Raw genomic sequence first — 112,524 nt, forward strand, 5'->3', positions numbered from 1 at the left:
CCGCCGCCCGCCGTCACCGTCCGCCGTCATCGCCCGCCGCGCGCCGGCGCCGTCCGCCGCCCGCCGTCACCGCCCGCCGCTCGCCGTCACCGCCCGCCGTCCGCAGTCCGCCGTCTGGAGCAATAGCCGCACTGGAAGCCGTCGTGATCCCGGATGAGCCCGCCGCACCGAATGCGGGCTCATCCTCCGAACGCGGCCGGTACGACGCCAACGAGTAGCTCCGCCACCCTCGAAAGCCGGGCCGCCAACACCTTCGCCTTCTTCGGTGAGCCCAATGTTCTTTACCGCGGGCCCTACCCTGCCAGTCGTGACCGAGCCCATCTGGCCCCAGAACAGCGACATCTCCCTCCTCATCCGCACCGACTACTCCCATCCGCAGGAGTGGACCCGGATGAAGGCAGCAATAGCCGAACCCCAGACCGACGACGGCTTTCTCCCCAACGTGGAACTCCTCGACGACAGGGCGTTCGAGGGCTTCCCCCTGTCCCGCCTGCTCGACACGGCGCCCGAAACCCCATGGCACCCCGTCGCGTTCCTCGTCGACACCCTGTCCCTGACCCACCCCGAGCTGCCGATCCTGGCCATCAACCTCAACAACGACGACGAGGAAGAGGACGAGCCCGGCGAAGGATCCCCGTTCGGCGCCACGTTCCGAGTAGTGCCGTCCGAACTCTGGTCCGTCCAGAACAACCTCAGCATCGCCAACATGAACTGGGAAGAATTCGCGGAAACCGTCGACCAAGACGGCATCTTCCGCGGCTTCCCGTAGCCCGCACCGCTCCGACTCCCCCAACACCGGCGCCAAGGCATGCTGCCAAGTCACCGCCAGGCCGGGTCACCGCAGGCAGCCAAACGCCGTCCCTCCAACGCCGAACCCCCACATCCGCCAAGCTCCCCGCCGTCACAGCACCGACCCACCGAGACGAACCCGCACACCCGCCACGTTCCCCGGCCGTCACAACGCCGACCCACCGAGACGAACCCGCACACCCGCCACGTTCCCCGGCCGTCACAACGCCGACCCACCGAGACGAACTCCCAAATCCGCCAAGTTCCCCGGCAGTCTCAGCGCTGACCTACAGAGGTGCATCCCCACATCCGTCACGTTCCCCCAGCCGCAGCAACGCCGCCCCATCGAGACGAAGCCCCATACCCGCCAGGCTCCTTGGCCGCCTCAGCGCCGTCCCGCCGGGATGGATGCCGCTGCCGGCGCCGAGGACCGATCGTCGGCGGGCGGCCAGACGGCGGGAATGCGTTCGAGGACCCCGCCCGCATACACGTCGTACAGATCGAGCTTCTTCAAATGCACGTACCCGATGTGGCAGTCGCAGATCTCCTTGGTGCACGGCCGCGGCGCCAGCCCGGCCCGCCAACTGCCGTCGTAGAGGTTGCCGAGCACGGCCGGAATGAAGTGACACCGGCGCACCGTCCCGTCCCCGAGCACAGAGATGGCGGTCTCGCCGGCGTAGCAAGGCTTTCCCCGCGAGGCATGCGGCCGGACACTGTCGCCGAAGTGCGGATCGATCGACGTCCAGCGGCGTTCCTCCTCGGGGCTGTAAGCGAACCCCTCGGCCGCGTTCACCCACAGATAGACGGACGGTCGCAACGCGGCGCGCAGGGCGACCGCGGCGGCGTGGTGCTCCGGCAGGCCGACGACACCGACCGAGTAGCGCTGGCCCAGTTCGTCGAGTCGCCGGCACCGCGCCACGAAGCGTTCCAGCGAGACCTGGCCGGGGTGATAGGTCGCCCACAACGCGGCCACCCCCGGCGCGGCGTCGCGGAGCCACTCGACCCGGGCGGCAAGGTTCGTCTGGATGGCCACCCTCCGTACGTGGGGCAGATGCGACAGCCGCAAGATCGCATCCCTGTACCAGGACCGGGTCAGCCCTTCGCCCCACGGCGTGAACAGCACCGACAACTCGCGATCGGTCGTCGCCGCCGCCCACCCGACGAACCGCTCGAGCGCCGCTCGGTCCTGCCGGAGCAGCTCCGGCGGATCGACCCGCTTGGCGAACGGACAGTACGGGCAGTCGTAGTTGCAACTCGCCAACGGCCCTCGATAGAGCACCGTCAGCGCCTGACCACCCGGCCCGCCGCCGACCCCGCCCATGGCGCCGGACGACGGCAGCCCCAGAAACACCCGTCCACTCATCGCAGCACATGCCCCGCCATCGCCGCCCGCACCGGCCCGGACACCAGCCACGGCCCGATCGCATCCGACCGCGCCAGCCCCTCCGCCGTCAGCCGGCTGCGATCCTCCTCCATCCACCCCCGCCGAACCAGCTCCACGAGCTGCGGAAAGTCCTCGTGATGCCGGCTGCCGAAGCGCGCCGTGTAAGCCGCGGCGTCCATCCCTTCGGCCCGCAACACCGACTTGAGCAGCCACCGCCGCCGCTGCTCACGCTCGTCGAGCCGGAAACCGAATTCGGCGTAGCGGAAGTCCTCCGCCGGCCGCGACAAGTAGTCGTCGATGACCGCGCGCACCTCGGTCACGCTGACCGCATAGTCGAACGAGTAGTGCAGATCCCGCGTGTACGACCGGGCGCCGCAGCCCAGCCCGATCATCCCGTCGTCCTGACAGCTGTAGTCGGGGCCGTCGTCGGCCGGGACGTCGGCCCGCCGGAACTGGCGCATGGACTGCTGCACATATCCGGCGTCGGTCAGCACCTGGACCGCGTGCCGATAGAGCTCGAGTCGCTGCCCGTCCCAGTCGTCGAGCCCGTCGGTGCCGGTCCGCCGGCCGAGCCCGGTGAGCGGCCGCACGTACAGCGGATAGAGGAACAGCTCCTCGGGCCGCCACCGCAATGCCTGGTCGATCGAGTACTGCCAGGTCTCGCGCGTCTGCCCCGGGATCCCGTAGATGAGGTCTATGTTGAGCACCGGCACGTCCGCCGCCCGGATCGTGTCCAGCGCCGCCACGACCTCGCGCCCCTTCTGCGGGCGCACGGCCGCACGCGCCTCGGCGTCGACGAAGCTCTGCACGCCGATGCTGACGCGCGTCACACCGTGGGCGGTCAGCACGGCGAGCCGGTCGGCGGTTGCGGTCGCCGGCGACGTTTCCACCCCCAGCGGTACGCCCACCGCGCCGAGCGTGTCCTCCACCACCCCGAACATCTCGGCCAGCTCCGGGGCGGTCAGATAGGTCGGAGTCCCGCCTCCGATCGCCAGCCGGGCGAACGACGCATCGGGAGCCAGCGCCTCGCGCACCGCCCCGGCCTGCCGTCCCAGCTGCGCCAGATAGGCGGTGACCTGGTCGGCCGGCGGCCGCGCCCGCGTGAACAGGTTGCAGAAGCCGCACCGCATCTCGCAGAACGGCACGTGCACGTACGCGAAGAGCGCGTCCTGCCGCTCCCCCGCCCACACGTCCCGCAGCAACGGCCGGGGCGTCAGCTTCCGGTACGCGGTCTTGTGCGGATACGCGTACAAGTACCCCTGGTACGGCGACCCGTCGAGGCTCATGCGGTCACCGCCGGCAGTACGAACTCCGCGTACGGCACCGTCCACACCGTCTCGTGCGCCACGCGATGACCGGTGTGACCCTCCTCGCCGTAAAGCGTCCCGTGGTCGGAGCACAGAATCACCTGACATGGCCGCCCGCGCCCGGTCACGACGTCGAACAGCCGCGGCAGCACCGAATCGACATATTCCAGCGCGGCGGCATGGCTGTGCCGGTCGTCACCCGTCGCGCCCGGAAGATAGTGACGATTGGGCTGGTGCAGGGCGGCGACGTTGACGAAGGAGAACAGTGGCCGCTCCGGGGGCAGGTCCGTGACGATCTTCTCCAGCCGATCGACCTGGGCATCGAAGCAGCCGGGAGCCGTCACGCCGAACTCCCGCTCCCAGTGCGCCTCGGCGAAGAGCCCGGGCAGCACCCGCCCGAGCGGCGCCTCCGGATTGAAGAACCCCACCCCGCCCAGGCAGACGGTGTGATAGCCCGCTGCGGCCAGCCCGGCCGGCAGATCCGCGGCGTCGAACACATAGGTACGCGGCCCGCTCGACTCGCTCCCGCCGAAGCGCGCCGCGAACAGGCGCTCGTGCGGCCCCGGCGTCACCGGCGTGGGCAGGAAGCCGGCGAAGAACGCGTGGTGGGCGGCGTACGTGAAGCTCGCCGGCGTGTGGCGCCGCTCCCACCTGCCACCGGGCAGCACCCGCGCCAGCGCCGGCGTCCGCCCGGCGGCCAGGCAGTCGACCGCCACGTCGTAGCGCAGCGTGTCCAGCGTCACGAAGAGCAGGTCGTGGCTGCCGATCAGATCGCGCACAGCTGGCCCTCCGTCTCTGCCTGGCCAGCCGCTTCCGCCGCCCATCGGCGGTAACGGCCATCGACGATCGCGGCCATCTCCTCCGCGTACGTGTCCCGCCCGTCGACCAGCACCCGGGGCAGCAGGTCGCCGAACGCGTTGACCTCGGCCACCGCGTGCCGCCGCCACCCGGCCCCCAGCATCAGGTCCACGCCCACGTGCAGGCTGTGCGGGAAACAGGCCGCGACCCGCTCACACGTACGCATGGCAGCCCGCCACGCCTCGGGACCGGCGGCCGCCCGCACCGCCGCCACCTCGCCCCGCGCGTTGCCGAGGTGCAGATTGGTCAGCGGGCTGCGGGACGTGCGCACCACCACATGTCGCGGCTGCCCCGCGATGACGACGACCCGCAGGTCCAGGACGCGGTCGCCGAGGCCCGCCTTGGGGAACCAGCGCTCGACGTGCAGCCCGTCCGGGGCGAGCCGGTCCACCACGGCAGCGACCTCCGCCTCGCTGTCATAACGGCGCACCCGCAAGCTGTTGAACAGTCTCCCGTCGGCCGCGAGCTCGACCGACGTGATTGCCGACACCCTCGTCCGGGAGACGGCCAGCGCCAGCACCCCCGAAGCCGACGACCCGAACGCGGGCTTGACGAAGACCCGTCCCCAGCCGGCATCCCGCAGCCCCGCCCGCAACGACTCCCAGCCGTCCACAGCGGGCAGCGCCTCGGGCACCGGCACGCCACTCTCCCGCAACAGCGCGTGACAACGCCGCTTGTCGCCCATCGTCAGCACGTCGCCGACCGGGTTGAGCATCGTGCCGCCGCCCGACGCGATCCGGGCCAGCCCCGCCGCGAGCCCGCGATGAGCCGCGGCGAGCCCGACGATCTCCCCGTGGTCGGCGGCCCGCACGCCACCGTCCTCCGTGGAGAAGCCGTCTCCGAGGCGTCGCAGAAGCACGTCCACCTCCGCGTCCTCGCCCGGCGAGTCGACGCGGACCAGCCGGCCCGGCCCGGGCACCGGCCCGCCGTGAAGCACGTCTCGCCAGGCGTGCACCTCGAGCTCGACGCCGGCGTCACGCGCCGCTTCCGCGACCATGCGGACGCGCCTGTTCTCCGGGTTGCCGACGACGGCCAGGGAGGTCATTCCGCCACCGCGGTGTATCGGCCCCATTCCTCCTCCTTCTGCACCTCGGAGACGTCCACCCGGACTCCGGTCAGCTCCTGCGTCAGCCGCTCGGCGATCTCCGGGCTCATGAAGTGGTGGCGCAGCGTGAGGGCGGCGAGGTGGTCGAGCGGCTGCCCCGTCAGGAGCGCCTCGCCACCGGCGTCGCCGAGCATGCCGAGGGAGAGGTCCAGCTCACGCAGGCGGCCCACCACCGGCGCCGCGGCGAGCGATCCCGCGATCTCGTCGGCATTCTCCGCGTTGCGCAGGCCCAGGTAGGTCAGGGCGGGGAACACCCGGCCCGCCAGGATCGGCGCGAGGTCCTCCAGAGTGGCGCCACCCTCATAATTTTCGACGCCGAGCCAGAGCTCCAGCCGCTCGAGCTGCGGGAAGTCACACTCGCCGACCGCACGCACGATCGCCGGGGGCAGGCCGCCGGACTGCAGCACCAGCTCTTTCAGCCGCTCGTGGCGCTGTGGCTCGAGGACCAGACCTTGCGAGCCGCGGATCCACAGGCGCTCCAGCTCGGGAAACGCCGCCAGCAACGGCCCGTAGTCGCCCTGGTTGATCCAGGAGATCTCGCACTCCTCGAAGGTCATCTCGCCGATGAACAGTGATCGCAGCCGGCCCAGCCGTGACGCGTGCCGGATGAACAGGTCGAGCGGCGGAGCCATCTCGAAGGCCTCACTCCACTCGCCGAGGACCAGCGCGACGGGACCGCCAGGGCCGGCGCGCTCCAGCACTTGCTCGAATGCGACCTCCAACTCCGAGGCCGGCGCGTCGGACCCCGCCTCGAGACGCCACGCCACCGCGGCGGGATCCGCAGGTGACGAATCGGCGTCCCAGGCCACGATGGGCAGGCCGGCGAACGTTTCCAGGTGCGACGAGATGGTCAACGGACTCTCCTTCGAGGCGTCGGATGGCAGGCACCGTAGCAGCGGGAGCCGACAATTTTCTCCTTGCCGGATCGGCCTGTGGACAATACGCTGGGTTACAATACATCTGTATTGAAAAGGCGTTGGACATGGTGCGGAGACTGGTGGCGTACGAGGTCGCAATGTGGCGCAACCTGTACCGATGGGCGCTGCGTCGCCATCGGGACCCCGGTCCGGGCGAGCACGAGTTCGGCTATCTCGGTGTGGTGCGGCCGATCCTCGGCTTCTTCATCGGGCTGTCCGCCGTCGAGATCCCCGTCTTCGACCTGATCGTCGTGCACGTCGTGCCGTGGCGGCCGGCCCGCTGGATCGTCCTGGGACTGGGAGTCTGGGGACTGTTGTGGATGATCGGGCTCTACGCGGGCCTCAAGCTTCACCCGCATGTTGTGACGCGCGACGCTCTACGCGTACGCGTGGGCCATGGGGTTGATCTTTCGGTGCCGTGGGCGGACGTCGCGGCCGTGACCAAGCGCTATCGCACGCTGCCGTCCAGCAAGTCGGTGCAGTTCGAGGACGGTGCTCTGCATCTCGTCGTGGCGAGCCAGACGAGCGTCGACGTCCGGCTGCACGAGGCCGCGACACTCATCACAGGGCAAGAGCCGGCGAACGAGCTACGACTGTACGCGGACGATGCGGACGGCCTGGTGAAAGCGGCTCGCGACCGGTTGTCCGACACGGCGCGCTCGTCCGCCGCCCAGCGCGCCGAGCCGTGACATCATCGGCGCCATGCCCCGCAGGACGGACCATCAGGAGAGGCGGGCGCTCATCGCCGACGCCTTGATGCGCGTCGCGGCCGAGCGCGGCCTGGAGGAGGTCAGCCTCCGGCACATCGCCGCGGAGGCGGGCGTGTCGCTCGGAATGGTGCAGCATTACTTCCGCACGAAGGCGGAGATGATGCTCTTCGCGATGACTGCCGTGCGCGAGCGGGGCGAGGCGCGCGTCGGTGCGGCGGTCGCCGCGCTCGGCGACAACCCCGCGCCGCGAGACCTGCTGCGCACGATCATCACGGCGGTGCTGCCGCTGAGCGACCAGGCCCGCGCCGACGGCAAGGTCGCGCTGGCCTTCCTGGCCTATTCGGCGGTACGCCCGGAGGCCGCCGCCGCGCTGCACCTCGACACCGCGCAACTCCTCTCCCACGTTGCGTCCATGATCCCCACAGAACGCCCCGACCAGGACGCCGCCGCGCTTTTAGCGATCATGGAAGGCCTGGGTGTATACCTTCTCGGCGGCCACTACTCGCCGGATCAGGCGCTGGCGGCCCTCGATGCGTATCTTGACAAGATCTACAGTGGAACGATCCCGAAGGTGGCCCCATGACCGTGGGTTTTCTGGGGCTGGGCCTCATGGGGCAGCCGATGGCCGCCAACCTGGCCCGCGCCGGCACTTCGCTGACGGTCTGGAACCGCACACCGGACCGCTGCGAGCCGTTGCGAGCCCTGGGCGCGACCGTCGCGGCTACCCCCGCCGAGGTTGTCGCCGCCGCCGACATCACCCTCATGATGCTCGCCCATCCCGAGGCGATCGACGCCGTCCTCGCCACCGTGCCGGACCTCGCCGGCCGGACGCTCGTGCACATGGGGACCAGCTCGCCCAGCTACTCCCAGCGGCTGGGCGAGCGCGTCCGGGCGGCCGGCGGCCGCTATGTCGAGGCACCCGTGTCGGGCTCCCGCCGCCCGGCCGAGGAGGGGCAGCTGGTGGCGATGCTGGCCGGTGACCCGGCGGACGTGGCGCGCGTCCGCCCGGTGCTCGCGCCGATGTGCCGCGAGACGGTGAAGTGCGGCCCGGTCCCGCAGGGCCTGCTGATGAAGCTCGCCGTGAACATCTTCCTGATCACCACGGTCACCGGGCTGGCCGAGTCCTGGCACTTCGCCGAGCAGCACGGCCTCGACACCGGCACGTTCGCCGCCGTGCTCGACGCCGGGCAGATGGCCAGCGCCATCTCCCGGGTCAAGGTCGCCAAGCTGCTGGCGGGCGACCTCACGCCGCAGGCCGCGCTCACCGACGTCCTGGAGAACAACCGCCTCATCGCCGAGGAGGCGCACGCGCACGGCACGTCGATCCCGCTGCTCGACGTTTGCCACGCGCTCTACCGGGAAGCAGTCGATCTCGGCCACGGCCGCGAGGACATGGCCGCCGTCGTCCGTGCCCTCGAGGCGCGGACGAAGTAGGGGCTCTCCGGCTTTTCGCTGCTGGCCGGGGTCTCCGCGGTTAGGCTGACTGCTGGGTTGTTTGTCCTTGGGTGAGGTGCGCGTGGAGCAACCGGTTGAGGTGGACGTCGTCATCGTCGGCGGCGGTCTCGCCGGGCTCGCGGCCGCCCGCAGGCTGGACCGCGCCGGCATCGAGTGGCTGCTCGTCGAGGCCTCCGACCGGCTCGGCGGCCGGGTCGCCACCGACGTCGTGGACGGCTGGCACCTCGATCGCGGCTTCCAGGTCCTCAACACGGCCTATCCCCGGGTTCCCGCGCTCGTCGACATCGATGCCCTGGACATGCGCTGGTTCACCTCGGGCGTCCTGGTCCGCCGCGGCGGCAAGCTGCACCGGCTGGAGCACCCGCTGCGCCAGCCCCTGACCGCCCCGCAGACCCTGACCAGCCACGTCGGCTCGCTCGCCGACCGGCTGAAGTTCGCCGCCCTGGCGACGCGGTGCGCCACCTACCCGCCGGCGCGCCTGCTCGACGCTCCCGAGCTGACCACCCAGGAAGCCCTGCGCAAGGCCGGCCTCTCCCACCGCATGATCGAGGAAGTCCTGCGCCCCTTCCTCTCGGGCGTCTTCGCCGACCGCTCCCTCGACACGTCCAGCCACGTCCTGGCGATGGTCCTGCGCTCCTTCGCCCGGGGCAGGATCGGCGTGCCGGCCAACGGCATGGGCACCCTGCCCGCCGCGATCGCCGGCCCGCTCCCCTTCCCGCAGGTGCTGGTGAACGCCCCGGTCCTCTCCCTCGGCCCCGGCATGGTCGTCACCGACGGTGGCGAGATCCGCTGCCGCGCCGTCATCGTCGCCACGGACCCGGTCACCGCCTCCCGCCTGCTGCCCGCGATCCCCCAGCCCGACATGCGCGGCCTCACCACCTACTACTTCGGCGCGGACCACGCCCCCCTCGCCGAGCCGACCCTCGTCCTCGACGGCGACCGCCGCGAGATCGTCGCCAACACGGTCGTCCTCTCGAACGCCGCCCCCGAGTACGCCCCGGCGGGCAAGAGCCTGATCTCCGCATCGACGGTCGGCGTCGCCGCGCCCTCCGGAGCCTCGGAAACGGTGATGCGAGTCGAGCTCGCCCGCCTCTACGGCGTCCCCACCGACGACTGGGAGCTCCTCGACGTCGTCCCGATCCCGCACGCCCTCCCCGCCGCCACGGTCCCCCAGTTCCGCCTCCGCAAGCCGGTCGCCCTGGGCAACGGCCTCTTCGTCGCCGGCGACCACCGCGACAGCCCGTCCATCCAGGGCGCCCTGGCCAGCGGCTGGCGCACGGCCGGCGAAGTCCTGTCCTCCCTGGGCGCCCTGGTCGGCCGGCGCCCCGGCTGACCAGTCCTCCGCCTGCGCCCCATGGTCCCCCAGCGCCCGTCCGGCAGACGGGCAGACGGCACGCCGCGGGTCCGCGACCGGGGAACGCGCACCAGCGAGATATCGAAGCTTGACCGCCACGATCACGGGTAAACGGCCCTCATGACCCAAGCCGACCAAGACCCCGAAGCCGCCCCCGGCAACCCCGACGAACCCCACCCCGCCCAGGAAGCCCACGGCGGCAGCATGGCCCCCGGCCTGGTCGACGACACCGGCCACCCCACCCCCGAAACCCCACCCGAGGACGACGAAGAGTAGATCGCTGGCCCGCACCCGACGACACGGGATAGTATCGCCGCCGGTATACGGGGCGGTAGCTCAGTGGGTTAGAGCAGGGGACTCATAATCCCTCGGTCGCGGGTTCGAGTCCCGCCCGCCCCACGCTTGATCAGCGTCATGAATCGCTGCTCCACGTCCCGGCGGGCTCATTGAGCACGCCGCCCGGCGCTTTGGCGGCCCTTCGGAGCCCGTCGTCCGGGCGACATCAGCGCGGAGCATCTGGCGAATCGACCTACATCGTTGTTACCTTCGCCGCGTGGCCGGGCGACCGCGCAATCCGCACTCCGGGGACAACGGTGAGGGTGAACCGCCTTCTGACCACAGCCGAGATGAGCGGGCAGTGGGGTTGAACTCCGGCCAACCTGTCTGGACCGGCGAGGTCACCGAGCGCCTTCGCTGCTGCGTCTGCGGTGACGCCACCGACGACGCCGACGACTATGTGTTGTTGCAGCTCACTGCCGGGCCGAGCGGGGCAGTGCAGTGGCTCGGGGCACATGCGGCACATCTCAATGGTGTCCTGGCGCGCGGGTTCGAGGTGGAAGTTCATCTCATGTGAGACGGACTCGCCGAGAGAACGCGCGTCCACAACCATGGCAAAGCCCAAGGGGTTGCGGTCGGCGCCGGGCCGCACGCAAGCTGTGGGGCGGAGGCGACTCATGGCGGAACCCATCGATGGCTCGGCGATTCTGGACCCTGATCAAGCGTCGGCATATCTGCAGCGTTGGAAGGGCCGCGTCGATCGGCTGGCCGCCAACACGCAGGAGATGAGCGCGCGGCTGGGCCGGTTGCGGGCCACGGCGGGCGACGGCGAGGGTTTCGTCGAGGTGACTGTCGATTCCACCGGCGTGCTGGTCGACGCGACTTTCACCGAGCGGATTCAGCGGTACGGTCCCGAGGTCACCGCCCGGGCTTTGATGCGTGCGATCCGGGCCGCGAGGCGCAAGGCCGGCGAGGAGGCTCGCGCCGTCGTGGTGGAGACGATGGGCGCCGACTCCCCGGCTGGGCAAGCCATTACGGCGCGACTGCTGGCGGAGGGTGATGCGCATGACGGATGAGTTCAGCGTCGACCCGGGGCAACTGCTCCGGCATGCCGACGCTGTGGACGCCATACGAGCCCGGTTCCTGGCGGTCCGAGGCGCGAGCGCGGCGATTTCTGCGGACGGTTCTGCGTACGGAATGCTGTGCGGTTGGATCGCCGGCATCCTCGAGGCGCGCCATGCGGAGCAGGATGAGCTGGTCGCGTACGTGGAAGAGAATCTGTCTCTGGCGGCAGCCGCCCTGCGCTCGGCGAGCAGCGGTTACGAGGGCACCGACGACGACATCAGCCGGCAGATCCGGGCGGCCGGGGGCCTGGCGTGAGCAGTCCGCTGGTGGCCGACGCCACCGGGGCTTCGCTGGCCGACAGCTTTCTGGGCCTGCACCAGGCGGTCAGCAGCGGCGGCTGGGTCGACCAGGCTCTGGCCGGCGGCGCGTTCGCGGTCGAAGCCGCGGCCACGGTGCTCGACCCGTTCAGCGCGCTGATCGCCAACGGTCTGGGCTGGGCTATGGAGCACTTCGAGCCGCTGCGCGAGATGCTCGACCAGCTCGCCGGCATTCCGGACCGGGTGATCGCCCACGCCGAAACCTGGAACAACATGTCCCGCGAACTGCTCGCCATGGCGAACGACCTCGACACGAGCCTCTCCCGCGACCTGCCCGACTGGACAGGCGACGCGGCGCGCTCGTATCAGGGCCTGATGGTCAACAACGTCGATGCGCTCGGCGGCCTCGGCGTCCTGGCCGCCACCATGTCGTCGGCCACCCAGGCCGCCGGCAACCTGGTCACCTTCACCCGCGACCTGGTCCGCGACCTGATCGCCGACCTGGTCGCCCGCGTCATCGTCTGGGCCGCCGAGGCCCTGGCCATCGTGACCATCCCCGTCGTGGCAGCCCAGCTCGCCTCGGCGGTGGTCAAATGGGCCGGCCGCATCCTGGGCTACACGACGGCGCTGGTCGAAAGCCTCAAGAACCTGCGCCAACTGCTCGAAGGCTGAGGCGGTGACGAGGGAATCGCATGGCAGCTCAGCCGCCCACGAGCGGGATCAGGCGGATGAAGGAGATCTCGTTGTCGTGGCGGAGGTCGATCCATTCGTCGAGGTCTTCGATCTGGCGGTCGCTGGTGAGCAGCACGAAGCCGTTGCCCGCGAACGCCGCGCACGCGATGTCGGCCTGCTGCTCCCAGTCGATGCGGTGGGCGCCCGGCAGGCGGAAGCCTTGAGCCGTCTCGGTGGCCGCCGACGGGCGCACCAGGCCTTGGAAGACATCTCCCCCGGCCGCGTTGTGGCGCGCCACTTCGTCGCGGACGCGGAGGCGGAGCAGCTCGCGGGCGGTGATGCGGTCCGGGAGGTCCGGCAGCGTACGGGTGGCGATCTCGCGACCGGTCATCGTCTCGTCGCGCAAACGGGCTTCGGCCATGGTGGCTCCCTGGTCAGCGCGGCAACTGCCGCAGGATGGTGGCGTCCGTGATCTTGTCGTCGGCGGCGAGCAGGAAGGCCTTGGACAGGATCAGGGACAGGCGTTCGTCGTCGTCGAAGGGCAGGGTCACGCGGGCGCCACGGCGGCCCGGGACGATGCAGAGGTACGCGTCGTCGGGCTCCATCAGGATGTTGCCCGAGCCGAGGTGGATCTTGTAGACCGCGCGCGTGCCCCGCACCCGGAGGAAACGGTCGGTGAGCTCGCAGCGCGCGCCGATCGCGAGGCGCGGCAGCAGCCGGGCCAGGACGTCCCGGCGCACCTCGGCGCCGCCCGTCAGGGCCCCGAAGCCGGCACTGGCCCAGTACGCCCCGAAGCGGTGCTCGCCCCGGTCGGCCCAGCTGTCGTCGGCGGCGATCGACGTCACGCCGACGAACAGGTCGACGTCGCGCATCGCCTCGCTGAGCACGCGCGGCGGCACCTCGGTCACGGGCACCCGCTCCCAGACCCGGCCGTCGCGGCGGGCGAAACGTACCTGATCGGTGGTGCAGTATTCGACGGTGGTGTCGCGCCGGGCGACCTCGTCCTCGTGCACGATGCCGTGGAAGAACGACGCCTGCCAGGTCGCGGCGGCGAGCTCCTTGGTGGCCGTGCTCTCGTAGCCGCCGTCCCAGGGCCCCAGATAGGACGCCGACCAGCCACGCACCCGCAGCAACGCGCTCGCCTGCCGGTAGCGCAGGATGTGGCCGGCGAACCGATTCGAATAGGCGCGCGTCTGTTCCTCCGCCGGCGTGAGCCGATAGACCTCGCGGAACGCCTGCTTGAACGGCTGGCGGAAACCGGCCGCGCCGATCCGGTCACGCCAGGCGGCAACCTCCGCGGCGCCGGCCGTCACGGGATGCCACAGCCGCACGACAGTGCCCGGGCCGCCGGCCGACTCGGGCAGGGACGCGCTCTACGTGCGCCCGTCGGACGAGAACTCCCAGATCAGCCGCCGGGCGATCGAGCCCGTGACCGGGTGCAGAAGATAGCGCTCGCGCCACACCTCCCACTGCCACGTGCGGTCCTGCGACAACAGGTCCTCCAAGCGGGCCCGCTCGGCGGCGAGTGTCTTGGTGACCTCCTTGGCCAGCACCCGCGCCTCGTCCACGTGTTCTTTCGCCGCGGCGCGCGGCGCCCGCACCGAAGCCTTCTCCCCCGCGACCTCCACGACGATCGTGCTGTCGTCGGACGCCGGCCAGCTCCGGCGCCCGTCCGCGTCGAGCCCATGGTCGTCGACGGCCAGCTCCAGCGCCTCGCCCGGAGCCCAGCCGCGCGCGGCGCCGAGCCGGTCCAGCGCCGTGCGTACGCGGGCTCGCAAGGGTTTGCTCCGCGTGACGACCGCCAGCCGGGCCAGGCCGCGCACCGCCCCCGCGTCCTCCCGGCCGGCCAGGATCTCCACGGCGGCCGTGGCCGTCAGGGCGGCCTTGACCCGCGCGCCCTGCCGGACCGGCTCCCCCGCCACGCCGGCCACCCGGGCGAGCACCAGCGTGGTCTCCTCCGACGGGTCCGACACCGCAACCGTCCAGCAGAGACCGCGCACCAGCCAGTCGTGCTCGTCGTGCACCGCCACGGCAACGTTCGCGAAGGCACTCAGGATGCCGCGAACAGCCCCGGGCAGCTGTGGACCGGCCCCCACCAACGCCTCCGCGCGACGCAGCCAGCTCTTCGGCGGCACCGGCTTGGTGAGCGTTCCGGCGAACTCCAGCAAGGCAATGAGCGCCGGATCAGCAACCAGCCCGCCGAGTGCGGCGCGGGCCGCCGGACCGAAGGCATCAAGCTTTGCCAACAGGTACGGCGGGAGCACGCCCGTGAGCCGGCCCAGCGCCCGCCCGTACTGCGCGGCGAGCCGCCGCCGGATCTCCCCGGGCATCTCCCACTCGCCGTAGATCCGCTCCATGGTCGCGGTCAGCGCGGCCTCGTGCTCGCGAACCTCCTCGAGCGGCACCTGCTGCGCGATGATCGCGGGCAGGTGATAGGCCTGCCCGTCGTAGGAGACCGGGTCGTCCCCGAGAGCCGCCAGCGCCCGCCCGAGATCGCCCGCCTCCCACGGCACCGGCTCCCGCGTGATCGCGTAGATCTCGGGCGCCGGATCGAAATCGGGCCAGTCCCGGGCCACGGCGGACATGTGCCACCGCAGCGCGGCCAGCCGGGAACGCTCACCGGGCACAGAGGACAACAGCTCGGCATCCATGCCCGGCATCATGCCGAGGGGGTACGACAAGATTCCGCCCGGCGCCGAGGCGTGGAGAGACCCGCGGGAGGCCCGGCCGACGCTTATCACGCGCTTGGCCGGAACGGAACGGCCGTACGAATAATCCTTTCCGGGACCCGAACGGAAATGATCGGCCCCGGGTGAACCATCGGCGCCGTCACGCCCGGCCGATTATCCGATCAGCGCCCGGAAAGCCCGTTTCACACCCCCTCGAATAGCAACAAAGTACACCACCCGACACTTCTGGTGATCATGAATATTCGTGCGGTAGTGTCCGCTGCATTGCGGCCGGCATTCCATTTCGGGCACGTCACGCCCATTCAATTCCGGCAATTTCCTGACGCGGAGCAGGTGATGGCGAGGTGAACGTCAGTGGAGACCGGCGCCGATGACCTGGCCCGTGTCCGCACCCACGACCATCTCGCCGAGGCCCTGCAGGCGCTCTCCCAGCGCTGCGGCCTCACCCTGACGACAATCGTCGACAGCGCCCGGGGGCTGAGCGGTCGCGTCGGTTTCGAGGCGCTCGACCGCCGCACGGTCGACGACGTCTTCCGCGGCGCCGTCCCGATCACCAAACCACTGCTCGTCAGCATCTTGATGGTGTGCGACCAGCCGCCGGAGGTCCGGCAGAGGTGGCTCGCCGTCTGGGAGCGTCTTGAGCGTGAGGAGAAGCGCAGCCGGTCACGGGTGGACGAGACGGCACCGCGCGGCTTCGGCATCCACAGTGCCATCACCGCGCCGGACGCCGTCGACTTTTTGCCGCGTTACGTGTCCCGCGACTTCGACTTCCGGCTGCGCGCCGAGCTTGCCGCCGACCCGGACCGGGGCGCGTTCGTCGTGCTGGTGGGCGGCTCGTCCACCGGGAAGACGCGGTCGCTCTACGAGGCCGTGCAGGACGGCTTTCCGGATTGGTCGCTCGTGCAACCGGTCGAGGCGGCGGAGTTGCTGGAGCTGCGGAGCGCACCGCCGCGGCGGACCGTCTTCTGGCTCGACGAGCTGCAGCGCTATCTCGGTGGGCGCCCGGCTCTGACCTTCGAGTGCGTGCGCGCCCTCATGCGGCGGGGCAACATTGTCGTCGGCACCTTGTGGCCCGGCCAGTACGCCTCGTGGCGATCCGCCTCCGAGGACATGCGCCGGCTCTTCAGCAACGCCGCGGTGATCAGCGTGCCCGACGAGCTGTCCATGGCCGAGCTGCACGAGGCGAACGAGATCGCGGAGGAGGACAGCCGGATCCGCCAGGCGCTCGACACCCAGGACGCCGGGCTGACCCAGGCGCTCGCCGGCGGGCCCGAGCTGGTCATGTGCTGGGAGCAGCCCGTCACCCCGTACGCGAAGGCTGTCATCGCCGCGGCCGCGGACGCGCACCGCCTCGGCGTGCAGGCGCCGCTGACGGCCGAGTTCCTGCGCGAGGCGATGGCCGGCTATCTCCCGCCGCCGCATCAGGTCCGCCCGAAGGAGGAATGGCTCGGCCAGGCGCTGCCGCATGCCACCCGCCAGCTGTACGGCGACGTGTCCGCCCTCGTGCCGAACGGCGCGAACGGCACGGTCGCCGGCTACACCATGGCCGATTACCTGGCGCAGCATCTCCGCCGTGTGCGCCGGACCACCGTGGTGCCGGAACCCGCCTGGGATGCTCTCGTGACCGGCCTGCGCGACGCGGCCGACCTGCGCCGGCTGGCCGACGCCGCGCTGGCCCGCCTGCGCCTCCGCTATGCCGAGCCGGCGTTGCAACGGCTCGTGGACGAGTCCGCCGACAGCCGCGCGGCGATCGAGCTGGCCGAGCTGCTGATCCGCCAGGACCGGTTCGACCGGGCCGTCGACGTGCTGCGCCGCAGCCTGGAGGCGGATCCCCGGGACCGGGAGCTCGGCCTCCGGCTCGCCCGCGCCCAGGAGCTGTGGCAACGGGTCGAGAAGCTCCGCCCCGCGGCCGACGCGGGCGATCCGGCGGCCGCCCACCGCTTGACGGAGATCCTGGCCGACTGCGGCATCACCGACGACTTGCGCCTCCGGGAGGAGCAGGGCGACCGCAACGCGGCGGAACAGCTCGTCGACCTGCTCGCCGACCACGGCTTCCTGCCGGAGCTGCACCAGCGAGCCGATCGCGGCCAGGTCTTCGCGGCCCACGCGCTCGCTGAGCTCTACGCCGCGTGGGGCGAGACGGCCTGGCTTCAGCACCGCGCGCGCCGTGGTGATCGGACGGCCCGCCTGCGGCTGGCCCGGATGGAGTCGGGCCGGCCCGCGGAGACGGACCTGGCCGAGCTGCGGGTGGCGGTCGCCGAGGGCAAGCCCGGAGCAGCCCTCCAGCTGAGCGCCCGTTTGTTCGAGCTCCGCGACGAGCGGGGCCTGCTCGACGAGCTGGACGCCGGCACCGAGGGCGCGGCGGACCGGCTCCTGGCCCTCTACACGGCGACCGGGCGCCTCTCGCCCGAGCAACGACGGCGCCTGCGGGTCTTCGGCCTCAACGCCGACGGATCCGAGCTCCTCGGCCCATGACGCGACCTTCCGGAAGGAATCCTTTGATGGCAGACGATCTGAGCCCTACCGACTACGCCTTCCTGCTCCTGCTCAGGGTCGAGGACCGCGAGCTGTCCAACAACGAGCTGCACGACCTGCACGGCGTACGCCTCATCGGCGCCCAGTACGCGAAGCTCAACGCCGGCGGTTACGTCGTCTCGAAGACCGACCGCCGCCCGTACCGGCATGCCCTGTCCCCCAAGGGGGCCCGGCTGCTCGACAGTCCGCTGGAGGTCGAGGAGGAGCAGCAGGACAGCCGCAAGACCAAGGAGACGCAGCTGTGGGCGGCCCTCACGGCGTGGCACCGGCACACCCTCGGCCGCGGTCCCGCTCCGGCGCCCGGAGAAAAGGCCGCGCCGGTGGTGAGCTCGCTCGACGAGCGCATCCGCGCCGCGTACGCCACCCTGGCCGACGATCCCGGCGACTGGGTCAGCCTCAGCCGGCTCCGGCCACTGTTCCCGGACGTCGCCAAGGCCGACCTCGACCAGGCGCTCAAGCATCTCCTCGACGCTTCGGACGTCCGCCTGGATCCGGAGGTCCACGGGCATCGCATCGACGCCGAGGAGCGGGCCGCCTCCGTCCGGATCGGCGGCGAGGACAGGCATAAGTTGGCGATCGGATCGCGATGAACGAGGAGCAGCGCGCCGCGCTCGCCGCGCTGAGGTTCAGCTGGGCGCTGGTGCCGGACGACGTGTGGCGGGACTCGCCCTTCCACGTCGACGGCCTGCACGAGTCGGTGGCCCGGGACGTCCTCGACGGCATTGCCGAGGCGGAGGGGTCCGCCGACGCCAGCCCGGTCGGTCTCGCGCTCGAGGGGCGGCAGGGCTCGGGCAAGACGCATCTGCTGGGGTGGGTCCGCGAGCAGGTGCAGCAGCGCGGTGGCTACTTCTTCCTCGTCAGCCTGCTCGACGGCCGGCAGTTCTGGGAGGCCGTGCTGCAGTTCGTGCTGGACGGCCTGGCGCGTGGGGTATCCGGCGAGGACACGCAGCTCAAGCTGATGTTCCGGCGGCTGTCCGCCCAGATCGGCGCGCCTCGGCACGCACGGCGCGCGGTGATGGGCGACACGGAGCTGACCCCCGCCGCGCTGGACGCCTTCATCGAGGGGCTGAAGGCGTTCGACCCGTACGTCCACCGGCACTGCCGGGACACGGCACGGGCCCTGGCCCTGCTCGCCTCCGACGACGAGGAGCATCAGGACGTCGCCGACAACTACTTCGCCGGCGACCAGGAGGCGGTCCCGGGGGAACGCCATGCCTGGAACATGCGCCCGAAGGCCCGGACCGCTCAGGAGATCGTCCGCGACATCTCCTGGCTGCTCGCGCTCACCGGCCCGGCCGTCATCGCCTTCGACCAGCTGGACACCCTGGTGGCGCAGTCCGCCGTGCAGGAGGACCTGGCCAAAATCTCCGCCGAGGCGGCGGATCTGCACCAGACCATGATGGTGGCCGGCATCGCGAACGGTCTCACGGATCTGCGGGACACGACGCGCCGGACCCTGACCGTGGTGGCGACGTTGTCCGCCACCTGGAAGCTGATCGGCAGCAGGGCGACCGCCTCCTTCCCCGACCGGTTCCGGCGCACCCGGGCGCTGAGCGACATCCGCAGCGGCGACCTGGCCCGAAGCATCATCGAGAAGCGCTTCGCCGGGCGCTTCGCCGCGCTCGGCTTCGACCCGCCCTACGCGACCTGGCCGGTGCGGGCGGAGGTCTTCGCGGAGGCCGTCGAGTACACGCCGCGCCGGCTGCTCATGGCCATCGACCGCCACATCCGCGCCTGCCTGGTGGACAACGAGTTGCGGGAGCTGACGACGCTGGAGGAGGTGCCGGCGACGACCACGGTCGCCCAGCCGCCGGCCAGAACGGCCCCGGCCGCTTCCCCGCAGGCGTTGCACGACGTCCAGGCCCGGTTCGAGGAGTTGCAGCGGCAGGCCGATGTGACGTCACCGCTGGAGCACGACACTGAGGACCGGCGGTTCCCGGCGCTGCTGGCGGCCGGCCTGCAGGCCTGGATCGTGGAGCGCGGCGACGACGGCAGCGGGTTCAGCATCGACCCGCCGCCGAGTGCCAAGCCGGATCTGCACGCCCGCCTCCGCCTGGCCCTCCACGACCGCGGCGACGACAGGGGGGACTCGGAGGACGTCCGCGCCGAGGATCAGGTGCACTGGTCCTTCCGGGCGGTCAGCGACACTCACCACGGGCTCGCCGCACTGCACCGCGTCCGGCGGGCCCGCACCGCGGCCGGGCTCAGCGCCGACGTGGCGAAGCGCAAGCTCTTTCTCATCCGCAACGGGCCCTGGTCACCGTCCGCCAAGACCCAGGAAGTCATCCGGGAGCTGGGGCAGGAAGGCGGCACGACGCTCAGCATCGACGACGCCGATCTGCGCATCCTCGCCGCGCTGCACGAGTTGCGCCAGGAGAACCCGGCCGACCTGCAGGCCTGGCTGGTCCGCTACCGGCCCACCGATCAGGTCGGGCTCTTCCAGAAGGCGCTGGCCGATGCCGACTCCTGGACGCGGGAGGAAACACCCGCACCGGCCGTCGAGGCCCCGGCGCCCGACAGCTTCACCGCCGGCTACGGATACGACAACGACGCATCGGTGCCGCTGACGCTCGAGGCTTTGCGGAAGCACGCGGCCATCTTCGCGGCTTCCGGCTCCGGGAAGACCGTGCTGATCCGGCATCTGATCGAGGAATGTGCGTTGCAAGGCGTCTCCGCGATCGTGCTCGACCCGAACAATGATCTGGCTCGCCTCGGGGACGAATGGCCCACCGCCCCGGACAAGTGGCGGGCCGGGGACGCCGAGCGGGCGGCCGACTACCTCGCGCACACCGAGGTGGTGGTCTGGACGCCGCGGCGCGAATCGGGGCGGCCGCTCAGCTTTCAGCCGCTTCCCGACTTCGCGAGTGTGCGTGACGATCCGGACGAGTTCGAGGCGGCGGTCGAGTCCGCCACATCTGCCGTCGCGCCTCGCGCCAACATCGCGGGGCGGTCGGAGAAGGCGCATCTCCGCCTTGCTGTCCTGCGGAAGGCGATCGAGTATTACGGCCGTCAGGGTGGAAGCAGCGTGGCCGGTCTGATCGAGCTTCTGTCGGATCTGCCGGAGGGGGTCAGCAACCTCAACAAGGCAGAGGACATCGCCGGGGATCTGGGGCAGGCGCTGACCGCGTCGATGGACAATGATCCGATGTTCGGGGGCGGCGGGACGCCGATGGATCCCGGGGTGCTGCTGACGCCGGGCGCGGGCAAGCGGGCGCGGGTCTCGGTCATCAGCATGGTGGGGCTCGGCGACGAGGCGGCCCGGCAGAGCTTTGTGAACCAGCTGCAGATGGGGCTGTTCGCGTGGATCAAGCGGAATCCCGCGCAGGACAAGCCGTTGCTCGGGTTGCTGGTGATGGACGAGGCCCAGACCTTCGCGCCCTCGGGGGCGATGACCGCCTGTACGCAGAGCACCCTCGCCCTGGCGTCGCAGGCCCGCAAGTACGGGCTCGGCCTCCTCTTCGCCACGCAGGCCCCGAAGAACCTGCACAACCGGATCCCGGGCAACGCGGCGACGCATTTCTTCGGCCGGCTGACGGTGCCCGTGCAGATCGCGGCCGCGCAGGAGATGGCGCGCGTGAAGGGAGGTGAGGTCCCCGACATCGGGAACCTCACCTCCGGCGAGTTCTATGTGGCGCTGGAGGGCGAAGTGCCGCAGAAGATCCGGACTCCGCTCTGCCTGAGCCACCACCCGAGCAGTCCACTCACCGACGAGGAGGTCATGGACCGCGCCAGGAGCTAGAGACTCTTACTGATGGCGATCCGCTCACGCTGCGCGCAGGAGATCACCGGGTCGAGGTCGAAGTCGGAGGTGAGGACGAAGCCCGCGCTCACCTTGATGCTCTGCACCTCGGGGATCCAGCCGTCCTTGGCCACGATCACCTGGTACGTGCCCTTCGGCAGCCACCACTGGAAGTGCCCGGACGCGTCCGCCACCAGCGTGTAGCTCGTCGTGCCGTTGAGCCGGACCGTCGCCTTGAGCGGCGTTTCCGTGCCGCTGCAGGAGACGCCGGTGACCGTGCCCTGCACCTTGCCCCAGCTGGCCGGCGGGGAGACGTTCATCTCCACGTCGACGGCCGGGACGGCGTACGGCGAGTTGGTTCGCAGCCCGAGCTGAGCGGTAAAGACACCAGGCTGGGCGACGGTGGCGTTCAGCGTCACCTTGACGGTCTTCGACTTGCCGGGGGCCAGCTCGAAGGACGCCGGATCCTCGGACAGCCACGGCACGTCGCCGTCCGCGGCGCAGTCGCCCAGCCCGTCGAGCAGGGCACTGTCGTTGGTGCCGACGAACGGCGTCGCCGAGCCGCCGATGCGGTAGAAGCCACAGGCCGCGGCGCCTCGGTAGCGCGGGGCGGCCATGGCGGGCAGCGTGCTCCACGTGCCGGCCGCCGGGTCGAAGCCGATCACCTGACTGGTCACGCCGCTGGAGTCGTTGGCCACCCCGCCGGCCAGCACCAGGAGGCCGCCGGCTGCGGTGGCCTGACCGCCCCAGAGGTCGAGCGGGGCGTCGGCCGCCGCGGTCCACGTGCCCGCGGCCGGGTCGAGGACCTTGGTCGCCTTGGTCGAGCTGATCCCGTCGTACCCGCCGGCGCAGTAGACCTTGCCGCCCACGGCGCCGCAGCCGAGGAACGACGTCTCGTTCGGGTAGGCCGTCGAGGTGCTGAACGAGCCCGCGGCCGGGTCGAAGACGACCGTGTCGGCCGAGGGCGTGCAGTCGCCGTCGAGGCAGCCGCCGACCAGGTAGATCTTGCCGTCCACGACCGCGGAGCCCGCGGCCGAGGTGGCCTTGGGGTTGGTCGCCGCGAGCGTCGACCACGAGCCCGCGGCCGGGTCGAAGACGTCCACCGTGGCCACGGGCGTGCCGCCGGTGCCCCAGCCGCCGAGCACGTAGAGCTTGCCGTCGACCGCCGCCGCGACCGGCTTGGATCGGACGGAGGGCAGGTCGGGCAGGGCCGTCCAGGCGCCGTCCGCGTACACGAAGGCCTTCTTCTCGTTGCCGGTGCCGCTGCCGCCACCGACCGAGTACAGCTTGCCGTCGATCACCGCGGCGGCGTTGTCGAAGATGGCCAGCGGATAGTTCGGCAGGGCGGTCCACGAATCCGCGGCCTTGGTGCCCACCTTGGGGTTGGTCGCCGCGAAGGTCGGTCCGGTCATGGCCGGGCTCAGACCCTTCATGGGTACGGTGACCCCGGCCGTCCCCCGCGCCCGCAGCGCCTCGAAGCCCCGGGGCCGTTCGAGGACGTCCACGGTCGCGGTGGCGTTGCCGGTGTTCTTGACCGTCACGTTCGTGGTGCGCGTGGTCCCGTACGTCTGGAAGCTCTGGATCTCGGTCGGGGTGACCGTGAGCCGGCTCGCCGACAGGGCGAAGTCGGCCCGCGTGACCTTGTTCGCCACGACCGTCACCGTCTTGGTGAGCGGCTGGTAGGGCGCCTTCGCCGCGGTCAGCGGGTGGGCACCGAGCTCCGGCGAGAACAGCCAGTAGAAGCCGCCCTCCCCGGAAAGAGCGTCACCCACCTTGACGCCGGTGAGCGCCGCGCCGGTCAGGGCGTCGGTCGTGGTGCCGACGACCAGGCCGCCCGGGATCGGGGTGCAGGCGCGGTTGACGACCTGCACGTCGTCGACCTGCCACCACCAGGCGTACGAGCCGGCGTACCGGAAGCGCACCTTGGCGCTCGCGGCACCGGCGGCCGGGGCGAGCGACACCTCCTCGGTGACCGGGCCGCGGCGGTTGGCGGTCTGGTGCCACACGTTCGTCCAGTTGGCGCCGTCGTCGACGGTGACGTCGATGTCGATCGGGCTCTGCAGGGCCTGGAAGTCGCTCTTGAAGCGGATGAACGGCGCGCTCTGCCCGCTCAGGTCCAGCGCCGGCGTGACCAGGTCACTGTCCTGGCTCTTGCCCGAGCCCAGCTTGTCGCTGTCGATGATGGCGAAGCCGCCCGAGCCGCCGGTCTTGTTGCCCCGGCTGCCGATGTCGGTGAAGCCCCAGCCGCCACCGTCGGTGCGGTTGACTACCGACCAGCCGGCGGGCGTGGCGGTGCTGTCGAAGGACTCGGTCAACACCGATTCCCCGTACGAAACGGAGTAGCCCGCAGCCGTGCAGGCCGGCGCGACCGGAGCCGCGATGTTCGCCGTCTTGGCGCTGGTGCCCACGATGACGTCCACGGTCGTCGGCTGGTAGCCGGGGTACACCGGCGTCGCCGTGATCTCGTAGGAGGCGTTGGCCGGCAGGGCCACCGAGTAGCGCCCGGTCACCGGGTCGGTGAGGAGCGGCGCACCGGGACGCCCGGCCACCTCGACCTTGGCGTAGAGCGGCCAGCCGTGGCCGGAGCCGTCGGTGACCGTGCCGCTGACCGTGACGGTCGGCGCCGGGGCCAGCGCGAAGTTCACCGTCTTGACCTCACCCTCGCCCACGGTGACAGGCGTGGTCTTGGTGACATAGCCGTACTTCGTGGCGGTCACGTCGTACGTGCCGGCCTCAAAGGTCAGCTGGTACTTGCCGTCCGCGCCGGTGGTGACCGTACGCCCGGCCGCCGTGACCGTCACGTCGGCGAGCGCCTGACCCGTACCCGCGTCGGTGACCGTGCCCGACGCCCGCGCGACCGGACCGCGGGGCGCGGCCACGACGGCGCTGTAGACGTCGAGGCGGCCCTCGCCGTAGATGTTGTTGTCGTCGGCCGTGCCGCCGCAGGAGGTGTCGTTGGTGTCGATCGCCGTGTCGTCCAGCAGCGCGCGGGTCGCCGCGATGTCACCGCGCAGCGACGGCGCCGCGGCCCAGATCAGCGCGACCGCGCCGGCCACGTGCGGGGTGGCCATCGACGTGCCGTCCCAGGAGTCGTAGCCGCCGGGGATGGACGAGCGGACCGCCACGCCGGGCGCGGAGATGTCGGGCTTCACCGAGTTGTCGATCGACGACGAGCCCTTGTTGGAGAAGGCGCCGATCACGTGGTTCGAGCCGTAGGCCCCGACCGCGTACGACACCGGGTAGTCACCGGGGTCCGACGCCGAGTTGCAGGGCGCCGTGCCGGGCGTGTTGCCGTTGGCGAAGGCCGGGAAGATGCCCGCCGCGGCCCACGCCTCGACGGTCTCCTGGTACCACAGGTCGCCGCGGCCGCCGCCCCACGAGTTGTTGACCACGTCGGGCCGCAGGTCGGGGCGCGGGTTCTGGCCGTTGCTGTCGGTCGGCGCCAGGATCCACTGGCCCGAGGCGAGCAGCGAGGAGTCGGAGCAGCTGCCGCTCTCACAGCCCTTGGCCGCGATGAACTTCGCACCGGGGGCGACGCCGATCTTGTTGTCACCGCCGTCGTCGCCGACCATCGTGCCGATGGTGTGCGTACCGTGGCCGTGGTTGTCGCACGGGCCGGTGCCGCCGCAGACGTTCGCCGGGTCGAAGAAGTTGTAGTTGTTGTTCACCGAGCCGTCCGCCTGCAAGCCGCGATAGTGCGACTTGACGGCGGGGTGGGTGATGTCCACGCCGGTGTCGACGTTCGCGACGACGATGCCCTCGCCCTTGTCGGCGAACTCGTCCCAGACCCGGGTGGCGCCGATGTCGGTGATGTTCCACTCGACGGCCGCCGTGCCCGCCTTGGCCGCGCCGTGCTTGGCGACCGGCTCCGGCACCTTCCACGTGCGGACCGGGTCGATGCGCTCCACATCGGAGCGGGCGGCGATCGCGTCGAGCAGCGCCCGGTCGCCGGTCACCCGGACCGCGTTGGCGATCCAGTAGGTGGAGTACTTGGCCTTGCGCGAGTCGAGCAGCGACCGCAGGCCCTTCTGACTGTCGGCGGCGGTGTCGGTCAGTTGCTCGTACACGCGGGTGGTGCGGTCGCCGTCGTCGGCGATCTTCGCCGCGGCCGACAGGTCGGCGCGCTCCCGCAGATAGACCCAGAAGCTGGTGGTGCCGTCGTCGGCGAGCTTCGCCAGCACCTCGGAGCTGACGGCGGGCGTCTTGTCCGCCGCCTGTGCGGCCTGCACGGGCAGGCCGGTCAGGGTGATCGCGAGGGCCAGCGCGGCCCCCGTGAGCACCCCAGGTCGTACTCGCATGCGGTTCCTCCCCCAGAGAGAGACGGCACATCGATGCATCCATGGCCGTCGCTGTCATGCTCCGGTCCGGCAGTGGTGTCGATCAATGGCGCCATTCGGCCAAAAGCCGGGCAGACGGGAGGCGAAACCGTTTCAAGGCTGTGAATTACCTATGGATGTCGGTTGACCAAACTCGATGCGTCGGCGTTTGCTGGGGGCACCCGCGTAGATCCGGAGGAAGCTCGTGATGGGTCGGTCCGGCATGCCCTTGGTCGTCTGCGTCACCCCGGACCGCGAGGTCCGCGAATCCCTCGTCCGCCGCCTCGACGACCTCGGGGCCGTGCTGGTCTGCTCGGACCTCGGCGAGTTGCGCGCCATGCTCACCCAGGTGGACGCCGCCGACCAGGAGACGCCGCCGGTCGTGGAGTTCGGCGGGCTGGTCGTCGACAACGTGCAGCACACCGTCGCCTGGCACGGGCAGCCACTCGAGCTGACCCGGCTCGAGCACCGGCTGCTGACCCGGCTGGCGTCGCCCCCGTTGACCGTCTGGCCCTACGAGCGCCTCTTCGCCGCGGTCTGGGACAGCGCCTACCTCGGCGACACGTCCATCCTCCACTCCGCGGTGAAGCGGCTGCGCTCCAAGCTGCGCGCCCTCGACGGCGGCCCGGTCGTGGAGACCGTCCGCGGCATCGGCTACCGGCTCGCCCCGGCCTCGTAGACAACGATGTCAGGCCTGCCCCCGCCGGGGATCAGCCGAGCACGGACAGCGGGATGGCGGCGCCCAGCAGAGCATCGCCGGCCGCGTTGGGGTGATAGCAGTCGGCCCGCAGGTCGGGAACCATCTGCGTCGGGTCGGCGGGGTCCCGCAGGACGGCGTCGAAGTCGACCACCGCGTCGAAGGTGCCGCTGGTCCGGATCCAGGCGTTGACGGCCCGGCGGGCGGCCTCGCGCGGGTCGTCGGCGGCGAGGCACATGGGCAGGATGGTGGCGGCGACCATGCGGAGGTGACGCGCCTTCACCCGGGCGATGATGCCTTGCATGGCGGCGATGACCTCGGCGGCCGGGACCGGGGGCGCATAGGCACCGCCGCCCAGGTCGTTGGTGCCTTCCAGCAGGAAGACGGTACGCACCCCCGGCACCGACAGCACGTCCCGGTCGAGCCGCCGCGGGGCGGGCGGGCCGCAGCACTGGCCCGTCGGGTCGTACGGGTTGGGGTTGTCGCTGACCGTGTTGCCGGAGATGCCGGCGTTCGCCACCGCCAGGCGCCGGGCGGGCGGCAGCTGGGCGAGCCGGTCGGCGAGCACGTCCGTCCAGCGCTGCCCGGGCGGCCCGATCGCCTGGTAGCCGTCGGTGATCGAGTCGCCGAGCGTCACCACCGTGCCCCGGGCGGCCGGGCGGTCGCTGGTGACCAGGTCGAGCCACCAGATCTGACCCGGGTGGTAGCCGGTTCCGGTCCCGGGCGTGCCGCCGGGGATCACCGGGTACGCCGGGAAGCTCGCCGCCGACGTCGCCGCGGCACTGTTGCCCGGGGTGCTGATGTAGGACGCGGGCGGGTCGGCCGGGAACGGCGGGAAGGTGTGGTCGTTGACCGGGCTGCCCGGCGCGTAGACGCTGACCGCCACGTCCTGCCCGGCGCCGGCCGAGATCGGCGCGGCGTCACTGGTGACCGCGCCGCCGGGCGGGATCGAGACCGTGCGCCGCCCGCGGAAGGTCAGCGGCACGTTGCTGCGCAGGGCGGCCGATCCCGTGGCGACGGGCAACCCGAGCCACGCGTCGCGCACCTCGACGGGGGTGGCGCCGAAGGGGTTGCCGAGCCGGACCCGCAGCGCCGACCCGCCGGCCGAGACCCGGGCGATCTGCCGGACCGTGACATCGGGCGCGACGCCGTGCACCCCCTGCAGGCTCGACTCCCACAGAGCGGCGGCGGCCGGACGGGACGCCGAGGCGGCGTGACCGGGGGCGACGGCGGTGACGACGGCGAGCAGGACGGCGGCGACGAGCATCCGGAAGCGAGCCACGACAGCCCCTTGAGATTGATGTTCATAAATACCTACGGGCACTGTACAAGACCGGACGGCATCATGGAGAGATGTCACCCCGCCGCCGGATGCTGTTTCTCGTGGTCGCCGTGCTGCTGGTTGCGGCGGGCGCGCTCGCCGGCGTACGGCTGCTGCGGGGCGGCGACGACGGACCGCGACCGGACCAGGCGACGCCGGGCGCGGTGCTGCTCGTGCCCGGCTACGGCGGCAACACCGCGGCGCTGGCCCAGCTCAAAGATCAACTGCGGGCCCAGGGGCGTACGGCGGAGATCGTCGCGTTGCCCGACGGCGGCACCGGTGATCTCGAGGCCCAGGCGGCGACGCTCGACGCAGCGGTGCGGGCGGCCCTGACCAGCCGGCCGTCGGTGGACATCGTCGGCTACTCGGCCGGCGGCGTCGTCGCGCGCCTGTGGGTCGACAAGTATCAAGGAGCCGAGGTCGCCCGGCGCATCGTCACGCTCGGCTCACCCCTGCACGGCACGCGGCTCGCGGCGGCCGGGGCGGCCCTGGCCCCTGACGCGTGCCCGCCCGCCTGCCGCCAACTGGCGCCGGGCAGCGCGCTGCTCGACCGGCTCGACGGCGAGGACCTGCCCGAGGGGCTGCCGTGGCTGTCGATCTGGACGGAGAACGACGAGACGGTCCAGCCGCCGGACTCCGCGCGTCTGGCCGGCGCGGTGAACGTACCGCTGCAAGGGGTCTGCCCGCAGCGACAGGTCTCACACAGTCAGCTGCCGACCGACGAGGCGGTGTCGGAGCTGGTCCGGCAGAGCCTCGCCGCCGGAAGCGTCACGGCGCCGGCGTCGTGTCCCGTCTGAAGACGCCCGCCATCATCGGCATGCCGACCGGATCCGCCGGGCCGGGATCGCCCGCGGGCCGCCAGTGCGTGACCCAGGTGAGGCCCGGCTCGACCGGCCGGTAGTCGCCGGCCAGCGCCGCGAGCTGCCCGGCCGTGCGCGGCGCGGTCGCCCGGGCGTTGGTCTGCCGATAGACGGCCTCGATCGGCGCGGCCCGCGCGTCGTCCGGCGGCACGACCGGGTGCGTCAGCGCGAGATAGCTGCCCACCGGCAGCGCTTCCCGCAGCGTACGCACGGCGGGCACCGCGACCTCGTCCGGCACGAACTGCAGCACGGACAGGAACAGCAGCGCCGTCGGCTCGTCCGGGTCCAGCAACCGTGCGTAATCGGGATGCCCGAGGATGTCCGACGGCGCGGCCAGATCCGCCTGGACGGCGAGCGCGTTGTCGTTGCCGCGCAACAGCTCGTTGCTGTAGGCGACGGCCTCGGCGTCGACGTCCACGTAGAGCACGCGCGCGCCGGGCGCCACCTCGTGCACGTTGCCCGAGGCCGGGATGCCCGAGCCGATGTCGAGGAACTGCCGGATGCCGGCGGCGGTCAGGTGCCGCACGGCCCGGCCGAGGAACGCGCGGTTGGCCCGGGCGATCTCCCGGATGTTCGGCACCGCGCGCAGGATCTGCTCGCCCGCCGCCCGGTCGGCCGCGGTGTGATGCTCGCCGCCGAGATAGAAGTCGTACATCCGCGCCACGCTGGGCTGGCTCATCACCGGAGCCTACGAATCGAGTCCACTGTGGTCAATTGGCGACGTCGCGGGTGACGAAGGCGGCCCAGGCGGCCAGCAGCAGGGCGCCGAGATAGACCAGCTGGATGCCGGCGCCGCGCTCGATGTCGCGCCACAGCACCGGGTCGCGGAAGAAGTCGATCCAGGCGAGCCAGTAACGCGTCGGCAGGTACGGCCGGACCGCCGCCGCCGCGTCCAGCGTCGCCAGCACCTGGCTGGTCACGAGCACCGCGAGCGCGCCCATGGCCGCCCCGAGCCCGGAGTCGGTCACCGTGGAGAGGAAGAGCGCGATGGCCGCGACGCTCAGCATGCTGATCACGATGTACGCGACCGTGCCCGCCATGCGCAGCGCCAGCCCGGCCGGTGTGATCGTGACCCCGGACAGCGACGTGACGTCGGCGGGCAGGGCGACCCCGGCGGACGGCTCGGAGCCGAAGAGCGCGAGCCCGGTCACATAGGCGGTCACCAGCACCGCCACGATCGCGAACAGCACGAAGACGACGAGCGACACCAGCTTGGCCACCAGCAGCCGGGTGCGGCCCACCGGGCGTACGAGCAGATAGCGCAACGTGCCCGCGGTCGCCTCCCCGGCCACAGCGTCACCCGCGAGCACCGCCACCGACACCGGCAGGAACACGGGCATGACCAGCGCCATCGCCGCCGCCGGATAGAGGGCGCCATTGCTGAGCACCGCCGACAGGAACGCGCCACCCTGCCCCGGCGGCGGGGGCACCCGGGTCGTCGCCAGGAACACCGCGACGATGAAGGGCAGGGCACAGAGCAACCCCGTGATCACGTACGTGCGGGGGCGCCGGAACAGCTTCGCCAGCTCGACGGTGATCACGCGTCCACCCGGTCCGAGCTCGTCGACGTCACGTCCAGCACCACCTGCTCCAGCGACCGCCGCTCGACGGTGATCTCGGTGACCGGGATCCCGGCCGCCACAAGCTCGCTGTTCAGGGCGGCCGCATCGGCGTGGCGTACCCCTATCGTTGTGCCGTCGCGGGTCTCCACCCGCCCGTCCAGCAACGCCACGGCGCGCTCCGGGGCGGGCGTGCTGACCAGGACCCGCCCGGTGGGCCGGCGTAGCCCCGCGAGATCGTCCTGCAGCACCAGCCGCCCCCGGTCCATCACGCCGACCCGCGTGCAGAACGCGTTGATCTCGCCCAGCAGATGACTCGACAGCAGCACGGTCGTCCCCTCGGCGTTGAGCTCGGTGAGCAGATCACGCACCTCCCGGATGCCCCGCGGATCCAGCCCGTTGGTCGGCTCGTCCAGCACGAGCAGGCGCGGCTTGCGCAGCAACGCCCCGGCCAGCCCGAGCCGCTGCCGCATCCCCAGCGAGTACGCCCGCACGGGCCGCCGATCCACGCCGGCCAGCCCCACCCGCTCGAGCGCCGCGTCGACCCGCCGCATCCGGTCCCGGCGGCCGCCACCCGGCCCCGCCGCGTCGAAGAGCTTCAAGTTGGTCCGGCCGGACAGATGCCCGTACGCGCCGGGGCCCTCGACCATCGCCCCGATCTGCGGCAACACCTCCCGAACCCGGCTCGGCACGGGCCGCCCCAGCACCTCGATCTCGCCGCGCGTGGCGAAGACCAGGCCCAGCAGCATCCGGACGAGCGTCGTCTTGCCGGAGCCGTTGGGGCCCAGCAGGCCGTAGCGGTCGCCCTCGCGCACCTCGAGCCCGACCCCGTCGACGGCGGTGATCCGCCCGTACCTCTTGGTGAGACCGCGCGTGACGATCAAGCTGTGCTCCCTCGGCTCGCTCTTCCCCTTCTCCCCGCTCGGTCCTTTTCGTCCGGCCCGGTCCGTCGCGCTGTGCTCCTTTGCTCCTGCTCCTTTGCTGCTTTGCTCCTTTGCTGCTTTGCTCCTTTGCTGCTTTGGCGCTTTGATGCGCGCCTCGGCTTGCTCTTCCGGCCCGATCCGCTCTTCGGTCCGCTTTGTGGTCACGACAGCTCCCGCGCGACCCGCTCGATCACCGCGGGCTCGACCAGCCCCGCGATCAGATAGACGCCACGCCCGGCCCGCACGGCCCCCACGGTGAGCAACCCGGTCGGCAACACCGCCGCGTCATCGCCCGCCGGTGTCCCGAAGGTGCGCACCTGCTCGTACGCCCGGTTCCCCGCCCCACCCGGCAACCGCGCCACGACAAACCGCGCCAGCCCCGTCCCGTAGACCCCCGCCGCCGCAACCGGAGTGTCCTGCCGCTCGAAGCCGCCGAGCCGCTCCGGCAGCCACCCCCGCCCGAGCCGATTCGCCGCAGCGAGCAGATCCGACGTGTCCGTCACCACCGACCCGACCCCCGGCCCTGGCACCGGTGGCGTCAGCACACTGTCCTCGGGCGCACTCAGATCCACCTCGAGAAAGCGCGTAACGAAGACCGGCCGGCTCCCACCCCGCGCGGTGATCTCCACCTGCAGCGGCAGGCCGGTGCCGGGTTCGGCCCACACATCGACGTACGCGACAGTGGTCCCCACCGTCGCAGGCACAATCCGCAGGCCCACGGCATCTATGCCGGCCACGCGCTTACCTCGCAGCACCTCGAACCTGTCGCCGGCGCCGGGCGCTTCCTCGGTCGCCAGTGCAAGGAGCCGGGCACCCAGCACGGGCGGCGTCAGGTCAGCACCCCTCGGAAGCCGCACGGGCTGAGCCCCCACGATCCGCGTCAACTGGCCGGCCGCCGACTCCCACACGACTTGAGCATCGCCAACCTGGTAGAGATCCGTCTCCCCGGCGCCCCGCACCACGTCGACCCGCCACCGCTCGGCCGACGCGTACCAGGTCCGCATCTCCGTCACACCACTGACCAGCGACGTCACATCGGACAGCCCGGGCAGCGCGGGCACGGGCAGCAGCCCATTGCTCTGCGCGTACCCGTGAAAAGCCTGCCCCCCGGACCCGGCCATCCGCGCCCGCAGCGTGCCGGGATCCATGGTCCCGGCCCCGGCCGGCCGCAACGCGAGCAGAACAGGAACACTGCCGAGGAGCACAACAGCAACCAGCACGACAAGCCACCGCCGACGTGCCTGCGAGCTGACAACGGTGCCGCGCGCGCCCATAGTCCCGCCAATCTACCCGCGCCCCCGAAAGCCCCGAGAAAGATCGCGCGCCGCCCCCAATATTGATCACCCGGCGAAATCGTCCGTCGGCGCCCCAGCAGGACCGTCCGCCCTTCCCGCCCGGGACGTCCGCACCTGGTCCGGGGCCACCGCGGGCGACGCGAGTACAGCTGACCGTGGAAAGACCATCCGTCAGTTGGCCGCGGCGGGGTCGCCTGTCAGCTGTCGGACGTCCTGGGCGCGATCGGCTTCACCTGGCCGACGGCCTCGTCCCCGGCGGAGCAGGCAGTCTGCGGCTTGCTCACAAAAACGGCCGCAGTCTCATCCGGCGGATAGATCCGATACCCCCGCACCTCAACCGGCTTGCAGTCGCCCGCGTCCACATTCCGCGGATCGGCGATCTGAATCGTCGCATGCACCCGATCACCCGGCGTCAGCATGATCAGCGGCGTATCGCCCCCGGCCCGCGCGAAGGCCTTCCCCACCTGCTTACCCGAGTCGCCGGTGACAAAGGAAACCCCGGGATAGCCCTCGAGCGAACAAGCCTTGCCGGTGACATTCTCGAAAATCAGATACTCACTGTGATGCCCCGCCGAGCCCCCACCCGCGGCCGCCTCATCAGTGATCTTCAAGTCCGACGCCGTACACCCCGCCGTTTCCCCGCCACTCCCACTTTCGCCCTGCTCACCGCTCTGCTCACTCCCAGCCCCGCCCTGCTCCCCGTCATCCCCATCATCGGCCGGCGCCGCCGAACTGGCCGCAGTCACCGGCGACGACCCCGCAGAAGCACTCGGCGTCGCCCCGGCACTCTTCGTCGCAGCGTCACCACCCGAGCACCCCGCCGCGGCCAAAGCAACCCCCAGCACCCCAGCCGCCACCATCGTCAGCCGCCTGATGTCACGCATCGTGATACCTCCTGCAGTCGCCGATCCCCTACCCGATGAATGGGATCTTGCACACCACGAAAGCTACGACCGCCCCACCTTGGTTGACTCCCCCATCCGTGCCGACCCGCCGATCGGCCCCGCCTAGCACTCATAGAAACGCCCGCCCCTCATGGCTGCCCTGTTGGATGCCGGACACTGGCGACTTCGAGCAGCATCAATGCCCGCGGCGGCAGGCACACTGTCGACAAGGGGCGGGAGCGCTTCTTGATCCCCTCGACGTCGGCGGCCTCAGCGCGACGACTCCACGCCATGCGAAAGCCACTCGAATCACGGGAGGCACGGTGAACGTATCGGAGCGACTTGCCACCATGGCGCTGGCCACATCGCTGCTCTCGCTGGGCGTCTCCGTTTACGTCGCGTACGACCAGCGAGCCCGCGACGTGAGCAGCCGCGCCCGGAACGTTGTCGCCTACGAGCCCCACGGCAGCGACGACATCCAGGGCAAGCTGGTGGAGGACTACTGGATCGACAACTACGACAGCCACCCCATCGTGGCAGTGACTCTGGTCTGGCCCGGCACTGGAGCTCGTCAGCTGTTGATGAGCACCCCGATCCTCGCCCCGTGCATGCGCCTTCGTGCCCTGAGCTCAGTCGCCGACAAACCGGGCCTCCTGCAGAACGTGACCGCAGAGAACATCAACTTCTACGACAGCGTCGTATACTTCTGGGACAGCGACGGCGAAGCATGGACCATCACCGGCCAAACGGGCAAGCACCATCGACTCGATCCAGCCGACGCCTCCTCGATCGAGCAGATGATCGAGGACAGCAACCCGACCCCTCTGGCCGCGCCCGAACCCATCAAGGGCTGCGGCTCCTGAACTCACCACCGTTCCCCGGCGAGTCCGCGGGCGGCAAAGACACGAGGTTGGCCCGGCGGTCCTCACCGAGGCCGGAACTGCCGTGCCATCACCCTCGCGCCGGCCCCGCCGGCCCCCGGCCCGACCGTCTCGGCCGGGCGCCTCGATCGCCGGCGTTGCGGCGTGGGCGAGCCCGCGCGGTCCTGTGCGGCCACGGGCACGCCCCGGCCGACCGGCCGGACGAGCGATACGGTCGCCGAAACCCGGCCCGGCAACCATCGACGAGCGCCATGCGTGGCGGTGCCGGGACACGGGCCGTGGGCTCCGGGGCAATCTTCAGGCTCTCTCCTGCGGCGCGGCCGGTAGGTCTTCCAGGCGGGGACGGGCGCTCTAATCGGCGGCGGCCAGGGTCAGGGCTCCGCGCAGGAGGGCGACGGCTTGGGGGGCGAGGGTGGCTTCGTCGAGGGGGTGTTTCGGGTCGGAGAGCTCGAGGGTGGCCGTGACGAGGGTGCCGTCCGCGGCCTGGGCCAGGTAGGACAACGACAGGACGCCGGGCTCGCTGCCGCCCTTGAACCAGACGGTGGGGTAAGCGCTCGCCGGGAGGGCGAGGCCGCCGTCGTTGGCGGTCAGGGCGGCGTTGACGGCGGGGTCGTGGCGCTGCCAGAGGGTGGAGTAGATGCGGCAGATGTCCACCGGCGACGCGAACCACTCCAGCGTGTCGATGTCGCGGGGCTGCTCCCAGGCCGTGATGGCGGTGCGGGGCACGCGGTCGAGCAGCGGCAGGGTGGCTCGGCGCACCGGGGCCGGCGCCGCCAGGTAGGACTTGGCGGTTGCCGGATAGTGCCAGCCCTTGAGCGTGAAGAGGTTGCGCGTGGTCATCAGGGGGCGGTTGGCCGTGCCCGGGAACTCGCGCTCGACCGCGGGGCGGCCGAGCGTGTGGATGAGGTGGTCGGTGGCGGTGTTGTCGCTGATGGAGATCATGTAGCGGGCGTATTCGGCGAGGGTGAAGGGTGTCCCGTCGGGTTGGTCCTGCAGCACGCCCGAGGGCAGCGACTTCCACTCGGGCTTCAACGGGACCTCGGTGTCCCAGGAGAGGCGGCCGGTCGCGGTGGCGCGGGCGAGAGCGCTCAGCACGTAGAGCTTGAACATGGAGCCCAAGGGCCGGGCGGTGCGCTCGTCGCGACCGTGCACGACGGTGCAGCCGCGGGCGGGGTCGATGCGGGTGGCGGCGAACGAGACGCGTGGAGCAAGGGTGCGCAGAGTTGTGTCGATCTCCGTCCACGACCCGGGCGCCGGGAGATAGGGCGCGAGCTGCAAGCCCGCCAGCCGGCCGGTCGCGTCGACGACCAGCGTGGTCACGAAGTCGCCGGTCGGGCCGGACAGGATCTGGCGCAGCCGGCCGGGTGACTCGGACAGCACCGTGCCCGGTGTCAACGGCGCCACGGAGCTCAGGAAGGCGTTGAAGCCGTCGGGCCCGCCGACCGCGGCCGCCAGCTCCGGGGTGAGGTGTTGCTCGATGTCGTCCGCGCTCATAGGCGGCCGGGCATTGACCAGCCAGTCACGCTGCTGCTCGACCGGGGTGCCGGCCGCGGTGGCCGGCACGGCGGTCAGACCGAGGACCATCAGCAGCACGGCACAGACGGACATGATGCGTCGGATCACGGCACTCCTTCCACCGGGCGGATGTAGAAGCCCGCCACTGTCCCCTGACGACGAAAGCTCACCCGCGCTGTCGCCTCGCCCGCCTCGAAGTGCAGGAGGACGTCCACGACGGTGAACACCCCGGTCGCGTGCACGACCGGCTCGCCGAACCGCTCGAACGACCCGACCATGGCAACGACCATGGCCCAGACCTCGGCGAGCTGGTCGGCGGCCACCTCGCGCAGCATGACCTCGTCGAAGTCGCGCCGGGCCGCCTCGAACCGGCCCGCCACCACCTCGCGCAGGAGCGCGAGTGACCGCTCAGCCGCATCGGCCGGCTCAGCAGCCGGTGCGCCGGGCGGACGCGCGAACCGCTGGAAAGCGGCCTGCCTCGAGGTGCCCATCACCTCTCCGATCTCTTGCCACGTGAGCCCCCGCTCGCGTGCGGCGTCGACCGCTGCGCGCAGAGCGGCTTGCGCTTCGACCATCCGGCGATGCGCGTCTCGTACGGCTTCCAGGGTGCCCAGCACCGGCGTCGTTGTCAATTCGGCCTTGACAGCATCGCGCCGCCGCCGGGCCGCGCTCCGGCAGGTCGCATCACAATAGACCTGCTTACGCCCCGGACCATGCCGCTCCGCCAGGGGCCGATCGCAATACTCGCACCGCATGGCACGAAATACTAATACGTGCCGCGCACGATATGCGACACCCAGGCCGGGGTCGAATGACGTTACGGTGGTTCTGTGGGGCGGCGGTCGGTGGTTGTTCTTGGCGTGTTGTCCGGGGTCTTCTCGGTGGTGACCGCGGTGGCCGTCAACGTGGCTACCGGCGGCACGCTGCCGGAGCCGGTCGCCTGGCCCGTTGTCGGCGGGCTGGCGGCGGCCGCCGTGGCGCTTGCCGTCTGGCAGCAACGCGTGCCGGGCGAGGCGAGGACCACCGTCAGTGAGCTTCCCGCCGGCACCGGCCTCACCGGACGTGAGGGCGATCTCGAGCGGTTGAGCAAGCTGATCAAAGGCGGTCACCGCGTCATCGCCGTCGTGGGGCCGCCCGGGGTGGGCAAGAGTGCGCTGGCCGTCCGGGTCGCGCACGAGCATCGGTCACGGTATCCCGACGGGCAGCTTTTCGCCGTCCTGCGGGGCGCCGACGCCGATCCCGTACGCCCGGAAAGCGTCCTGGAACGCTTCGACCGCACGCTGAACACAGGCACGCCGAACGCAACCGGCACCGACCACAGCGCCACCCTCGACGAGCTCGCCGCCCGCTGGCGGGCACGACTCGCCGGCCGCCGAATGATCATTGTCCTCGACGACGCGCGCGACGCCGCTCAGGTGCGGCCCCTGCTGCCCGGTGACACCGCGACCGTCGTCCTGATCACCAGCCGCCGCATGCTGCACGACCTGCCGGGCGTCGCCCAGCACACCCTCGGCGCGCTCACCGACGACGACGCCCGCCGCCTGCTAAGGGAAGCCGCGGCACGCGACTCCGAAAACACCACAACCCCCGCCGACGACGGTACGAACACCTTGGTCACCCTCTGCGGCGGACTCCCCCTGGCCCTGAGCATCGTCGCCGCCCGCCTCCGCGCCCGCCCGGCCTGGACCCCGGCCGATCTCGCCGCACGCCTGGCCGACGAACGGCACCGGCTCACCGAGCTCCGCCTCGGCGACCTCGCCGTACGCGCGAGCTTCGCCACCTCCTACGCCGACCAGCCCGCCCCCGACCGCGAAGTCTTCCGCCGCGCGGGCTCCCACCCCGGCCGCACCTTCACCACCGCCGCCGCGGCCGCCCTGGCGGACCAGAGCGAGGCCACCGTCGCCGCCGCCCTCGAACGGCTCGTCGACGCCCACCTCGTCGAGTCGCCGGCGCCGGGCTTGTTCCGGCTGCACGACCTGTTGCGGCTCTTCGCCACCGAGAAGCTGACCGCCCCGGAGCACCGGGAGTGCCTGGGCCGGCTGCTGACCTGGATGACCGCCCACCCCGGCCCGGACGAGCGGGAGAACGTGATCGCGGCGGTTCACCAGGGCGTCGCCCTCGGCCTGCACGAGCCGGTGTGGGATCTCGTCATGGCGACGCTGCCCCTGCTCCGCCGCGCGAGCGACCACGCCGACCAGCTGACCCTGTGGACGGCCGCGGCCGAGGCGGCGAAGGCGCTCGGCGATGACGAGCGCCGGGTGCGGGCGCTGCAGCGGGTGTCGTGGGGCTACGACAGGGCCGGCCGGGCCGAGCCCGCGCTGGCCGCCGCCGACGAGGCTGTGGCTCTGGCCGGCCACATCGACGACCCGCACGGCCTCGCCGCGGCCGTTTCGGTCAGGGGCGCGCGCTCCGGGTCCTGCGCCGGTTCACCGAGGCGGAAGCTGCCCTGCGGCGGGCCCTCGATATCTACGTCGGCCTGGGAGCGGACGACGACGCCGACGAGGTTCGCATCATGCTCGGGCTCGTCTGCAACATCACCGGCCGCCCCGGGGAGGCGATCGGCTGGGTACGCGAGGTGAGCCGCCGCCCCTGGGCCCTCGAGACGCTCTCCGTCGCGTACAAGCTGAGCGGCCGCCCGGCCGAGGCCCGGGCGCTGAACGACCAGGTGATCGCCGCGGCCCGGGCGGACAAAGGACGACTACCTGCTGGCGTACGCGATTCGCGAGTACGCGGCAGCGGCCGAGGCGTACCAGCGCATCGCCCTCACGGCGGCGGCCGCGGAGTGCCGGCTCCGGCGCGCGGCGATCCTGGACGACCTCGGCCGTCCCACCGAGGCCGCCCAGGACCGTGCGCGCGCCGCGAAGCTGCAATGACGGCCGCGAAGAAGTCCGGCGCGATGCCGCAACGCGCGCGCCGGAGAGTTGCTATGACGGCGGCGGCGCGAAGAACTCCAGCGCGATGCCGTCCGGGTCCTTGAAGGACAGCCCCGATCCGTAGGCGGCGTCCACGATCCCCCCGTGCCGGATGCCCAGCTCGTCGAGGCGCTGCTGCCACTTCTCGAGCGTGATCCGGTCCGGGCAGCCGAAGGCGACGTGGTCGAGGCCGCGCCGGGACGGTTCGAAGGGCTCCTCGGCGAGGCGGGGGAACACGTGCAGGCCGATGAGGGTGTCGTTGCCCAGGGCGTAGACGATGTGGCGGAACGGGCCGGTGTCCTCGTCGAGCGCCGGCTCGGTGCCGAACAGCCGGGTGTACCAGGGGATGCTGACGGCCGGGTCGGAGATGGTGACGGCGACGTGAGTGAGGTCGGGGAAGGTCATCACGGCCTGGCCTCGTACACAATGTTGAAGGGGGTCTCGGCCACCCGGCGGAAGCGGGTGAAGCCTGCATCCCCGGCCAGCTTGCGGATGGGACGCTCGCCGCCCTGGGCGCCGATCGCGTAGCCGCCGTCCTGCGAGAGCGCGTTCGGGACGCACAGGAACGTCGAGACCGAGTAGTAGACGCGGCCGACCGGGTTCATGTTCTCGGCGACGGAGTCCCCCGCGTACGGTTCGACGATCATCCACGTGCCGTCCGGCGCGAGCTTCGAACGGATGTGCTTGGCCGCGCCGAGCGGGTTGCCCATGTCGTGCAGCGAGTCGAACGTCGTGACCAGGTCGTACGGGCCGCCGGTGAAGCTGTCCGCCGCCGCGACCTCGTACGTGCCGCCGAGCGACCGCGCGTGTTCGATCGAGCCCGAGTGGTAGTCGGAGCCCACGACCGTCGAGGCGGGATAGGCGCCCGCCATCAGCCGGGTCGACGAGCCGTGCCCGCAGCCGACGTCGGCCATGCGGGCCCCGGCGCGCAGCTTCTCCTCGACGCCGTCGAGGGCGGGGAGCCAGCTGGTGAGCAGGTTCGCGGTGTAGCCGGGGCGGAAGAAGCGGTCGCAGCCCTCGAACACCTCGGTGTCGTGGTCGTGCCAGCCCATCCCCGAGCCCGTACGGAAGGCCTCGCTGATCTGCTTCTCGGCCCGCAGCGCGCCGAGCACCAGCTGGAACGCGCCCGGCGCGTAGACGGCACCGTCCGGGTCGGTCAGGCAGAACGCCTGCTCCTCGGTCATCGAGTAGATGTCCTCGGCCGGGTCGTACTCGATGTAACCGCCGGCGGCCTGCCCGCGCAGCCACTCCTCGACGTAGCGGGGCGCGGTGCCGGTGCGCGCGGCGAGATCCACGGCCCGCTGCGGCTTCTCGGCCAGCGCCTTGTAGAGCCCGAGCCGGTCGCCGATCACGACGTTGCCGGCCGCGGCCGCCGCGCCGAGATCGCCCACGAACCGGTGCAGGAAGTCCATCAGTTTGTCTTGATCCACAGCCATCGGAAATTTCCTCCCCAGAGAAAGAAGACCCCTGCAGAGGTACGCCCGGCGGGGCGGCCCGCGGATCGGTAGCGGCTACCTATCCCGGGGCGGCGGCATACCGAGCTCGGCGGCGCGGGTCCCCACCTCGCGGCGACTGTGCAGCCCGAGCTTGGTGAGCACCGCGGCGACGTGGGCGTCGACCGTTCGTACGGAAAGGGTCAGCCGTTCCGCTATCTCGGCGTTGGTCAGGCCCGCGCCGACCAGGTGCACCACCTCGAGCTGGCGCCCGGTGAGCCCCGCCGGATTGTGCCGCGTGCCGTCCGTGGGGCCCCGGGGCACGCGCACGGTGCCGAGCTCGCGCAGCCGGGCGCGTACCCGCCGGGCCAGGGGTGCCGCCTCCAGCCGGTCCAGCTCCGCGAGCGCCACGAGCAGGTCCTCGGGATCGTCGCTCTCGGCGAGCGCTGCGGCGTACTCGTAGGGGCAGCCGATGGCCCGCCAGGCCGCAGCCGCCTCCGCGACCCGGCCCTGCATCTGCAGCGCGTGGGGATGGTCACTCGCGAGCGGACGGATCGGCCGGTTCACGAGCGTCATCCAGTACGCGAGCTCGGCCTCCTGCGCCACGACGCCCAGCTCGCACGCCTCGGCATAGGTCCGCTCCAGGGCCGCGACCGCACCCGGATCACCGCCGTGGAGCCAGTGCGCCTCGGCTCGCATCGCGGCGGCCGGTCCGGTGCGTTGCAACTCACGCAGGTCCTCGGCCACCGCCCACGCCCGCGCCACGAGGTCCGCGGCGCCCGGCTCGCCCCGGCGGACGCGTACCCGGGCCAGAATGACCAGAGCCGGGCTGCGCGCCGCCATGGCCGACCCCGCGCCGATCTCGCCGCACTGCACCGCCTCGTCCCAGCGTCCCGTGGCCAGCCGCAGCAGCCCCAGCTCCACGGTCAGATAGGTGTGGAACATCCGGTGCTCGGCGTAGACGGCGTGCTCCAGCGCCTCGGTCAGATACTTCTCGGCCTCGGCCAGCTTGAGCTCGTCGAGGAACTGCCAGATGAGGTTCACATAGGCCCGGCACGCGTGCTCGGACTCCCCGGCCGCGAGCGCCACGCGCAGGCTCTCCTCCAGATCCGCGCGGCCCCGGCCGTCCCCGGCCTGCACGCGCGCCAGCCCGATGTTGTTGAGCGCGTGCGAGATCGTCGCCTGATCGCCGGCCTGCCGCGCGAGCCGCACCGCCCGCTCGCCCCACGCGATCGCCTCCGCCCCGCGGGCGGCAAGACAATGCAACTGCGCCTGATTGCTGTACGCCATCGCGAGCAACCGGTCATCGCCGGCTTCCTCGAGTACGGCCACCGCGGCGGCCCCGGCTCGCTCGGCGGCGTCCCGGCGGCCGTTCATCCACTCGATGCGCGACAGCCACCGGAAACTGGCACCCCGCTTCCGGGGATCGTCCGCGTGCAGCGCCACGGCTTCCCGCTGACTGATCCGGGCGGTCTCGTTGTCCCCGTTCGTGTAGCACTCGATCGCGTACCGGTCGAGCAGCTCCGCCTGCTCCGCGAGCGGGTACGCGTCCCGGTGCTCGAGGGCCAGCCGCAGATGTCCCATCGCTTCCCGATGCGACCCGGCGGCGACAGCCTCGGCGGCGGCCCGGGGCGCGTAGGCCGCGATGGTCCCGGTGTCCCCGGCCTCCACGGCGTGGTGCACGACCGCCGACAGATCGACATCCCCGTGCTCCAGCAGCGCCGTGACCACCCGCTGATTGAGCGCGATCCGCTGCGCCGCGGGCAACGAGTCGGCGACGGCCCGCCGGATCAGCTCGTGCCGGAAGGTCACCCGCCCCGGCGCCACGGTGACCAGCCCGTTCCGCTCCGCCGGCGCGAGGGCGGCGACCCCGCCGGGCACCAGCCGGTCGACGAGCCACCGCGCCGGCGCCGACGGTACGACCGCGATCTGCTCCAGCGCCTCCTGCGTCTTCTCGTCCACGGTACGAATCCGGGCGAGCACCGCGTCGACGACGGTGGGCGGAGGACGTACGGTGTCGCCGGCCGCGATGATCTCCACGACGAAGAACGGGTTGCCGTCCGTCAGCTCGTGGATCCGCTGCGCGTTGTACGCACTCATCCGGGCCACAGCCGCCTTGGTCAACCGCTCGAGCGGTAGCCGCCGGACCCTCTCAGTACGCGACACGAGCCCGAGCAGATCCCGCAGCGGATGCTCCCGCCCGATCTCGTCGTCCCGATAGGTCAGCACCAGCACCAACGGCAACCCGGCCGCCCGCCGCACCAGATAGCGCAACACGTCCAGCGTCGCCTCGTCCGCCCAGTGCACGTCCTCGACCACCAGCACGGTCGGCTGCTGAACCCAGCTCACCTCGCCCCGCAACGCCTCCAGCAGCTCGTTCCGGTCCCGCCCCTCCGCCAGCGCCGCCGTCAACCGAGGCCCGACACTCCCCACCAGATCCCGGAAGGGCCCCAGCGTCCGCCGCGTCGCCAGATCGTCGCAGTACCCGATCAGCAGCCGCCCCTCCGCCGGCAACACCCCCCGCACGGCCTCGACGAGCGCGGACTTCCCGATCCCCGCCTCCCCGCACACGAGCACCACGGACCCGCTGCCCCCGGCCGCCTCCCCAGCGGCGGCGGCCAGCTCCGCAATCTCCCGCTCCCGCTCCAGCAAAGCCCGCCCCACCAGCGCATCGTCCCACGCACCCAGCCCTCCGCCGCTGTCGTGAAACGGTCACCGTCCCGAGTTCCGGCAGCGTCACGAGCACGAAGGCGATGCCGATCAGGGGTCACCGTGACGATGTGCGCCGGTGAGGGAAAGCCGAGCCGGTCGAGGGTTTCACAGGGCGTCCCGCTTCCTGCCGGGCGGACCGGTCACCGATCATGCTGGCTCCCGGGGCCCGGGCGAGTCATCGGCTGCTCGGCGGAGCCGTTCCGGGGAGGCGCGGACGGCGCGGTGCGAAAGGTTGGTGTGACACCCTGCTCGCTCGCGACAGGTACGAGGTGTGGATCCCGGAGTGAGCACATGACCCCCGCCGAGGAGCGGCTCCGCGCGCTGCACGCGGAGACCTACGCCGACCTGTTGCGGTTTGTGAAGCGGCGGATTCCGGACGATGACGCGGACGACATCGTGGCGGCGACCTTCGAGGTGGCGTGGCGGCGGTTCGCGGATCTGCCGGAGGACGCGCGGCCGTGGTTGTTCGGCATCGCCCGTCACTTGCTGGCCAATCAGGACCGGAAGCGGCTGCGCCGGAGCGTCGTCGACGTGCGGATGGTGGCCGACGTCAGTGCGGCGGAGGCCGATCGGGCGCCCGGCGTGGACGCGCGGATCGATCTCGTACGGGCGTGGTGGACCTTGAGCGCCGCGGACCGGGAGGTGCTGGCGCTCGTGGCGTTCGACGGGCTCGACGACGGGCAGGCCGCGACCGTGCTGGGTTGTCGCCGGGCCACCTTCCGCATGCGCCTCACCCGCGCCCGGCAACGGCTGCGCGCCGCCCTCGACGCCGCCCCGAGACAGAAGACCTGGAGCAACGCATGAACGACCTGGACCAGCTGGCCGCCCTCGACCCGATGCGGAACTACGAGCCCACCCCGGAGCGCCGCGCCCGGGCCGCAGCAAGGCTGACATTCCGGAAAAATACCGCCCCCAAGCGAGGGGTGCTGCTGGTCGCTGCCGCTGCGGCCGTGACTGGGGTGATGCTGGCCATGCCAGGCGGGCAGGAGGAGGCCAAGGCGTCCTGGACGACCCCGCTCGCCCTCGCCGGCGCCGACGTCCTGCCGCAGGCTGAGGAGTGTGCGCGAGGCTGGGGCGCGGACTGGCACACCCCGCCGGCCGCGGGCGACGTCCTGCTGGCCGAGCGCCGCGCGGACACCACCCTCCTGCTGGTCGCCAAGGACGGCCGGGACCTGGTCAGCTGCACGCTCTTCGACGGCGAAGCCACCGGCGCCGACCTCCTCGACCGGTCCCTGCCCGCCCCCGCCCCCGGCACCGTGCTGATCGAGACCCTCGGCGCCACCCAGGACGACGAGTGGTACTCGCAGGTGATCGGCCGCACCGGCGCCGGCGTCACCGAAGTCGACATCGAGCTGCCCGACGGCACGGTCGTGCACACCAGCATGCGCTCCGGCTGGTTCGTCGCCTGGTGGCCGGGACACCAGGCGGGCGAGGCCGACGGCATGCACATCACGGTGACGAACGGCGCCGCCGAGAAGCGCTACCTGCCGTCAGAGCTCTACCGGAAGGAGTAGCCCGGTCGAAGGAAGAGCTTACTGAAAGGACGAGTGACCCGGCGCGATCGAAGCCTGCACCACAAGCGCGGCGGCCCCGATCGCCGCCGCGTCCCGGGGCTGCGCCGACAGCTCCACCACGATGTCGTGCCGGTGCCGGGCGTGCGCGGTCCGCGCCAGATGCTCCCGCAGCCGCCGGGCGTAGATCGAGCCCGCGACCGCGACGCCCGGCCCGGTCAGCACGAGCCGGCCGAGATCGAGCAGGTTGACCATCGAGGTCACCGCCACGCTCAGGTGTCCGGCCGCCTGGTCCAGCAGGGCGAACGCGGCCGCGTCACCTCCGACGGCAGCGCGCGCTATGGCGTCGTACGCGGCAAAGGTCGTGCCCCCGGGCGGAACGAGCGAGTCAGCGCGGGCCGCCTCGACCACGGCCGCCATCGACGCGTAACGCTCCACGCACCCTTGATTGCCGCACGGGCAGGGCCGGCCGTCGTAGGCGATCGACAGGTGACCCAGCTCCCCCGCGTCGAAGCTCGCGCCACGGAACAGCGACCCGCCGAAGACCAGCCCGGCGCCGATCCCCGTGGACAGATAGACGCTGCCGAACGACTGCTCCCGCGACACCCGCCGGGTCCAGAACTCGCCCAGCGCCGCGGCGGCCGCGTCGTTCTCGACCAGCACCGGCACGCCGAGCCGGGCGGCCAGGTCGTCGCGTTCCAGCCGGTCGGCCTCGTGGTCCGGGCCCACGATCGCCAGCCCCTCGATGCGGCCGGCGGGCAGGTCGAGGCCGGTCGTGAAGTCCTCGAACCGCTGAGCCAGGTCGGCCCGCCCCAGCGGCACCACCTCGCGGCCCACCACCCCGCCCGTCAGGTCGGCGGCGACGCAGGTCAGCGACTCCCCGCCGAGCTGGAAGCCGATGCCGAAGCGGTTGGCGGGCGTGATGGCCAGCAGCTTGCGGGGCTTGCCGCGCACCGAACCGGCCGAGCCGGTCTCGTGGATCACGTCGTCGGCGATGAGGTCGCGCACGATGTTGGAGATCGACGGCTGGGTCAGGCCCGTCAGCCCGGCCAGTTCGACCCGGCTGATCGTGGTGGCCGAGCGGATCACATCGACCACCAGCGCCCGGCTGCCGGGCCCGGCAGCGGGCGTTTCACGACGTGCCATGGCATGTACGGTAACGGCTGTGACACAGGTGCGGCGGCGGGTGGGGCTGGTGCTCGCGCGGGCCACGCGGGTCCTGGGCGAGGAGCCCTATTACCACGAGTTCCTCGAGGGGCTCGAGCGCGTGCTCACCCCGGCCGGGGTGTCGGTGCTGGTCAAGGTGGTCAACGACCGCGCGGCCGAGAGCGAGACGTACGAGCGCTGGGCCGGCCTGGGCCGCGTCGACGGCGTGGTCCTCGTCGACCTCGCGCCGGACGACGACCGGGTGACGCTCGTGCACCGGCTGGGCCTGCCCGCGGTGGTCCTCGGCGCCCCCTCGACGGCCTCGGGGCTGCCGACGGTGTGGACCGACGACGAGGGTTCCGCCCGCGAGGCGATCCGGTTCCTCGCCGATCGCGGGCATGAGGTCGTCGGGCACGTCAGCGGTCCCGGCCGGTTCGCGCACACCCAGCTGCGCCGCGCCGGCGCCGAGGCCGAGGCCACCGAGCGCGGCTTGCGCCTGCTGCGCGCCGAGGGCGATTACTCGTACGAGTCGGGGCGCGCCGCCGCCGCGAGCCTGCTGGAAGCCGGGCCGACCGCCTTGGTGTGCGACAACGACGTGATGGCGCTGGCGGCCCTCGACCTCCTCCGCGAGCACGGCCTCAAGGTCCCGGCCGACGTGTCCGTGGTCGCCTGGGACGACTCCGCGCAGTGTCAGCTGGCCGCGCCGGCCCTGTCCGCGATGAGCCACGACATCGGCCGGATCGGCGAGCTGGCCGCGAAGGCCCTGCTCGACGCCCTGGCCGGCGCCGATCCGACCGTCTACGAGGCGCCCGCCGCCCACCTCGTCGCCCGTGAGACCACGCGCTGATCCATCGGCCTCCGACTACATAAATTAATAATCTAACGTTGACACGGCGGTAATCCGAGCCCCATGCTGGGCGCGCAAACCCATCGAAGACGACGAACGGGTGAACGCCATGATCAGAAGAAGACAGCTGCTCGGGGCGGGGCTCGCGCTCGCCGCCGCCGCCGTGGTGCCCGGCTGCACGGGCGGCGCGAGCGACGAGCCGGACGGCGACAGCGGCGACTTCAGCGGCGAGGTGACGGGCCCGATCACCGTGCTCACCAACCGCACCGACCTGACCGACACCGCCCTTCCCGCGTACGCGAAGACGTTCGTCAGCAAGTACCCCGGCACCAAGGTCAGCTTCGAGCCCGTCACCAATTACGAGGGCGACGTCACGACCCAGCTCAGCTCCGGCGACTACGGCGACGTGCTGCTCATTCCGAACACGGTCGCCGTCGACCAGTTGCCGCAGTTCTTCGCCCCGCTCGGCGACCTGACCGAACTCAAGGCGAAATACCGGTTCACGGACGAGAAGGCGTACGACGGAAAGGTCTATGGCCTCTCGCTCGGCGGCGTTGCCAACGGGCTCGTCGTCAACAAGAGGGTCTGGGCGCAAGCCGGCGTGACCGCCCCGCCGAAGACCCCCGAGGAGTTTCTCGCCGGGCTCCAGGCCATCAAGGACAAGACGCAGGCGGTGCCGTTCTACACCAACTACAAGGACGGCTGGCCGCTGAGCTTCTTCAACAGCCAGCGGGCCATCGTGGCCGATCCCGCGTTCAACGAGACGTTTCCCGCCGATCCGGCGCCGTGGCAGCCCGGCAAGGTGCTCTACATCGCCGACGGACTGCTCTTCGACATCGTGCACGCCGGACTCAGCGAGAAGGATCCGCTCACGACCAACTGGGAGGGGTCCAAGCCGATGATCGCCACCGGCAAGGTCGCCACCATGCTGCTCGGATCGTGGGCCGTGCCGCAGATGCGCGACGCCGCGAAGGCCGCCGGGGCGAATCCCGAGGACATCGTGTTCTGGCCGTTCCCCTATCAGGCGGGCGGCAAGTTCCATTCGCGGATCGAGGGCGACTACAAGGCCGCGGTCAGCCGCAATTCCGCCAACAAGCCGGCGGCCAAGGCCTGGCTCGACTGGTTCGTCACCGAGTCCGGGTTCGCGAACGACCAGCAGTCCGTCCCGCCGACCGTCGAGGGGGAACTGCCGACCGTCCTCCGGCAGTTCCAGGAGACCGGCGTCGAGCTCGTCGAACTGCCCGCCGCCACCACGAACGCGGGCAAGGAGGACGAGATCATCAAGGAGTCCGAGATCGACCTGGCCGGCAACATCTATCGGCAGAAGCTCGTGGACATCGCCCGCGGCGCCGCGAAGGGCACCAAGGAGTCCTGTTTCGCCGAGCTCAACAAGCGCTGGGGTGCCGCGCAGTCGCGGGTCATGTGATGACCCTGCGCTCCTGGCGTCCCTGGCTCTATCTGCTCCCGGCCCTGGCCCTGCTGATCACCTTCACGTACGTGCCCGTCGGCAACATGGTCTGGTACAGCTTCCACAAGTGGGACGGGCTCGACCCCGTCATGGACCCCGTCGGCTGGGACAACTACGTCCGCGTCTTCACCGACGAACGGTACTGGCGGGTCTTCCTGATCAGCCTCTACTACTTCGTGGCGTCGTTCGCCCAGATCGCGATCGCGCTCTACTTCGCCGTCGTGCTGTCGTTCAGCACCCGCTTCCGCAACCTGTTCAAGGGCATTCTGTTCTTCCCGTACCTGCTGAACGGGGTCGCCGTCGGCTTCGTGTTCCTCTACCTCTTCCAGCCGGGCGGGACGCTCGACACGGTTCTGAGGTTTCTCGGCCTCGGCGACCACACCAAGCTGTGGCTCGGCGATCCGGACGTCGCGAACCTGTCGCTGGCCGGCACGTCGGTGTGGCGTTTCACCGGGCTGAGCTTCGTGCTCTTCCTGGGCGCCATCCAGTCCATTCCGGGCGAGATCTACGAGGCGGCGGATCTGGACGGCGCGAACCGGTGGCACCAGTTCCGCTACATCATCGCCCCGGGCATCCGCCGCATCATCAGCCTGTCGTTCATCCTCGCGATCTCGGGCAGCCTGGCCGTCTTCGAGATTCCGTTCCTGATGACCGGGGGCGCCAACGGCACGCGCACCTTTGTCATCCAGGCCTACGAGACGGCCTTCCAGTTCCGGCAGATCGGGCTCGCCTCGGCCATGGCCGTCGTGCTGCTGGCCGTCGTGCTGCTGCTCACGTGGATCCAGCGCCGGGTGCTGCCCGACGACGAGGTGACCCTGTCGTGATCCGTACGGGCAAATACGCCTCCCTGATCCTGGCCTCGCTCGTCGTGCTCGTCCCACTGGTCGTGGTGTTGTTCGCCGCCTTCAAGACGCACGCCGAATACAGCACCACGGGCCCGCTGACGCCGCCGCGCGACTGGCTCAATTTCGACAACTTCGTGACCGCGTGGAAGGCCGGGCACATGCTCCGGGGCTTCTGGAACACCACGGTCATCCTCGTCGTCTCGCTCACCGGCACGGTGCTGGTCGGCACGCTGGCCGCGTACGCGATCAGCCGTTTCTCCTTCGCCCTGAAACGGCTCGTCCTCGGGCTCTTCCTCGTGGCGGCGCTGGTGCCCGGCGTGACCACCCAGGTCGCGACCTATCAGATCGTCAAGTCGATGGGCCTGGTGAACACCCCGTGGTCGGCGATCGTGCTGTTCCTCGGCACGGACATCGTCTCCATCTACATCTTCATCCAGTTCATGGAGTCGATCCCGCGCAGTCTCGACCAGGCCGCCCTCATCGACGGCGCGAACCGTTTCACCGTCTATCGGCGGATCATCCTGCCGTTGATGCGCCCCGCGATCGCCACCGTGGTCATCATCAAGGGCATCGCGATCTACAACGAGTTCTACATCCCGTTCCTCTATCTGCGCTCGCCGGAGCTGAACGTCATCTCCACGGCGCTGTTCCGCTTCAAGGGGCCCTACGGCGCGCAATGGGAGACGATCGCCGCCTGCACCATGATCGTCATCCTGCCCACCGTGGTGATCTTCCTGCTGCTGCAGCGGTTCATCTACAACGGCATCACCGCCGGTGCCACGAAATGAGGTACTCCGTGATCGACCTTTCCGGCGCCTGGACGCTGCGATCCGGCTCCGAGAGCCTGCCCGCGACCGTGCCCGGCTGCGTCCACACCGATCTGCTGAGCGCCGGCCGGCTCGTGGACCCCTTTCTCGGCGAGAACGAGAAGGCCGTCGCCTGGGTGGGCCGCCGCGACTGGACCTATGAACGCGAGATCTCGTGGGACGGAGAGAAGCCCGAGCGGATCGAGCTCGTCTTCGAGGGACTCGACACGGTCGCGGACATCTGGCTCGGCGACGTGAAACTCGGGTCCACGCGGAACATGCACCGCAGTTATCGCTTCGACGTGACGGCCCTGATAACCGACGAGCCGCAGACGTTGCGGGTTCATTTCACGTCGGCCTACACCGAGGCGGAGCGGGTGCGCGCGGAGCTCGGCGAGCGGCCCAACGCCTATCCCGAGCCGTTCAACTTCATCCGGAAGATGGCGTGCAGTTTCGGCTGGGACTGGGGGCCCACGCTCGTGACGTCCGGCATTTGGCGGCCGGTGCGGCTCGAGGGGTGGAGCACGGCGCGCTTGCGTGAGGTGCGCGCGCTCACGACGTACCGGGACGGGGTGGGGTTGATCGATGTCGACGCCACGCTGGACCGCACCGACGAGCGGGAGTTGCAGGTCAAGGTCTTGCTCGACGGGCGCGAAGTGGGCGCCGAGGTGCCCGGGATCGAGCCCTGGAACCCCCGTGCGCCGCGGCTTCATGACATCGCTGTCGTACTGCTCGACGGGGACACCGAACTCGACCGATGGGAGCGCCGCGTCGGTTTCCGCAGCGTCGAGATCGACACGACGGACGGCGCTTTCCTCTTCCGCGTCAACGGCGAGCCGGTGCTCGTCAAGGGCGTCAACTGGATCCCCGACGACATTTTCCCGTCCCGGATGACGCGCGAGCGCTATGCGGAACGACTCGGGGCGGCGGCAGCGGCGGGCGTCAATCTCATTCGGGTGTGGGGCGGCGGGATCTACGAGAGCCGCGACTTCTACGAGGTGTGCGACGAGCTCGGGCTCATGGTGTGGCAGGACTTCCTCTTCGCCTGCGCCTGCTATCCCGAGGAGGAGCCGATCCGCTCCGAGGTGATCGCGGAGGCGCGGGAGAACGTCGTCCGGCTGTCGTCGCATCCGAGCCTGGTCGCGTGGAACGGCAACAACGAGAATCTGTGGCTCTATCGGGCATCCGGATGGGACAAGCAACCCGGCGGTTCACTTACCTGGGGTTCTGACTACTACTTGTCCGTGCTTCCGGCGATCATGACCGAGCTCGATCCGTCGCGACCCTACATGGCGGGCAGCCCGTGGTCGGGATCGTGGGAGCTCGAGCCCAATTCCCCGGAGGCCGGCACCTTCCATTCCTGGGAGGTCTGGAACCGCCAGGACTATCTGCACTATCGCGATTCCACGCCCCGGTTCGTGGCCGAGTTCGGCTGGCAGGCGCCGCCCGCGTGGCGCACGCTGCGGGACGCGGTCGCCGACGATCCGCTGCTGCCCGACTCCCCCGGCGTGCTGCACCACCAGAAGGCCGAGGACGGCAACGGCAAGCTCGCCCGCGGTCTGGCCGCGCACTTCCCGGCGCCGCGCAGCACCGAGGCGTGGCACTACCTGACCCAGCTCAACCAGGTACGCGCCGTGCGGACCGGCATCGAGCACTGGCGCTCGCACTGGCCGCATACCGCCGGGACGATCCTGTGGCAGCTCAACGACCTGTGGCCGGTGACGTCGTGGGCCGCGATCGACGGCGCCGGCCGCCGCAAGCCGCTCTATCACGAGCTGCGCCGCCTCTACGCGCCGCGCGCGCTCACGATCCAGCCCCGCGACGGCGGCCTGGTCGTCGCCGTGATGAACGACTCTCCCGAGACGTGGACCGGCATTGTGCACGCCGGAGCCGCTTCCCTGGAGGTCGAGGTCGAACCGCGATCGGTATCGATCCTCCCTCTCGAAGGAGAAGGCTTTCTCCTCGGGGGGAAAGGCTTCCTTGTCGCGGAGCTGGACGGCGTGCGCGCGCTCTGGTTCGCCGACGACTACTCGCTGGACGATCCCCAGCTGACAGTGGCGGCCGACGTCGTCCCCGGCGGGCTCGACGTGCACGTGCACGCCGCCGGACTGGCCCGCGACATCCTGCTGCAACCCGATCGCATCCACCCCGCCGCCACGGTCAGCCAGGGCTTCGTCACCCTGCTGCCGGGCGAGAGCACCACCCTTTGTGTACGAGCACCGGTCCCCCTTGACGCCGGTGTCGTCAAAGCACCGTGGGTCCTCACCGATCTCGCATCGGTCCTGCGGTCCTGACAACAGGAGTCCCCGTGAAGATCCCCCGTCCCGTCTGGGTCGCCGGCGCCGCAGTCGCCCTGCTCGGCGCCGGCGTCATCCAGGCCACGAGCGCCGATGCGTTCGCCGCGACCAACCGCACCACCGTCATCAACTACCTGAGGTCGATCACCGGCACGTCGATCGTCTCCGGCCAGCACAACAAGGAGCCGGCGAGCTCCCCCGGCCAGTACACCCAGCAGGTCCACGACGTCACCGGCCAGTGGCCCGGCCTGTGGGGCGGCGACATGATGTTCCGCACCGATGACGTCAACAACAGGCAACGCGTCGTCGACCAGGCGAAGACCGAGTGGGCCAACGGGTCATTGGTCGCGCTCACGTGGCACGCGTGCAGCCCCACGGTCGGGCGTACGTGCGAGTTCGAGGGCGGCGTGAAGACCCGCGTCACGGACAGCCAGTTCCAGCAGATCGTCACCGGCGGCACCGCGCTCAACCAGACGTGGCGCAGCCGGATGGCGGAGGTGGTCCCGTACCTCAAGCAGCTGAAGGACGCCGGGGTGCCGGTGCTGTGGCGGCCCTTCCACGAGATGAACGAGACCTGGAACTGGTGGGGCGGCCGCCCGGGCGCCAATGGCGGAGCCAAGATCTTCCAGCAGATGAAGGACTACTTCGACAGCCAGGGCCTGGACAACCTGATCTGGGTCTGGAACGTGCAGGACAACCCGGCCGGCGGCTGGTCCTCCTACTACCCGGGCAGCGCCTACGCCGACGTGGTGTCACTCGACGCCTGGTACAAGAGCTATCCGTCGGCCGCGGACTACCAGCAGATCCAGTCGATCGCGGCCGGTAAGCCGATCGCGATCGCCGAGCTGGGCAAGGCGCCGAACGACAGCCTGCTGACCAGCCAGCCGCGGTGGGCGTACTTCATGATCTGGTCCGAGCAACTGCGCGGCAACAACACCAACGCCGAGATCCAGGCGGCCTACTTCCACCCCCGCGTCCTCAACCAGGGCGAGGTCCGCATCGGCTGACGCGACCCGGCGAGGTTCTCCAGGGCCGCCATGAGCTCCAGGGACAGCAGACGCGCGTGCTCCAGGGCCACGACGACCCACCGTTCGTCCCGCCACACCACGACGAACAACTGCATGGAGAACCTCGCCGCCGGCGGTCATCACCCTTCGATGGTGACGCGTACGGTCTCCAGCTTCTTGTCCGCGGGGTCCGGCAGGACCATGCCCGCCGCCAGTCCGGTGCGCAGGTAGTCGAGGATCTCCTCGCTGATCCGCTCGCCCGGGATCAGGGCGGGGATGCCGGGCGGGTACGGGGTGATCTGCTCGGCGCAGACCCGTCCGGCGGCCTGGTCGACGGGCACGTTCTCGGTCCGGCCGAAGAAGGCCTCGCGGGGCGACACGACCGGCTCGATGTCGAACTGGCCGGGCGGCGGCAGGTCGACATGCCTGGCCCGGGGCAGGCCCGGGGCGGCGGTCAGGGCGCGCAGCCCGTCGAGCAGGCGGTGCGCGGTGCCGGCGTCGTCCGCCATCGACATGGTCGCCAGGATCCGGCGGTGGTCGGAGAGGCCCATGTCGATGCGCCGGTGCTCGCGCAGCCAGTCGGCGGCCTGGTAGCCGTTGATGTCCAGGCCGCTGACGTCGATGAGCACCTGCAGCTCGTCGAGGTCGTGGCCGGCCTCGACGGCGACCAGCTCGTCCTGGACCACGTGCAGCCCGGGGATGCCCCGGATGGCGGCGCGTGTCTCGCGGGCCACGCCCAGCGCGGCGGCGAGCAGTTCGTGCCCGTGCTCGACCATCTGGCGGCGCCACGCGTCGAGGGCGGCGTACACCATGGTGTTGGGGCTGGTGGTCATCAGCAGGTCGGCGCAGGCGGCCAGATGGACCGGGTCGACCAGGTCGCCCTGCGAGTGCAGCACCGAGCCCTGCTCGAAGCCGGCGCCCATCTTGTGCACGCTGACCACGCAGATGTCGGCGCCGGCGTCCATGGCCCACGTCGGCAGGTCCTCGTGGAAGGGCAGGTGCGCGCCCCAGGCCTCGTCCACGATCAGCGGCTTGCCCCGGCGGTGGCACACCTCGGCCAGGCCCTCGATGTCGGCGCAGGTGCCGTAGGGCGTCGGGCTCACGATCAGCGCGCCCGCCGCGTCCGGATGCCGCTGCCAGGCCTCCTCGAGCTGCCCCGGCGACGGCGGGTGGGCCAGGTGCAGCTTGTCGTCGTAGCGCACGTCGACCCAGCGCGGCTCGACGCCGGTGAAGACGAGCCCGGCGACGATCGACTTGTGGGCGTCCCGGCCGATCAGCAGCTCGCCCCGGTCCCCGGCGACGGCGAGCATCGCGGCCTTGACCGACAGCGAGCTGCCGGCCGTCGAGAAGAACGCCTGCCCGGACCCGACGGCGTCGGCCATCAGCTCCTCGGCCGCGCTCAGATAGCCGTGCGAGGAGGACCGGTCGTCGACCCCGCTCGCGGCCAGCAGGTCCGCCCGGTACGTGGTGGCGCCGAGGATGTAGCGGGCCCTGGGGTCGGCGCCGCGGCCCAGCCGGTGGCCCGGCGGCGTGAAACCGTACCGGTCCTCGCGGTGGTAGGCCGCGACGGCGTCGAGGAAGGGCGCCTGGCTGTGGTCGAGCGACATGCCCCTGTATGTACCGCTACCAGGCATTCTGAAACCGGAGGCGGGCCACGGTCGCCGCGGGGGTGAGGCTCGCGGCGGTCTCCGGGTCGCCCTGCGCCAGGGGTGTGGTCGCCACGTCCGCGTAGACCTCGGCCATCGCCTCGAAGAGGGCCGGAGTCAGTCCCGCCCCCGCCTGGGCGGCCGCGATCTCACGCATCTCGTCGACGAACCGGTGGGCCTTGGTCGCGGCGCGCGGCACGCTCGCGGAGTTGTCCAGGCCCGCCCGCGCCAGATCGGCCAGCACCGCGTCGAGGACACCGTAGTGCCCGGCCGTCCGCATCGCCTGGGTGACGAGGGCGGTCAGCCCCTTGTACACGCCGGCCGTGCACATCTTGAGGGCGCTGGCCGTACCCACCGCGCCGGCCAGGACGATCGGCTCGACCTGGCCGTCCCACGGCAGCCCGGCGACCTCCTCGGCCCGGTCGCCGCTGAGGTAGACGCGGGCGCCGGGGGTCGCGGTCGGCGGCGGCCCCGAGATCGAGCCGTCGACCACCCCGTCGAGGATCGCCGCGATGTCCCGCATCGTCCCCGGCGCCACGGCGTTGAGGTCAGCGATCAGCGGATCGGCCCGAGTGGCGCGCACGGCGTCGGCCAGCGATCGCGCGGTGGCGAGAGCTTGACCAGGCGGGACGACGGACAGCACCACGTCGGCGGCGGCCGTCACGTCCTCCAGTGCGGGCAGCACCTCGAGCCCGGCCTCCGCGGCCAGCCTCCGGGACCGGTCGGACCGGCCCGTCAGCGTCGTCACCACCCGCGCGCCGCCCGCCCGCAGCGCACTGCCCAGCCCGGCGCCCATGTAGCCCGGGCTCACCATTCCGACCACAGTCATGGCTCAAGTGTGCGGGAGGGTCCAGCGCTCGGGCGGCCAGCCCGGCAGCGGCAGCCAGTTGCCGACGGCAGCCACGGCGGTCGCCTGCGGGCCGTGCTGCAGCATGAACGTGAAGGTGGCCTGCTCGCGCGCGCTGTGCCGCGACACCCGGGCGCTGGCGACGACGACCGACTCCAGGTCCGCGCCGACCGGCGCGCTCCCGACGATCTCCGCCGCGTGGATCAGGGGTACGAGCTCCGCCCGCCACGCCGCGCACTGCCGGTCGACCATGTAGCGGAAGCCCTCGTCCGCCGGATCGCCCGTGGCCAGCCAGGCCGCCGCCGCGTCGTCGCCGGTCCGGCCGAGCGCCATCAGATAGTGCTGGGCGACGGTAAGCCGCAGATCGTGGGTCAGCGTGCGCCACACCGCGTCGTTGCCGTTGCCGAGATGCAGGACCCGGACCCATCGGAGTACGGTTTCCCGGCCGTTTCCGGGCACGTCGATTCTCGCGTTCACCACGTCCGGATTCGTCTTTCCCTCGCTCCCTTCTCCGAGCGGCGTCACGGCGCCACGGGCGACGTCATCCGGAATCGCTGCGCTCCGCCCGCCGAAACAGCGGCCAGCATCAGCTCGTCGCCGGAGGCCGCGATCCGCCGGTCCGGATAGTTGACCGAACGCAGCGACAGCCGTCCCGTCGCCCCGGCCGGCTCCGGGCAGAAAGTCGCGTCGGCCGCCCCGTCGGGCCGGGTCAGCAGGATGCGGAAATGCCGATGGCGCACGAAGAAGCCCGGATAATTGATCGATTCCAGAGAGAAGCATTTCGCGTCGGCGAGTCCGCGGCGGAGCACGAAGGTCGCGTCGGCCCGGCTGAGGGCATCGCTGCGGGTGCTCACCGGGTCCAGCCGGAGCCGGAAGTCACGGTGCCGGAGCAGCACCGGCACCCCGTCGGCGGGCTCCGCGACCAGGCTGATCCTGGTGTCCAGCCGCACCGGGGACGGCGTCGGCGACGGCCTTGACGACCGGGGGCCGGGCGCGCTCGTCCGGGCCGCCGGGCTCGTCCGGGAGACCGGGAGCGGGCGGCTGCCCTCGTCCGACCAGGCCCCCGCCGGCGCGGGCTCCGTGGTCGTGACAATGGGCACCGGCACGACCGGTTCGGTGCTGAGATTCACCGTCGGCTCCACCACGGGCAGGGCGGCACTTTGCGGCGCGCCATCCTCCCACGAGCCGATCAGTATTGCCATTACGGCAACGGTGAGGGCGGCACCTCCGGCGATGATCCGGGTGTAGGTGAAAGTGATCCTGCCCTGCCACGGCGGACGGTTCATAAACTTTACAGATCTCCCCGGTCCACAAGCCGCCGCCACGGCTCATCCACGTTCCCGGGCAATTTTCGGGCAAGATCGTTGCCGAATCAAGAGTTGAAAAACATCAATTAAGATCCGTTACGGGAGAACACGTACACCGCGTGATCGACCTCCGGCGGCAGCACCAGCCGGCTGAGCGTGACGTCCTCGGCGAAAGTGAAGTCCGACTGGTCGCGATAGGCCGCCCAGTTCCCGGTCGCCGCCTCGTGCCGGGAGCCGATGACGATGTAGTGCTCGACGCCGGGCGTGGTGAATACGTACTGCTCGAAGGGATTGCCGGCGGGCGGCCACGAGCAGACGACCACCTGCGGCCGGTGCTTGCGCAGGGCCGTGCGGGCGTCCTCGCACAGCACGGATTCCGGGAAGGTGATGCTGTCACTCCAGCTGTGGTCGTCGGTGGCGGTGATGCGGACCCCGGCCTCGGCGAGGAAGCGCGACAGCGTCCCGTCCCCGGCGGCGATCTCCAGGCACGACCGGTCCCCGATGAGCGCGGCGAGCCGGGTGATGAGCGGACGCGAGTAGAAACACCAGATCCCCCGCGGCTGCACGAGCGGCATCAGCAGCCGCCGCTGACCGCGCAGCAACGGCCACACGGCGCGAAAGGCCCTCAACGGTACGGGTTTCCGCTCCAGCCCGCGCCGGAAGAGCAGCCGCTGCGCCACCAGCCCGGCGACGAGGTTGAACCGGACCCGCCCCTCCCGCACGCCCGTGGAGGCGCTGAGGATCGCCTGCTTGAGCAGGTGAACGGTCATCTGGCGGCGGATCTCCCGGTGGAGCCGCTCGCTCAGCGACGACGACCGGCCCCGCGACGGCGCCTGTGGCCGCGACACCCGGCTGATGTACTCCCGGATCTCGTCCTCGTCGTCCCGGCCGAGCACCTGCTCCACGTCACGCCGCGCCTGCGCCCACACGTCGGGATAGGCCTCGGCCAGCTCCTCCAGCGAGGGGTTGCCGCGCAGCCACTCGACGGTCCGCGCCGAACGCCTGTCGGCCCGCCCCATGCGATGGACGATAGGCGACCGTCCGCCCCGAGGTAGCCGGATCGCCGGGATGAAATCCCTCTAGGCTCTGCCCATGACGACAACAGCCGGCCGTACGATCGCCGCCCTGCGCAGCGAGCACGACGCCCTGGTGGCCACCACCGAGGCCCTCACCCCCGAGCAGATCACCGGACCGTCCGGCGCCACCGAGTGGACCGTCGCCGACGTGCTCTCCCACCTCGGCAGCGGCGCCGAGATCCAGCTCGCCGGTCTCCGCGCCGCCCTCGGCGAGGCCGAGACGCCGGGCCCCGACTTCAACCAGAGCGTCTGGGACCGCTGGAACGCCCTGAGCCCCCAGGAGCAGGCCACCGGCTGGCAGGAGTCGAACGCCGCCCTGGTCGCCGCGTTCGAGGCGATCCCCGAGAGCCGCCACGACGAGCTCAAGGTGACCACCTTCCTGCCCGAGCCGGTCCCGCTGGCCTCCTTCGCCGGCCTGCGGCTGAGCGAGGTCGCCCCGCACGGCTGGGACGTCCGCGCCGGCCTCGACCCGGCCGCCGCCCTCGCCGAGCCCGCCACCACCCTGCTGGCCGAGCACCTGAGCGGCGGGCTGGGCTTCCTGCTGGGCTTCATCGGCAAGCCCGCCGAAGCCGGCGAGCCGGCCGTGGTCGCCGTGGCCGGCACGCCCTACAGCATCGTCCTCGCCGACCGGGCCGCCCTCGCCACCGACGCCCCGGCGCCCACCGCGACCTTCACCGGGCCGCTGGAGTCCGCGCTCCGGCTGCTCTACGGCCGGCTCGCCGCGCGGTACACGCCGGCCGGCGTCGAGGTGACCGGCAACGTCACCCTCGACCAGCTGCGGGCCGCCTTCCCGGGTTTCTGACGCAGCCGCGATCCGCGCCCGACGACGGGCGCGGATCAGCCCGCGTGGGCGGCGTTCACCTGCAGGATCCAGGTGACACCGAAGCGGTCGGTGAGCATCCCGAAGCCGGGGCTGAACGGCGACGGGCCGAACTTCTCCACGATCTCGGCGCCGTCGGCGAGCTTGTCCCACAGCGCGCTGATCTCCTCGGCGGACTCCCCGCCCACGGCGACGAAGAACCGCTCGCCGGTCAGCGTCATGCCGTGCTCCCGGGTCGTGGGCGTCAGCGGGGCCGCCGGGACAGCGTGCGCCGGGACGTCGTACGCCAGGATGGTGAAGCCGTTGTCCGCGGTGACCTGGCCGAAGACGATCTGGTCGGCGCCGGGCTGGTCCTTCGGCAGGCCGAAGTCGCTGTAGGCGACGAGCGTGAGGTGGCCGCCGAACACGGACCGGTAGAACTCCAGCGCCGCCCGGGCCTCGCCGCGGAAGTTCAGGTGGGTGTTGATGGTGATCGCCATGGTGCTGACTCCTTGTGCTCTCGGTTGCTGAGGCAAGGTTCGCAGCCATAGGTGCCAGGAAGTGTCACCTACTCCACGTGGGTTGCATCGACCGGCCGATTGTGAGACATCTCCGGATCAGCGGGCGCTTCACAGGTTCCTGACAACCTTCTCATCAGACTTCACCCCGACTCCGCGCCCGGGCGGAGCCGGAGGTGATGAAGGAATGACGCAACAACTCTGGTCCGGCGGCCGGCGGGCGCTCCTCACTCTGGGCGGGCTCACTGTGGTCAGCGCGTGCGCCGGGACGCCCCCGAAGCCGACCGGCTCGGCCCCGGCCCCGGCGACGCCGCCACCCTCACCGGTGCCGTCGGTGCCGCCGCCGTCACCCACACCGGCCGGGCTGCCGCCCATCGCGGTCCAGAGCAAGCCGCTGTACGTCGTACCGGCCGCCGCGGTGCCGAAGGGCGCGAAGGCCGTGGCGCTCACCTTCGACGACGGGCCCGACCCCGCGTACACGCCCCAGGTGCTCCACATCCTGCGGAAGCACCACATCAAGGCCACGTTCTTCGTGATCGGGCAGCAGGCGCACGACTTCCCCGATCTCGTCAAGTCCATCGCCGGCGAGGGACATGCCGTCGGTACGCACACCTGGTCCCACCAAGACGTCAGCCGGATGCCCGCCGGACGCGCCCGGACCGAGATCGGTCGTGCCGTGGACACCGTCGCCGCGACGCTCGGACCCATCCCGCATCTCTTCCGGGCGCCGTACGGAAGCTGGTCGCCCACGGCGTTCAAAGTGTGCGCGGCGCTCGGCCAGACCTCGGTCGCCTGGGACGTCGACCCGCGCGACTGGGACAACCCGGGCTCCGACCGGATCCGCTCGCGGGTCCTGCACCAGGTGGGCCATCGGTCCATAGTGCTCAACCACGACGGCGGCGGCGACCGGTCGCAGACCGTACGGGCGTTGCGGAACTACCTTCCCGTCCTGATCGATCGCGGCTACCGTTTCGTGGGGGTGTGAGCGATGGCCAAGTCTCGTCGTCTGCGGATCGTGCTCGGCGTCACGCTCGCCCTGTGCGTCGCCGGATCGGCCGCCGCGGTCGTCGGCACCCGGCTGCTCTCGCATCGCTACGACGATGCGGTCACCCGCGCCGACCTGTTGCCCGCCGCGCTTCCGGCATCCCCGGGCCCCAGCAGCCCGGCCGAGCCGCCTAAGGTGAGCGGCCCGATGAACCTGCTGATCGTCGGCTCCGACAGCCGCGCCAAGGACGATCCGGGCGCCGGGCGCAGCGACGTCGTCATCCTCGTCCACATTCCGAAGTCCACGGACAAGGCGTACGTGATCTCGATCCCCCGTGACACGTACGTGCCGATCGCCACCGCCGACGGCGGCCGGGGCGCACGCAACAAGATCAACGCGGCGTACGCCTGGGGCGGCGTGCCACGGCTCGTGCGAACCCTGAACCAGTACGGTGACATCAAGATCGACTGGCCGGTGCTCGTGGACTTCACCGGCATCCGCAAGCTCACCGACCTGGTCGGCGGCGTCGACGTCACCATCGACAAGCCGACCGTCGACACCTACCGTTTCCTGCCCGACGACAGCCCGTACCCGTCGGCGCCCTGCACCGACCCGCAGGGCCGCTCGCGCCGCTGCGTCGCCTTCGCGGCCGGCAAGCAGCACCTCGACGGCCAGCTGGCCCTCTATTACGTACGTCAGCGGCGGGGCCTGCCCAACGACGACATCGACCGGTCCCAGCGGCACCAGCAGTACCTGCGGGCCCTGGCCGAGAAGATCGCCGCCCGGAACATGCTCACCGACCCGCGCGGCCTGGACCGGCTGGTCCGTACCGCGGCCGGCATGCTCACGGTGGACCGTCACATGCCGGTGCAACGCCTGGCGTTCACGCTGCGCGGCCTGCGGGCGGAGGACATGACCTTCATGACCCTGCCCATCGCGGAGAACCGGGACGTCCCCGGCGTGGGCTCGGTGATGGTGCCCGACGCCTCCCGCTCCCGCGATCTGTTCGCCGCGATCCGCGAGGACAAGCTCGACGATTACGTACGCGACAACCCGCCCAACGACGTGCGGCACGGCCGCTGAAGCGTCGGCTTCAGCGGCGGCCGGTGATCAGATACTGCATCTGGACCTCGTGGCCGGGGGCGACACCGTGGTCCCGGTCGAGCTCGAGCACCTCGGTCAGCGGCGTGACGGTGACGTCGCGCAGGCCCGCGTCGCGGAGCACGGCGGCGGTCTGCTCGATCGAGGTCGCCTTGGCCAGCGGCAGCGCGGCGTGGATCCGCTCGTCGTAGAAGCTGCTGTCCTGCCCGTTGCCGAACCAGACGCTGTCGGCCACGGCGATCGTGCCGCCCGGGCGCAGCAGCCGGATCCAGTTGGCCACGGCGACGTCCGGCTCGCGCAGCGTCCACATCACATAGCGGTTGACCACGGCGTCGAAGCTCGCGGGCGGGAAGTCGGGGCTGACGGCGTCGCCGCGCAGGAACACCGCCGGGCCACCGTGCTCTCGGGCCCGGTCGAGCATGCCCTCGGCCAGGTCGATGCCGGTGACGCGGTGGCCGAGGCCCGCGATGACGTTCGCCACCTGCCCGCTGCCGGTGCCGACGTCGAGGATGTCGGCCGAGCCGGCGGGCAGCGCCGCAGCCCACACCTTGGACCAGATCTGCCGGTCGAGCTCGACCCGTTCCGGGCGCTGCTGGTAGTCGTCGTAGGCCGGCGCGCGCCCGGTCCAGTACTGGTTGATGCGGTCCTGAACGCTCATGCCGGGTCCTTCACGGGGTGGAACAACAGATGGATGTCGCCTTCCAGATCAAGGCGCTGGATGCCGATGCCGTAGACGGGCTCGAGGATCGCCGGGTCGAGCACCTCATCGGTCGTCCCGGCCGCCACCACTCCCCCGTTGCCGAGCAGCACGAGGTCGTCGCAGTAACGGGCGGCGAGGTTGAGGTCGTGCAGCACGACGACGGCCGAGGTCTCCAGCTGACCGACGAGCTGCAGCACCTCGTGCTGGTAGCGGATGTCGAGGTGGTTGGTCGGCTCGTCCAGCAACAGGTGGGTCGCCTCCTGGGCCAGGGCGCGGGCGATGAGGACGCGCTGCCGCTCGCCGCCGGACAGGGCCGCGAACGGCCGGGATCCGAGGTGCGCCGCGCCGACCCGGGTGAGGCAGCGCTCGGCGATCGCGTGGTCGGCCGCCGAGGCCCGCTGAAAGGTCGACAGATGCGGGGTACGCCCCAGCAGCACCATCTCGGCGACAGTCAGCGCCGTCTCGCCGCCGGTCTCCTGCACGACCACGGCGAGCCGGCGGGCCGACTCCCGGGGCGGCAGCGACCGGAGCTCGTCCCCGTCGACGGTGACCTGGCCGGTGCGGCTGCGCAGGGCGCCGTAGAGCAGGCGCAGCAGCGTGGTCTTGCCGCTGCCGTTCGGGCCGATCAGCCCGAGCACCCGGTCCGGGCGCGCTTGCACGTCGACACCGTCGATGACGGGGTTGTCGCCGTAGCGCCAGGAGACGCCCCGCGCGGAGATCACTGGCCGAACCGCTGCACGATGCGCTCGAGACCGGTGACCGCCAGCGGGCTCGGCGGCTCGGTGAAGTTGAACAACTGCGGCATCACGTCGCCGTTCTTGACGGCGGTGAGGTTCTCCGCGCCCGGCAGCCCGGTGACGGCCTGCTCGACGGCCTTCGGGTCGCCGTCGCTGTAGAGCAGGATGAGGATGTCGGGGTTGCGCCCGAGAAGCTCCTCGGTGGTCACCTCGAAGACGCGCTCTTCGGTGTCGGCGAACACATTGGTCAGCCCGGCGGCCTTCAGCTGCGGGTCGGCCATGCTCTGATTCCCGTACGCGTACGTGACGCCCCCGCCGACCGTCGGATAGAGCACCGCGGCCGTCTTGCCGATCTTCGCCGTGATCGTCGACACGCGCTGCTTGAGTGCGTCGATCGCCGCCGTGGCCTGCTCGCCCCGGCTGAACACCTTGCCGTACATGGTCATCTGGGCGTAGATGTCGTCGAACGTGGGCTTGGCGCCGGTCGTGTCGCACAGCGCCGGCTCCTCCAGCAGCGGGATGTCGACGGCCGACAGGGTGTCGCGCGAGAGGTTGTCGACCTCCCCGAGCACCAGGTCGGGCTGCTGGCTGATCACGACCTCCTTGGAGATCTGCAGATGCCCGCGGGTGTCGGTCTTGTCGGTGAGCAGCGGCACCTTGTCCAGCTCGGCAAGCGTCGCGGCGTCGTAATAGTCCTTCGGGTACTGGCCGGCGCGCGCGGTCACGCGGTCCATGACCCCCAGATCGTGCAGGTACGGCACCGCGGCGCTCTTGAGCATGACGATGCGCTGCGGCGCCTTCTCGAACGTCACTTCGGCGCCGCAATTGGTCACAGTCACCGGTTCCGTCTGCGCAGCGGCGGTCTCGCCTCCGCCACAGCCGGCCACGAGCAATACCATGGCGAGGAACGCCTTCTTCATCACTGTCCTCCGGAGCTTCCGTGCAGGCGGCGGATCAAAATCAACAGGAAGGGCGCCCCGAGCAGGGACGTGATGATGCCGATCGGGATCTCCTGCGGCGCAAGCAGCACCCGGGCGATGACGTCGGCCCAGACCAGCAGGATCGCGCCGAGCAGCGCCGCGACCGGGACCACGCGCACGTGGGCCGAGCCGACCATGCGCCGGGCCAGGTGCGGCACGACCAGCCCGACGAAGCCGATGCTGCCCGAGGCGGAGACCAGCACGCCCACGCAGAGCGAGACGAGCACCAGCAGCCGCATGCGGAACCGGTCGGGCGAGACGCCCAGCGTGTGCGCGGTCTCGTCGCCGATCGACAGCGCGTCCAGGCGGCGGCCGCCGAAGGTCAGCAACGCAATGGTCGCCACGACGATGACCGCGACCACGGCCAGGGGCGCGTCCCAGCGGGCCAGGCCCAGCGAGCCGAGCAGCCAGAACATCACCGACCGGGCGCCCTCGGCCGAGCCGGACGCGAAGATGAGGAAGCTGGTCGCCGCGTAGAGCGCGTAGCCGACGGCCACCCCGGACAGCAGCATGCGCATGGAGGTCACCCGGCCGCCGCTGCGCGCGATCAGGAACACCAGCAGCGACGCGACCAGCGCCCCGAGGAACGCGCTGAACGGCAGGGCGTGCTCCCCGAACCCGGCGCCGAAGCCGAACAGGATCGCCGCGGCGGCCCCGCTCGAGGCGCCGGAGTTGATGCCCAGCAGGTAGGGGTCGGCCAGGACGTTGCGGACCATCGCCTGCAGCGCCACGCCGCAGATGGCTAGCCCGGCCCCCACGAGTACGCCCAGCAGCACGCGCGGCAGCCGCACCTTCCACACGATCGCGTCCTGCGGGAGGTCCCACGTCACCTCGCCCGGCCAGCCGGTGACGTGGTGGGCGATGACTTGCGCCACGGTCGCCGGCGCGATGCCCACGGCGCCGGAGCCGACGGCGACGACGATCGTCAGGACCAGTCCCGCGCCGAGCACGGTGAGCCAGAGTGTGGTCTGCCGGCGGCGGGCGGCCACCCCGAGGATGTAGGCCTCGGACACACGAATCCCCTGCTCTCCTGCCCCAGCGCGGCTGTTGCCACAACCTGGCAAGAAGTTAACAGGGTCGGCCGGACGGGTCGAGAGGTGAAGATCACTTGGCAGTTGCCAGACCTTGGCAACAGCCGTAGCTTGCTGGCTGATACAGCTTTTCGCAGGAAGGCCGGCCATGGTCGACACTCGTTTGTCCCGCTTCCGGCGCACCTTGACGCCCGGCGACCGGCGCTCACTGGCCGGGATGGCCGGCTTCATCGTGCTCCTGCACGTCGCCGGGTTCGCCGTGCTGATCGGGCTGGTCGCGCCGAAGCACTTCCACCTCGGCGGCGACCACCCCGTCTTCACCGTCGGCGTGGGCGTGCTCGCCTACACGTTCGGGATGCGCCACGCCTTCGACGCCGACCACATCGCCGCGGTCGACAACACCACCCGCAAGCTCATGCAGGAGAACGAGCGCAAGCCGCTGTCGGTCGGCTTCTGGTTCTCCCTCGGCCACTCCACCATCGTGTTCGCGCTGGCCTTCCTGCTCTCGATCGGCGTCAAGGCCCTGGCCGGCCAGGTCTCCTCGCAGGGCTCCGAGCTGCACTCGGTCACCGGCGTCATCGGCGCCTCGGTCTCCGGCGCCTTCCTGTGGATCCTCGGCATCCTCAACCTCGTCGTGCTGCTCGGCATCATCCGCGTCTTCCGCGCCATGCGCTGCGGCCACTTCGACGAGCAGGAGCTCGAGGACCAGCTCAACAAGCGCGGCTTCATGAACCGCATCCTCGGCGGCCTGACCCGGTCGGTCCGCAAGCCGTGGCACATCTATCCGATCGGCGTGCTCTTCGGGCTGGGCTTCGACACCGCCACCGAGGTCGGCCTGCTCGTCCTGGCGGGCGGCGCGGCCGCGTTCAACCTGCCGTTCTACTCGATCCTGGTGCTGCCGATCCTCTTCGCGGCGGGCATGTGCCTGCTGGACACCGTCGACGGGGTGTTCATGAACGCCGCGTACGGGTGGGCCTTCGCCCAGCCGGTCCGCAAGGTCTTCTACAACATCACCATCACCTCCATCTCCGTCGCGGTGGCGCTGATCATAGGAACCGTCGAACTGATCGGCGTCCTCGACGACCAGGCCCACATCACCACCGGCCCGCTCGCCGCGATCGGCTCGATCCCCCTCGACTACGCCGGGTACGGCATCGTGGCCCTCTTCGTCGTGTCCTGGCTGATCGCCCTGGCGGTCTGGCGCTTCGGCCGCATCGAGCAGCGCTGGTCGACCGGCCCGACCCCCGGCGGCGCCGACCACTGACCCCGCCCTGTCCCGCATTCCGTTATCAATTGATGACTGTTAATGTCTGCGGCACGGGGGTTCATCGGTCTGTCTGTCGGCTGCTGCCATCCGTTCCCGGGTGATGCCCTCGCGCGTGCCGCCGAACGGAAAGGGATCGCGTTGTTCAAGCACCGCATCCGCACCCTCGCGCTGTCATTGACCGTCGTGGCGACAGCGACAGTCGTCCTCTCACCACCCGCCGCGCAGGCCGCGGAGCCCGGGGCGGCGTGGTCGGGACCGCGACCCTGAACTTCGTCAACAGCGTGACGCTCAGCGCGACGAAGTCCGTCATCGACGAGCAGACCACCGCCACGGTGGCCAATACGACCGGGTCGGTCACCCAGGTCGCCGTGAGCCTGACCGCGTCCTGCACCTCCGCCTGCACCACGACGAAGGCGGCCCCCTGGACCGGCGCGGCCCTGCTGAGCAAGGGCCAGTCCAAGACCGGCACCGTCTCCTACTCCGAGACGCTCGCCAAGGGCGCGCAGGACGCCACCCGGCTGCGCTACAACGCCTTCATCACCGTGCCCAACGCTATCCCCGCGCAGCCCACCGCCGCGTGGGACGGTGTGACCGACATCCGCTGCGACAACGCCGTGAGTGCCTATGCCGGCTGCGTCTACCCCGGCGCCCGGCCCGACCTGCAACTGTCGGCGGGCACGTACAAGGCCGCCGCCATCACCTACCTCTGGGCCCAGCTCTACCTGCCGGACGGCTGGGGCTCGGGCACGCCCCTGCGCCGGCTCGCCAGCGACTCCGCCGCCAACGCCAACCGGGCCAGGACGTGCGAGGATGGCACCTTCGTCAAGCTGCCGGACCCGCCGGTGGCCGACGACTCCTGCGACGAGTTCCCCTTCGCCAAGAGCTACGAGGGCGGAACGGCGGGCGCCCTGTGTGCCGACATCGCCCCCATCCTCGAGGACGGGCAGTGGGTCGTCTACGAGGCCAACGCCGCCAAGCCGGTGAACTACACCGAGAAATGCGTCCGCGGCCACGTCACCCTGGCGGACAACGAGGCCGCCGGCGGCGAGCTCGGTCGCTTCACCCAGGCCGTACGGCTGCTCGACCTCGACAAGTACACCGTGACGATCGTGGCCTGACGACAGCGGCTCGTTATCCTGCCCGTATGGACACCGCCTGGGCCTGGGTGACCGAGAGCTGGTACCCCGGCTTCTGCCTCACGTTCGTCCGGGACCGGGACCCTGCCACCGTTGCCGAGAGGCTCGGTGGCGGGGCGCCTGTCGTCATGACCGTCGAACAGACCGGGGACGTCTACCCGCCCCATCAGCGTGGTTCGCTTCTCCGCCTCGGCACCGTTCCCGGCTGGACCTACTGCTACGAGGATCGCGCGCCGGTGGCCTTCCTGCCGACATTGCTGCACCGGCTGTCCGCCGGCACGGAAGTGATCCAAGTTGTCAAAGGCGGCGACGGCATGAACATCGCCCGCCGCCTGTCCGACGGCCGGCTGCTCGAGCAGTTCGAGCCGGGCCGCACCGCCACCGCTGCGGGCCCCGACCTCTTGCTGCCCCGTGTCGAGCGCCTGCTGTCCGATCAGCCCGGGACGAGCCCGCTGCTCGCCACCCTGACAGCCGTCAGCGAGCTGATCGGCGCCGCCGTCGACCGGGAAACCCTGGACGGGCCCCTCCTGACAGCATTCAGCACCTTCACCGAACCGGCCGCCGCCGCCACACCCCGCCCCTCCGCCGCACGCCACCAACTCGGGCGACGCTTGGGCACCGTCACTCCCCCACAGCCGCGCCCGGAGTGAGGCGCGTGTGTCGGCTAGGCGGCCTGCTCCCGGCTGCACCACCAGCTCGTACGGCCGCCGACTGTGCTCTTCGTCATCGGAGCGCCGTCGCGGGGGCAGTGTCCGCCGGCGACCCGGAAGGGGATCACTTCCAGCGTGTGCACCCCGCCTTGACCGATCGCCGTACGGACGGCCCGCCGCGTGGCCCGCAGCAGCCGGTCGACGTCCGGGGCGGCGAGCCGGTCGACCGGGCGGGCCGGGTTGACGCGCGCCGACCAGAGGATCTGATCGGCCAGCAGGTTGCCGATGCCCGCGAGGGCGTGCTGGTCGAGCAGCCGCGCCTTGACGGGAGCGGTGCCGAAGCCGAGCGCCGCCCGGAACTGCGCCGGGGTGACGGTGGCCGCGTCGGGCCCGAGCACCTCGACCGGCGGATCCAGCCGCACCCGGCCCAGCCGGCGCGGGTCCACGAGCATGAGGCGCCCGCCGTCGGCAAAGGTGAGCGCGAACCGCGACCACCGATAGTCGCCGGGCCGCCGCCCGCCCTCCCAGTAGTCGCCGCCGTCGGTCTCCGACCCGTCCGGCCCGGCGATCACGATCTTGCCGGACATCCCGAGGTGGATGCCCAGCGCCGGCCCGTCGTCGCCGGTGTCGCACCACATGCTCTTGCCCCGCCGGTTCGCGGCGACCAGGCTGCGGCCGAGCAGCGCGTCCCGGATCTGCCCGGGGCGGTGCGGCCGGCACACGTACGCGTCGGTGTCGTCCACGCCGACGATCTCGCGCTTCAGCCCGGCCCGTTCGATCACGGCCCGCGCCGACTCGACCTCCGGCAACTCCGGCATGAATCCTCCTCGTCGCCGCCCGCCCGCCGGACGGTCACCACGATCTACCCGCCGGCGGCCGGAAGAACCACGTGAGCCGAACAGTGTCGGCGCCGCCGGCCGCCTCACCGTTGCCAGGCGGCGAGCCGGGGGTATATCGCCGATCGGCGGTCAGGCCATGTCCCGGCGCCGCTCGACGATCTGCCGGCCCCGCCGCATGCGCAGCCCGGCGTTGGCCAGGGCGGCCAGCAGCGCGACCACCACGAGCACCCAGAAGACCCACGTCTCCGCCTCGTAGTGCTCGCACAGCTCCCAGGTCTCCTTGGCCGCGATCAGCAGACCGCCGAGCCCGACCAGCAGCCAGCCGGTGGCCTTGTTCAGATAGCCGAGCATCAGCTCGACCTGCCGCGGGGTGAGCCGGGACAGCAACATCTCCCGCATGGCCGCGTCGCGCTGCCGGTGCCGCACATAGAGCATCGGCGGGAACAGCCACCACCAGGCGGAGACCGGCGGCGGCGCGCTCGCGTCGGCGATGCGCTCGATCTCCTCCACCTCCAGGCGTTCCTCGCCCAGCTCGAGCGCGGCCTGGTGCACCGGCCCCGCCACCAGCAGCCACGCGCCGAAGAAGCCGCACCATACGATCGCGTCATGCATCTCTGATCCCCTCACTGCGCAGCCTGGGCCCCGGCGTCGCGCAGGTCACCGTGCCACACCTCGCCGTGGTGGACGTTCGGCGGGTCAGCCGGCGACCCGGACCTCGATGCCGGTGAAGGTGACCCGGAACGGGCCGGTCGCGCCGTCGCGGCTCACCACGCCCAGGTCGAACCAGTTGCCCGTGAGCTCCGGCTCGTTCAGGTCCTGCTCGCCCAGGCGGACGCCGGCGTTGCCGACCCGGACGAGATCGTTCTCCACAACCAGCTGCGGGTGGATGTCGGTGCCGAGCGCGCCGCTGTCGACCGTCCACTCCCGCAGGACCGTGCTGTCGCCGCTGGCCTCCTCCTCGGCGCGCAGCTGCCACGTGTCCGCGCAGGCGTCGAGCCGGTAGCGCATGGCGGGCGTCGAGGCGAACCAGATGCCCAGGCAACTGCCGGCCCGGTCGAGGTGACCGGTGACCTCGACCGCGAAGACGCCCTTGACCTGCAACTCCGGTCCCGAGCAGCGCCAGACGCCGGGCTTGGGGCTGCCCGGCGCGAGCAGCACGTTGTGCGGCTTGAGGTCCCGGTGGATGACCCCGGCCTCATGGATTGCCGCCAGCGCCGTGGCGACGCCGATCGCCAGGCCGTGCAGGTTCGCCGCGCTCAACGGCCCCCGCCGCGCGACCTCGTCGGCCAGCGACGGCCCGTCCACGAACTCGACCACCAGATAGGGCTGCGCGGCGTCCGGATCGGCGTCGAGCACCTCAGCTGTGCAGAACGGCGGCACCTGCCGGGCCCGGGCGACCTCCGAACGGAACCGCGACCGGAACCCGTCGTCCTCGCTCAGCCCGGCCCGGATCACCTTGACCGCCACCCGGCGCCCATCCCGGGCCCGCGCCTCGTAGACCACCCCCATGCCGCCCGCCCCGAGCCGGCCGACCAGCTCGTACTCCCCGACCTGCGAGGGGTCCTCCGGACGCAGCCGGCCGTCGCGCGTGCCCATGCCCACTCCCGGTCCATCGAGGATGATCCGCGAGACACTATCGATGTCGTCCCGGTCGTACCACTGGCTACTCCTTGACGGCGCCGGTGGAGAGCCCGGACTGCCAGTAGCGCTGCAGCAGCAGGAAGGCGGCGATGAGCGGGACGATCGACAGCAGCGACCCGGTCACCACGGCGGCCAGGAGTTCGGCGTTCGCGCCGGTGCCGCCGACGGCCTGGGCCGACCAGGAGCTGAGCCCGACCGTGATCGGGTAGTAGCGCGGATCGTTCAGCATGATCAGCGGCAGGAAGTAGTTGTTCCAGGTCGCCACGAGGGTGAAGAGCAGGACCGTCACGGACCCGGGGACGAGGCTGCGCAGGACGACCCGGAAGAAGATCGCCAGTTCGCCGGCGCCGTCGATGCGGGCCGCCTCGAGGAGGTCGCCGGGGACGGCGTCGCGGGCGTAGATCCACATCAGGAACAGGCCGAACGGGCTGACCAGCGACGGCAGGATCACCGCCCACGGGGTGTTCACCAGGCCCGCCTCGCTGAACACCAGATAGGTCGGGATGGCCAGGGCCGTGGTCGGGACCATGACGGTGCCGAGGATCAGGCCGAGCAGCGGGCCCCGGCCGCGGAAGGCGTAGTGGGCGAAGCCGTACCCGGCGAGGGTGGCCAGCGACGTCGCGCCGGCCGCGCTGATCACGGCGTAGACCAGGGTGTTGGCCATCCAGCGGGCGTACTCGCCGCCGTTGTGGGTGAAGGTCGCCCGGATGTTGCCGATCAGCGAGAAGTCACCGGCGAACCACAGGCCAAAGGTCGAGAACAGGTCGGCGGTGCTCTTCGTGGACGCGACGACCAGCCAGAACAGCGGGAACAGGAAGTAGACGAGCAGGGCGAGCATTCCGATGGTGAGCGTGGTGCTGCGGCGGCTTCTCATCGGCGGCGGCTCGTGAGGAACAGCACCACATAGGACACGACCAGGATCACGAGGCCGAGGAGGAACGAGACGGCCGCCGCGTAGTTCACCTGCTGGGAGGTGAAGGCGAGGTGGTACGCGTACAGGTTGGGGGTGTACGCCGAGTCGATCACGGTCGGGGCGAGCCGTTGCAGCAGGTTCGGTTCGGCGAAGAGCTGGAAGCTGCCGATGACCGAGAAGATCAGCGCGAGCAGCAACGCCGGTCGCAGCGCGGGAATCTTGATGTGCCAGGCGACGCGCCACGGGCCGGCGCCGTCGATCGCCGCGGCTTCGTACCGTTCGGCCGGGACGGTCCGCAGCGCCGAGTACAGGATGATCATGTTGTAGCCGGCGAACTCCCAGGTCACGATGTTGCCCAGGGACACCAGCAGCCAGCCGTCGCCGAGCAGGTCCGGCGGATCGAAACCGAGCCGATCGCCGAGCTGGGCGAGCGGGCCGAAGTCGGGCCCGTAGAGATATCCGCACATCAGCGTGGCGACGACGCTCGGGACGGCGTACGGAAGAAAGGTCCCCAGCCGCACCAGGCGCGCCAGCCGCAGCAGCCCGCTGTCCACGGCGAGGGCGACGGCCAGCGCGACCAGCAGCATGATCGGCACCTGGACGAGGAAGAACAGGGCCACCCGGCCGACCCCGCCGAGCAACCGGCCGTCCTGCAGCGCGCGCCCGTAGTTGTCGAGGCCGACGAAGACCGTGCCGCCGACCAGCTGGTCCTTGAAGAGACTGAGGTACGCGGCGTAGCCGAGTGGCAGCAGGAACAGCAGCGCGAAACAGAGCAGGAACGGCGCGACGAAGAGGTAGGCGTGGTTCGCCGGCTTACTCGACAACGGTGAAACCCTGGTCCTCCGCGTACGCGGTGAGCCGTTCCTGCCACGCGCCGATCGCCGCGGCCACGTCCCCGCCGCCGGTCAGCGCCTTGCCCGCGGTCTCGGTCCAGTCCTTGCTCGCCTGGTCCAGGAACGGCGGCCACTGCCACCCGACGTCGACCGTGCCACTGATCCCGGCGAACAGTTCGTTCACCCGCTGCCCACCGAAGAACGCGTTCTCCGCGCCGGTGAACGCCGGATCGGCCAGCAGCGCCTTGGTCGCCGGGAAGAAGTTCTGCGCGGTCGTGAACAGCTTGGTGACCTCGTGGTCGGTGTTCAGGAACTCGGCGAACTTCGCCGCGGCGATCGGGTTCTTCGTGCCGGTGATGACCGCGCTGGTGGATCCGCCCCAGTTCCCGGCGACCGGCCGGGCCGGGTCCCACTGCGGCAGCGGCGCCGCCCGCCACTTGCCGGCCGTCGCCTTGGCGCTGCCGGTGAGGAAGACCGACCCCCAGGCGGCGGTCAGCCAGGTGGCGTACTTGCCGCTGTTCAGCCCCTGGTACCAGGTGTCGGTGAAGTCCGGGTCGGTGGAGATCAGCTTCTCCCGGGCGAGCCCGCCCCAGTAGTCCGCCACCTTCCGGGCGGCCTCGTCATCGACGGCGAGACCGAGTTCGGTGCCGTTCACCGTGTACGCCTTCGACCCCGCCTGCCACATCAGCCCGTGCCAGGCGGCGGGCTCGTTCGCGGCGATGTTGGTCAGGTAGACGCCCGGATCGGCGGCGTGCAGCTTGCGGGCCGCGGCGGCGAAGTCGTTCCAGGTCGCCGGCACCTCGATGCCGTGCCGGTCGAAGAGGTCGGCGCGGTACAACATGCCCATCGGGCCGGTGTCCTGCGGATAGGCCAGGATCTCGCCCTTCGGACCGGTCACCTGCCCCCATGTCCAGTCGACGAATTTTTCCCGGGTCGCTTCCGCACCGTACGGGCGCAGATCCACCAGGCTGTTCGTGAGCGAGAACGTCGGGATGTACTGGAACTCGATCTGAGCGACGTCCGGGGCGCCGGTGCCGGCCTTCAACGCGGTCCGCAATTTGGTGTAGGCGTCGAGCCCCTGCCCGGCGTTGACCACGGTGACGGTGATGGCCGGGTACTTCTTCTTGAACAGCGCGACTTCCTTCTGGACGTCGGGCACCCAGGTCCAGAAGGTGATCGTCGTCGGCGTGGTCAGGGCCCGGTCGATGTCGGCCTGACCGACCGGCTCGGCCGGAGGCTGCTCTTCCCTTTCCGGGCCCGAGCAGGCGCCGAGGGCTGCGGCAGCGGCGGCAGCCCCGGTCATCGACAGCAACCGGCGGCGGCCGATCCGCGAAACGGCAAGCGACATGGGACCACCATGTCGCGCCGACCCCTACAAATTCAAGCTCTTCGATCTTTTAGAGCACCGCGTCTTTCAGGAGAGCCTGGTACCAGGTCGCGTTCGGCGTGTTCGTCGCCGGGAAGTTGGCGAGCGGATCGGTCGCCTGCGCCGCCGCGTCGAAGTCCCAGCCGCGCACGCTGACCCCGGCCTGCCGGCCCTGGACCATGAACGCCTTGTTCGTCGCGGTCGCGGCCCAGAAGACGGCGCCGTCCTTGAGGGTGGCGCTGTCGCCGGCCTGATACTCGACGAAGGCCAGCTGCGGCAACCGGATCGGGGTCGCCGGTGCCCGGTCGGTGGCCACGGACAAGGTGCCGCCTGTCACCGTCACCGTGCGGCCGGCGGCTGATGCCGTACCGGTGGGGTAGCGACTGTCCGACGTCGTGGCGTGCGCACCCCAGGTGATGGTGGATGCTCCGGCCGTGCCCCGCCAGTCCCAGTTCTGGCTGGCGCTCTGACTCTTGTGGATCTCGCGGACGGCGGTGCCGGCGAGATCGGTGAACGCGATCGTCGGCAGCGTCCCGGTGTCGTACTTGGCGGACGCCGACCAGGTGATCTCGCCCGCTTCGTCGAGCCGCCCGACCCGGCTCCACAGGTTGGTGCCGCTCGGCGCCTGGTGCACCTCGACGACCGTACCGTCGTTGTTGAGCGCGACCGCCGGCGTCTTGCCGGTGTCGTACCTGCCGTGCCGCTGCCAGGTGACGCGACCGTCCGCGCCGTACCTGCCCGTCCAGTACCAGAGCACGCCGGAGCCGGTGTCGTGCACCTCGACCACCTGCCCGTTGGCGTTGATCGCGACCGCCGGGTTGCTGCCGCTGTCCCGCCGGTAACCGGACCGCCCGGTCGCGTTGCCGGACAGCACCGTCACGACCCGTCCGCGCAGCGACCCGACCGTCCCCAGCGAACCCGTCGCGAGCCGGCTCCCGAAGACGTCCCGGATCTCCTCGTTCAGAGCACCCAAGTTCCCTTCCCGGTACGAAGCCCGCGCCGTCAAGTCGTCCTTCATGTCGACCAGCACGGTGATCGGGGCCGCCCCCGGATGCGCGGCCGACCAGCTGCTGACCGTCGACAACCAGTCCCGCAGGTTGTTGCCGGCCGGGTTGCCGCCCGAGTGGTCCACCTGGTCGCCGGGCGACCCGTGCCCGACCCGGAAGTCCCCGATCGTGGCGTGCTCCCCGCTCCAGACGTCCAGCTCGACGAACCGGACCCCGGAGTCGAGCTGCTGCGTGATCGAGCCCCGGGCGCCCCCGGAGTACGAGTTGTGGGTGGCCTTGAACACAGCGGCGGCGAACGGCAGGTCGTCGCCGGTCGCCGCGTGGGCGGGCTGCGGCGCGACGGCGATGAGGGCGGCGGCGGTCACAGCGGCACCCCACGCGCGTACCCGGAGGTCAGTCATGGCCCGACCCTAAAATGCCATTTCCGGACGTCGATGGGCCACGATCGGAACGCCGGATGAAATCGCGGCGGACGACCCCGCCCACGAGGGTGGCACGCACGGGCAGAAGTTCGGGGACGCCGGGACCTGTCGGCTTCCGGGGGCCGGCGCGACAATCGAGCGCGGCAAATCCGTCTATCCCGTGTGGAGGAACAGTGTCAGTCAAGCTTCACGCCCGTCGCGCCGGAGTCGTCGCCGTGGCGGTGACCGCCGGCCTGCTCGCCGCCGGTGGCGCGGCGCGGGCCACCCCGGCCGGTCCCGGCGTCGCGGGGACGATCATCTGGGAGAAGACGGTCGCGAACACGCACTACGTCTTTCGGGAGATCACCATCCCGGCGGGTCAGGCGACCGGCTGGCACTACCACGACGGCACCCTCTACGGGTACGTCAAGCAGGGCACGCTGAGCCACTTCGACTCCACCTGCGAGTCCGACGGCGTCTACCCCGCGCACCACACCATCCAGGAGCCCAGCGGCGCCGACCACGTGCACATCGGCATGAACAAGGGCACGGTCCCGGTGATCTTGGACGTCCTCTACGTGCTGCCCGCCGGCGCCCCGCTGTCCGAGGACGCGCCGAACCCGGGCTGTGACTTCCAGTAACCCGCAGCGGTCACCGAGCCGGGCCGGGCGTCGGCGCGAGAATTGGACCGGGCGCAGGTATACCTGTAGCGTGCAGCCGTGTCTGGAGACGCCGTCGGCCTGCGCGAATACAGGAAGCCGTGACCACTTCTCCCGTCGCTTCCCGGCCCCGGCTCGTCCTGGCCGTGCTCGCCGCCTCGGGCATCGTCGTGTCGATCATGCAGACGATCGTCGTGCCGCTGCTGCCGTCGCTGCCCCGCCTGACGAACAGCGCCCCCGGCGACGTCGGCTGGCTGGTCACCGTGACGCTGCTGACCGGCGCGGTGTTCACCCCGCTGCTCGGGCGGGCCGGCGACATGTACGGAAAACGCCGCGTACTCCTGTCGGTCATGGCTTTGCTGGTTGTGGGCTCCGTCCTGTGTGGAGCCAGCTCGCATCTGGTGGTGCTCATCGTCGGCCGGGCCCTGCAGGGCGCCGCGCTGGCCGTGGTGCCGCTGGGCATGAGCATCCTGCGCGACGAGCTGCCCCGCGAGAAGGTGCTGTCCTCCACCGCGATCATGAGCTCGACCCTGGGCGTCGGCGCCGCGTTCGGCATCCCGGTCGCCGCCGCCGTCGTGCACTACGTCGACTGGCACGTCATGTTCTGGGTCTCCGCGTTGCTCAGCCTGGTCTTCGCCGTTCTGATCCGCCTCTTCGTCCCCGAGTCGCCGGTCCGCTCGCCCGGCCGCTTCGACATCCCCGGCGCCCTGGGCCTCACCGCGATCCTGACCGGCCTGCTCATCGCCGTGTCCAAGGGCGCGACGTGGGGCTGGACCGCCCCGCGCACCTGGGGCCTGTTCGCCGCGGCCGTGCTCCTGACGCCGCTGTGGGGCTGGTTCGAGTCACGCACCACGCAACCGCTCGTCGACCTGCGCACCTCGGCCCGGCCCGCGGTCCTGTTCACCAACCTGGCCAGCCTGCTCGTCGGCTTCGCGTTCTACGCCAACTCCCTGAGCACCGCCCAGCTCGTGCAAGAACCCACATCCACCGGGTACGGCCTCGGCCTGTCCGTGGTGGCCAGCGGCCTGTGCCTCATCCCGGGCGGCCTCGCCATGGCCCTGCTCTCCCCGGTGTCCGGCTGGATCTCCGCCCGCCGTGGCCCCCGCTTCACGCTGCTGCTGGCCGGCGTCGTGATCGCCGCCGGTTACCTCTTCCGCGTCTTCACCAGTGAGGCCCTGTGGAGCATCGTCGCCGGCGCCCTCTTCGTCGGCGCGGGCACCGCCCTGGCGTACTCCGCGCTGCCCAGCCTCATCATGACGTCGGTCCCCGTCGACGAGACGGCGGCGGCCAACGGCATCAACACGCTCATGCGCTCGATCGGCACGGCCGTCTGCAGCGCCGTCGTCGCCACGATCCTGGCCAACCTGACCATGAGCGTTCCGGGCGGCACCGCCTCGACCCTGCACGCGTACCAGGTCATCTTCGCCGCCGCCGGACTCGCCGCGCTCGCCTCGTTCGTGGTGGCCCTGTTCATCCCCCGGCGGCAGGCCCCCGGCGGGTTCTCCGCGTCGACGATCCGCAGCAAAGCCGGCCCGGCCGCGACCGGGGCACCCATCTCCGCACCACCGCGGCGGGCGGCCATGGCGTCGCGGATCGGCTGGTACGCGGGGTTTGGCACGCCCCGCTCGGTGCTCATGCCACCTGGATGACGACCTTGCCCGCGGGGTGACCGTTCTCGACGGCGGCGAGGGCGGCCGGAGCGTCGGAGAGCGGGTGGACCGCGGTGATCACGGGGGTGAGGACCCCGTCGAGGGCCAGCCGGGCGGTCCGCTCCAGGTTCTCACGATCGAGGCGACGGTCGACGGAGCGCCCGCCGATGCCGGCCACCGACATGTCACTCACGGCGATGACGTTGCGGGGATCCTTGGCCAGCGGGGCAACCGTCCGCAGCGCGGCGCCCCCGACCGTGTCGACGATCCCGTCGAAGCCGTCCGGAACCAGCTCGCGGGCCGCGCCGACGACGTCCCCGGCGGTGTAGTCGATGAACCGCACCCCGGCGGCCTCGGCGAGCTCGCGTTTGGCGCTGCTCCCGGTGCCGGCCACCCGCAGCCCGCGCCCGGCGGCCAGCTGGGCGACGAGGAGCCCGACCCCGCCCCCGACCCCGTTGACCAGAACCGTGGCCCCGGCCGGCAGGCCGAGCTGGTCGAGCGCGTCCACCGCGGTCGTCCCGGCCACCGGCAGCGTCGCCGCCACGGTCGCGGACAGGCCCGCCGGGATGCGAGCGGTGTGCGCCGCGGACAGCACCGTCGTCTCCGCGTAGGTGCCGCCACCGGTGAGCGCGAAGCCGAAGACCGGGTCGCCCACCTCGAGCCCGTCGACGCCCTCGCCCAGGGCGAGAACGGTTCCCGCCGCCTCCATGCCCAGGACGCGGGGGAACGGACGCCCGCTGTCGAGCCCGGGCAGCAGGGCCGAGCGCATGACGTGGTCCATCGGGTTCACGCCGGCGACGTCGACCCGGATCAGCACCTCGCCGGGACCGGGAACCGGGTCGGGACGATCGAAGAACTCCTGCACCTCAGGCCCGCCGAACCTGCCGAAACCCCACGCCTGGCCCATCTTCTACCGCCTCCGGTGCGACCGGCCCGGTCGTTCCGGGCCCTGCCGCCATCCTCACCTCTCACACCGGCGTGAAGGGCAACCGACTGAGGCGCGGATCACGTTGGCGTACCGCGGGTGAGCTTCCCGGCCGTCCGCGTCACAGCACGGTGACGAGTTCGTCGAGCATGCGGCCGAAGGCGCCGACCGCGATCGACAGGTGGCCCTCCCCCTGCTCCAGGTGAGCGGTCACCCCCGGGATGTGGGCGGCGAGCCACCGGCCATGGGCGTACGGCACCATCAGGTCCTCGCTGCCCTGCCACACGAAGACCGGCGCCGTGATCTCGGCCAGGTCGAAACCCCAGTCCCTGGTGAAGGCCAGGTCGTCGTCGAGCCACCCGTCGACGCCCGCACTCAGCGCCTCCGTGAAGTTGGCCGCCAGATCCACGCCGAACTCGTCGGTCAGCACGGCGCGGTCCACGGGCGGCAGCAGACTCGACATCCCCGCGATCAGACCGTCCGCGTCAGCGCCGCGCATCCCTTCAGCTTCCTTCTCCAGGTACGGCCGAAGCTCCTGCTCGCCCCGCGCCGCCGCACCGAACTCCGCGATGTTGTCCTCTCCCATGCCGGCGAGGAAGTCCAGCCCGGCGCCCTCGTACGGGGCGGCTCCGGCGATCACCAGCACACCCGCGACCCGCTCCGGCAGCCGCGCGGCCGTCGCGAGGGCATGCGGACCGCCCCCGGACCAGCCCGCGACCAGGCAGCGCGAGACACCGAGATGGTCGAGCACGTCTTGCACGTCCGCCGCCACATCCACCACCGCCCGCCCCGGAGCGCGGGTGGAGGCGCCGTAGCCCGCCCGGGAGAACGTCACGAACCGCAGCCCCCGTTCGTGAGCCGCCCGCTCCATGTAGCGGAAGGGCCGGGCCGCCCCCGGCGTACCGTGCTGAAACACCAGCGGCACGCCGTCCACCGGGCCGGTCACCACCACGTCGAGCCGCCGCCCGTCCCGTACGGAAATCGTCGTCATGCTCGAATCCTCTCGTGGATCTCCGTGCCCCGCAGCGTCGTCTCGCCGACGGGCACGGCCGTGCATGCCTCTCGATAGCTGCCAGAGGCAGCATTCGCAGCCGGCCGCACCGTCACCATGCCCACCGCCTGCACGAAGCGATCTCCCGCCATCAGGAAATCCGCTGGTCAAGCCGCACCACCGACCGCGAGCGGCCGCCCTGCGGTGACAGGGTTTCAGACGGTGAGCAGGGTCTTGATCGCGCGGCGCTCGTCCATCGCGCGGTAGCCCTCGGCGGCCTGCTCAAGGGGCAGCGTCAGGTCGAACACCTGGCCGGGGTCGATGGCGCGGCTGCCGATCAGCTCCATCAGGTGCGGCAGGAAACGGCGTACGGGGGCCGGACCGCCGTGCAGGTGCACCAGCGAGAAGAACATCTCCATACCCGGCAGGCTCACGTCGTGCGTGACACCCACATAGCCGACGTGCCCACCGGCGCGGGTCGAACGGATCGCCTGCATCATCGACTCCTGCGTGCCGACCGCCTCGATCACCGAGTGCGCGCCCAGCCCGCCGGTCATCTCCTTGATCGCCGCGATACCCGCGTCGCCGCGCTCGGCCACGATGTCGGTCGCCCCGAACTCCAAGGCGAGCTTCTGCCGCGACTCGTGCCGGCTCATCGCGATGATCCGCTCCGCGCCCAACTGCTTCGCCGCCAGCACACCCAACAAACCCACCGCGCCGTCACCGACGACGGCGACGGTCTTGCCCGGACCCGCCTCGGCGGCCACCGCGGCGAACCAGCCCGTACCCAGCACGTCCGAGGCCGCCAGATAGCTCGGGATCAGATCCGCGTCGGGAAGCGAGGGCGTGCCGACCAGCGTGCCGTCCGCGAGAGGCACACGCAGGTACTCCGCCTGCGAACCCAGCGCCCCCATCGGCACCCGGTGCACACAACCCGACTGATAGCCCGCCCGGCAGATCTCACACGTGTTGTCGCTCGCCCAGAACGAGCCGACCACGAACTGACCCTTACGTACGGACGTGACCTCGCTGCCGACCTCCTCGACGACGCCCACGTACTCGTGACCCATGGCCATCGCGTGCTCGACCGGCTGAATTCCCCGGTACGGCCACAGGTCCGACCCGCACACGCACGTCGCCGACAGTTTGATGATGGCGTCGGTGGGCGCCTCGATCCGCGGGTCGTTCCGGTCTTCCACCCGGACGTCGCCGGGGGCGTACATGACTGCTCCACGCATGTTGTCTCCTAGGATTTCGCGGCCCGCTCGGCCACCACGGCCAGCAGCTCTCGCAGCTGCGCCTCGGTGAAGCCGACGTTGCGGGCGATGCTCAGGTGCGATTGCAGCTGCGACTCGACGCCGTCCAGGCTCGCCAGGGCGCCGACGGTGGCGAGTTCGCGGGTGGGCCAGTCGAGGTTGTCGCGGCCGAAGATGTCGCCGAACAGGTGGCCCTTGAGGAACTCGTCGATCGCCGGGGCGAAGTCGAACAGCGGCCCGGTCACCGGCCCGCCGGTCAGCTTCGCCTGATTCGCGGCGCCCAGCTCGTGCCGGTCGGCGGGAAGCGGGCCCGGCTCAGCCCCGGCCGGGTCGTCGAATCCGCGCGCCCGTCGCTCGTCGAGCAGCGCCATGAACGTACCCAGGGCATTGAGGCTGCGCGGGAACCCGGCATAGGCGTACAGCTGGACCAGAATCTCTTTGACCTCGTTGACCGTGAGACCGGCGTCGAGGCCCTCGGCCAGCGCCTCGCGCAGCTCGGACAGCCGCCCGGTGGCGGTGAAGGCGCCGATCAACGCCGCCGCATGCTGCCGCGGGGTCACTTGTTCGCCCGCTCGTACGCTTCGGCGGTCACCGGCTCGAGCCAGGTGGTCGGATCCTCGCCGTCGGGCTTCGCCTCCAGCATCGCCAGATGGCTCATGAAGGTCTCAGCCGCGGCGCCGTGCCAGTGCTCCTCGTCCGGCGGGCACACCACGGTCTCGCCGGCGTGGATCCGCACCACGTTGCCGTCGCGCGTGCCGACCAGGCCGACGCCCTCGGTGACGTGCAACGTCTGCCCGACGGCGTGCGAGTGCCAGTTGGTCCGCGCGCCCGGCGTGAACCGCACGAGCGCCACCGTCATCCGCGAGGGCCCGGAACCGCTGTAGATCGGCGTCATGTACACGTCGCCGGTGAACGCCTGCGCGGGCGTCTTCACGGTCGGACGGACAGGGAGAAGTTCCATGCGACCAGCTAACTCCGCTGCGGCTGCCGCAGGAAGTTTCTGCTGGTGCGTGTACTGCCAGAGCACCCCTTGGCCTCATGGCATGAGGTCAAGGGCGAAGTCCAGGTGACCCGCACCTGCTCATCGAGAGTCGCGCCCGCGTGGCCGCCAAGTCTTACCGAGGCGTGCAGTAAAGCGTGGACGCAGGCGGCTCAGGGAGCACTCGACCCGGGATCCGACAACGTCGGCCGGTACGCGAAAGGGCCACCGAAGTGGGCCCTGACCTGGGTTGAATGTGATCGCCGAACACATCGTGGCCGAGATCGCCGGCGCCGAAGCGAACGAACTACCCGAACCAGGTGTCTTCACTGAGGGCACCAACGCCGTCGGGGAGTCGTTGCTCGTACGGGGTCTAATGAACGACCGGCCCAATGCGGCGCTGTTGGAATTGTTACGTAGGGCAGACGACACACACGTCGGCGCCGCCGACCGGGGGGATTACTTCATCGCGGCCGCCAACCTCGCCCCGCAGCTGTCCGTTGCGGATCGTGGAAAGCATTTCGCGACGGCGATCCGCGGCGCCTCGGCCCCTCAGCCGTCGCTTCCCGACAAGTGGGAGCAGGGTTTCGCTCACCGGCTCGGCGGCATGCGAGTAACCCGCGCTGACATGGACAGCCGCGAGCGGGCGCTCTTCCTCGCGGCTTGTCTGGCCAGCGACGACGAGCAATGGGCGGCAGTGCGCACCCAGGCCTACGAGCTGCTCGTCGACAGCGGCGAGTCGGGTTACTGGATCAGGCAAGCGCTCCAGCGGTTGGGCGACGCAATGCGTGAGGACGTCGGCTGTCTACTGACCCAGGGGTGGGCGTTGAGGTCGTCGCCGCGATTCTCTGGGCCAAACACGAGACACCCGTCCAGGCCGGGATGCGGCTTGCGACCGATCCCGACGTCAGGGTCCGAAGGACGCTGGCCGAGGCGCTCAAGGATGCAGGCCCGGATGAAGTACAGCAAACCGCGCACAATCGTCTCGCTCAGGATCCGAATTACAGCGTGCGAAGCATGCTGGTCCAACGGGGGTGAACGACGATTGCTCGCGTCTTACAGACTGTCTTACACTCGAAGCATGGCTGACACCGTCACGATCCGCACTGATACGGACACCGAACACGCGCTGGACGTATTGACCCGGGACGGCACCAATCGCTCGGAAGCCATCCGGCAGGCCCTGCTGGAGGCCGCCCTCCGCCGGGAGCGCCTCGCCGAGATGAAGCGCGCCTTCCTGCGCCAGCCCATGGCGGCGCCGGACGGGACCAACCTGGCCGACGACATCGCCCGCGAGCGCGAAGGCTGAAGCCAGTGATCTACCTGGATTCAGCGGCCGCGGTCAAGCTCGTCCATACCGAAGCCGACTCGGCCGCACTGCGCGATTTCCTTGACGAGCGTTCGACGACCGAGTGGGTCAGCTCGAGCCTCGTGGAGATCGAGACCTACCGAGCGCTGGCCCGGGCCACCGGACCCGCCGACATGCCCGCGGTCATCAACCGCTTCCACGCGCTGCTCGACCTCATCGTACGCGTTGAGATCGACTCCGGGATCCGCATCCTCGCCCAGACCGTCACTCCGGCCTCCGTACGCAGCCTCGACGCCATCCACCTGGCCACCGGACTACGCCTGCGCGATCAGCAACGACTGACCTCGTTCGTGACCTACGACAAACGGCTCGCCGAGGCGGCGTCGGTGGCTGGCCTCACCGTGGACATGCCCACCGGCTGAATGTCCGGGCAACCCCCGTCGACGGTGGCTGAAGCGCCGCCTGACCATCGGCAGTGGACGCGGGAGCCACCGGCGATGGAGCCGGTCACAGGGAGACGATCAGGTGTCGGCCCACTTCACGCGCTCGAGCCCGCTCGCCGGCTTGGCAGCCGAGCACGCGACGCCGCAGAGAACCCGCCCGGATCGAGGAAGTCGAGGAGTCGAGGAGTCCGCGGGCCGACGCACCTGACGGCCTGCCACCTATCTGTCGGTCGTGGCGTGGCATGGCGTGGAGAAGGCTGACGTGCGTGCCGTATCGGCCCTCGGCGGCACCGCCCTCGTGTAGGGCGATTTCATCGCCGTTCTGGGTGCTTAGGCCGGCTCCCGGACGATGAGGCGGGCGAAGGCCAGTTCGATCCGGCGGCATCGATGCCGAGCACTCGGCGCGCGGCGATCCGGCCGTGCCCCTCCGCGTCGGCGCGCACCGCCGTCAGCGCCGGACTGAACAGCACGCCGTGCTCGGTGTCGTCGCAGGCGAAGCGCAACTTCAAGCGCGTCGGTGGCGGATTTCGGCGAGTGACATGATCAATCGGTTCAGAGCAGCTTCACCTTGTCAGAACACGATCGAACGCAGCCCCGATGCAGCGAAGGGCCAAGGTTGCCGCAACTCGCGTAGTTCTGTCGTGGCGCACCGCCACCCGGAGCAGATGATCAAGCCTTGAGTACGAGTTACGGCCGGCAGGACCTCACGAACCGATAACCATGCGACGTGGTGGTACGCGAAAGGGCCCACCGAAGTGGGCCCTGACCTGGGTGAAAGCTCCCCCGATTGGACTCGAACCAATAACCTGCCGGTTAACAGCCGGCTGCTCTGCCAATTGAGCTACAGGGGATCGACCAGCGCCCCGGCGTCCCGCTCTCACAGGTCGTCGTGGCGACGGAAGAAACGATACATGACCACCGGGCAGTCGCGCTCGGGGGTACCCCTCCCCTCGGAGCGTCGTCCCGGACAGACGGGTCGTGAGCGGACATATCGCCACGCCCGGCGTGCTCCCTCCGTACCGGCGGATGGGGCTTGAACCGCAGGCCAGGGGCCGGATGACACACCCGGGCGAGTCGTGAGTCGGACGAAACGCAGGTCACGGGAATGAGCTGGCGGCAGGATGGGTATGCAGCGTCACCGTAGGCGAAACGAAGACGAAGACGCACGTGCGTCGACGAACGGAAGGAGCCGCCATGCGCGGAAAGCTCATGTTCATCACGGGTCTCGCGGCGGGCTTCGTCCTGGGCAGCCGTGCCGGCCGGGAGAAGTACGAGGAGATCGCGGCCAACGCCAAGAAGGTGTGGGAGCACCCGACGGTCCAGGAGGCCGCCGGCGTCGCCCAGGCGCAGGCCAACAAGCTCTACTCCGAGGGCAAGGACAAGCTCAACCAGTCCAAGATCGGTGAGAAGCTGCAGTCGGCCAGCAGCTCGTCCTCCTCGACCGGCTCCAGCACCACCAGCACCACGGACCTGCCGGCGACGAGCTCGACCAGCACCGGCGGCACGTACTGACGCACGCCATCCGTTCGTGGCCCGGCTCCCGCTGAGGGACCGGGCCACGCGGCATTTCCGACCGTCAGCACCGCCGGGCCCCGCGGTTTTCCGACCGTCAGCACCGCCGGGCCTGCGGTTTCAGACCGCCATCACCGCCGAGCCCGCGGTTTTCAGACCGTCAGCACCAGCTTGCCGCGGAGATGGCCCGCCTCGAGCAGCCGGTGCGCGTCGGCGACGCGCCCGAACGGGAACGTCTCCTGTACGTGGACCCGCAGCTTGCCCTCCTCGACCAGGCCGGCCAGGTGCCGCAGGCCCACCGGGTCGGGGTCGACCGCGATGCCGCTGAAGCGCATGCCCGCGCCCTCGAACCGGGCGATGAGCCGCTCGTCGTCCTCGGCGACCGCCGTCACCAGATGCCCGCCCGGCCGGAGCACCTCGAGCGACCGCTCGGCCGTGTCGCCGCCGATCGTGTCGAGCACCAGGTCGATCCCGCTCGTCGCCCGGGCGAAGTCGGTAGCGGTGTAGTCGATCACCTCGTCCGCCCCGAGTCCCTCGACGAAGGCGCGCTTGCCCGGACCGGCGGTCGTGATCACGTACGCGCCGCGGGCCTTGGCGATCTGAACCGCGACATGACCGACCCCGCCGCCCCCGCCGTGCACCAGCACCCGATCGCCCGCACCCACCTCACCGAGGTCGACCAGCCCCTGCCACGCGGTGAGCCCGACGCTCGGCAGCGCCGCGGCCTCCACGTGCGAGAGCGCGGCGGGCTTGCGGGCCAGGTGCAGGGCCGGGGCCGCGACCATTTCCGCGTACGCGCCGGCCGCCCGAGGAAACAGCGGCATCCCGAAAACCTCGTCGCCGGGCCGGAACCGCCACGTATGCGCGGCCTCGACAACGCCACTGACATCCCAGCCGAGAATGAACGGCGGCGGCCCGAGCAACGGAAACTCGCCGCCCCGCAACCGGGCCTCCAACGGCATCAACCCGATCGCCCGTACCCGGACGAGAACCTCGGTCGGAAGCGCGTGGGGCTCCGGCACGTCCACGACGGCGAGCACCTCGGGGCCCCCGTACGTCTGCTGGGTGATGGCTCGCATGACTCTCCTGCCGTTCCAAGTGGGAGAACCCAGGCTAGGAAAGCGGCAGGAACCGGAAGGTAACCATCGAGTCCGCGCGGTGGCGCCCGATCTCGGTGACAGATCCGAGGTCAGCACCGACGCACGCACCTCGAGCGGCCCCCGAGGACGAGCCGTCGACCGAGCCGATCCCGGCGCGGCGGCGGCAGCCCGGAGCCAGCTCGGAGCCCGCCCTCCCAGGGGGAGCCCCCGCTGGAAATTCTGCCGGAAAGCACAACAAGACGCGGGCTGCCCTGTGGACAACCCGCGCCTGTGGACAACCGTCAGGAGACCGTCAGGACGAGGACGAGAAGGCGGCGTCGAAAGCGGCCGTCGGGGCGTCGAAGGCCAAACTCCGCACGAACTGCAGCGCGGCCGGCGCTCCGACCAGCCGGTCCATCCCGGCGTCCTCCCACTCGATCGACAGCGGCCCGTCGTAGCCGATGGCGTTCAGGGCTCGGAAGCAGTCCTCCCACGGGACGTCGCCGTGGCCGGTGGAGACGAAGTCCCAGCCCCGGCGGAGGTCGGCCCAGGGCAGGTGGGAGGCCATGCGACCGCGGCGGCCGTCGCCGGTGCGGACCTTGGCGTCCTTGCAGTCGACGTGGTAGATGCGGTCCTGGAACTCGAGGATGAAGTTGACCGGGTCGAGGTCCTGCCAGACGAAGTGGGACGGGTCCCAGTTGAGGCCGAAGGCGGGGCGGTGGCCGATGGCGTCCAGGGTGCGGCGGGTGGTCCAGTAGTCGTACGCGATCTCGCTGGGGTGCACCTCGTGGGCGAAGCGGACGCCGACCTCGTCGAAGACGTCGAGGATGGGGTTCCAGCGGTCGGCGAAGTCCTGGTAGCCGCGCTCGATCATGGCGGGCGGGACCGGCGGGAACATGGCGACCGTGTGCCAGATGGACGAGCCGGTGAAGCCGACGACCGTCTTGACGCCGAGGCGCGCCGCTGCCCGGGCGGTGTCCTTCATGCGTTCGGCCGCGCGTGATCGCACGCCTTCCGCGGAACCGTCGCCCCAGATCGCGGCGGGCAGGATGTCCTGGTGGCGCTCGTCGATGGGGTGGTCGCAGACCGCCTGGCCGACGAGGTGGTTGGAGATCGCGAAGACCTTCAAATTGTGCTTCTCGAGGGTCGCGCGCTTGCGGTCGACATAGTCGTCCTCGGCGAGCGCGCGGTCGACCTCGAAGTGGTCACCCCAGCAGGCGATCTCGAGGCCGTCGTAGCCCCACTCCGACGCGAGCCGGCAGACCTCCTCGAAGGGCAGGTCGGCCCACTGGCCGGTGAAGAGCGTGATGGGTCGAGCCATGTCATCTCCCTTGATCGAACGCACGACGATCGAATGCACGACAAGGGTTCCGGGGCCGGCGCGAGGGAGACCGGCGATCATTGCGACGAGCACGAGCCGAGCCGGGTTTGCGCCCCCGGCCGGGCCCACCACCGACTCTAGGACCGTGCGGCAGCGTCAACAAGGGGCGGCGACAGACCGAGATCGCCGAGCTCGCCCAGACCCTCGGGCGCGATGTCGAGATATTCGGTGACCGGCCGGCCGTGCATGAGCTGCCGCAGCGCCGCGCGGCAGATCTCGGTGGTCGCCTTCAGCTCCGGGGGCAGAGACGATTGCCACGGTACGCGGTGGAGCACCCGCCACGGCCCCGGCGGCACGTCGGTGAGCGCCTGCGCCAGGTCCTCCACATAGCCGTCGTCGGGTGTGGTCACGGGGTGCGGGAAGTCGACGTAGTGCCGCAAGGCCTCCGCCGCGGCGGCCGGATTGTCGGCTTGCAGGGCGGTGGACACCTGCACGTGGATGACGGAGACGCCGGCGCCGGCCAGCCGGTCGAGGTAGGCGACCGGGTTCTCCCAGGTGCAGGCCAGAGCGGCGAGGTCGAGGCTGACCCCGAGCCGGTCCTTGTCGAGCCGGGAGAAGGCGGCCGCCACCGAGCCGGAGCCGTCGAGCACGTGGCCGGGGGCGGGCTGGAAGCCGACCCGGACCGCGCGGCCGGTCTGCCAGGCCACCTCGGCGAGCCCGCCGGAGAGCCGGCCCAGGATGCGGGAGCAGGCCTTCTCCTTGGCCTCGTCCCAGCCGTCGCGCCGGCCCAGGCCGTTGGTGATGACCGCGCCCCGCTCGGCCTCGGCGGGCAGCAGGTCGACGAGGATCCGCGCCAGGTCGAGGGTGTATTCCAGCCGGGCCGGGCTGCTCCAGTCGGCCAGGCCGGACCCCTCGTCGCCGCCCTCGGAGTAGGGCACTCCGCTCAGCGTGAAGACCTCGAGCCCGCGGGCGTCGAGCTCGGCACGCAGCCGGGTGCGGGAGCGCGCATCGATCGCGAGGGCGGCGGCGAGGGTGGGGGGCAGCCAGAGGCTCACCCCGAGGGTGCCCACGTCGAGGCGGGCGCGGACGGCGGCGGCATAGGCGTCGAGCTGCTCGACGACGGCCGGGAGGTCCCGGGCGGGCCGCAGGTCGGTGCCGTGACTCAGATGGACGACCCGGTCCGAGTGGTGGCGCAGACGCATCAGAATCCCTCCTGGAGCGGGGCGTCACCGAGGCATATGCACGTGCATCGGTTCGTGCTGCGTCCAGTATGGACCATTTGGCCGCGGGTCACCGCTGCCGTCGTGGCGGGCCGACGGAATGCCATGACGCCTCCATCCGTGGGTTGGCTGCCCTCTCCTACGAGCCTCAACCGTCCGCCGGATCAGCGGGCGTACTGGCCGTGCGACGTCCTGACCTGCGCGAGGATGATCTCAAGGTGCGAATTACATTCATGTAAGCCGATGGTCGCACGCATCGTGAGCAGGGCCGAAGTGGACCGGAGCACCCGGACGAGGGAGATACCGGAGAGCGTTCTCTGTGCGCCAAATGCACATTGGGACACGCACCGGACAGTCACACGTGCAGACCACCGGGTGCATCTGCACACCGCAAATGCCGCGCGGACGGCGAAAGGCCGCCACCGGAAGCGGACGGCAAAGGCCGCTCCCCGCCCGCCCGGAACCCGGGGGCAGGCGCGGAACGGCCCGTCCCGTCGCGGCTGTGACCCGGAGCGCAACCGGATCACCCTCGCCCCGCGACACGACGCCGGGGAAAAACGATTCAGACGCCGGCCAGCGACACCTCCACCGGCACCCAGGCCGACGTCGCCGCCGACCGCTCCACCGCGTCGAGCACCAGCTGCACCTGCAGGGCGTCCGCGAAGGACGGCGCCGGATCCGTGCCCGTGGCGATCGCCTCCAGCAGATCGCGGACCTCGTGGGTGAAGCTGTGCTCGTACCCGATCAGGTGACCCGCGGGCCACCACGCCGACATGTACGGATGGTCCGGCTCGGTGACGAGGATCCGCGTGAAGCCCTGCTCGTCGGTGGGCAGCGTGGCGTCGTAGAACTCCAGCTCGTTCATCCGCTCGAAGTCGAAGGCCACCGACCCGAGCGACCCGTTGAGCTCGACCCGCAGGCCGTTCTTGCGACCCGTGGCGAAGCGCGTGGCCTCGTACGTGGCGACCGCTCCCCCGTCGAGCCGGGCCAGGAAGAGGGCGGCGTCGTCCACGGTGACCTCTCCGACATCGGAGCCGTTGAGCTCGCCGGCCGGAAGGGGGCGCGACCGGACGAACGTCTCGGTGAGCGCGCTGACCCCGGCGATGAGCTGCCCGGTGACGAACTGCGTGAGATCGACGATGTGCGCCCCGATGTCACCGAGCGCCCCCGACCCGGCGACGTCCTTGCGCAGCCGCCAGACCAGGGGGAACTCCGGGTCCACGATCCAGTCCTGGAGATAGACCGCCCGGACGTGGCGCACGGTCCCGATGCGGCCGTCGGCGACGAGCTTGCGCATGAGCGCGACGGCCGGCACGCGGCGGTAGTTGAAGGCGCACATCGACCGTACGCCCCGGGACTGCGCCGTCGCGGCGGCCGCGGCCATCTCGCGGGCCTCGGCCACCGAGTTGGCGAGCGGCTTCTCGCACAGCACGTGCTTGCCGGCGGCGAGCGCGGCGCAGGCTATCTCCGCGTGCGTGTCGCCGGGGGTGCACACGTCGATCAGGTCGATGTCGTCGCGCGTGACGACCTCGCGCCAGTCGGTGGCGTGCGACTCCCAGCCGAGCTTGCCGGCCGCGGCCGCGACCCGTGCCTCGTCGCGGCCGCAGACCACCGACATCCGCGCCGACAGCGGGAGGTCGAACGCGCGGTTGACGGTGCGCCACGCCTGTGAGTGCGCGGCGCCCATGAACGCGTGACCGACCATGCCGACCCGCAGCTGCCCCATCGTGAACTCCCGTTCGGTGAAGACGTCAGAAACCGAGCTTGGCGTACTGGTCCGCGTTCTCCTTGGTGATCGTCTCGGAGGCGAGGGTGATCTCCTTGGGCACCTGCAGCTCGACCAGGTCCGACATGCCCTTGCCCTGGCCGATCAGCCGGGCCAGCGAGATGGCGGACGACGCCATCGACGGGCTGTAGGTGACCGTCGCCTTGAGCACGCTGTTGTCGGCCTTGATCGCGTCGATCGCGGCCTTGGAGCCCGCGCCGCCGACCATCAGGAACTCCTTGCGGTTGGCCTGATTGACCGCGGCGAGCACGCCGATGCCTTGGTCGTCGTCGTGGTTCCAGAGCGCGTCGATCTTGGGCAGGGCCTGGAAGAGCTCGGTCGCCGCGCGCTGACCGGTGTCCGCCGTGAACTCGGCCGGGCGCCGGTTGGCGACCTTGAACCCGTACACCCCGAGGGCCTCGCGGAAACCGGCCGAGCGGTCCTGGGTCAGCTCGAGCGAGTCGATGCCGGGGATCTCCCCGATGATCGGGTTGCTGATCCCCTTGGCCTGCATCTGCGCCCCGATGTAGGCGCCGGCGGCCAGGCCCATGCCGAAGTTGTCGCCCTTGATCTGCAGCCGGTACGCGCCGCGATCCGGGAAGGCGCGGTCCAGATTGATCACCGGGATGCCCGCCCGCATCGCCTCGAGCCCGGCGGCGTTCAGCTCCTTGCCGTCGTGCGGCAGCATCACGATGACATTGGGCTTCTGCCCGATCAGGGTGGAGATCGCGGCGCGCTGGGCGGCCGCGTCGGCGCCGGCCTCGACGCTGCGGAATTCCACGTCCTGGTACGCCTGGGCCTGCGCCTTCGCGTTGTTGGTGATCGCCGCGAGCCAGCCGTGGTCGGCGGCCGGCGCGGAGAAGCCGATGATCACCTTGTCGCCGGGGGCGGCGTTCTCGTTGCCGGCGCTCTGGTTGGTGTTGATCTGGGTGTTCTCGGTCGGGGTGTTGCTCGTGCACGCGGTGAGCACGGCACCGGCGCCGACGGCGGCGCTGCCGAAGAGGATGCGACGGCGGGACAGAGCGGTCATCGTTTTCTCCCAGGTTTCATCAGACGGCCGTCGCCGGTCGCCTGGATCTTGCATGGGGTGGGACTAACGCTTGAGCAGGTTGGTGAGCGATTGATAGCGGAACTGCTGGACGAGCACGGCGGCGACGATGATGCCGCCCTTGACCATGTTCTGAACCTCGGTGGAGAGGTTGTTGATCGCGAACAGGTTGGTGATGGTGGAGAACACCAGCACCCCGAAGAGGGCGCCGACGATGGTTCCGCGGCCGCCGCTGAGCAACGTGCCGCCGATGATCGCCGCAGCGATCGCGTCGAGCTCGTAGAGGTTCGCCATCGCCGCTTGGGCGCTGGTCGCCTGCGAGGTGAGCATGATCGCCGCGATGCCGCAGCACAGCCCGGAGAGCGCGTAGAGCAGCACGGTGTGCAGCCGCACGTTGATGCCGGCGAGCCGGGCCGCCTCGACGTTGCCGCCGATCGCCACCGTGCGCCGGCCGAAGGTGGTCCGGTTGAGCAGGACCCAGCCCGCCGCCACGACCAGGGCCAGGATGATCACGAGCACCGGGATGCCGAGGATCTCATTGCTGGCGATGTTGTTGATCGTCAGGTTCGAGGAGACCTGCGTCTGCTTGCCGGAGATCTGCGCGGCGAGACCGCGGGCGGCGACCATCATGGCGAGCGTGGCGATGAAGGGGACCAGGCGCCCGTACGAGATGAGGATGCCGTTGATCAGTCCGACCACGACGCCCACGAGCACCGCGGTGAAGATCATGCCGAGAGTGCCGTAGCTCTGGGTCGCCAAAGTGGTCGACCAGACGCCGGCGACCGCGACGATCGCGCCGACCGAGAGGTCGATGCCGCCGCCGATGATGACGAAGGTCATGCCGACCGTCACCACGCCGATCGCGGACGCCTGCTTGAGAATGGTCCAGATGTTGCCGCTGACCCAGCTCGCGTCGCCGTAGAGCTCCGGGCGGGTGATGATCCCGATGATCACCAGGATGATCAGTACGCCGACCAGGCCGAGATTGCGACGGAACGGCTCGGCCGCGTCGCCGGACCAGAAGGCTCGCTTCGGCGGGGCGGTCACGTGGGCAGCGGGAACTTTCGTATCGGTCATGCTGGTTCTCCCTCCAGCAGCGAGCCGGCCATCACCAGGTCGAGGACGGTGGCTTCGTCGATCTCGTCCGCGGGCGCTTCGTGGATCAGATGTCCCTCGCGCATGACCAGCACCCGGTCCGCGAGCCCGAGCACCTCCGGCACCTCGCTCGAGACCAGCAGCACGCCGACCCCGCCGGCCGCGAGATCGTGGATCACCTGATAGAGCTCGGCCCGCGCGCCGACGTCCACGCCGCGGGTCGGCTCGTCGAGCAGCAGCAGCCGGGTGCGGTCGAGCAGCCACCGGCCCACGACCACCTTCTGCTGGTTGCCGCCGGAAAGCGTGCGCACCGGGCGGCTCACGTCGCGGGGGCGCAGCTCGAGCCGGTCGGCCGTACGCTCGGCCGCCGCCCGCTCCTTGCCGGCGTCGGTGAAGCCCACGCGGGCGTAGCCGGGGAAGGACGACAACGTCATGTTGCGGTAGATCGGCTCGTCCAGGAGCAGCGCCTGGCTCTTGCGCTCCTCCGGCGCCATGCCCATGCCCGCGCGCACCGCGGCGCCGATGCTGCGGATCGGCTTGCCGCCGACCGTGACGGTCCCCGAGTCGGCCTGGCGGGCGCCGAAGATCGTCTCCAGCAGCTCGGAGCGGCCCGATCCGACCAGCCCGGCGATGCCCACGATCTCTCCGGCGCGTACGGTCAGCGCGGCGTCCGTGAACTCGCCCGCCCGCGTCAGCCCCTCGACCCGCAGCAACGGCTCGCCGTCGGAGCGGCCGACGCGCGGCGGGAAGACGTACTCGATGGTGCGTCCTGTCATCCGGCTGACCAGCTCGCGGGTCGGGGTCTCGCGCGCGGGGAGGTTGGCCGCGGTGGTGCGCCCGTCCTTGAGCACGGTCACCCGGTCGCCGATGTCGCGGATCTCCTCCATCCGGTGCGAGATGTAGATCACCGCTATGCCCTGCGCGGTCAGCTCGCGGATGATCCGGAAGAGGTTCTCGACCTCGTCGTGCGCGAGAACCGCACTCGGCTCGTCCATCACGATCAGTTTGGCGTCGTGCGAGAGGGCGCGGGCCATGCTGACGATCTGCTTGCCGGCGGCGGGCAGCGAGCGGACCATCCGGCGCGGCGGGATCTCGGCGTGCCCGAGCCGGGTCAGGATTTCCCGCGTACGCGCGGCGGTGCTGCGCCGCTTCAGGAAACCGCCGCGACTCTCCTCGTGGCCCAGGAACGCGTTCTCCGCGACCGACAGGTCCTCGACGAGATCCAGCTCCTGATAGATGGTCGCGATCCCGGCCCGCATCGCGGCCTGCGGGTTGCCCGGGGCGAAGGGCTCGTCGAGCCACGTGATGCTGCCCTCGTCGGCGTGGTGCACACCCGCGAGGATCTTGATCAGCGTGGACTTGCCGGCGCCGTTCTGGCCGAGGAGGCAGTGCACCTCGCCCTTGCGCACTTCCAGTTCCACCCCGTCCAGGGCCCGTACGCCGGGGAAGGTCTTGACGACGCCCTGCAGGCGGAGAACAACGTCGGAGTCGCTCATGACGCCTGCTCGAAGGCCGTGTCGCTGGCGAGGACCGCGGCGCCGGTGACGCCGGCGCGGGCGCCGAGCTCGCTGAGGACGACCGGGAGGTTGCCGGTGGCCAGCGGGAGAGAACGGCGATAGACGACGCTGCGGATCTCGGCCAGCAGGATGTGGCCCAGCTGCGCGAGCCCGCCCCCGATGACGATCATCGACGGGTTCGAGAAGCTGACCAGCGTGGCGAGCACCGCCCCGACCCGCCGCCCGCCGTCGCGGATGAGACGGATGCAGGTGACGTCCCCCTCGGCCGCGCCGTCGGCCACGTCGCGGGCCACCAGCGTGCCGTTGGCGGAGAGCCGCTCGGCGAGCGCCGGGGAGTCGCCGTTGCGCGCGGCGGCCAGCGCGTCGCGGGCCAGGGCCGCCCCGCTGAAGAGGGCCTCGAGACAGCCGGCGTTGCCGCAGGAGCAGACCGGGCCGTGCGAGTCGACCTGGATGTGGCCGATGTCGCCCGCGCAGCCGTCGACGCCCCGGTAGACCTCGCCGGCCAGGTGGATGCCGCAGCCGATGCCCGTACCGATCTTGACGAAGAGGAAGTCGTCGACCGAGTGGGCCACTCCCCCGTGCCGCTCGCCGATGGCCATGATGTTGACGTCGTTGTCCACCACGGCCGGGCAGCCCAGCTCGCGGGTGAGCAGCTCGCGCACCGGATAGCGGTCCCAGCCGGGCATGATCGGCGGCGACACCGGCACTCCGTCGCGGAAGCTGACCGGGCCGGGCACGCCGATCCCGACGGCGTCGAGCCGCTCGTAGGCGCCGTCGATCCGCGCCTTCTCCAGCAGCTCGTGGATGCGGTGCAGGATCGCCTTGGGGCCGCCCCGGATGTCGGTGCTCTCGCGATAGGCGGCGACGGGCTCGAGCCGGCCGTTGGTCACCTCGATGTCGATCGAGCTGGCGCCCAGGTCGACGGCGGCGAACCGGAGCCGGGGGTGCAGCTCGACCAGGGTGGACCGGCGCCCGCCGCGCGACGCGGCCATCCCCGCCTCGGCGATGAAGCCGGCGGCGACGAGCCGCTCGACCTCGGCCAGCAGCCGGGGCCGGGTCAGATCGAGGCGGTCGCCCAGCTCCGCGCGGGATATCGGGCCCTCGTCGCGCAACAGGCGCAACAGGCGTAGATGGGGGGCGTCGACGACATGCACGGGCACCTCCGGCCGTTCACACCGCCGCAACGGGACGGTGTCACGCCCGTCACACTAGGGCCCTTCCACCCCGCTGGTCCATAGCTTTGCATTGATCAACCGGAACTTTTGTCTTCTGAGTCAAAAGTAACCGGCGCATGGGCGGTGGCCCCGGCGAGAACATCGGGGACGGTGGAGTTGCGGTCGCGCTCGGCATAGGAGCGGCGTACGGCGGGGGGCTTGCCGGGCGTCTCGGTGCGCAGGTAGTCGCGGAGGCCGGGGTCGGGGATGACGTATCCGCCCGGGACTCGGCGCAGGAGGCGGCGGTCGACCGCTTCCTGGAGCAGCATGTCCTGTCGCCCCCGGCGCCGGAGTGCGGACAGCCAGGAGACGCGGGGCGGCGCCACGATCGACCGCAACGCCTCCTCGCATCCGGCCACGGCCTCCTGGTAGAGGTAGCTTGTGATCGCGCCGGCGTCACCGTCGGGCAGTTCCCGCACGGCGTCGGGCCGGCCGTAGATCAAGCCTTCCAGCAGCCCGAGCCGCCGGGGCGACCCCAGCACGTCGGCGCCGCCCGGGGCCCGATCGAGCCGGGCGACGAGGTCGGCGCAGCGGGCGACCTTCGAGTCCGCCTTGTCCTCGGCCAGCTGGGCCACGCCCGCCACCGACCGGCGCAGCCACGACCGGGCCTCCTCGGCGGCCACCGGCTCGAGCACGACGTGACAGGCGTCCAGCTCCGGCCCGAGCCGGGTCGCCTCGCGGTAGCGCACGGTGTCCGCCAGCACGACGAACCCGTCGGTGCTGCGGTTGAGGGCGGCGATGAGGGCTTCCACCCGTACGCGGGCCGCCTGCGCGGCGGTGATCGGACAGCTCGCCGCGTCCGGGGCCGGCTCGAAGACGTCGTCGAAGATCGGGAGGAGGTGACCGCCGCCGACCAGTTCGATCGCGGCGGGCCGGCCGACCACCGGCGCCACCTGCCGGACGAGGTGCTCACTGAGCGTCTCCCGGGCCGGTTCCCAGTCGTTCAGGCCGACGGGCACCGGGATCTTCTCCGCGGGAAGGTGCCGGCCCAGCAGGGTGAGCGCGGTCAACAGGCCCGCTGAAGTCTTGCCGGCCCCGGCTTCCCCGAGCACGACCAGGCGGCGCCGGGGCAGGTCGTCGAGCAGGCGCGGCAGGTCGCGGACCTCGCCGTCGTGGGCCGGGCGGGCGGGCGGACCGGGGCACTCCAGCTTGCGCCAGCGCACGGCGAGCACGGGTCCGTACAGGCCGTGGAAGGCCGCCTCGGCCCGCAGCCCGGGCAGCAGCGTGGCCGCAAGCTTGTCCGCCGTCGCGTCTTGTCGAGAAGTCACGCGAGACATCTACTCCGGCGGCGGCGGTCCGGATTGGTCCGCGCATGCGGGCTTGTCCCGCCCCGCCCGTGCGGCTACCGCCCGTGGCCGGTCGCGTGGACGGTCGCGTGGGGACAAAACGGACCGTCACGATGACCATCGGCGATCGTCGATCACCACGCAGTGTCACCGCTTTCGGCAACTGTCGGCCAAGCGACAGTGCGGCGATTCGTCCGTTCGCGCACATGGAGCGGCCCGCCCGGCGGGGTGCCGGACGGGCCGCTGACGTGGGCCTGGGTCAGTTCGTACTGAGACCCTTTTCGCTGCCCTTCTTGAGCTTGCGGTCGTCGCGCAGCTCGAGGAACGGCTCGTCCTCGGGGTCGTGCCCGGCGGCGATCGCCCGGCCGCGCTCCAGCTCGGCGTCGAGCTCCGCGCCGATCATGATCGCGATGTTGGAGATCCACAGCCAGACCAGGAAGGCGATGACACCACCCAGCGTGCCGTACGTCTTGTTGTAGTTGGCGAAGTTCGCCAGGTAGAGCGCGAACGCACCGGAGGCGACCACCCACAGGATCACGGCGAAGATGCCGCCCGGGCTGACCCAGCGGAAGCCGCCGGTCTTCGCGTTCGGCGAGGCCCAGTAGAGGATCGCGAACATCAGGCTGACCAGGATCACGAGCACCGGCCACTTGGCGATGTTCCAGGTCGTCACGGCCGCGGAGCCGAGGCCGATCTGGTCGCCGACCGCCTGCGCCAGGTCACCCGTGAAGACCACGATCATGGCCGAGATGATCAGCATGAGGCCGATGACCGCGGTGACGCCCACCCGGATGGGCAGCGTCTTCCAGATCGGCCGGCCCTCCGGCACGTCGTAGATCGCGTTCGAGGCCCGCATGAACGCCCCGATGTAGCCCGACGCCGACCAGAACGCCGCCACCAGACCGATGATCGCCGCGAAGCTCGCCGTCCCGGTGTCGCTGACCTGCCCCAGCACCTGGTTGGTCAGGTCCTGGATCTGGCTCGGCGCGATGTCGTTGATCGTGTCGGTCACCGTCTGCTTGCCGTCACTGCTGAGCAGCCCGAGCACGGACACCAGCACCAGCGCGCCGGGGAAGATCGACAGCACCCCGTAGTACGTCAGGGCCGCCGCCCAGTCGGTGATGTTGTCCTCGGAGAACTGCTTGAAGGTCCGCTTGAGCGCCCCGAGGATGCCCTTGCCCTTCAGCTGTGCCGGGTTGTCCGGCCCGGCGTCCGGCGAGGGCGCGCTCAGGTCGCGGTCCTTGCTCTCCGCGGTCTTGCTGGTGGCCGCGGCGTCGACGTCGTAGCCGTGCTTGCCGGCGTCCCGCTCGCCCGCCGCCCGGGCGCCTCGCGCCGCGTCAGCGTTCTCGTCATGGCCGGATTCGTGATCCGACTTGCCCAGCAGTTTCATAACGGGATTCCCTCCGGGCGCTCCGCACCTCTCGCACGAGATCCGCCGGCCTGCCCGGCCGCCGCGGACCACATCTGAGGAGGTGATGCCCGCCATATCGCCGCTTCTAACCTCTTGCATCACGACAACATCCAGCAAACGCACAGGTGAGCCGCCATCCGCGCGGGCGTGCGGGCCGGACAGCGTGGCGCGTTCGCACTATCTTGGCGGCCATGTCGGACGAGTCCGGATGGGTCGAAGACTCCACGCGGCCACCACACCTTCTTCTGCGTACGCGGCTGGGCACCCTGCGGCCGGAGACGATCCGGACCGCGTCGGCGAACGGCCGGGAGCTGCTGGTCTTCGCCGGCGTCGATGACGAGGCCCTGCCGGTGCGGTTCGTCGAGCTCGACAGCGGGGTTCTGCTGCCCGACCGGTCGCTGCTGCACAGCGCCGAGCTCGCCGCGCTCGGGCCGGGCGCGGGACGGGCACTGCTCGCCACGGTGACGGGCAACGGCACGGTGGCGGTGCGGGACGCGCGTACCGGCGTGCCGGTCGGGCCGGCGATCGCGGGCTTGCCTTCGCCCCGAGGGGTGACGACCTTCATGGCCGGTGGGCGCGAGCTCGTGGCTGTGATCGCGTCGGGCCGGGTCCGAAGCTGGGACGTCGGCGACGGGTCACAGGTCGCGGGGCAGGACTTCGGCGGGGTGGCGCTGGTTGTCCACGGGGAGCGCCTGCTGGCGGCGGAAGGGACCGGGCTGGTGCGCGACGTGCTCACCGGCGAGTCCTCCGGGGAGCCGGTGTCCGCCGACGGCCCGATCGTGGCGGCCGTCGTGCACCGCGACCGCGTGCTTGTCGTCTCGGCCGGCGCGACCGTACGCGTCTGGAGCATGGAGACCGGCCGTGAGGTGACGCTCCCGGAGCTGTGGCCCGCCGATCGACCCGGCGAGAACCAACTGCACCGGCTGGCGCTCGCCGCCTGGGGCGACGGCCTGGCCGCAGCGGTCACGTGGCGGACACCGGCCGGCGCCGACCGGAGCGAGCTGTGGGTGCCGGGTGACGGCGGGCCCCGCCTGTCCCCGCTGCCCGATGGTGACGCGGTCGCCGTGCTGGCGTGGGAGGGACAACTCGTCACCGCGGTGGCCGGGCCCGGCAGCGCGCTGACCGTCTCGGGTGCGTCGTCCCCCTTCTTCGGAGGGCCGGTCCGCTCGTTCGGCGGATGGGCGCGACGTGGCGGCCGCATGCTGGCCGTGCTCACCGGCGAACCGGCTTCCACCAGCGGAACCGGTCCCACCGGCAGGGCCACCGGCGGGACCGGGCTCACCGGCGGCGAACCCGCGATGCTCTACGACATCGAGACAGGCCTGCCGTACGCCCGGCTCCCGCTGCCCGCCGACGGCACGGACGGACCGCTGGAGATCGTGCTCGACGGCGGCGGGTTCCGGGTGCGGGACTCGTTCACGGGCCGGGAGCTGCTGCGCCGCGACGGGCAGGACGACGCCGCCTCGGTCGCCGTCACCGCGGCCGCGATCCGCGACACCGACGACGACGCGCTGCTGGCCACCGGGGGCGCCGACGGTTCCGTACGCGTCTGGAAGGTCTCGGCCCGCGAACCGGCCGGCGGCCCGTGGTCAGGACACACCGGCCCGGTCACCGCCGTGGCCGTGACCCGGTGGCGCGGCCGGCAGGCGGTGGTGTCCGCCGACGGCTCGGGAACGGTTCGCACCTGGCTCGTCGACGGGCCGGTGCGCCACGCCGGGCACCCGGACGAGGTCACCGCGGTCGCGGGCGGGTTCCTCGGCGGGCGGGCGGTCTTCGCGTCCGGCGGGCGGGACGGCACCATCCGCTTCTGGGACCCGGTCACCGCCGCCGGGGCCGCCGAGCCGATCCGCTGCGGGCCGGTCACCGGGCTGGTCTTCGCCGGGGACATCCTGGTCTCCGCCGACGAGGACGGGACGGTGCAGCGCTGGAAGCCCGCGACGGGCGAGCCCCTCGCGCGCCGGGAGCCCGCGACGGGCGAGCCCCTCGCGCGCCGGGAGCCCGCGACGGGCGAGCCCCTCGCGCGCCGGGAGCCCGCGACCGGCGAGCGTCTCGGCGCGCCCCTGACCGGGTCCGGCCGGGTGGCGAGCGCCGAGTTCGACGGCCGCACCCTGGTGGCCGCCGTCGCCGGCGCCCGGCTGCAGGTGTGGGACGCCGTGACCGGGACACCGTTCACCACGATCGCGCTGCCGGAACCGGCCAAGTTGCAGGATCTCGCCGCCGACGGCGGACGGCTGCTGGCCCTGACGGTGGGCCCGCCCGACAAGACGCTGTTCCCGGAGGCCGCCGGCTTCGACAGCGAGCAGCTCACGCTCTGGGACGTGACCGCCGCCGAGCCGGTGCTGCGGATGCTGACCGGCGACGACGGCGGGCATGGCGCGTTCGGCCGGGTCGGCGGCCGGCTGGTGGCCGCCCACGGCGTCGACGCCCGCAAGAACGCCGCGCACGGCGAGGGAGTCTGGCCGGAGGAGACCGGCGACATCTACCTGCGGGACGTCGCGACCGGCGAGCTGCGCGCGAGTTTCCGGCCCGACGCCGGCTTCAACCAGCAGCTGCTGCTGACCCGCGCCGGCGACCGCGACCTCGTCCTGGTGGCGGCCGACAGCGCCGTGCAGATCCGGGACGCGACAACCGGCAACACGGTGGCGCCACCGATGCTCAGTGCCACCGGCACCTTCACGTGCGTCGCCGCGATCGAGGAGAACGGCCACACCTACGCCGCCGCCGGTGACGCCGCCGGAACGGTGCGAATCTGGGAGCTCACGCCGCACCCCTGACCGCAGCCGGTGCCGCCCCCGGGAGCCGGCGGGCAGCGAGCCAGCGAGCGAGGTGCCGCAGCCCGGGAGGCAGCGGGCCGGGAGCCAGCGGGCCGGGAGGCAGCGGGCCCGGAGGCAGCGGGCCGGGAGGCAGCGGGCCGGGAGCCAGCGGGCCGGGAGGCAGCGGGCCCGGAGGCAGCGGGCCGGGAGGCAGCGGGCCGGGAGCCAGCGGGCCGGGAGGCAGCGGGCCCGGAGGCAGCGGGCCGGGAGGCAGCGGGCCCGGAGCCAGCGGGCCGGGAGGCAGCGGGCCCGGAGCCAGCGGGCCGAAACCGGCTGAGGGGCTGCGGGCCGGGGCGGCGGCCCGGTCAGCTCAGCAGCAGCTTGCCCATCCGGCGCCCCGCCGCCACGAGACCCAGCGCCAGCAGAACGAGCAGGTAGAGCACGTCGATGACATTGGTCCAGGTCACGCCGCCCAGGGTGAGGGCGCGGATCAGGTGCACCGCGCGGTAGAGCGGCGTCACCTCGACCACCCACTGCAGGACGGCCGGATAGGCGGTGGCGGGGACGAACGTGCCCGAGAAGAGGAACAGGGCGAACTGCACCGAGGAGATCAGGTCGAAGTCCTGCCAGCTCTTCATGAACGTGGACAGGGCCATGCCCAGCGCCCCGAAGGTGAAGCCGACGAGGACCGTGGCGGCGAGGGCGGCCAGGGCCCGGGCCGGGGTGGTGAGGTCCATGGCGATCATCAGGGCGAGGAAGGCCGCCGCGTAGATCGTGCCGCGGAGCATGGCCCAGACCAGCTCGCCCAGGGCGATCTCGATCGGGCGGACCGGGGTGGCGAGGATGCCGTCGTAGAGCTTCTGGTATTTCATCTTGCCGAAGAAGTTGAAGGTCGTCTCGGCGAGCGCCCCGGTCATCGCCGAGGACGCGAGCATGGCCGGGGCCACGAACTCGGCGTAGCGGACCACGCGCCCGTCGGCCAGGGTCAGGTCGCCGATCAGCGCGCCCACGCCGACGCCGATGGAGAGCAGATAGAGCACCGGCTCGAGCAGCCCGCTGGCCACCACGATCCAGTAGGCGCCGCGCAGGGTCGCCACGTTGCGCTCGATCATCGTGGCCGAGCGCCGGGCGGGGCCGCCGGGTGCCAGCAGCCGGGGCAGAACCAGGGACACCATCAGGAGCTCCTCAGACCACGAGCCGGCGGGTGAACTGGCGCAGCGCGAGCCAGCGGCCGCCCGCCGCCCACAGCACCAGATAGAGCACGTGGGCCAGGGCCGGCCACGCGGGCGCCACGCCGAGGGTCGCCGCGCGGCTCAGGTCGACGGCGTGCCAGAGCGGGAAGGCATAGGCGATCCACTCCAGCGCCGCGGGCAGCGACTCCACCGGGAAGAACACGCCGGAGAACAACGTCATCGGGATCATGCCGACCCGGAACAGGATCGACAGGTAGCTCTCCGAGCTGACGGCGGCCGCATAGGCGAACGACGGGGTCGCCACGGCCAGCCCGGCCAGCGCCGCGACCGGCAGCGTGGTGAGGGCCAGCCACGAGTGCAGCGTGCCGAAGGCGGCGGCGATCGCCAGGAAGGCGCCGGCGCTCATCAGCACCCGCACGACCACGAACAGCAGGTTGCCGTCGAGGATGTCGCGCACCCGGGGCGGGGCGGCGGCCTGGGCGAAGTAGCGCTTGTTCCAGTCGAAGCTGCCGAACACCGGCCAGGTGGCGTCGCCGATCGCCACCTGCACCGCCGTCGACGCAATCAGACCGGGCACCATCCAGTCCAGATAGGGCACGCCCTCGACGCCGCCCGTCACATAGGCCCCGACGCCCACGCCGAAGCCGAGCATGGTGAGCAGCGGCAGCACGAACGACGAGACCACGCTCGACCGCCACACCCGCAGGTACGCCACCCAGTGGTACTCCAGGATCGCCAGCGTCATGTCAGTCCACCAGCGTCCGGCCGGTCAGGTGCAGGAAGACGTCCTCCAGGCTGCTGCGGCGCACGAGCACCCCGGCCGGGGCGAGCGCCCGCCGCTGGACCTCGGCCACCGCCTCGTCGCCGTCGGCGGCATAGACCAGCACCCGGTCGGGCAGCACCTCGACCCGCTCGCCCACGCCCGTCAGCTTGGCCGCGAAGGGCTCCTGCGACTCGGCCGCGAAGCGCAGCTCGACCACCTCGCGCGTCGAATAGCGCTCGATCAGCGCGCGCGGCGAACCCTCGGCGACGATCCGGCCGCCGTCCATCACCACGAGCCGGTCGCAGAGCTGCTCGGCCTCGTCCATGTAGTGCGTGGTCAGCACCAGCGTCACGCCCTGCTGCTTGAGCCGGAACAGCCGCTCCCACACCAGGTGCCGGGCCTGTGGGTCGAGCCCGGTGGTCGGCTCGTCGAGCAGCACGATCTCCGGCTCGTTGACCAGCGCCCGGGCGATCGTGAGCCGGCGTTTCATGCCGCCCGACAGCGGCTCGACCTTGGCGTCGGCCCGCTCGCTCAGCTGCACGAAATCGAGCAGCTCGTCGGCCCGGCGCCGGGCCACCTTGCGCGGGATGCCGAAGAACCGGGCATAGGTCGTCAGATTTTCCCGGACGCTCAGCTCGGCGTCGAGGTTGTCGAGCTGCGGGCACACGCCCAGCCGGGCCCGGATGGCCGGCCCGTCGCGGCGCGGGTCGAGGCCGAGGATGCTCAGCTCGCCGTCGCTGGGCGGCGAGACACAGCCGATCATGCGCATGGTGGAGCTCTTCCCGGCCCCGTTGGGACCGAGGAACCCGAACGCCTCCCCGGCGCGCACCTCGACGTCGATGCCGTCGACCGCGGTGAAGTCGCCGAACCGTTTGACCAGCCCACGAGCCCGAATGAGTGCCACCCGCCGAACCTAGCCAAGGGGTGTGACAAAAACTCAGGCCGGCGGAGCGGTGGCCTCCCGCGCGGACGCCACGAGCTGGTCGGTCGCCTCGACGACCGGCTCGGCGTCGGTGGCGGTGCGCGCGTCGTAGCGCACCGACCACGACAGCCCGTCCACCCCGCTGACCCGGCGCGCGACCACGCGGACGCCGCCGTTGGGCGGGAGCGGATGATGCGACGTGTACGCGACCGAGCGCGTGACCCGCGTGCGTACGTGATCGGGCAATTCCCCCGGCTCGAGCAGGAGGTAGCCGGTCACCGGCCCGTCCACCAGCACGTCGTAGCCCGGCCGCTCCTCCGCGACCACGGCCGGCGTGACGTGCAGCTCACGACCCGACCATGTCGCCTTGTGGATCTCGTGCCAGCCGAGGAACCCGCCGGGCAGCCACAGGCCCCGGTTGGTCGCGACCACCACCTGCTCGCCGGCGAGGGCAGCCCACGCGAGCACCCGCTCCTCGGACGTCAGGGGCGGCCGCTTGTCGGCGGGCAGCTTCGGGCGGCGGCGGAAAATGCTCACAGGGCACCTGCTGCCTGGTCACGCAGCGCGCGGGCGTGCTGCTCCAGCGAGAAGAGCTCGCCGGCGAGGGCGAGGTATTCGTCCTTGTGCGCGACCGGGTTGAGCCGCTGCACCTTCGACTTGAGGTCCTTGATCCGGGTGGTCACCGAGCCCACCTGGAGCCGGGCGAGGGTGATCTGGACGTAGCGCAGGTCCGGCTCGCCGCCGTCCACATAGACCTCCTCGACCGCCAGCTCCCCGATGAGCGCCTTGCCGCCCAGATCGTCGCATGCGTCACGGACCGCCTCGATCCACACCACGCCGCCGACCGCGCTCGCCGTCCCCCCGGCGGTCGCGATGGCTTGACGCACGGCGCGCAGCACCGGGTCGGCGTAGGCCTCGACCTCGATCGCGTCGAACATCGGCCCCGCCAGCACCGGATATTGCAGAGCCAGCTTGAGGGTCTCCCGCTCCACCCGCCGTTGCGGGCTGTCGGACTGCCGGCGCTGCGTGGCCTGCGGAGCGTCGGGCGCCGACGCCTGCGCCACGGCCCGCTGCACCGGCTCCAGGTCCATGCCGAGGTCACCGGCGAGCTTCCGGGCGTACTCCGGGCGCTTCTCCCGGTCTTTGATCTTGGCCACGAGCGGCGCGGCGCGGCGCATGGCCTCGACCCGGCCCTCGACGGTGTCCAGGTCGAAGCGCGCGATCGTGTGCCGCAGCGCGAAGTCGACCAGCGGCTCACGCCCGGCGATCATGTCGCGCACGGCCAGGTCGCCGCGGGCCAGGCGCAGCTCGCACGGGTCCATGTTGCCGGGCGAGACCGCGATGAAGGTACGCCCGACGAAGCGCTGATCCTCCTCGAACGCCCGCAGCGCCGCCTTCTGCCCGGCCGCGTCCCCGTCGAACGTGTAGATGATCTCGCCGGTGAAGCTGTCGCTGTCCATGAGCAGGCGGCGCAGCACCCCGATGTGATCGACGCCGAACGCCGTCCCGCAGGTGGCCACGGCCGTGGGCTCGCCGGCCTCGTGGCAGGCCATCACGTCGGTGTAGCCCTCGACGATCACCGCCCGGCCGCGCTTGGCGATCTCGCGCTTGGCGTGGTCGATGCCGTAGAGCACGTGCGACTTCTTGTAGAGCGGCGACTCGGGCGTGTTGAGGTATTTCGGGCCGTCGTCGTCGTCGAACAGCTTGCGCGCCCCGAAGCCGATCACCTCGCCGGTCAGGTCGCGGATCGGCCACAGCAGCCGCCGCCGGAAGCGGTCGATCAGCGAGCCGGAGCGGGCCTCCTTCGACAGCCCGCCGGTGATCAGCTCCTCCCGGCTGAAGCCCTTCTGCAGCAGGTGCTTGCTCAGGTGGTCCCACGCGTCGGGGGCGAAGCCGCAGCCGTAGCGCTCGGCGGCGTCACGCCCGAAGCCGCGCTGCGCGAGGAACTCGCGGGCCTTGCGCGCACCGGCCTTGCTCAGCTGGTCGCGATAGAAGTCGGCGGCCGCCGCGTGGGCCAGCAGCAGCCGCTGCTTCTGCCCCGCCTGGTGCTGCCGCTGCTGGCCGCCGTTGCGGTTGACGTCCTCCTCGTAACGCAGCTGGATGCCGGCCTTGGCCGCCAGCCGCTCCAGCGCCTCCACGAACGTCAGGTGCTCGGCGTCCATCAGGAACTTGATCGCGTCGCCGCCGGCGCCGCAGCCGAAGCAGAAATAGACGTTGCGGGCGGGCGCGACGTTGAACGACGGGCTCTTCTCGTCGTGGAAGGGGCACAACCCCTTGAGGTTGCCGCCGCCCGCCGAGCGCAGCGTCACTGTCTCGCTGATGATGTCCGCGATCGAGGTCCGGTCGCGGACCAGCGCGATGTCCTCGTCCTTGACCCTGCCCGCCACCGCTACATACTGCCTCGCGACCCCGGCGGGTCGCCACGAGGGTCAGCCCACATGCTCCCGGTGCCACGCGACCGCGGCGGGGTCGGTCAGCGAGGCGACCTGGTCCACGACCACGCGCAGCCGCGCCGCGTCGTCGGCGGCTGTGTCCCACATCTCCGCGAACATCGGGTCGAGCGCGCCGGGCGCCCGGTCGCACAGCGCAGCGACGAGTGTGGTGAGGATCTCGCGCTGCCGCTCGTAGCGCTGCGCGGCGCCGTCGGCCCGCATCACGTAGCGCAACGCCATGCCCTTGAGCAGGGCGCACTGATTACGGACCGTACGCGGCACGACGAGATCGGCGGCGTACCGGCGCATGGGCTCGGTGCCGTAGCGGCTGGTCGTGGCGCCGACCGCCGAGGCGACGAACCGGCCGGTCAGCACGCTCGTCATCCGCTTGAGGGCGATCTGGGCCCCCGTCGTCCCGTCGTAGCCGGCCGTCGCCCGGACGAGCTCGTCGGCGAGCAGCAGGTCCAGGGCCTCCCGCAGCAGATCGGGCGTCTCGTCGGAGTAGGTGGCGGCCACGTCGGCGCACAGCTCGGCCCGCTCGTCCGCGTCGGCCAGCAGCGGGCCGAGGCGCAGGTAGCCGCCGTGGATGCCGTCCTCGACGTCGTGCACCGAGTAGGCGACGTCGTCCGCCCAGTCCATGACCTGCGCCTCAAGGCACTTGCGCTCGCCCGCGGGGGCCGTGGCGCGCAGCCACGTGAAAACCGGGAGGTCGTCGGCGTACACCCCGAACTTGCGGCTGGAGACCCGCCGCTGCCAGGGGTATTTGCTGCACGCGTCGAGCGACGCCCGGGTCAGGTTGAGGCCGGCCCCCGGGACCTTCGCCTCGAGCCGGGTCAGCACCCGCAGCGTCTGCGCGTTGCCCTCGAAGCCGCCGCACGGCCGGGCGACCGCGTCGAGCGCGTCCTCGCCGTTGTGCCCGAAGGGCGGGTGGCCGAGATCATGGGCGAGACCGGCGACGTCGACCACATCGGGGTCGCAGCCGAGCCGGGCGCCCATCTCGCGGGAGATCTGCGCGACCTCCAGCGAGTGGGTGAGCCGGGTCCGCAGGAAGTCGTCGGACCCGGCCGTGTGCACCTGGGTCTTGGCGGCGAGCCGGCGGAACCCGGCGGAGTGCAGGACCCGGGCCCGATCGCGCTCGAACTGGGTGCGCCCGTAGCCGCTGTCCTTCGCGGGCTCGGGCACCCAGCGCGCGGCGTCGCTCATGATCCCAACACTAGGGCTTGCGCGAGGACAGCACGCAGAACTCGTTGCCTTCGGGGTCGGCCAGCACCACCCAGCCGACGTCGTGCTGGCCGATGTCCGCCGGGCGCGCGCCCATGTCGACCAGCCGCTCGACCTCGGACTCCTGGTCCTCCGGGCGCAGGTCGATGTGCAGCCTGTTCTTGACCGCCTTGGCGTCGGGCACCGTCACGAACAGCAGCCCGGGCAGCGCGTCGGGAGCGCGCCGGATCTCCACCTCGCCGGGCTCCTCGTGAACGATCCGGTAGCCCAGGGCCTCCGCCCACCAGCGGGCGAGCCGGGCGGGATCCTCCGCGTCGACGACGACCTGTTCCCAGGTGCTTGGCATAGGGCACAACCTCCATCGAAAGTGACGATCATGTTACGCGCGGACGGCCTTCAGTGGTACGAACCGCATCGAGGGACATGACGCACACACAGTCCGACGCGAGATCACAGCGTGGCCGCAGGATGGCCCATTGTGACGGCGGGGCGAGCAAGATCCCGCCGGCGTTTTCACCGACGAGCCTCGGCTGAGGAGTGACGTGCCCGGGGTCGAGAACTGTCTGCAGGAGGCCATGGCGATCCCCGGCGCGATCGGGGCCAGCATCGTCGACTACACCACCGGCTTCCCGGTCGCGACGACCGGGGCCGCACCCAACGAGGACCACGAGGCCGCGGCGGCCGGCACCGCGGACGTCGTCCAGGCGGCGCAGAGCCGCTCGCTGTTCGTCTCGGCGGTCCCGCACGACCTGCTCGAGGACCTGATCATCACGACCGCGGGGGGCTACCACCTGCTGCGGCTCGTCCGGACCGACTTCGACAGCCGGCTGGTGCTCTACGTGTGGCTGGACCGGCTGCGCGGCAACCTCGCCGTGGCCCGCCGCCGCATGCAGACGCTGGCCGACGAACTCACGACCCGATAGGAGCTCACCGTGCCCCCCGCCGTCGCCCCCTCGCGCCTGCTCAAGCAGGCCGCCGACGACGGACGGACCGGCGCCCTCCTGGTCGGCGGGGCGCCGGGCGGCACGGTCTATCTGGTGCGGGGCGCGGTCACGTACGCCGAGTCGGCCGCCGCCCCGGGCGTCGGCGAGCTGCTGACCGTCTCCGGGCGGCTGGCGGCGCGGACGTGGGAGGCCGCCCTGGAGGCGGGCGCCGGGCGCGGCGCGGTGGGTCACCTGCTCTACGAACAGGGTCACCTCACGCAGGGCGAGCTGGAGCTGTGCGTGCTCGGGGCGACCTACGACGCGGCGTACTTCGCGCTGGGCCGGCCCGACGCCCCGGCCGAGTTCCGCGACGACGTGCGGCACTGGCTGGGCGATGTGGTCCGCATCGACCCCGGCGCCCTGACCCGTGAGTCGCGGCGGCGGACCAAGCTCGTCGAGGACATCTTCCCGCAGCCCGGGCTCGACACCGCACCGGTGATCCCGGTCACCCGGGCGCCCCGGGAGCGGGTGAGCATGACCGCCGCGCAATGGGAGCTGCTCGTGCACGCCGACGGGCAGCGCACGCCCGCGGACCTGGCCCAGCTGCTCGGACGGGCCGGCTACGCGACCGTGCTCGAGCTGCGCCGGATGGCGGCACTCGGCCTGATCGAGGCGCCTCCGCCCGCGACTCCGGACAACCCCGATTTCGTACGCCTCCCGCGCGCGCACGGCGAGGCGGTGAACCGTGTCCGTCCCGCCGTGCCGGCCGCGTCGGAGGCGCCGACCGTACCCATCGTGCCCTCCGGCGCCTCTCCCCCCGCCCCCGCTCCTGCCGCAGTCGCTGTGGTGCCGGCTCAGGTGACCGTGGCATCGGCTCCCGAGGCTCCGGCCCGCCCGCCCAAGCTGGCGCGGCGAAAACCCGGGGCGCGGCTGCCCAAGGAGATCGCCGCCGAGCCGCCCGAGCCGCATCCCGGCGCCGACGAGGTCCTGCTGAAACGCATCCGTACGGCCCTGCGAGCCCTGCGATGACGCTGCTGAGAGGAGAGTTTCGCGATGACGGTGGACCAGGCGGTCCTGGCCGAGCTCGCCAACCTGCGCCACCGGCTGCCCGAGCTGTCCGGCAGTGTCCTCGCCACCACCGACGGCATGGTGGTGGCCCACGACGCGCACGGGATCGAACCCGACAGCCTGGCCGCCCTCGCCGCCGCGCACCTGGCCCTCGCCCGGCGCTTCGCCCACGCCGTCAACCACGGCGAGCTCCGCGAGTCGGTGGTCGAGTGCGACGGCGGCTACATCACCTCCTACACCGCGGGGCCCAACGCCCTGCTCACCCTCGTCACCTCCGGCGACGCCAACCTCGCGATGGTTCACCTCGAGGCCCGCCGCGCCGTGCGCCGGCTCGCGCGGGTGCTCGTCCTGGAGCCCGCCGCGCCCGTCCGGCCGGAGATCCCCGCCCAGCCCGGGCCCCTCGCCCGGCGCACCCCCATGGCCACCCTGCAGAACGCGATCCGGGGCCACTGAGCCCCTCGTCTGGAAACCGGAAGGAATCACCCCATGCCCGACATGGACACCGCCCTCAAAGAGATCATGAACATCGACGGCTGCATCGGCGTCGCCCTGGTCGACCACACGAGCGGCATGGCCCTCGGCACGGCCGGCGGCGGCAAGGAGATCGACCTCACCGTCGCCGCGGCGGGCAACACCGACGTGGTCCGGGCCAAACTCCGCGCGATGGAGATGCTCAACATCGGCGAGAAGATCGAGGACATCCTCATCACCCTCGACACCCAGTACCACATGATCCGCCCGCTCACGAGCCGCTCGGGCAAGGGCCTGTTCCTGTACGTCGCCCTCCGCCGCGACCGCTCCAACCTGGCCATGGCCCGCCACCAGCTCAAGCGCATCGAAGCCGACCTCGACGTCTGATGGCGGCCGGGCATCCCGGGGGCAGCGCGCGCCCCCGGGATCGGCCATCATCGCTCGCATGACCGAACGATTCCTGCGCCACCTCCCGATCGGCGAGCGGCCGGAGTTCTCCGCCGACGGCATGCCGGGATGGGAGATCTTCCCGTTCGAGGGCGAGCTGACCGTCAAGGTGCTCGACGGGCCGGTGCTGCCGGAGCCGCCCCGCAACGGCGCGTCCGGCTCCTGCTTCATCTGCCGGGATCAGGCCGCGCAACGGATCTGGGCCGACGAGCACTGGCTCGTGCGGCACACCGGCGGGCCCACGGCCGTACCGGTGACGGTGTTGCTGTCGCCTGTCGCGCATCACGACCTGGGTGACCTGCCCGCCGAGCGCGCCGCGGAGATCGGGCCCCTGATGCAGCGCATGGAACGGGCCATCGAGGCGCTGGGCGGGATCGGGCGCGTGCACTCGGCCAAGTGGGGCGACGGCGCCGAGCACCTGCATCTGTGGTTCTTCGGCCGGCCCGCGGGCCTCATGCAGCTGCGCGGCTCGTGCCTGACGATCTGGGACGACGTGCTGCCCAAGCAGGACGAGACGGCCTGGCGCGGCGTGCTGTCGGAGCTGGCGGCCAACCTCGCGGCGGGAGGCGGGACGGCTTACGTCTAGCGCATTCCTGAGCGGGACGTCGGGGCGAGCAGCAGCGTCTGCTCCCCCACCTGGCGTCCTTCCAGGAACTTCTCGGCGCCGGCCTGGGTGTCGAAGCGGGTGAGCCACACGTACGCGTGCACGCCCTCGCGGATCGGCAGCGCCGGGAAGTTGTTCTCGGCGTAGAGGGTCGTGAACGCGGCGAGGACCGGCGCGTCGGGCTCGGGGAAGGTGGTCCACGGCTCGGCGGCCAGGTGGATCGTGGCGACGAGGCGGGACGAGGGCTCGCCGGTGTCGCGGGCTCCGGCGGGCAGGGGCGTGACCGGGCTCAGCAGCAGCACGTCGTCGAAGGCGGCCATCGTGGCGTTGGCCTCCGCCTTGTGCTCGGCCCAGACCGGCCCGCCGTAGAAGGCGGCGAGCGCTTCCGCCCGCGCCGGCAGGTCGGGGAAGCCGCGCAGCCACACGAAGGCGTCGGGGCGCCGGACGTCGCGGAACTGGCCCAGCACGGTCATGCCGAGCGCCTCCTGCGACTCCACGAACTCGCGGTCGAAGAGCGTGATCAGATCCTCGCGGCGGCCGGGGTGGAGGGCGTACTGGCGCAGCTCGACGATCATCCGCCGCTGTTCTCCATCTCGGCGCCCTCGGGGACGGTGTCGTCGTCGCGGCTGTCGAGCCAGCCGTAGGGCAGCGAGACCTTGCCGGGGGCGTTGATGCGGCCGCGGGGCTGGCCCAGCGACTCGCGCGGGAACGGGACGGCCGGGTCGAGCTGGGCCAGCAGGTCGTCGAGCTCGGCCAGCGACTTGACCATGGCCAGCGAGCGGCGCAGGTCGCCACCGACCGGGAAGCCCTTCAGGTACCACGCGACGTGCTTACGGAAGTCGGCGCAGCCGTGCCGCTCGTCCTCGAGGGCCTGCACGAGCAGGTGCGCGTGGCGGGACATGATGGCCGCCACCTCGCCCAGCGTGGGCAGCTCCTGCGTGGCGACGCCGGTGGTGAAGGCCGCCTGCAGGTCCTTGAAGAGCCACGGCCGGCCCAGGCAGCCCCGGCCCACGACCACGCCGTCGACGCCGGTGTGCTCGACCATGCGCAGCGCGTCGGACGCCTCCCAGATGTCGCCGTTGCCCAGCACCGGCACGTCGAGGGCCTGCTTGAGCGTGGCGATGGCGTCCCAGTCGGCCTGCCCGGAGTAGCGCTGCTCGGCCGTCCGCGCGTGCAGCGCCACCGCCGCGACGCCCGCCTCCTGCGCGATCAGGCCGGCCTCGACATAAGTCAGGTGCTCGTCGTCGATGCCCTTGCGCATCTTGATCGTGACCGGGATCCCGTAGGGCTCGGCCGCGGCCACGGCCTGCCGCACGATCCGCCCGAACAGCTTGCGCCGCCACGGCAGCGCACTGCCGCCGCCGCGGCGGGTCACCTTGGGCACCGGGCACCCGAAGTTGAGGTCGATGTGGTCGGCCAGGTTGCCGTCGGCCACCATGTGTACGGCCTTCGCCGTCACGTCGGGATCGACACCGTAGAGCTGCAGGCTGCGAAAATCCTCGTCCGGCCCGAACTCGATCATCTTGAGCGTCTTGGGGATCCGCTCCACCAGCGCCCGCGTCGTGATCATCTCGCACACGTAGACCCCGCCGCCCTGCTCCCGGCAGAGCGACCGGAACGCGACATTCGTGATGCCGGCCATCGGCGCGAGCACCACCGGCGGGGTGGCCTGATGCTTCCCGAGCGTCAGCGGCTGGAGGGCGAGTGCGGAAGTCACGTGGTCGAGCATGGCACAGTCTTGGAGTGCCTCTCGAACAGAGCCCTCGTCACCTCGTCGCCGTCTTCGAATCCCCGGTCGCCGAGGCCCTCCTGCGCCTGGGCCTGGAGGTCGGCTTCCGCACCACCCTGGTCGAGCCCGACCCCACCCACCTCCAAGGCACTCCCCGCCCCCACGGCGACACCTTCGTGAGCGACCTGTCCGCCGCCGGAGTGACGGACCACACCGACATCGTCCTCACCGACCACCACCGCCCCGAGATCGGCCCCCTCCTCCAGGCCGCCCTCGCCACCCCGGCCCGCTGGATCGGCATCCTGGGCCACCCCCACCGCGAGGCCCCGCACATCGCCGCCCTCCGCGACCTGGGCGTCCCGGCCGACGAGATCGCCCGCGTCCACCGCCCGATCGGCCTCAACATCGGCAGCCGCACCCCCGCCGAGATCGCCCTCGCCACCCTCGCCGGCCTGATCGCCGACCGCAACCACCGCCCCGGCGGCTTCAGCTTCTGACCCGCTCCGCCACTTGCCGCGCGAAGCCCGGCGCCCCTGCCTCGGCCAGGTGAGCAACGAGTCCTTGTCCGGCTTGCGTCTTGGTGATGTGGTCCTTGCGTCTGAAGTAGTCGACCTGACGCTCCAGGACGCGCTCGACAAGCAGGGGATACGTTGCCTCCACCCACAGCAGGAACTCGTCCGCCGTGCGAACCGTGAGGCCGCTCGGGGCGACAGCCTGGAAGCGGGCTCGCCGAGCCGTGTCCCATACATCCACTCAGCCAGCACGTCTTCGCTCCACCGCAGGCGGTAAGCGGTCCGGCCGCTCAAGACGCACGGCAGTGCAGTCCAGTCGCGTAAGGCACGGGAGAACAGGATGTTGGCGTCCAGGAACACCAGAGGACACACTGGAAGCACGTCATCATGCTGTACGACTAGCTTACGCGAGACTACTTCTGATCGAGCCCGAGATCGTCGCTGTACTCCATCAGAGCCTCGTACGCCCGGTAATGCCTGTCGATCAGGACCTCGCGATACGCAAGCACGTCACGAGCGGCGATGCGCCGATGGGTGCCGGCCTTGCGCGACGGCAGCTCACCCGCGTCGAGTGCCTTGACGAGGGTCGGGCGGGAGATGCGAAGCAGGTGGGCTGCCT

The 112,524-nt window shown here is 71.2% G+C and carries 106 protein-coding genes, 2 tRNA genes and 3 pseudogenes (1 of these 111 only partly in view); 44 read left to right on the forward strand and 67 right to left on the reverse strand.

Annotated elements, in window-relative coordinates; genetic code table 11:
* The first annotated feature begins 307 nt into the window (after nt 1–307).
* Nucleotides 308–769, forward strand: a complete 462-nt coding sequence (locus tag RAN62_RS32470; protein ID WP_305788649.1) for a DUF6924 domain-containing protein — start codon at nt 308–310, stop codon at nt 767–769.
* A gap of 405 nt (nt 770–1,174) precedes the next feature.
* Here RAN62_RS32470 and RAN62_RS32475 read toward each other — a convergent pair whose 3' ends face one another.
* Genes RAN62_RS32475 through RAN62_RS32495 form a run of 5 tightly spaced genes read right to left on the reverse strand, consistent with a single transcriptional unit; the run spans nt 1,175 to nt 6,297 of the window.
* Nucleotides 1,175–2,152, reverse strand: a complete 978-nt coding sequence (locus tag RAN62_RS32475) for an STM4011 family radical SAM protein (protein ID WP_305788650.1) — start codon at nt 2,150–2,152, stop codon at nt 1,175–1,177.
* Complete coding sequence (locus tag RAN62_RS32480; RefSeq protein WP_305788651.1) at nt 2,149–3,459, reverse strand: STM4012 family radical SAM protein; 1,311 nt, start codon at nt 3,457–3,459, stop codon at nt 2,149–2,151. Before RAN62_RS32480 ends, RAN62_RS32475 begins: the two co-directional genes overlap by 4 nt.
* Nucleotides 3,456–4,259, reverse strand: coding sequence for an STM4013/SEN3800 family hydrolase (locus RAN62_RS32485; RefSeq protein ID WP_305788652.1), 804 nt, complete (start codon nt 4,257–4,259; stop codon nt 3,456–3,458). Before RAN62_RS32485 ends, RAN62_RS32480 begins: the two co-directional genes overlap by 4 nt.
* A complete protein-coding gene (locus RAN62_RS32490; protein ID WP_305788653.1) occupies nt 4,247–5,383 on the reverse strand; it encodes an STM4014 family protein in 1,137 nt (378 codons plus the stop codon). Before RAN62_RS32490 ends, RAN62_RS32485 begins: the two co-directional genes overlap by 13 nt.
* The gene (locus tag RAN62_RS32495; protein WP_305788654.1) at nt 5,380–6,297 is read right to left on the reverse strand and encodes an STM4015 family protein; all 918 of its coding nucleotides are present in this window, start codon (nt 6,295–6,297) and stop codon (nt 5,380–5,382) included. The genes RAN62_RS32490 and RAN62_RS32495 overlap by 4 nt, the downstream gene beginning before the upstream one ends.
* 128 nt (nt 6,298–6,425) lie before the next feature.
* On the opposite strand from RAN62_RS32495, the gene RAN62_RS32500 reads away from it, so the two are divergent.
* The 10 genes from RAN62_RS32500 (at nt 6,426) to RAN62_RS32545 (ending at nt 12,209) form a co-directional block, all read left to right on the forward strand.
* Nucleotides 6,426–7,049, forward strand: a complete 624-nt coding sequence (locus RAN62_RS32500) for a hypothetical protein (RefSeq protein WP_305788655.1) — start codon at nt 6,426–6,428, stop codon at nt 7,047–7,049.
* 13 nt (nt 7,050–7,062) lie between these two features.
* The gene (locus tag RAN62_RS32505; RefSeq protein WP_305788656.1) at nt 7,063–7,653 is read left to right on the forward strand and encodes a TetR/AcrR family transcriptional regulator; all 591 of its coding nucleotides are present in this window, start codon (nt 7,063–7,065) and stop codon (nt 7,651–7,653) included.
* Nucleotides 7,650–8,504: an NAD(P)-dependent oxidoreductase gene (locus RAN62_RS32510; RefSeq protein ID WP_305788657.1), complete on the forward strand. Its 855-nt coding sequence runs from the start codon at nt 7,650–7,652 to the stop codon at nt 8,502–8,504. Before RAN62_RS32505 ends, RAN62_RS32510 begins: the two co-directional genes overlap by 4 nt.
* Nucleotides 8,505–8,586: 82 nt before the next feature.
* Nucleotides 8,587–9,858 (forward strand): NAD(P)/FAD-dependent oxidoreductase, encoded by a 1,272-nt coding sequence (locus RAN62_RS32515; protein ID WP_305788658.1) that lies wholly within the window; start codon nt 8,587–8,589, stop codon nt 9,856–9,858.
* Nucleotides 9,859–9,999: 141 nt separating this feature from the next.
* Entirely contained in the window at nt 10,000–10,155 is a 156-nt protein-coding gene (locus RAN62_RS32520) for a hypothetical protein (RefSeq protein ID WP_305788659.1), read from the forward strand.
* 49 nt (nt 10,156–10,204) lie between these two features.
* Nucleotides 10,205–10,278: transfer RNA gene (locus tag RAN62_RS32525), tRNA-Ile, on the forward strand.
* 154 nt (nt 10,279–10,432) lie between these two features.
* Complete coding sequence (locus tag RAN62_RS32530; protein ID WP_305788660.1) at nt 10,433–10,732, forward strand: hypothetical protein; 300 nt, start codon at nt 10,433–10,435, stop codon at nt 10,730–10,732.
* A gap of 100 nt (nt 10,733–10,832) precedes the next feature.
* Nucleotides 10,833–11,231, forward strand: a complete 399-nt coding sequence (locus tag RAN62_RS32535) for a YbaB/EbfC family nucleoid-associated protein (protein ID WP_305788661.1) — start codon at nt 10,833–10,835, stop codon at nt 11,229–11,231.
* On the forward strand, nt 11,221–11,535 hold the full coding sequence (locus RAN62_RS32540; RefSeq protein WP_305788662.1) for a type VII secretion target: 315 nt from the start codon (nt 11,221–11,223) through the stop codon (nt 11,533–11,535). Before RAN62_RS32535 ends, RAN62_RS32540 begins: the two co-directional genes overlap by 11 nt.
* On the forward strand, nt 11,532–12,209 hold the full coding sequence (locus RAN62_RS32545; protein ID WP_305788663.1) for a WXG100 family type VII secretion target: 678 nt from the start codon (nt 11,532–11,534) through the stop codon (nt 12,207–12,209). Before RAN62_RS32540 ends, RAN62_RS32545 begins: the two co-directional genes overlap by 4 nt.
* Before the next feature lie 28 nt (nt 12,210–12,237).
* Here RAN62_RS32545 and RAN62_RS32550 read toward each other — a convergent pair whose 3' ends face one another.
* The 3 genes and pseudogenes from RAN62_RS32550 to RAN62_RS32555 all read right to left on the reverse strand — a co-directional run.
* A complete protein-coding gene (locus RAN62_RS32550; protein WP_305788664.1) occupies nt 12,238–12,630 on the reverse strand; it encodes a hypothetical protein in 393 nt (130 codons plus the stop codon).
* 13 nt (nt 12,631–12,643) lie between these two features.
* The gene (locus tag RAN62_RS41450; protein ID WP_438874585.1) at nt 12,644–13,081 is read right to left on the reverse strand and encodes a DUF7737 domain-containing protein; all 438 of its coding nucleotides are present in this window, start codon (nt 13,079–13,081) and stop codon (nt 12,644–12,646) included.
* Between the two features lie 252 nt (nt 13,082–13,333).
* Nucleotides 13,334–14,872: pseudogene (locus RAN62_RS32555) on the reverse strand (DUF4132 domain-containing protein); the annotation flags it as partial.
* A 381-nt stretch (nt 14,873–15,253) separates the two neighbouring features.
* Between RAN62_RS32555 and RAN62_RS32560 the strand changes: the two are divergent.
* Genes RAN62_RS32560 through RAN62_RS32570 form a run of 3 tightly spaced genes read left to right on the forward strand, consistent with a single transcriptional unit; the run spans nt 15,254 to nt 21,173 of the window.
* Nucleotides 15,254–17,374: a tetratricopeptide repeat protein gene (locus tag RAN62_RS32560; RefSeq protein WP_305788665.1), complete on the forward strand. Its 2,121-nt coding sequence runs from the start codon at nt 15,254–15,256 to the stop codon at nt 17,372–17,374.
* Between the two features lie 26 nt (nt 17,375–17,400).
* The gene (locus tag RAN62_RS32565) at nt 17,401–18,024 is read left to right on the forward strand and encodes a hypothetical protein (protein WP_305788666.1); all 624 of its coding nucleotides are present in this window, start codon (nt 17,401–17,403) and stop codon (nt 18,022–18,024) included.
* A complete protein-coding gene (locus tag RAN62_RS32570; RefSeq protein WP_305788667.1) occupies nt 18,021–21,173 on the forward strand; it encodes a helicase HerA domain-containing protein in 3,153 nt (1,050 codons plus the stop codon). Before RAN62_RS32565 ends, RAN62_RS32570 begins: the two co-directional genes overlap by 4 nt.
* Here RAN62_RS32570 and RAN62_RS41455 read toward each other — a convergent pair.
* The 3 genes and pseudogenes from RAN62_RS41455 to RAN62_RS41465 all read right to left on the reverse strand — a co-directional run.
* The gene (locus tag RAN62_RS41455) at nt 21,170–22,606 is read right to left on the reverse strand and encodes a Kelch repeat-containing protein (protein ID WP_438874586.1); all 1,437 of its coding nucleotides are present in this window, start codon (nt 22,604–22,606) and stop codon (nt 21,170–21,172) included. The genes RAN62_RS32570 and RAN62_RS41455 overlap by 4 nt on opposite strands.
* Before the next feature lie 441 nt (nt 22,607–23,047).
* Nucleotides 23,048–23,818 (reverse strand): annotated as a pseudogene (locus RAN62_RS41460) (choice-of-anchor J domain-containing protein); the annotation flags it as partial.
* A pseudogene (locus RAN62_RS41465) lies at nt 23,810–25,510 on the reverse strand (S8 family serine peptidase); the annotation flags it as partial. The pseudogenes RAN62_RS41465 and RAN62_RS41460, both read right to left, overlap by 9 nt.
* A gap of 202 nt (nt 25,511–25,712) precedes the next feature.
* Here RAN62_RS41465 and RAN62_RS32580 point away from each other — a divergent pair.
* Complete coding sequence (locus tag RAN62_RS32580; RefSeq protein ID WP_305788669.1) at nt 25,713–26,168, forward strand: winged helix-turn-helix domain-containing protein; 456 nt, start codon at nt 25,713–25,715, stop codon at nt 26,166–26,168.
* A 31-nt stretch (nt 26,169–26,199) separates the two neighbouring features.
* On the opposite strand, the gene RAN62_RS32585 is transcribed toward RAN62_RS32580, so the two are convergent.
* Nucleotides 26,200–27,468 (reverse strand): GDSL-type esterase/lipase family protein, encoded by a 1,269-nt coding sequence (locus RAN62_RS32585; protein WP_305788670.1) that lies wholly within the window; start codon nt 27,466–27,468, stop codon nt 26,200–26,202.
* Nucleotides 27,469–27,539: 71 nt separating this feature from the next.
* Between RAN62_RS32585 and RAN62_RS32590 the strand changes: the two genes are divergently transcribed.
* Complete coding sequence (locus RAN62_RS32590) at nt 27,540–28,304, forward strand: lipase family alpha/beta hydrolase (RefSeq protein WP_305788671.1); 765 nt, start codon at nt 27,540–27,542, stop codon at nt 28,302–28,304.
* On the opposite strand, the gene RAN62_RS32595 is transcribed toward RAN62_RS32590, so the two are convergent.
* From RAN62_RS32595 to RAN62_RS32615, 5 genes are all read right to left on the reverse strand, one after another.
* Nucleotides 28,276–29,046 carry an SAM-dependent methyltransferase gene (locus tag RAN62_RS32595; protein ID WP_305788672.1) on the reverse strand — a complete coding sequence of 257 codons (771 nt, stop codon included), beginning with the start codon at nt 29,044–29,046 and terminating at the stop codon, nt 28,276–28,278. The two genes, RAN62_RS32590 and RAN62_RS32595, sit on opposite strands and share 29 nt — an antisense overlap.
* Before the next feature lie 31 nt (nt 29,047–29,077).
* A complete protein-coding gene (locus RAN62_RS32600) occupies nt 29,078–29,908 on the reverse strand; it encodes an ABC transporter permease (RefSeq protein WP_305788673.1) in 831 nt (276 codons plus the stop codon).
* Nucleotides 29,905–30,810, reverse strand: coding sequence for an ABC transporter ATP-binding protein (locus RAN62_RS32605; RefSeq protein ID WP_305788674.1), 906 nt, complete (start codon nt 30,808–30,810; stop codon nt 29,905–29,907). Before RAN62_RS32605 ends, RAN62_RS32600 begins: the two co-directional genes overlap by 4 nt.
* 200 nt (nt 30,811–31,010) lie before the next feature.
* Complete coding sequence (locus tag RAN62_RS32610) at nt 31,011–32,069, reverse strand: hypothetical protein (protein ID WP_305788675.1); 1,059 nt, start codon at nt 32,067–32,069, stop codon at nt 31,011–31,013.
* A gap of 272 nt (nt 32,070–32,341) precedes the next feature.
* Nucleotides 32,342–33,028, reverse strand: coding sequence for a DUF4232 domain-containing protein (locus RAN62_RS32615; RefSeq protein ID WP_369077221.1), 687 nt, complete (start codon nt 33,026–33,028; stop codon nt 32,342–32,344).
* A 323-nt stretch (nt 33,029–33,351) separates the two neighbouring features.
* Between RAN62_RS32615 and RAN62_RS32620 the strand changes: the two genes are divergently transcribed.
* The gene (locus RAN62_RS32620; protein ID WP_305788676.1) at nt 33,352–33,891 is read left to right on the forward strand and encodes a hypothetical protein; all 540 of its coding nucleotides are present in this window, start codon (nt 33,352–33,354) and stop codon (nt 33,889–33,891) included.
* 369 nt (nt 33,892–34,260) lie between these two features.
* Here the strand turns inward: RAN62_RS32620 and RAN62_RS32625 are convergent, their stop codons facing one another.
* The gene (locus RAN62_RS32625; RefSeq protein WP_305788677.1) at nt 34,261–35,532 is read right to left on the reverse strand and encodes a serine hydrolase; all 1,272 of its coding nucleotides are present in this window, start codon (nt 35,530–35,532) and stop codon (nt 34,261–34,263) included.
* Complete coding sequence (locus tag RAN62_RS32630; RefSeq protein ID WP_305788678.1) at nt 35,529–35,915, reverse strand: DUF3887 domain-containing protein; 387 nt, start codon at nt 35,913–35,915, stop codon at nt 35,529–35,531. Before RAN62_RS32630 ends, RAN62_RS32625 begins: the two co-directional genes overlap by 4 nt.
* Before the next feature lie 339 nt (nt 35,916–36,254).
* Here RAN62_RS32630 and RAN62_RS32635 point away from each other — a divergent pair, with 339 nt between their 5' ends.
* Entirely contained in the window at nt 36,255–38,003 is a 1,749-nt protein-coding gene (locus tag RAN62_RS32635) for an NB-ARC domain-containing protein (RefSeq protein ID WP_305788679.1), read from the forward strand.
* Between the two features lie 345 nt (nt 38,004–38,348).
* Here the strand turns inward: RAN62_RS32635 and RAN62_RS32640 are convergent, their stop codons facing one another.
* The 3 genes from RAN62_RS32640 to RAN62_RS32650 form a co-directional block, all read right to left on the reverse strand.
* On the reverse strand, nt 38,349–38,741 hold the full coding sequence (locus tag RAN62_RS32640) for a VOC family protein (RefSeq protein ID WP_305788680.1): 393 nt from the start codon (nt 38,739–38,741) through the stop codon (nt 38,349–38,351).
* A complete protein-coding gene (locus RAN62_RS32645; RefSeq protein WP_305788681.1) occupies nt 38,741–39,772 on the reverse strand; it encodes a class I SAM-dependent methyltransferase in 1,032 nt (343 codons plus the stop codon). The genes RAN62_RS32640 and RAN62_RS32645 overlap by 1 nt, the downstream gene beginning before the upstream one ends.
* Nucleotides 39,773–39,847: 75 nt before the next feature.
* Nucleotides 39,848–42,433, reverse strand: a complete 2,586-nt coding sequence (locus RAN62_RS32650; protein ID WP_305788682.1) for an ATP-binding protein — start codon at nt 42,431–42,433, stop codon at nt 39,848–39,850.
* A gap of 339 nt (nt 42,434–42,772) precedes the next feature.
* Between RAN62_RS32650 and RAN62_RS32655 the strand changes: the two genes are divergently transcribed.
* Together RAN62_RS32655 and RAN62_RS32660 are read left to right on the forward strand one after the other, a co-directional pair.
* On the forward strand, nt 42,773–43,285 hold the full coding sequence (locus tag RAN62_RS32655) for an RNA polymerase sigma factor (RefSeq protein ID WP_305788683.1): 513 nt from the start codon (nt 42,773–42,775) through the stop codon (nt 43,283–43,285).
* Nucleotides 43,282–43,995, forward strand: coding sequence for a hypothetical protein (locus tag RAN62_RS32660; RefSeq protein WP_305788684.1), 714 nt, complete (start codon nt 43,282–43,284; stop codon nt 43,993–43,995). The genes RAN62_RS32655 and RAN62_RS32660 overlap by 4 nt, the downstream gene beginning before the upstream one ends.
* 18 nt (nt 43,996–44,013) lie before the next feature.
* On the opposite strand, the gene RAN62_RS32665 is transcribed toward RAN62_RS32660, so the two are convergent.
* On the reverse strand, nt 44,014–45,138 hold the full coding sequence (locus tag RAN62_RS32665; protein WP_305788685.1) for an ROK family protein: 1,125 nt from the start codon (nt 45,136–45,138) through the stop codon (nt 44,014–44,016).
* A gap of 19 nt (nt 45,139–45,157) precedes the next feature.
* Here RAN62_RS32665 and RAN62_RS32670 point away from each other — a divergent pair, with 19 nt between their 5' ends.
* From RAN62_RS32670 to RAN62_RS32695, 6 genes are all read left to right on the forward strand, one after another.
* On the forward strand, nt 45,158–45,985 hold the full coding sequence (locus RAN62_RS32670) for a LacI family DNA-binding transcriptional regulator (RefSeq protein WP_305788686.1): 828 nt from the start codon (nt 45,158–45,160) through the stop codon (nt 45,983–45,985).
* Between the two features lie 109 nt (nt 45,986–46,094).
* A complete protein-coding gene (locus RAN62_RS32675; protein ID WP_305788687.1) occupies nt 46,095–47,411 on the forward strand; it encodes an ABC transporter substrate-binding protein in 1,317 nt (438 codons plus the stop codon).
* On the forward strand, nt 47,411–48,277 hold the full coding sequence (locus RAN62_RS32680; RefSeq protein WP_305788688.1) for a carbohydrate ABC transporter permease: 867 nt from the start codon (nt 47,411–47,413) through the stop codon (nt 48,275–48,277). Before RAN62_RS32675 ends, RAN62_RS32680 begins: the two co-directional genes overlap by 1 nt.
* Nucleotides 48,274–49,086, forward strand: coding sequence for a carbohydrate ABC transporter permease (locus RAN62_RS32685; RefSeq protein ID WP_305788689.1), 813 nt, complete (start codon nt 48,274–48,276; stop codon nt 49,084–49,086). Before RAN62_RS32680 ends, RAN62_RS32685 begins: the two co-directional genes overlap by 4 nt.
* An 8-nt stretch (nt 49,087–49,094) precedes the next feature.
* Nucleotides 49,095–51,398, forward strand: coding sequence for a glycoside hydrolase family 2 protein (locus tag RAN62_RS32690; protein WP_305788690.1), 2,304 nt, complete (start codon nt 49,095–49,097; stop codon nt 51,396–51,398).
* A 14-nt stretch (nt 51,399–51,412) separates the two neighbouring features.
* Nucleotides 51,413–52,408, forward strand: a complete 996-nt coding sequence (locus RAN62_RS32695) for a glycoside hydrolase family 26 protein (RefSeq protein WP_305788691.1) — start codon at nt 51,413–51,415, stop codon at nt 52,406–52,408.
* A 140-nt stretch (nt 52,409–52,548) separates the two neighbouring features.
* Here the strand turns inward: RAN62_RS32695 and RAN62_RS32700 are convergent, their stop codons facing one another.
* The 5 genes from RAN62_RS32700 to RAN62_RS32720 form a co-directional block, all read right to left on the reverse strand.
* Nucleotides 52,549–54,015 carry an aminotransferase class I/II-fold pyridoxal phosphate-dependent enzyme gene (locus tag RAN62_RS32700; protein ID WP_305788692.1) on the reverse strand — a complete coding sequence of 489 codons (1,467 nt, stop codon included), beginning with the start codon at nt 54,013–54,015 and terminating at the stop codon, nt 52,549–52,551.
* A gap of 16 nt (nt 54,016–54,031) precedes the next feature.
* Nucleotides 54,032–54,883: an NAD(P)-dependent oxidoreductase gene (locus RAN62_RS32705; RefSeq protein WP_305788693.1), complete on the reverse strand. Its 852-nt coding sequence runs from the start codon at nt 54,881–54,883 to the stop codon at nt 54,032–54,034.
* Between the two features lie 3 nt (nt 54,884–54,886).
* Complete coding sequence (locus RAN62_RS32710) at nt 54,887–55,381, reverse strand: hypothetical protein (RefSeq protein WP_305788694.1); 495 nt, start codon at nt 55,379–55,381, stop codon at nt 54,887–54,889.
* A gap of 41 nt (nt 55,382–55,422) precedes the next feature.
* Nucleotides 55,423–56,187, reverse strand: coding sequence for an AbfB domain-containing protein (locus tag RAN62_RS32715; protein WP_305788695.1), 765 nt, complete (start codon nt 56,185–56,187; stop codon nt 55,423–55,425).
* A 107-nt stretch (nt 56,188–56,294) separates the two neighbouring features.
* Nucleotides 56,295–57,227, reverse strand: coding sequence for a class I SAM-dependent methyltransferase (locus RAN62_RS32720; RefSeq protein WP_305788696.1), 933 nt, complete (start codon nt 57,225–57,227; stop codon nt 56,295–56,297).
* A gap of 73 nt (nt 57,228–57,300) precedes the next feature.
* Here RAN62_RS32720 and RAN62_RS32725 point away from each other — a divergent pair, with 73 nt between their 5' ends.
* Entirely contained in the window at nt 57,301–58,086 is a 786-nt protein-coding gene (locus RAN62_RS32725) for a maleylpyruvate isomerase family mycothiol-dependent enzyme (RefSeq protein WP_305788697.1), read from the forward strand.
* Nucleotides 58,087–58,121: 35 nt separating this feature from the next.
* Here the strand turns inward: RAN62_RS32725 and RAN62_RS32730 are convergent, their stop codons facing one another.
* A complete protein-coding gene (locus RAN62_RS32730) occupies nt 58,122–58,583 on the reverse strand; it encodes a VOC family protein (RefSeq protein WP_305788698.1) in 462 nt (153 codons plus the stop codon).
* Nucleotides 58,584–58,788: 205 nt separating this feature from the next.
* On the opposite strand from RAN62_RS32730, the gene RAN62_RS32735 reads away from it, so the two are divergent.
* Together RAN62_RS32735 and RAN62_RS32740 are read left to right on the forward strand one after the other, a co-directional pair.
* A complete protein-coding gene (locus tag RAN62_RS32735) occupies nt 58,789–59,586 on the forward strand; it encodes a polysaccharide deacetylase family protein (RefSeq protein WP_305788699.1) in 798 nt (265 codons plus the stop codon).
* 3 nt (nt 59,587–59,589) lie between these two features.
* Nucleotides 59,590–60,669 carry an LCP family protein gene (locus tag RAN62_RS32740; RefSeq protein ID WP_305788700.1) on the forward strand — a complete coding sequence of 360 codons (1,080 nt, stop codon included), beginning with the start codon at nt 59,590–59,592 and terminating at the stop codon, nt 60,667–60,669.
* 10 nt (nt 60,670–60,679) lie between these two features.
* Here the strand turns inward: RAN62_RS32740 and RAN62_RS32745 are convergent, their stop codons facing one another.
* The 4 genes from RAN62_RS32745 to RAN62_RS32760 all read right to left on the reverse strand — a co-directional run bounded on the left by RAN62_RS32745 (nt 60,680) and on the right by RAN62_RS32760 (nt 64,117).
* Nucleotides 60,680–61,345, reverse strand: coding sequence for a class I SAM-dependent methyltransferase (locus tag RAN62_RS32745; RefSeq protein ID WP_305788701.1), 666 nt, complete (start codon nt 61,343–61,345; stop codon nt 60,680–60,682).
* Complete coding sequence (locus RAN62_RS32750; RefSeq protein ID WP_305788702.1) at nt 61,342–62,109, reverse strand: ABC transporter ATP-binding protein; 768 nt, start codon at nt 62,107–62,109, stop codon at nt 61,342–61,344. Before RAN62_RS32750 ends, RAN62_RS32745 begins: the two co-directional genes overlap by 4 nt.
* Complete coding sequence (locus tag RAN62_RS32755; RefSeq protein ID WP_305788703.1) at nt 62,106–62,963, reverse strand: ABC transporter substrate-binding protein; 858 nt, start codon at nt 62,961–62,963, stop codon at nt 62,106–62,108. Before RAN62_RS32755 ends, RAN62_RS32750 begins: the two co-directional genes overlap by 4 nt.
* 80 nt (nt 62,964–63,043) lie before the next feature.
* The gene (locus RAN62_RS32760; protein ID WP_305788704.1) at nt 63,044–64,117 is read right to left on the reverse strand and encodes a FecCD family ABC transporter permease; all 1,074 of its coding nucleotides are present in this window, start codon (nt 64,115–64,117) and stop codon (nt 63,044–63,046) included.
* A 166-nt stretch (nt 64,118–64,283) separates the two neighbouring features.
* Here RAN62_RS32760 and nicT point away from each other — a divergent pair, with 166 nt between their 5' ends.
* The 3 genes from nicT to RAN62_RS32775 all read left to right on the forward strand — a co-directional run bounded on the left by nicT (nt 64,284) and on the right by RAN62_RS32775 (nt 67,188).
* Nucleotides 64,284–65,399: a Nickel transporter NicT gene (gene nicT / locus RAN62_RS32765; protein WP_305788705.1), complete on the forward strand. Its 1,116-nt coding sequence runs from the start codon at nt 64,284–64,286 to the stop codon at nt 65,397–65,399.
* A gap of 248 nt (nt 65,400–65,647) precedes the next feature.
* Entirely contained in the window at nt 65,648–66,520 is an 873-nt protein-coding gene (locus tag RAN62_RS32770; RefSeq protein ID WP_305788706.1) for a hypothetical protein, read from the forward strand.
* 26 nt (nt 66,521–66,546) lie between these two features.
* A complete protein-coding gene (locus tag RAN62_RS32775; protein ID WP_305788707.1) occupies nt 66,547–67,188 on the forward strand; it encodes a DUF6461 domain-containing protein in 642 nt (213 codons plus the stop codon).
* 14 nt (nt 67,189–67,202) lie between these two features.
* Here the strand turns inward: RAN62_RS32775 and RAN62_RS32780 are convergent, their stop codons facing one another.
* The 7 genes from RAN62_RS32780 to RAN62_RS32810 form a co-directional block, all read right to left on the reverse strand.
* Entirely contained in the window at nt 67,203–68,006 is an 804-nt protein-coding gene (locus tag RAN62_RS32780) for a DNA-formamidopyrimidine glycosylase family protein (RefSeq protein WP_305788708.1), read from the reverse strand.
* A gap of 150 nt (nt 68,007–68,156) precedes the next feature.
* On the reverse strand, nt 68,157–68,639 hold the full coding sequence (locus tag RAN62_RS32785) for a hypothetical protein (protein WP_305788709.1): 483 nt from the start codon (nt 68,637–68,639) through the stop codon (nt 68,157–68,159).
* An 84-nt stretch (nt 68,640–68,723) separates the two neighbouring features.
* Complete coding sequence (locus RAN62_RS32790) at nt 68,724–69,623, reverse strand: serine/threonine-protein kinase (RefSeq protein ID WP_305788710.1); 900 nt, start codon at nt 69,621–69,623, stop codon at nt 68,724–68,726.
* Between the two features lie 67 nt (nt 69,624–69,690).
* The gene (locus RAN62_RS32795; protein ID WP_305788711.1) at nt 69,691–70,542 is read right to left on the reverse strand and encodes a carbohydrate ABC transporter permease; all 852 of its coding nucleotides are present in this window, start codon (nt 70,540–70,542) and stop codon (nt 69,691–69,693) included.
* Nucleotides 70,539–71,405: a carbohydrate ABC transporter permease gene (locus RAN62_RS32800; protein WP_305788712.1), complete on the reverse strand. Its 867-nt coding sequence runs from the start codon at nt 71,403–71,405 to the stop codon at nt 70,539–70,541. Before RAN62_RS32800 ends, RAN62_RS32795 begins: the two co-directional genes overlap by 4 nt.
* A complete protein-coding gene (locus RAN62_RS32805) occupies nt 71,395–72,762 on the reverse strand; it encodes an extracellular solute-binding protein (RefSeq protein ID WP_305788713.1) in 1,368 nt (455 codons plus the stop codon). The genes RAN62_RS32800 and RAN62_RS32805 overlap by 11 nt, the downstream gene beginning before the upstream one ends.
* Nucleotides 72,763–72,811: 49 nt before the next feature.
* Entirely contained in the window at nt 72,812–74,188 is a 1,377-nt protein-coding gene (locus RAN62_RS32810) for a phosphatidylinositol-specific phospholipase C domain-containing protein (RefSeq protein ID WP_305788714.1), read from the reverse strand.
* 194 nt (nt 74,189–74,382) lie between these two features.
* Between RAN62_RS32810 and RAN62_RS32815 the strand changes: the two genes are divergently transcribed.
* Both RAN62_RS32815 and RAN62_RS32820 read left to right on the forward strand, forming a co-directional pair.
* The gene (locus RAN62_RS32815) at nt 74,383–74,829 is read left to right on the forward strand and encodes a cupin domain-containing protein (protein ID WP_305788715.1); all 447 of its coding nucleotides are present in this window, start codon (nt 74,383–74,385) and stop codon (nt 74,827–74,829) included.
* A 119-nt stretch (nt 74,830–74,948) separates the two neighbouring features.
* On the forward strand, nt 74,949–76,496 hold the full coding sequence (locus tag RAN62_RS32820; protein ID WP_305788716.1) for an MFS transporter: 1,548 nt from the start codon (nt 74,949–74,951) through the stop codon (nt 76,494–76,496).
* Here the strand turns inward: RAN62_RS32820 and RAN62_RS32825 are convergent.
* From RAN62_RS32825 to RAN62_RS32845, 5 genes are all read right to left on the reverse strand, one after another.
* Nucleotides 76,480–77,403, reverse strand: coding sequence for an NADP-dependent oxidoreductase (locus RAN62_RS32825; RefSeq protein WP_305788717.1), 924 nt, complete (start codon nt 77,401–77,403; stop codon nt 76,480–76,482). The genes RAN62_RS32820 and RAN62_RS32825 overlap by 17 nt on opposite strands.
* 139 nt (nt 77,404–77,542) lie before the next feature.
* Nucleotides 77,543–78,412, reverse strand: a complete 870-nt coding sequence (locus tag RAN62_RS32830) for an alpha/beta fold hydrolase (protein WP_305788718.1) — start codon at nt 78,410–78,412, stop codon at nt 77,543–77,545.
* 215 nt (nt 78,413–78,627) lie between these two features.
* Entirely contained in the window at nt 78,628–79,650 is a 1,023-nt protein-coding gene (locus tag RAN62_RS32835) for a zinc-dependent alcohol dehydrogenase family protein (protein WP_305788719.1), read from the reverse strand.
* Between the two features lie 8 nt (nt 79,651–79,658).
* On the reverse strand, nt 79,659–80,228 hold the full coding sequence (locus RAN62_RS32840; protein ID WP_305788720.1) for a carboxymuconolactone decarboxylase family protein: 570 nt from the start codon (nt 80,226–80,228) through the stop codon (nt 79,659–79,661).
* Complete coding sequence (locus tag RAN62_RS32845) at nt 80,225–80,629, reverse strand: (R)-mandelonitrile lyase (protein WP_305788721.1); 405 nt, start codon at nt 80,627–80,629, stop codon at nt 80,225–80,227. Before RAN62_RS32845 ends, RAN62_RS32840 begins: the two co-directional genes overlap by 4 nt.
* 274 nt (nt 80,630–80,903) lie before the next feature.
* Here RAN62_RS32845 and RAN62_RS32850 point away from each other — a divergent pair, with 274 nt between their 5' ends.
* Nucleotides 80,904–81,956, forward strand: a complete 1,053-nt coding sequence (locus RAN62_RS32850) for a hypothetical protein (RefSeq protein WP_305788722.1) — start codon at nt 80,904–80,906, stop codon at nt 81,954–81,956.
* 5 nt (nt 81,957–81,961) lie between these two features.
* Nucleotides 81,962–82,378 carry a type II toxin-antitoxin system VapC family toxin gene (locus RAN62_RS32855; protein WP_305788723.1) on the forward strand — a complete coding sequence of 139 codons (417 nt, stop codon included), beginning with the start codon at nt 81,962–81,964 and terminating at the stop codon, nt 82,376–82,378.
* 799 nt (nt 82,379–83,177) lie between these two features.
* Here the strand turns inward: RAN62_RS32855 and RAN62_RS32860 are convergent.
* Nucleotides 83,178–83,250: transfer RNA gene (locus tag RAN62_RS32860), tRNA-Asn, on the reverse strand.
* A gap of 343 nt (nt 83,251–83,593) precedes the next feature.
* On the opposite strand from RAN62_RS32860, the gene RAN62_RS32865 reads away from it, so the two are divergent.
* A complete protein-coding gene (locus RAN62_RS32865) occupies nt 83,594–83,911 on the forward strand; it encodes a hypothetical protein (protein WP_305788724.1) in 318 nt (105 codons plus the stop codon).
* A gap of 152 nt (nt 83,912–84,063) precedes the next feature.
* On the opposite strand, the gene RAN62_RS32870 is transcribed toward RAN62_RS32865, so the two are convergent.
* The 10 genes from RAN62_RS32870 to RAN62_RS32915 all read right to left on the reverse strand — a co-directional run bounded on the left by RAN62_RS32870 (nt 84,064) and on the right by RAN62_RS32915 (nt 96,846).
* On the reverse strand, nt 84,064–84,990 hold the full coding sequence (locus RAN62_RS32870) for an NADP-dependent oxidoreductase (RefSeq protein ID WP_305788725.1): 927 nt from the start codon (nt 84,988–84,990) through the stop codon (nt 84,064–84,066).
* A 313-nt stretch (nt 84,991–85,303) separates the two neighbouring features.
* Complete coding sequence (locus RAN62_RS32875) at nt 85,304–86,311, reverse strand: sugar phosphate isomerase/epimerase family protein (protein ID WP_305788726.1); 1,008 nt, start codon at nt 86,309–86,311, stop codon at nt 85,304–85,306.
* A gap of 137 nt (nt 86,312–86,448) precedes the next feature.
* On the reverse strand, nt 86,449–87,513 hold the full coding sequence (locus tag RAN62_RS32880; RefSeq protein WP_305788727.1) for a hypothetical protein: 1,065 nt from the start codon (nt 87,511–87,513) through the stop codon (nt 86,449–86,451).
* Between the two features lie 580 nt (nt 87,514–88,093).
* Nucleotides 88,094–89,257, reverse strand: coding sequence for a Gfo/Idh/MocA family protein (locus tag RAN62_RS32885; RefSeq protein WP_305788728.1), 1,164 nt, complete (start codon nt 89,255–89,257; stop codon nt 88,094–88,096).
* 25 nt (nt 89,258–89,282) lie between these two features.
* The gene (locus RAN62_RS32890; RefSeq protein WP_305788729.1) at nt 89,283–90,326 is read right to left on the reverse strand and encodes a substrate-binding domain-containing protein; all 1,044 of its coding nucleotides are present in this window, start codon (nt 90,324–90,326) and stop codon (nt 89,283–89,285) included.
* A 63-nt stretch (nt 90,327–90,389) separates the two neighbouring features.
* On the reverse strand, nt 90,390–91,421 hold the full coding sequence (locus RAN62_RS32895; RefSeq protein ID WP_305788730.1) for an ABC transporter permease: 1,032 nt from the start codon (nt 91,419–91,421) through the stop codon (nt 90,390–90,392).
* A complete protein-coding gene (locus tag RAN62_RS32900; RefSeq protein ID WP_305788731.1) occupies nt 91,418–92,935 on the reverse strand; it encodes a sugar ABC transporter ATP-binding protein in 1,518 nt (505 codons plus the stop codon). The genes RAN62_RS32895 and RAN62_RS32900 overlap by 4 nt, the downstream gene beginning before the upstream one ends.
* Entirely contained in the window at nt 92,932–94,110 is a 1,179-nt protein-coding gene (locus RAN62_RS32905) for an ROK family transcriptional regulator (RefSeq protein ID WP_305788853.1), read from the reverse strand. Before RAN62_RS32905 ends, RAN62_RS32900 begins: the two co-directional genes overlap by 4 nt.
* Nucleotides 94,111–94,205: 95 nt before the next feature.
* Nucleotides 94,206–95,438 (reverse strand): hypothetical protein, encoded by a 1,233-nt coding sequence (locus RAN62_RS32910; protein ID WP_305788732.1) that lies wholly within the window; start codon nt 95,436–95,438, stop codon nt 94,206–94,208.
* Nucleotides 95,439–95,715: 277 nt separating this feature from the next.
* Entirely contained in the window at nt 95,716–96,846 is a 1,131-nt protein-coding gene (locus RAN62_RS32915; RefSeq protein ID WP_305788733.1) for a YihY/virulence factor BrkB family protein, read from the reverse strand.
* 212 nt (nt 96,847–97,058) lie between these two features.
* On the opposite strand from RAN62_RS32915, the gene RAN62_RS32920 reads away from it, so the two are divergent.
* Nucleotides 97,059–99,641, forward strand: coding sequence for a WD40 repeat domain-containing protein (locus tag RAN62_RS32920; protein WP_305788734.1), 2,583 nt, complete (start codon nt 97,059–97,061; stop codon nt 99,639–99,641).
* A gap of 344 nt (nt 99,642–99,985) precedes the next feature.
* Here the strand turns inward: RAN62_RS32920 and RAN62_RS32925 are convergent, their stop codons facing one another.
* From RAN62_RS32925 to RAN62_RS32955, 7 genes are read right to left on the reverse strand one after another with little or no spacing between them, the layout of a single operon-like run.
* Nucleotides 99,986–100,795 carry an ABC transporter permease gene (locus RAN62_RS32925; RefSeq protein ID WP_305788735.1) on the reverse strand — a complete coding sequence of 270 codons (810 nt, stop codon included), beginning with the start codon at nt 100,793–100,795 and terminating at the stop codon, nt 99,986–99,988.
* Nucleotides 100,796–100,805: 10 nt separating this feature from the next.
* On the reverse strand, nt 100,806–101,558 hold the full coding sequence (locus RAN62_RS32930) for an ABC transporter permease (RefSeq protein WP_305788736.1): 753 nt from the start codon (nt 101,556–101,558) through the stop codon (nt 100,806–100,808).
* A gap of 1 nt (nt 101,559) precedes the next feature.
* A complete protein-coding gene (locus RAN62_RS32935) occupies nt 101,560–102,480 on the reverse strand; it encodes an ABC transporter ATP-binding protein (protein WP_305788737.1) in 921 nt (306 codons plus the stop codon).
* Between the two features lie 33 nt (nt 102,481–102,513).
* On the reverse strand, nt 102,514–103,035 hold the full coding sequence (locus RAN62_RS32940) for a hypothetical protein (protein ID WP_305788738.1): 522 nt from the start codon (nt 103,033–103,035) through the stop codon (nt 102,514–102,516).
* Nucleotides 103,032–104,885 carry a DNA primase gene (gene dnaG / locus RAN62_RS32945; protein WP_305788739.1) on the reverse strand — a complete coding sequence of 618 codons (1,854 nt, stop codon included), beginning with the start codon at nt 104,883–104,885 and terminating at the stop codon, nt 103,032–103,034. Before dnaG ends, RAN62_RS32940 begins: the two co-directional genes overlap by 4 nt.
* A gap of 42 nt (nt 104,886–104,927) precedes the next feature.
* Complete coding sequence (locus tag RAN62_RS32950; RefSeq protein ID WP_305788740.1) at nt 104,928–106,133, reverse strand: deoxyguanosinetriphosphate triphosphohydrolase; 1,206 nt, start codon at nt 106,131–106,133, stop codon at nt 104,928–104,930.
* Nucleotides 106,134–106,143: 10 nt separating this feature from the next.
* Nucleotides 106,144–106,497: a VOC family protein gene (locus tag RAN62_RS32955; RefSeq protein WP_305788741.1), complete on the reverse strand. Its 354-nt coding sequence runs from the start codon at nt 106,495–106,497 to the stop codon at nt 106,144–106,146.
* Between the two features lie 196 nt (nt 106,498–106,693).
* On the opposite strand from RAN62_RS32955, the gene RAN62_RS32960 reads away from it, so the two are divergent.
* From RAN62_RS32960 to RAN62_RS32980, 5 genes are read left to right on the forward strand one after another with little or no spacing between them, the layout of a single operon-like run.
* Nucleotides 106,694–107,074 (forward strand): roadblock/LC7 domain-containing protein, encoded by a 381-nt coding sequence (locus tag RAN62_RS32960; RefSeq protein ID WP_305788742.1) that lies wholly within the window; start codon nt 106,694–106,696, stop codon nt 107,072–107,074.
* Between the two features lie 9 nt (nt 107,075–107,083).
* On the forward strand, nt 107,084–108,103 hold the full coding sequence (locus tag RAN62_RS32965; RefSeq protein WP_305788743.1) for a serine/threonine-protein kinase: 1,020 nt from the start codon (nt 107,084–107,086) through the stop codon (nt 108,101–108,103).
* A gap of 24 nt (nt 108,104–108,127) precedes the next feature.
* Nucleotides 108,128–108,595 (forward strand): roadblock/LC7 domain-containing protein, encoded by a 468-nt coding sequence (locus RAN62_RS32970; RefSeq protein ID WP_305788744.1) that lies wholly within the window; start codon nt 108,128–108,130, stop codon nt 108,593–108,595.
* A 33-nt stretch (nt 108,596–108,628) separates the two neighbouring features.
* Nucleotides 108,629–109,000, forward strand: a complete 372-nt coding sequence (locus RAN62_RS32975) for a hypothetical protein (protein WP_305788745.1) — start codon at nt 108,629–108,631, stop codon at nt 108,998–109,000.
* Nucleotides 109,001–109,058: 58 nt separating this feature from the next.
* Nucleotides 109,059–109,646, forward strand: a complete 588-nt coding sequence (locus RAN62_RS32980) for an HIT family protein (RefSeq protein WP_305788746.1) — start codon at nt 109,059–109,061, stop codon at nt 109,644–109,646.
* On the opposite strand, the gene RAN62_RS32985 is transcribed toward RAN62_RS32980, so the two are convergent.
* The gene (locus RAN62_RS32985) at nt 109,643–110,239 is read right to left on the reverse strand and encodes an NIPSNAP family protein (protein ID WP_305788747.1); all 597 of its coding nucleotides are present in this window, start codon (nt 110,237–110,239) and stop codon (nt 109,643–109,645) included. The two genes, RAN62_RS32980 and RAN62_RS32985, sit on opposite strands and share 4 nt — an antisense overlap.
* Complete coding sequence (dusB, locus tag RAN62_RS32990) at nt 110,236–111,381, reverse strand: tRNA dihydrouridine synthase DusB (protein ID WP_305788748.1); 1,146 nt, start codon at nt 111,379–111,381, stop codon at nt 110,236–110,238. The genes RAN62_RS32985 and dusB overlap by 4 nt, the downstream gene beginning before the upstream one ends.
* A gap of 26 nt (nt 111,382–111,407) precedes the next feature.
* On the opposite strand from dusB, the gene RAN62_RS32995 reads away from it, so the two are divergent.
* On the forward strand, nt 111,408–111,890 hold the full coding sequence (locus RAN62_RS32995) for an XdhC family protein (RefSeq protein WP_305788749.1): 483 nt from the start codon (nt 111,408–111,410) through the stop codon (nt 111,888–111,890).
* Here the strand turns inward: RAN62_RS32995 and RAN62_RS33000 are convergent.
* A complete protein-coding gene (locus RAN62_RS33000; protein WP_305788750.1) occupies nt 111,880–112,146 on the reverse strand; it encodes a hypothetical protein in 267 nt (88 codons plus the stop codon). The genes RAN62_RS32995 and RAN62_RS33000 overlap by 11 nt on opposite strands.
* Nucleotides 112,147–112,318: 172 nt before the next feature.
* On the reverse strand, nt 112,319–112,524 hold the 3' end of the coding sequence (locus RAN62_RS33005; RefSeq protein WP_305788751.1) for an excisionase family DNA-binding protein. The gene runs 232 nt beyond the window's last position; the window shows 206 of its 438 coding nt (coding positions 233–438); its start codon lies off the right edge, out of view — the gene reads right to left on this strand; it ends in the stop codon at nt 112,319–112,321.

The organism is Symbioplanes lichenis, from assembly GCF_030709675.1.
GTDB lineage: Bacteria > Actinomycetota > Actinomycetes > Mycobacteriales > Micromonosporaceae > Actinoplanes > Actinoplanes lichenis.

Excerpts from the sequence above, each read along its gene's own strand:
- RAN62_RS32540 (WP_305788662.1), top strand. The coding sequence starts at position 11,221 with ATGACGGATGAGTTCAGCGTCGACCCGGGGCAACTGCTCCGGCATGCC.
- RAN62_RS32970 (WP_305788744.1), top strand. The coding sequence starts at position 108,128 with ATGACGGTGGACCAGGCGGTCCTGGCCGAGCTCGCCAACCTGCGCCAC.
- RAN62_RS32920 (WP_305788734.1), top strand. The coding sequence starts at position 97,059 with ATGTCGGACGAGTCCGGATGGGTCGAAGACTCCACGCGGCCACCACAC.
- RAN62_RS32630 (WP_305788678.1), bottom strand. The coding sequence starts at position 35,915 with ATGGGCACCTCGAGGCAGGCCGCTTTCCAGCGGTTCGCGCGTCCGCCC.
- RAN62_RS32735 (WP_305788699.1), top strand. The coding sequence starts at position 58,789 with ATGACGCAACAACTCTGGTCCGGCGGCCGGCGGGCGCTCCTCACTCTG.
- RAN62_RS32740 (WP_305788700.1), top strand. The coding sequence starts at position 59,590 with ATGGCCAAGTCTCGTCGTCTGCGGATCGTGCTCGGCGTCACGCTCGCC.
- RAN62_RS32875 (WP_305788726.1), bottom strand. The coding sequence starts at position 86,311 with ATGGCTCGACCCATCACGCTCTTCACCGGCCAGTGGGCCGACCTGCCC.
- RAN62_RS32975 (WP_305788745.1), top strand. The coding sequence starts at position 108,629 with ATGCCCGACATGGACACCGCCCTCAAAGAGATCATGAACATCGACGGC.
- RAN62_RS32520 (WP_305788659.1), top strand. The coding sequence starts at position 10,000 with ATGACCCAAGCCGACCAAGACCCCGAAGCCGCCCCCGGCAACCCCGAC.
- RAN62_RS32810 (WP_305788714.1), bottom strand. The coding sequence starts at position 74,188 with ATGACTGACCTCCGGGTACGCGCGTGGGGTGCCGCTGTGACCGCCGCC.
- RAN62_RS32565 (WP_305788666.1), top strand. The coding sequence starts at position 17,401 with ATGGCAGACGATCTGAGCCCTACCGACTACGCCTTCCTGCTCCTGCTC.
- RAN62_RS32790 (WP_305788710.1), bottom strand. The coding sequence starts at position 69,623 with ATGGGCACGCGCGACGGCCGGCTGCGTCCGGAGGACCCCTCGCAGGTC.
- RAN62_RS32985 (WP_305788747.1), bottom strand. The coding sequence starts at position 110,239 with ATGATCGTCGAGCTGCGCCAGTACGCCCTCCACCCCGGCCGCCGCGAG.
- RAN62_RS32700 (WP_305788692.1), bottom strand. The coding sequence starts at position 54,015 with ATGTCGCTCGACCACAGCCAGGCGCCCTTCCTCGACGCCGTCGCGGCC.
- RAN62_RS32480 (WP_305788651.1), bottom strand. The coding sequence starts at position 3,459 with ATGAGCCTCGACGGGTCGCCGTACCAGGGGTACTTGTACGCGTATCCG.
- RAN62_RS32680 (WP_305788688.1), top strand. The coding sequence starts at position 47,411 with ATGACCCTGCGCTCCTGGCGTCCCTGGCTCTATCTGCTCCCGGCCCTG.
- RAN62_RS32890 (WP_305788729.1), bottom strand. The coding sequence starts at position 90,326 with ATGACCGCTCTGTCCCGCCGTCGCATCCTCTTCGGCAGCGCCGCCGTC.
- RAN62_RS32715 (WP_305788695.1), bottom strand. The coding sequence starts at position 56,187 with ATGAACCGTCCGCCGTGGCAGGGCAGGATCACTTTCACCTACACCCGG.
- RAN62_RS32950 (WP_305788740.1), bottom strand. The coding sequence starts at position 106,133 with ATGAGCGACGCCGCGCGCTGGGTGCCCGAGCCCGCGAAGGACAGCGGC.
- RAN62_RS32505 (WP_305788656.1), top strand. The coding sequence starts at position 7,063 with ATGCCCCGCAGGACGGACCATCAGGAGAGGCGGGCGCTCATCGCCGAC.
- RAN62_RS32535 (WP_305788661.1), top strand. The coding sequence starts at position 10,833 with ATGGCGGAACCCATCGATGGCTCGGCGATTCTGGACCCTGATCAAGCG.
- RAN62_RS32500 (WP_305788655.1), top strand. The coding sequence starts at position 6,426 with ATGGTGCGGAGACTGGTGGCGTACGAGGTCGCAATGTGGCGCAACCTG.
- RAN62_RS32980 (WP_305788746.1), top strand. The coding sequence starts at position 109,059 with ATGACCGAACGATTCCTGCGCCACCTCCCGATCGGCGAGCGGCCGGAG.
- RAN62_RS32490 (WP_305788653.1), bottom strand. The coding sequence starts at position 5,383 with ATGACCTCCCTGGCCGTCGTCGGCAACCCGGAGAACAGGCGCGTCCGC.
- RAN62_RS32550 (WP_305788664.1), bottom strand. The coding sequence starts at position 12,630 with ATGGCCGAAGCCCGTTTGCGCGACGAGACGATGACCGGTCGCGAGATC.
- RAN62_RS32675 (WP_305788687.1), top strand. The coding sequence starts at position 46,095 with ATGATCAGAAGAAGACAGCTGCTCGGGGCGGGGCTCGCGCTCGCCGCC.
- RAN62_RS32510 (WP_305788657.1), top strand. The coding sequence starts at position 7,650 with ATGACCGTGGGTTTTCTGGGGCTGGGCCTCATGGGGCAGCCGATGGCC.
- RAN62_RS32955 (WP_305788741.1), bottom strand. The coding sequence starts at position 106,497 with ATGCCAAGCACCTGGGAACAGGTCGTCGTCGACGCGGAGGATCCCGCC.
- RAN62_RS32805 (WP_305788713.1), bottom strand. The coding sequence starts at position 72,762 with ATGTCGCTTGCCGTTTCGCGGATCGGCCGCCGCCGGTTGCTGTCGATG.
- RAN62_RS32900 (WP_305788731.1), bottom strand. The coding sequence starts at position 92,935 with ATGAGCGACTCCGACGTTGTTCTCCGCCTGCAGGGCGTCGTCAAGACC.
- RAN62_RS32780 (WP_305788708.1), bottom strand. The coding sequence starts at position 68,006 with ATGCCGGAGTTGCCGGAGGTCGAGTCGGCGCGGGCCGTGATCGAACGG.
- RAN62_RS32745 (WP_305788701.1), bottom strand. The coding sequence starts at position 61,345 with ATGAGCGTTCAGGACCGCATCAACCAGTACTGGACCGGGCGCGCGCCG.
- RAN62_RS32615 (WP_369077221.1), bottom strand. The coding sequence starts at position 33,028 with ATGCGTGACATCAGGCGGCTGACGATGGTGGCGGCTGGGGTGCTGGGG.
- RAN62_RS32915 (WP_305788733.1), bottom strand. The coding sequence starts at position 96,846 with ATGAAACTGCTGGGCAAGTCGGATCACGAATCCGGCCATGACGAGAAC.
- RAN62_RS32570 (WP_305788667.1), top strand. The coding sequence starts at position 18,021 with ATGAACGAGGAGCAGCGCGCCGCGCTCGCCGCGCTGAGGTTCAGCTGG.
- RAN62_RS32885 (WP_305788728.1), bottom strand. The coding sequence starts at position 89,257 with ATGGGGCAGCTGCGGGTCGGCATGGTCGGTCACGCGTTCATGGGCGCC.
- RAN62_RS32730 (WP_305788698.1), bottom strand. The coding sequence starts at position 58,583 with ATGGCGATCACCATCAACACCCACCTGAACTTCCGCGGCGAGGCCCGG.
- RAN62_RS32640 (WP_305788680.1), bottom strand. The coding sequence starts at position 38,741 with ATGACCTTCCCCGACCTCACTCACGTCGCCGTCACCATCTCCGACCCG.
- RAN62_RS32580 (WP_305788669.1), top strand. The coding sequence starts at position 25,713 with ATGCCCTTGGTCGTCTGCGTCACCCCGGACCGCGAGGTCCGCGAATCC.
- RAN62_RS32595 (WP_305788672.1), bottom strand. The coding sequence starts at position 29,046 with ATGAGCCAGCCCAGCGTGGCGCGGATGTACGACTTCTATCTCGGCGGC.
- RAN62_RS32785 (WP_305788709.1), bottom strand. The coding sequence starts at position 68,639 with ATGCATGACGCGATCGTATGGTGCGGCTTCTTCGGCGCGTGGCTGCTG.
- RAN62_RS32895 (WP_305788730.1), bottom strand. The coding sequence starts at position 91,421 with ATGACCGATACGAAAGTTCCCGCTGCCCACGTGACCGCCCCGCCGAAG.
- RAN62_RS32705 (WP_305788693.1), bottom strand. The coding sequence starts at position 54,883 with ATGACTGTGGTCGGAATGGTGAGCCCGGGCTACATGGGCGCCGGGCTG.
- RAN62_RS32475 (WP_305788650.1), bottom strand. The coding sequence starts at position 2,152 with ATGAGTGGACGGGTGTTTCTGGGGCTGCCGTCGTCCGGCGCCATGGGC.
- RAN62_RS32645 (WP_305788681.1), bottom strand. The coding sequence starts at position 39,772 with ATGGCTGTGGATCAAGACAAACTGATGGACTTCCTGCACCGGTTCGTG.
- RAN62_RS41450 (WP_438874585.1), bottom strand. The coding sequence starts at position 13,081 with ATGCGCGACGTCGACCTGTTCGTCGGCGTGACGTCGATCGCCGCCGAC.
- RAN62_RS32830 (WP_305788718.1), bottom strand. The coding sequence starts at position 78,412 with ATGACGACGATTTCCGTACGGGACGGGCGGCGGCTCGACGTGGTGGTG.
- RAN62_RS41455 (WP_438874586.1), bottom strand. The coding sequence starts at position 22,606 with ATGAAGGGTCTGAGCCCGGCCATGACCGGACCGACCTTCGCGGCGACC.
- nicT (WP_305788705.1), top strand. The coding sequence starts at position 64,284 with ATGGTCGACACTCGTTTGTCCCGCTTCCGGCGCACCTTGACGCCCGGC.
- RAN62_RS32720 (WP_305788696.1), bottom strand. The coding sequence starts at position 57,227 with ATGGGGCGGGCCGACAGGCGTTCGGCGCGGACCGTCGAGTGGCTGCGC.
- RAN62_RS32835 (WP_305788719.1), bottom strand. The coding sequence starts at position 79,650 with ATGCGTGGAGCAGTCATGTACGCCCCCGGCGACGTCCGGGTGGAAGAC.
- RAN62_RS32845 (WP_305788721.1), bottom strand. The coding sequence starts at position 80,629 with ATGGAACTTCTCCCTGTCCGTCCGACCGTGAAGACGCCCGCGCAGGCG.
- RAN62_RS32880 (WP_305788727.1), bottom strand. The coding sequence starts at position 87,513 with ATGCGTCTGCGCCACCACTCGGACCGGGTCGTCCATCTGAGTCACGGC.
- RAN62_RS32655 (WP_305788683.1), top strand. The coding sequence starts at position 42,773 with ATGACCCCCGCCGAGGAGCGGCTCCGCGCGCTGCACGCGGAGACCTAC.
- RAN62_RS32725 (WP_305788697.1), top strand. The coding sequence starts at position 57,301 with ATGACGACAACAGCCGGCCGTACGATCGCCGCCCTGCGCAGCGAGCAC.
- RAN62_RS32795 (WP_305788711.1), bottom strand. The coding sequence starts at position 70,542 with ATGAGAAGCCGCCGCAGCACCACGCTCACCATCGGAATGCTCGCCCTG.
- RAN62_RS32660 (WP_305788684.1), top strand. The coding sequence starts at position 43,282 with ATGAACGACCTGGACCAGCTGGCCGCCCTCGACCCGATGCGGAACTAC.
- RAN62_RS32865 (WP_305788724.1), top strand. The coding sequence starts at position 83,594 with ATGCGCGGAAAGCTCATGTTCATCACGGGTCTCGCGGCGGGCTTCGTC.
- RAN62_RS32665 (WP_305788685.1), bottom strand. The coding sequence starts at position 45,138 with ATGGCACGTCGTGAAACGCCCGCTGCCGGGCCCGGCAGCCGGGCGCTG.
- RAN62_RS32870 (WP_305788725.1), bottom strand. The coding sequence starts at position 84,990 with ATGCGAGCCATCACCCAGCAGACGTACGGGGGCCCCGAGGTGCTCGCC.
- RAN62_RS32590 (WP_305788671.1), top strand. The coding sequence starts at position 27,540 with ATGTCACCCCGCCGCCGGATGCTGTTTCTCGTGGTCGCCGTGCTGCTG.
- RAN62_RS32925 (WP_305788735.1), bottom strand. The coding sequence starts at position 100,795 with ATGGTGTCCCTGGTTCTGCCCCGGCTGCTGGCACCCGGCGGCCCCGCC.
- RAN62_RS32775 (WP_305788707.1), top strand. The coding sequence starts at position 66,547 with ATGGACACCGCCTGGGCCTGGGTGACCGAGAGCTGGTACCCCGGCTTC.
- RAN62_RS32825 (WP_305788717.1), bottom strand. The coding sequence starts at position 77,403 with ATGGGCCAGGCGTGGGGTTTCGGCAGGTTCGGCGGGCCTGAGGTGCAG.
- RAN62_RS32930 (WP_305788736.1), bottom strand. The coding sequence starts at position 101,558 with ATGACGCTGGCGATCCTGGAGTACCACTGGGTGGCGTACCTGCGGGTG.